This is a genomic window from Streptomyces sp. NPDC046870 (assembly GCF_040704595.1).
Taxonomy (GTDB): Bacteria; Actinomycetota; Actinomycetes; order Streptomycetales; family Streptomycetaceae; genus Streptomyces; species Streptomyces argyrophylli.
Window position 1 is genome coordinate 1 of record NZ_JBEYXM010000001.1, and the last position, 115,343, is coordinate 115,343.

The following is a 115,343-nucleotide window of genomic DNA, read 5'->3' on the forward strand; positions in this document are numbered from 1 at the left end:
GAACTGCTCGTTCGACATGATCTGCAGGCCCGGCCGGGCCAGCTCGGCGCGCATGAGCAGCGCCATCACGCCACCGATCAGGAAGAACGCGAACGACGTCGCCAGATACATCGTGCCGATCGTCTTGTGGTCCGTGGTCGTCAGCCACTTCACCACGACATTGCCGGGCTGCTTGCGCCGGACCGGCAGCTCGTCGGCGTGCGAGCCTTCAGCTGCCGCGGCACCCTGGGGTTCGTTGAGGATGCTCACAGGATGTTCGTCCTCTGGTTCTTCTCGTGGCTCGTCTGCGCGATGCCGGCCGGGATGTAACCGGTCTGCCCCTTCTGCGCGAGCTCCTTGAGGTGCTGCGCGTAGCGCTCCGGGGAGACGACCTTCACGTTGAACAGCATCCGGGAGTGGTCGACGCCGCAGAGCTCGGCGCACTTGCCGAGGAAGGTGCCCTCCTTGTTGGGGGTCACCTGGAAGGAGTTGGTCCGGCCGGGGATGACGTCCTGCTTCATCAGGAACGGCACCACCCAGAAGGAGTGGATGACGTCACGCGAAGTGAGGACGAAGCGGACCGTCTTGCCCTTGGGAAGCCAGAGCGTCGGACCGGGGTTGTTCGTCTGGGGGTTCCGCGTGCCGGGCGTACCGACGTCGTAGACACCGCCGGCGTTCGCCGGGAACTGCTTGCGCAGCTGGTCCGAGATGGCGGTCAGGTTCTTGTCGGTCCTGGCGTCACCGGTGGAACCGGGAACGTTCTCGATGTAGTTGAAGCCCCAGCTCCACTGGAAGCCGACCACGTTGACCGTGACGTCGGGCTTCTTGGACATGTCGAGGAGCTTCGACTCGTCCCGGGCCGTGAAGTAGAACAGCACCGAGATGATGATGATCGGGACCACCGTGTACAGCGCCTCGATCGGCATGTTGTACCGGGTCTGCGGAGGAACCTCGACCTTGGTGCGGCTGCGCCGGTGGAAGAGGGCACTCCACAGGATCAGGCCCCACACCAGCACGCCGACGGCGAGCGCGGCAGCCCAGGAGCCCTGCCACAGGGAGAGGATCCGCGGAGCCTCTTCCGTGGTCGGGGTGGGCATGCCAAGGCGGGGGAAGTCCTTGTATGTGCAACCGGTTGCGGTCGCCAGGACCAGGCCCGCGGTCAGTGCCTGCAGCAGCTTCCGCCGCATCGGGCGCCGCGGCGAGCGGTCGGAGCCGTTGGGACTCACGTAGCGCCTTCCCGAGAGTCTCGCCCGCGCGGTCGGCTGCGGCCTTCTCGCTGGTCGGTCGCCGCCCTGCGTCGGGCAGGGGTTTGGATGTTTATGCGGACCAAACCCTAGCCCACCCTCTCCGAGGGTTCGCGGGGAGGGGTGCCTACTAGGTGGGGTGGTTCGCTTGATTGGCCGCCGCGGGAGCGTCGTGGCTGGTGGCGCCCCGCGGCGGAGCCCCTCGCGTCACGATCCCGCGCCCCCGGGCCGGCCGCCTCCACCGGGGTCTTAACGTTGCCGTATGGCCTACTTTGACGCTGCCTCCGCCGCTCCTCTCCATCCCGTCGCCCGCCAGGCGCTGTCGGCCTCCCTGGACGAGGGATGGGCCGATCCGGCCCGGCTCTACCGGGAGGGACGCAAGGCCCGGATGCTGCTGGACGCCGCACGGGAGGCGGCTGCCGAGGCCGTCGGCTGCCGGCCGGACGAGGTGGTGTTCACGCCGTCCGGCACCCGGGCCGTACACATGGGTGTCGCGGGGGCGTTGGCCGGGCGGCGGCGGGTGGGACGCCACCTGATCGTGTCCTCCGTCGAACACTCCTCCGTACTCCATTCGGCGGAGGCGTTCGAGGCGGACGGCGGGACGGTCACCCGGGTGGCCGTCGACCGTGCGGGAGCCGTCGACCCGGCGGGGTACGCGGCCGCGCTGCGGGCGGACACCGCGCTGGCGTGCCTGCAGTCGGCCAACCACGAGGTGGGGACCGTGCAGCCGGTGGCCGAGGCGGCGGAGGTGTGCCGGGCGGCCGGGGTCCCCCTGCTGGTGGACGCGGCGCAGTCGCTGGGCTGGGGGCCGGTGGAGGGCGACTGGTCGCTGCTCGCGGCCAGCGCGCACAAGTGGGGCGGGCCGTCGGGGGTCGGGCTGCTCGTCGTGCGCAAGGGCGTGCGGTTCGCCGCCCAAGGGCCGGTGGACGAGCGGGAGTCGGGGCGGGCGCCCGGGTTCGAGAACATCCCGGCGATCGTGGCGGCCGTGGCCTCGCTGCGCGCGGTCCGGGTCGAGGCGGCCCAGGAGGCGGTGCGGCTGCGGGGGCTGACGGAGCGGATCCGGGCGCGGGTGCCGGAACTGGTGCCGGACGTGGAGGTGGTCGGCGACGCCGTGCGCCGGCTGCCCGGGATCGTCACCTTCTCCTGCCTCTACGTCGACGGCGAGGCACTGCTGCACGAGCTGGACCGGGCGGGCTTCTCGGTGTCCTCCGGCTCCTCCTGCACGAGCAGCACGCTGACTCCCAGCCATGTGCTGAAGGCGATGGGGGTGCTGAGCGAGGGGAACGTACGGGTGTCCCTGCCGCCCGGCACGGCGGAGGCGGACGTGGAGCGGTTCCTCGAGGTGCTGCCGGGGGCGGTGGCCGGGGTGCGGGACAAGCTGGGCGCGCCCGCCCCGGTCACCCGGGGCGGTCCGCGGGAACTGCTCGTCGACTCGCTCGGCAAGCGCTGCCCGATCCCGGTCATCGAACTGGCCAAGGTGTTCGGCCAGGTGCCGGTGGGCGGCACCGTCCGGGTCCTCTCCGACGACGAGGCGGCCCGCCTGGACATCCCGGCGTGGTGCGAGATGCGGGGGCAGGAGTACGTCGGGGAGGAACCGGCGGAGCGGGGAACGGCGTACCTGGTGCGCCGGGTGAGCTGACAGGGGCGCCGGCCCGGCCTCAGCTCAGGTGGGCCCGCACCTCCTGGCCGGCCTCGTCGCCGTACGCCTTCACGAACCGCTCCATGAAGTGGCCCCGGCGCAGCTGGTACTCCTGCGTGCCCACGGTCTCGATGACCAGCGTGGCCAGCATGCACCCCACCTGGGCGGCGCGCTCCAGGGAGACGCCCCAGGCCAGTCCGGACAGGAATCCGGCGCGGAAGGCGTCGCCGACGCCCGTGGGGTCGGCCTTGCGCTCCTCCTCCGGGCAGGCGACCTCGATCGGGTCCTCGCCGGTCCGCTCGATGCGCACGCCCCGGGAACCGAGCGTGGTGACCCGGTGGCCGACCTTCTCCAGGATCTCCGCGTCGCTCCAGCCGGTCTTGGACTCGATGAGCCCCTTCTCGTACTCGTTGGAGAAGAGGTAGGTCGCCCCGTCCAGCAGTATCCGGATCTCCTCGCCCTCCATCCGGGCGATCTGCTGGGAGAAGTCGGCGGCGAACGGGATGTTCCGGGAGCGGCACTCCTCGGTGTGGCGGAGCATCGCCTCGGGGTCGTCGGCGCCGATGAGGACCAGGTCGAGACCGCCCACGCGGTCGGCGACCGTCTTCAGCTCGATCAGCCGGGCCTCGCTCATCGCGCCGGTGTAGAAGGAGCCGATCTGGTTGTGGTCGGAGTCGGTGGTGCACACGAAGCGGGCGGTGTGCAGGGTCTCGGAGATGCGGACCGAGTCGGTGTCGACGCCGTGCCGGTCGAGCCAGGCCCGGTACTCGTCGAAGTCGAAGCCGGCGGCGCCGACCAGGATGGGCCCGGTGCCGAGCTGGCCCATGCCGAAGGCGATGTTGGCGCCGACGCCGCCGCGGCGCACGTCGAGGTTGTCGACCAGGAAGGAGAGCGAAACCGTGTGCAGCTGGTCCGCGACCAACTGGTCGGCGAAGCGGCCGGGGAAGGTCATGAGATGGTCGGTGGCGATGGAGCCGGTGACTGCGATGCGCACGACGGGATTCTCCTGCGGAAATAAGAAGGTGCGCGCGTGAGCGCTCGTGGGAAGGGCGGTGGCGGAGACGGGAGGGCGGATTGACAGTTCACGCTACCCGGTCGGAAGCCGCCACTGAAGCTGGCGAAACTACCCGATAGTAGCTCTTTTGCCGCAGCCCGGGCCGTGCCTACGGTGCGAGCATGACGAAGCCCGAGTTCACCTCTTCCGCCCCGGCCGATCCCGACGGCGACCTCGCCGCGCTGCGCGGCGACTGCGCCCGGATGGCGCCGCACTGGGCGGCCCCGGAGCACACCGAGTCGCGGCCGGTGCCGCCGTCCCGCATCCACGGGGTGCGCGTGCCGGCGCGGTCCGCCCGGCTGCTGGACGCGATGTCGGACTACGGCGACTGACCGCGGCCCGCCGGCCCGGGAACCGCGCGCTCGCCTCCCGCGTCCCATCGCCGTCCCCCGCGGGGGACACGGGACACGACGCAGCGAGGGAGCGATGCGGTGAACACCGAGCGGTCCGAGAACCCCGGCGCCCCTGAGGAGCGCGACCAGTCCCCTAAGGGCCCGCCGGCGACGGCGGGTCCGGGACGGGCCGGCGGCCGGCGACCCACGGCCGTCATCGTCGCCGTCGCCACGGCGGCCGTCCTCCTGATCGGCGGTGGTGGTGCCTACCTCGCCGCGGGCGGCGGCACGGAGCACCGTACGGGCGGTCCGGCCGCCCCCGGCGCGGCCCACGGCACTCCCCCGCCGCTCGCCCTGGACGGCTGGGCGCGCTCCGGCACCGGCGGGATCGCGCCCGGCGAGCCGGACCCGTACGGCACCCGGTACGTGGCACAGGGCGAGCTGCCCGACGGGCCCGGCTCGGCGCCGGTGTACGAGCCGGGGGCCGAGGTCGGCCGGGAGCGGGTGGTCCGGCTGGCGAAGGCGCTCGGGATCGACGGGGCGCCGGTGGCCGAGGGGCGGATCTGGCGGGTCGGCGGGCAGGACGGCTCCGGGCCGAGGCTGACGGTGAACCGGGACGCGCCGGGCGGCTGGAGCTTCGACCGGTACGCGCCCGGCACCGACAACTGCCGGAAGGTGACCGTCTGCGCCCAGGACCCGGGCGCCCCGGCCGGCGACCCGGTGAGCGTGGCCGAGGCGGAGAAGGCGGCGGCACCGGTGCTGGAGGCGGCGGGGCTGGGCGGCGCGAAGCTCGACGCGAGCCGGGTCATGGGCGCCCGGCGGGTCGTCGACGCGGACCCGGTGGTCGGCGGGCTGCCCACGTACGGCTGGACGACCGGCCTGACCGTCGACCGCGACGGCGAGCTGGTCGGCGGTCACGGGCTGCTGGCCGCGCCGGTGAAGGGGGACACGTATCCCGTGGTGGGCGCGGCGCGGACGCTGGCGCTGATGAACGGGACGGCGGGGAACGGCCACCGGATGGGGATCGGGGGGTGCGCGAGCCCCGAGCCGCTGAAGGACCGGCTGGAGCGGCCGTGCGGCGCCTCGACGGAGGCACCGAAGGCGGCCCGGAACACGGTGACGGTCGACAAGGCGGTGTTCGGGCTGGCCGCGCAGTCCGTGGGCGGGCGGCAGACGCTGGTGCCGTCCTGGCTGTTCCGGGTGCGCGGGTCCGCGGCGGGCGGCGCGTTCACGGTGACGTATCCGGCGGTCGACCCGGCGTACCTGACCTCGGCGTCCGCGTCGTCTACGGCGGAGCCCTCCGCGTCGCCCCCGGCGTCCGGGGAGAGCCGGAGCGTGAAGGTGAACGGCTACACGGCCGACGGGCGGACGCTGGCCCTGAGCTTCTACGGCGGGGTGTGCGCCGACTACCGGACGTCGGCGCGGGAGAGCGGCGACCGGGTGACGGTGACGGTCACCGAGCGGCCCTGGCCGGGCCGGGTGTGCGTCCTGATCGCCAAGGAGTACGTGAAGACCGTGACCCTGGGCGCGCCGCTGGACGGACGGAGGGTGGTCGGCGCGGACGGCACGGCGGTCCCGAAGGCGAAGCCGGGCTCCCTGCGGCCGGACGCGTCGGCCCGGCCGCGCTGACCGGGCGGGAAACGTGAAGGCGGCGGCCCCCACGAGGGGACCGCCGCCTTTTCCGGCCGTCGGCTCAGCTGAAGGAGTCGCCGCAGGCGCAGGAGCCGGTCGCGTTCGGGTTGTCGATCGTGAAGCCCTGCTTCTCGATCGTGTCGACGAAGTCGATGGTGGCACCGCCGAGGTACGGAGCGCTCATCCGGTCCGTGACGACCTTGACCCCGCCGAAGTCCTTCTCCACGTCACCGTCGAGCGAGCGCTCGTCGAAGAAGAGCTGGTAGCGCAGGCCGGAGCAGCCGCCGGGCTGGACGGCGACGCGCAGCGCGAGGTCGTCGCGGCCTTCCTGGTCGAGCAGGGCCTTGACCTTGGCCGCGGCGGCGTCGGTCAGGATGATGCCGTCGGTGACGGTGGTGGTCTCGTCCGATACGGACATCTACATCTCTCCCGGGTTGTACGGAGACTGCTTGCCGACGAGTGCAACCGGCGCTTCCGCGGATTCATTCCGGGCCGGGCATTGTCGTTGTCGCGTTTTTCTTCCGAGTTCATGCTCGCACATGGTCCTGGGCGCCGACAGCGGCCTGTGGAGGGACCCGGGCGGGATTCACGTCACATGGACGCTATGGCCATCGTCAAAGTGACGTGAACCGGTTATGATTGATAGCGTCAGTTAGACGAAAAGTAGAAAGGGTGCGTGTCGTGACCACCGCCCAGACCCCGGAGCTCGACGTGCAGCCGACTCCGCTCGCCCTGCTGCTGCTCGGCCGCGAGGCCGACCCGAAGAGCGAGCGGGGCGTCGAGTGTCCCGGAGACCTCCCGTCGCCCTCGGACCCCGACCTGGTCGAGCGCGCCCGCGCCGCCAAGGCCCGCCTCGGCGACAAGGTCTTCGTCCTCGGCCACCACTACCAGCGCGACGAGGTCATCCAGTTCGCGGACGTCACGGGTGACTCCTTCAAGCTGGCCCGGGACGCGGCCGCGCGCCCGGAGGCCGAGTACATCGTCTTCTGCGGTGTGCACTTCATGGCCGAGTCGGCGGACATCCTGACCTCCGACGACCAGAAGGTCGTGCTGCCCGACCTCGCCGCCGGCTGCTCCATGGCCGACATGGCGACGGCCGAGCAGGTCGCGGAGTGCTGGGACGTGCTCACCGAGGCGGGCATCGCCGAGCAGGTGGTCCCGGTGTCGTACATGAACTCCTCCGCCGACATCAAGGCGTTCACCGGCAAGCACGGCGGCACCATCTGCACCTCCTCCAACGCCAGGCGCGCCCTGGACTGGGCCTTCGAGCAGGGCGAGAAGGTCCTGTTCCTGCCGGACCAGCACCTGGGGCGGAACACCGCCGTCCGCGACATGGGCATGTCCCTGGACGACTGTGTGGTCTACAACCCGCACAAGCCGAACGGCGGGCTGACGGCCGAGGAGCTGCGGGCCGCCAGGATGATCCTGTGGCGGGGGCACTGCTCGGTCCACGGCCGCTTCAGCCTGGACTCGGTCGACGACGTGCGCGCCCGCATCCCCGGCGTGAACGTGCTGGTCCACCCCGAGTGCAGGCACGAGGTCGTGGCGGCGGCGGACTACGTCGGCTCGACGGAGTACATCATCAAGACCCTGGAGGCGGCCCCGGCCGGTTCCAAGTGGGCGATCGGCACGGAACTGAACCTGGTGCGCCGCCTGGCGAACCGTTTCGCGCCGGAGGGCAAGGAGATCGTCTTCCTCGACAAGACGGTCTGCTTCTGCTCGACGATGAACCGCATCGACCTGCCCCACCTGGTCTGGGCGCTGGAGTCCCTGGCCGACGGCAACCTGGTCAACCGCATCGAGGTCGACAAGGAGACGGAGGCGTTCGCCAAGCTGGCGCTGGAGCGGATGCTCGCGCTGCCGTAGTGAGCGCGGAAGGGCCGGGTCTCCGAGGAGGCCCGGCCCTTCGTCATGCCGTCACACCCCGGCCGGCTCCGGCTCCTTCCGCGGTGCCGGCTGCCTCTTCGCCGCCCGCTTCCGCGCCCGGCGCTCCTTGCGGAGCTCCAGCATCGCGTAGAGCGTCGGGACCAGCAGGAGCGTCAGCAGGGTCGACGTGATCAGCCCGCCGATGACGACCACGGCGAGCGGCTGGGCGATGAAGCCGCCCTCACCGGTGACGCCCAGCGCCATGGGGAGCAGGGCGAAGATCGTCGCCAGCGCCGTCATGAGGATCGGCCGCAGACGGTGCCGGCCGCCCTCGATCACGGCCTCCACCACGCCGTGGCCCTGCGCCCGGTACTGGTTGATCAGATCGATCAGCACGATCGCGTTGGTCACCACGATGCCGATCAGCATCAGCATGCCGATCATCGCGGGCACGCCCATCGGGGTGCCGGTGGCGACCAGCAGACCGATCGCGCCCGTCGCCGCGAACGGGACGGAGACCAGCAGGATCAGCGGCTGGGCGAGCGAGCGGAACGTCGCGACCAGCAGCATGAAGACGATCGCGATGGCGGCCAGCATGGCCAGGCCCAGGTTCTTGAAGGCGTCGTCCTGGTCGGAGGAGACCCCGCCGATCTCGGCCGTGGCACCCGCCGGCAGCTTCAGGTCCTTGATCTTCGACTGGAGCCTGGTGCTGATCGCACCCGTGTTGTCACCCGTCGGCGTGGCCGTGATCGTGGCGGCGCGCTGCCCGTCGATACGGGTCATGGACACCGGCCCGTCCACGAGCTTCACCGTGGCGATGTCACCGAGCTTCACCGGGCCGAGGCGCAGCGCCTTGAGCTGGGCGAGCGTGGTCGCGGGCTTCGCCGACCGCACGACGACGTCCCGCTCGGTGTCGTCGAGGACCGCCTTGGCCGCCGTCGTACCGCGCACGGCCTGCGCCACCGCGGCGCCCAGCTTCTGGTCGTCGAACCCGGCCGCCGCTGCCTTGGCGTTGGCCCTGACCGAGATCCGCGGCACGCTCTGCGCGAGGTCGCTGGTGACGTCCGTGACGTGGTCGAGGCCGGCGACCGCGGAGCGGACCTGTTCGGCCGCCGTCCGCAGCACCCCGGGGTCGGACGCCTTGACCACCACGCTCAGGTTCTGGTCGCCGAAGCCGTCACCGCCCGACACCGTGGTCGTACCGCTGCCCTTGAGCTTCTTCAGGCCGTCCTCGAGCTGTTCGCGCACGTCGTCGTAGGACGCGGAGTCCTTCAGCATCACCTGGTACGACGCCTGGTTGGTGTCGGTGCCGCCGCCGAAGGCCGCCATGAAGCCGGAGGAGCCGACGGTGACCTGGTAGTCCTTCACGCCCTCGGTGGCGGCGAGCAGCTTCTCCACCCGCTTGGCCTGCGCGTCGGTGGCGGCGAGGCTGGTGCCGGGCTTCAGCCGCTGCTTGACGGTGAGGACCTCCTGGTCGCCCTGGTCGAAGAAGTTCGTCTTCAGCAGGCCGGACATGCCGAACGTGACGACCAGGACGACGAGCGCGATGAGCACGCTGGTGAGTCTGCGGCGCGTGGCGAACCGCAGGACGGGGACGTACGCCCGCTGGAGGCGGCTGCCGGCCTCCTTCTCCTCGGCCTCGCGGCGGGCCTGAGCCGCGTCCTCGGGGGTGCCCTTGGGGGCGCGCAGGAACCAGTACGACAAGACGGGCACGACCGTCAGCGACACGAGCAGGGAGGCCAGCAGGGCCGCCGTCACGGTGAGGCTGAACGAGCCGAACAGGGCGCCCACCATGCCGCCGACCAGGCCGATCGGCAGGAACACCGCGACCGTGGTGAGGGTGGACGAGGTGACCGCGCCGGCCACCTCGCGCACCGCCGTGAGGATCGCCTCCCTGCGCTCCTCGCCGTAGCCGAGGTGCCGTTTGATGTTCTCCAGGACCACGATCGAGTCGTCGACGACCCGGCCGATGGCGATGGTCAGGGCGCCGAGCGTGAGCATGTTCAGGGACAGGCCGCGCGTCCACAGCACGATCAGGGCCAGCACCACCGACAGCGGGATGGAGACCGCCGTCACCAGCGTCGAGCGGACCGACGCGAGGAAGACCAGGATCACCAGGACCGCGAAGAGCAGGCCGAGCGCGCCCTCCGTGGTCAGGCCCTTGATGGACTTGGACACGGCCGGGCCCTGGTCGCTGACGACCGTGAGCCTCGCGCCGGCGCCGAGGTCCGCGCGCAGGCCGGGCAGCTTGTCCTCGACCGCGTTCGAGATGGAGACCGCGCTGCCGTCGTGGTCCATGGTCACGTTGACGGCGAGGCTGGGCCGGCCGTCGGTGCGGGTGAGGGAGTCGGCCGGGGCCGGCTGCTCCTCGACCGTGGCCACGGCGCCCAGACGCACCGGCCGCGTCCCGCCCTCACCGGTGACCCTCAGGTCCTCGATCTGCCGCAGCGAGGTGAAGCCGCCGCCGACCCGGACGGTGCGGTTGACGCCGCCCTCGTCGAAGGAGCCGGCCGGCACGGTCGCGCCGCCCGCCTGGAGGGCCTGGCCGAGCGCGGCCGGGGTGAGGCCGGCCCGCGCCAGCTTCGCGTCGTCGGGGGTGACGGTGACCTGGAGGTCGCGGACGCCGGTGACCTGGACGCGGCCGACGCCGTCGATGTCCTTCAGGGCCGGCACGACCGTCGTGTCGAGCTGGTCGGCGAGCGCCTGCTGGTCCTTGTCGGAGGTGACGGCGAGGACCACGGTCGGCATGTCGTCCGTGGAGCCGGAGACGACCTGCGGGTCGACGTCGTCCGGGAGCTGGTTGCGGGCCCGGTTCACGGCCTGCTGGACGTCGGAGACGATCCGCTTGGTGTCGTTGCCGTACGCGAAGGACGCCATGATCACGGCGTTGCCCTCACTGGCGGTGGAGGTGACACCGGTGACGCCGTCGACGCCTTGCAGGTTGTTCTCGATGGGCTCGACGACCTGCTTCTCGACCACGTCGGGCGAGGCGCCCTGGTACGGCGCGATCACCGACACCATGGGCAGTTCTATGGTGGGCAGGAGCTGCTGTTTGATCTGGGGTATCGCGATCAGCCCGAAGGCGAGCGCGACGAGGGACACGAGCCCGACGAGGGCGCGTTGGGCGAGGCTGAATCTCGACAGCCAGGACATGGATCAGGGTCTCTCTTCTGTGAGCGGCAGAAGTCTCCACCACCCTGAGCCATCCCAAAGGGCCGTTGTGTAGGCCCCAGGTCCCGTTCCTGCGGCGGCCGCTACTCCGCGCGCAGTAGACGCGGGTGGAGATCAGTCCGTCCTCGGACGTACCAGCCCCGACTCGTACGCGATGACGACGAGCTGGGCCCGGTCCCGCGCGCCCAGCTTGGCCATGGCCCGGTTGACGTGCGTCTTCACCGTCAGCGGGCTGACCGCCAGCCGCTCGGCGATCTCGTCGTTGGAGTGGCCGCCGGCGACCTGGACGAGGACCTCCCGCTCCCGGCCCGTGAGGGCGGCGAGCCGTTCGGAGCGGGCCGGGTCGGCGCCGTCGCCGTCGTCGCCCCGCGCGAGGAAGCGGGCGATCAGGCCCTTGGTGGCGGCGGGGGACAGCAGGGCCTCGCCGCCGGCCGCGACCCGGATGGCGTTCAGCAGCTCCTCCGGCTCGCTGCCCTTGCCGAGGAAGCCGGAGGCGCCGGCGCGCAGCGCCTGGACGACGTAGTCGTCGACCTCGAAGGTGGTCAGGATGACCACGCGGACCGGTGCGAGGGAGGGGTCGGCGCCGATCTGCCGGGTGGCGGCCAGGCCGTCGGTGCCGGGCATCCGGATGTCCATGAGGACGACGTCGGGGCCGTGCTCCTTGGCCAGCCGGACCGCCTCCGCACCGTCCGAGGCCTCCCCGACCACCTCCATGTCGGGCTCGGAGTCGACCAGCACCCGGAACGCGCTGCGCAGCAGTGCCTGGTCGTCGGCGAGCAGGACACGGATGGTCATACGGGTTCCCCCTGGGCCGTCGTCGTCTTGACGGGCAGGATCGCATGGACGCGGAAGCCGCCGCCGTAGCGGGGGCCGGTGGTCAGGGTGCCGCCCAGGGCGGTGACCCGCTCGCGCATGCCGAGCAGCCCGTGCCCGCCGCCGTCCTCGGACGCGTGGCCGGCCCCGGGGGCGCCGGGCTTGCCGGGGCCGTCGTCCAGGACGGTGACCTCGACGTTCGGACCGACGCGTACGACGCTCACCTCGGCCTCGGCGTCGGGGCCCGCGTGCTTGCGCACATTGGTCAGCGCCTCCTGGACGATCCGGTAGGCGGCCAGGTCGACGGCGGCGGGCAGTTCGGTGCCCTGGTCGGCGCGGGCCACGGACACCGGCAGCCCGGCGCTGCGGAAGGTGTCGGCCAGCTCCTCCAGGCGGCTCAGGCCCGGAGCGGGTTCGGTGGGGGCCTCGGGGTCACCGCTCTGGCGGAGCAGGCCGACGGTGGCGCGCAGTTCGTCGAGCGCGCTGCGGCCGGCCTCGCGGACGTGTGCGAGGGCCTCCTTGGCCTGGTCGGGCCGCTTGTCCATGACGTGCGCGGCGACCCCGGCCTGCACGTTCACCAGGGCGATGTGGTGGGCGACGACGTCGTGCAGATCGCGGGCGATGCGCAGCCGCTCCTCGGCGACCCGGCGGCGGGCCTCCTCCTCGCGGGTGCGTTCGGCGCGCTCGGCGCGGTCCCGGATGGCCTGGACGACCGCGCGACGGCTGCGCACGGCGTCGCCGGCGGTGGCGCCGATGCCCGTCCAGGCGAGGACGCCGAGGTTCTCCTGGGCGTACCACGGCAGCGGGCCGGCGAGCATGGCGGCGGCCGTCAGCACGGTCATGGTGAGCAGGCCGAGGCGCCAGGTGGTGGAGCGGTCGGTGGTCGCGGCGACGGTGAACAGGGCGATGACGGCGGACATCGCGACCGGGGCGCGGGGGTCGCCGGTGACGCACTCGACCAGGGAGACGGTGCCGGTGACGGCGAGGACCGTCTTGGGCGCCCGGCGCCGGAAGACGAGCGCCGCCGCGCCGGCCAGCATGAGGAGGAGGCTGAGGAGGGAGGGGGCGTGGACGTCCCAGGTCAGGCCGTGGTGGCCCTGGGGCGCGGCGAAGGAACCGGCGACCATGCAGGCCAGCACGCCGGCGGCGAGCGCCGCGTCCGCCGCCAGGGGGTGTGCCTTGAGGCCGCACCGGGCGCGTTCGAGAGTGCTCACGTTCTGCACAGTACGGGCCCCTCACCGCTCACCGGCAGGGCGCCGGCCACTCGCGGTACCCGGAGGGCTCCCGAAGGGGCGCGGGGAACCGCGCCACCAGCCGCGGACCAGCCGCGCGATGCCCGGGGCCATCAGGTACCCCGCCCCCCCAGGGGACCGTCGGCGTCAGCCGGGGATCAGCCCGTCGTCGCCGAGCAGCTCCCGGACCTCCTCCAGCGTCGCGTCCGGCGACGGGAGGATCAGTTCCGAGGGTTCCAGCGCGTCGTCCGGCAGCGGGGTGCCGAGGCGGCGGACGGAGTCGAGGAGGGCGCCGAGCGTGCGCCGGAAGCCCTCCTCGTCGCCGCTCCGCACCTCCTCCAGCAGCTCGTCGTCCAGCTTGTTCAGCTCCACGACGTGGGAGTCGTCCAGCGTCACCTGGCCCTCCCCCATGATCCGTACGATCACGTCGGCCTCCTCGGCTCGGGCCCCGGCGCCGGGCTACTGCTTGTCGAAGCGCGGGGTGTCCTGCGGCTGCTGCTGGGACTGTCCCTGACCGGTGCCGCCCTCGATGGCCTGCTGCGGGGAGCCCCCGGCCAGCTCGGCCTTCATGCGCTGCAGTTCCAGCTCTACATCCGTACCACCGGAGAGCCGGTCCAGCTCGGCCTGGATGTCGTCCTTGTGCATGCCGGACGGGTCGTCCAGGGCGCCCGAGGCGAGCAGTTCGTCGATGGCGCCGGCCCGGGCCTGGAGCTGGGCGGTCTTGTCCTCGGCGCGCTGGATGGCGAGGCCGACGTCGCCCATCTCCTCGGAGATGCCCGAGAAGGCCTCGCCGATGCGGGTCTGGGCCTGGGCCGCGGTGTAGGTGGCCTTGATGGTCTCCTTCCGCGTACGGAAGGCGTCCACCTTGGCCTGGAGGCGCTGGGCCGCCAGGGTGAGCTTCTCCTCCTCGCCCTGGAGGGTCGCGTGCTGGGTCTCGAGGTCGGTGACCTGCTGCTGGAGGGCCGCGCGGCGGGACAGCGCCTCGCGGGCCAGGTCCTCACGGCCGAGCGCGAGTGCCTTGCGGCCCTGGTCCTCCAGCTTGGAGGACTGCTGCTGCAGCTGGTTGAGCTGGAGTTCCAGGCGCTTGCGGGACGTGGCCACGTCGGCGACGCCACGGCGGACCTTCTGGAGCAGCTCCAGCTGCTTCTGGTACGAGTAATCGAGGGTCTCGCGCGGGTCCTCGGCCCGGTCAAGGGCCTTGTTCGCCTTCGCGCGGAAGATCATCCCCATACGCTTCATGACACCGCTCATGGGCTTCGCGCGCCCCCTTCTGACGGACTCCAGCTCACAGAACCTGCGACAGGACCCACAGTACGGGCCCCGCTTCCATTACCGCACTGTTCGCGGGGTGATGCGCTCATCCCCGAGGACGACTGCGGACCGTTCCGCTCCGGCGTAGGGAGTAGGTGATCCACCCTGATGCCGCCGGAAGCCCTCTGTGTGTCCCCTCTGTCCCCCTAGAGACGTCCGGTGTTGCCGGATCGTTCCCCACCGGGCTGGGGTCCATGCCGGTGCAGCCCTTACCCTTGGGTTTTGTGTTCCGTAGCCGTGCCAAGGAAGAGAAGGCCCCGACCGCCGACAAGGCGCCGGTGACCCTCTCCAAGCAGCCCCGCGACCCGCAGGCCCCGAAGGGCAGGCCCACTCCCAAGCGCAGTGAGGCCCAGTCCCAGCGCCGCAGCGTCGCCCGTACGCCGACGAACCGCAAGGAGGCCGCGAAGCGCCAGCGCGAGGAGCGGCGCCAAGCCCTGGAGCGGCAGCGCCAGGCGCTGGCCAGCGGCGACGAGCGGTACCTGCCGGCCCGGGACAAGGGCCCGGTGCGCAAGTTCGCCCGGAACTGGGTGGACTCCCGGTTCAACGTGGCGGAGTTCTTCCTGCCGCTGGCGGTGGTCATCCTCGTGCTGAGCGTGGTGCGGGTGCCCGCGATCCAGAGCGTCGCGCTGCTGCTGTGGCTGATCGTGATCGTGCTGATCGTGCTGGACGCGGCGGTCAGCGGCTTCCGGCTGAAGAAGCGGCTCCAGGAGCGCTTCCCGGACGAGAACAAGCGCGGTGCGGTCGCCTACGCCCTGATGCGGTCCCTGCAGATGCGCCGGCTCCGGCTGCCGAAGCCGCAGGTCAAGCGCGGAGAGCGGCCCTGAGCGCTGACGCTTTCACCGGGGGCGCGGCCGACGCGTGGCTGAACGGGCTGGGCGGCCTGCGGGACGTCGTGCGCCAGGAGCTGGTGGCCCGGCAGCTGGACGAGCAGATAGCCGGACGGTTCCCGGTCGGGCAACGGCTGCGGGTGCTGGACGTGGGGATGGGCCAGGGCACGCAGGCGCTGCGGCTGGCCCGGCTCGGCCACCACGTGACCGGGGTCGAGCAGGACGCGACGATGATCGCCGCCGCGCGGGACGCCGTGGCCCGGGAACCGGAGGGCATCCGGGAGCGGGTGCGGCTGGTGCAGGGCGACGGGCGGGACACCGGTGTGCACTTCCTGCCGGGCAGCTTCGACGTGGTGCTGTGCCACGGCGTGCTGATGTACGTCGAGGAGCCGGACCCGCTGGTGGCGGGGCTGGCCCGGGTGCTGGCGCCCGGCGGTCTGCTCTCCCTCCTGGTCCGCAACGGCGACGCGCTCGCCATGCGCCCGGGGCTGTCCGGGGACTGGTCGTCGGCCCTGGCCGCCTTCGACACCACCTCTTATCGCAACCGCCTCGGCCTGGAGGTGAGGGCCGACCGGCTCGCGGCCCTCACCGCCACGCTCGACGGCATCGCCGCCCCGCTGCACGCCTGGTACGGCGTCCGGGTCTTCACGGACACGGCGGCGGACGGCGCGGCGCTCCCGGACGACCTGGAGACCCTGCTCGCGGTCGAGGAGCGGGCCGGGCGCACGGACCCCTACCGCGGGGTGGCGGCGCTGCTGCACCTGTGCGGGGTACGCGGCTGAGCACGTTCGGGGGAACAGCGCGGGACGGGTGATCACCGCGCGGTGAGACTCGGGACATGGACGCTTCCCGTACCCGCGCGCACCGGCTCCGCAGGGCGGTCCCGGCCGCCGCGCTGGTGTGCTGCGCGGCCCTCGCCGCCGGCTGCACCGCCCCCGCCGCGCAGGCCGGACGGGACACCGCGGCGGCCACCCGGGCGGCGCTGCCGGCGGCCGCGGACGACCTGCAGAGCCAGTACCAGAAGGTGATCCGCGAGGTCCTGCCGTCGGTCGTGCAGATTCAGGCGAGCCGGGACCTGGGCTCCGGGGTGGTGTACGACGACAAGGGGCACATCGTCACCAACGCGCACGTGGTCGGGTCGGAGAAGACCTTCCAGGTGACCACGGCCAACAGCGAGGAACCGCTCACCGCGAGCCTGGTCTACTCCTACCCCGAGCAGGATCTCGCCGTGGTCCGGCTGGACAGGGTGCCGGGCGGGCTGAAGCCGGCGGTGTTCGGGGAGTCCGAGAAGGTGCAGGTCGGCCAGATCGTGCTGGCCATGGGGTCGCCGCTCGGGCTGTCGTCCAGCGTGACCCAGGGCATCGTCTCCGCGACCGGACGGACCGTCAGCGAGGGCGACTCGGGCGGCGGCACGGGCGCGACGATCGCGAACATGGTGCAGACCTCGGCCGCGATCAACCCCGGCAACAGCGGCGGCGCCCTGGTCGACCTCACGGGGCGGGTGATCGGCATCCCGACGCTCGCGGCGGCCGACCCGACCTTCGGCAACGGCGCGGCGCCCGGCATCGGGTTCGCGATCCCGGCGTCCATGGTGCGGACGGTCGCCGGCCAGATCGTCCGGGAGGGGAAGGTCGTCGAGTCCGGGCGGGCGGCCCTCGACATCACCGCGCGGACGGTCGTGGACGACCGCTACCAGCCGATCGGGGTGGCGGTGGTCACCGCCCGCGCCGGCGGCGCGGCCGACCGGGCGGGCCTGCGCGCCGGCGACATCATCACCGCGGTGGGTGACCGGCCCGTCACCACCGTCACCTCACTGGCCGAGGCGCTGGCGGACGACAAGCCGGGCCGGCGCACCACGGTCACCTACCAGCGGGACGGCACCGAGAGGACGGTCGAGGTGACACTGGGCCAGCAGTGAGGAGGGCGGTCCCTCCTCACCCCGTTCACGGCCGGGTCACGCGTCGGCGTGCAGGCTCATCGGGCCGTAGATCTCGGCCGTCTCCTCGAACAGCCGCACCTGGTCGGCCCCGCCGTCCAGCAGCGCCTTCCAGTGCTCCCCGATCCAGGACTCGGCATCTCCCTGCGTGGTGAACTCCTCGGGCTGCACCGCCGGCTGGACCTCCGTCCCGTCGGCCTTCTCGAACCGCCACGTCCATGCCGTCATCTGGGCCTCCTTTGATCCAACACCTGCCCCCGCAGCGTATGCGCTCCGCCGGGTCGGCCGTTAGGGCCTCTCGTTCGGATCAGGCCGGATCATCCGGGTGGCCGGTCGCGCGGGACGTCGGGGGGCAGGCGAAAATCGGTCCGTGGAAGTAACTCTGCTCGGTACCGGTGCCCCGGCGGGACTGCCTCGCCCCGACTGTTCCTGTGCCGTGTGCGCGACCGCGCTCGGTCCGGACGCGCGGGCCGCGACCGCGGCGCTCGTGGACGGGACGCTGCTGCTGGACCTGACACCGGGCGCGGCGTTCGCGGCGGCCCGCGCCGGGCAGTCGCTGGGCGGGGTACGGCAGGTGCTGCTGTCGCACCCGCACGACGGTCCGGCGGTGGAGGTCCCGGCCGGTCTGCCGCAGCCCGGCCGGGTGCCGGACGGGAGGGAGCTGGCGCTGCTGACGGGCCATCGGGTGCGGGCCGTGGCGATGGACGCGGGCGGCACCGGGTACGCGGTGACCGGGCCGGACGGGCAGCGGCTGCTGTACCTGCCGCCGGGCGGGGCGCCGGCGGGGCTGGAGGGGGCGACGGCGGAGTCGTACGACATGCTCCTCGCGGACGTCGTGGGCCGGCCCGACGCGCTCGCCCGGCTCCGCGCGGTCGGCTCGGTCGGCCCCACGACGGATGTGCTCGCCGTCCACCTGGACCACGACGTGCCGCCCGGCGCGGAGTTGCGGCGCCGGCTCGCGGCGGCGGGGGCGCGGGCGGTGCCGGACGGTACGACGCTGGTGGTGGGGGCGTACGAGGAGGTGCCGGACGTGCCGCGGCGGACGCTGGTGCTGGGCGGGGCACGCTCGGGCAAGTCGGTGGAGGCGGAGCGTCGGCTGGAGACGTTCCCGGAGGTGCTGTACGTGGCGACGGGCGGCACGCGGGGCGGGGACACCGAGTGGGCGGCCCGGGTGGCCGTGCACCGGGAGCGGCGGCCGGGGTCGTGGCGCACGGCGGAGACGACGGACCTGGTGCCGGTGCTGGCGCAGGACGGGCCGCCGGTGCTGATCGACTGTCTGTCGCTGTGGCTGACGGACGTGATGGATTCCGTGGGGGCGTGGGACGACGCGGAGTGGGCGGGCGGGGGCGAGAAGGCGCTGCGGGAGCGGGTGCGGGAGCTGACGGCCGCGGTGCGGGGCACCCGTCGGACCGTGGTGGCGGTGTCCAACGAGGTCGGCTCCGGGATCGTCCCGGCGACGGCTTCCGGCCGCCGCTACCGGGACGAACTGGGCCGGCTGAACGCGGCGTTCGCGAGCGAGTGCGAGCAGGTCCTGCTGGTGGTGGCGGGCCAGGCGCTGGTGCTGCGGGGCTGACGCCCGGTCATCCCGCGTCCTTCCGCGCCACCACCCGGTACGCGTTGGAGAACCGCGTGCGGCGGAACAGCGGAGCGCCTCCGTGGTCCAGGGCCGAGGCCAGGGACTGGACGGGGATCGCCGCCAGTTGGACGACCGGGTGGGCCTGGGCCACGGCGAGGGCGACGGCCGCCGAGAGGTCGTACGGCACGTGCGGGGTCGTACGGTCCGCGACCAGGACCGTGCAGCCCAGGGAGCGCAGTTCCGCGCGGAGGTTGGCGAGCGGCACCAGGTGCAGATGGCGCGGCTGGCCGTACGGCAGCCACCACCGGCCCAGCAGCGTGGCGAACAGGCAGCGCGGGTCCGGGACTTCGACGACCAGGTGGCCGCCGCGCCGCAACACGGTGAGCGCGGCGCGCAGTTCGGCCCGTGGGTCGGGGGCGTGCTGCAGATGGTGGAACATGCTGACGACGTCGTAGCGGGCGCGCAGGCGCGCCGCCATGCCGGGGGTCGTGAGGTAGCCGCGGTGCGCCTCCTCCACGCGCCCCTCCAGCAGCGCCTGCTCCACCCGGGCCGTCGGGTCCAGCCCGTCGAAGCTGGTGTAGGGGAAGAACTCCTTCGCCGCCTCGGGGAACCGGGCGTGGCCGGTGCCGACGTCCAGCCAGCTCTCCGGTTCCCGCAGCTCGGACAGCCGCCAGGCGGTGGTGCGGTGCCGGCGGTGCACCGCCCGGGCGGGGCGGACCCGCGCGGCGAACTCCTCCAGGTGTCTTTCGTAGAAGTCGCGGTGGAAGAAGGCGAGCCCCTCCGCGCTGAGCCGGGGGTTCTGGAAGGCGTGGCCGCAGTCCCGGCACGCGTCGAGGACGAACCTGCCCGACCGGTGCCGCAGCGGGTCGGGCGCGCGCAGCCGGGTGCGCAGGCGGGGGGAGCCGCACCAGGGGCAGTCCTCGCGGCGGGGCTCCTGGAAGGGGTCGTGGGGGGTGGTGATCTGCGGGGTGAGGGGCGAGGTCGGCATGGGCGTGCTCCCTGTGCGACATTCCGCGGCAAAGCGGAACGTATGGGATCACGCTCCGGGGTGCAAAGACGTCGTAGGGGTGTGGTGGCGATGTGGCGCGGGCGCGTTCGCCCGCTGGCGGTACTGTTCGGCGAATGAGCAGCCTTAATCTGGACGACTTCACCGATCTGATCGAGCGCCCGGACGGGGGCGTACGCCGTGACGCCGAGGCCCGGCGGGAGCGTCAGATCGTGCCGGCGGGAGCGCTGGGCCGCCTGGACGAGCTGGGCGAGTGGCTGGCCGCCGCGCGCGGCACCGTGCCGGTCCGGCCGGTCGAGCGGCCCCGGGTGGTGCTGTTCGCCGGCGACCACGGCGTCGCGGAGCTGGGCGTGTCGGCGCGGCCCGCGGGCGGCGCGGAGCAGCTGGTGCGGGCGGTGCTGGAGGGCGCGAGCCCGGTGGCCGTGCTCGCGCGCCGCCTGGAGGTGCCCGTACGGGTGGTGGACATGGCCCTGGACTGCGACCCGGCCGCCTTCCCCGCGGACGTGGTGCGGCACCGGGTGCGGCGGGGCAGCGGCCGTATCGACGTCGAGGACGCGCTCACCCCGGAGGAGGCCGAGGCGGCACTGCGGGCGGGGGTCGCGGTCGCCGACGAGGAGGCCGACTCGGGGACCGATCTGGTGGTGCTCGGCGATGTCAGCGTGGGCGGGACCACGGCGGCGGCGGTGCTGGTCGCGGCGCTGTGCGGGACCGACGCCTCCGTGGTGACCGGGCGGGGCGGCGAGGCGATCGACGACCTGGCGTGGATGCGCAAGTGCGCGGCGGTCCGGGACGCGCTGCGGCGGGCCCGGCCGGTGCTCGGGGACCAGATGCAGCTGCTGGCGGCCGTGGGCGGGGCGGACCTGGCGGCGATGACCGGGTTCCTGCTGCAGTGCGCGGTGCGGAAGCTGCCGGTGATCCTCGACGGGGTCGTGGCCGCCGCGTGCGCCCTGGTCGCGCAGCGGGTCGCGTTCCGGGCGCCGGACTGGTGGCTGGCCGGGCACGACAGCGGGGAGCCGGGGCAGGCGAAGGCGCTGGACCGGATGGCCCTGGAACCGCTGCTGGAGCAGGGGGTGCGGGTCGGCGAGGGCGTCGGCGCGCTGCTGGCGCTGCCGCTGGTGCGGTCCGCCGCCGCGCTGGCGGCGGAGCTCCCGGAGCGGCCGGAGGCCGAGGAGGAGCCGGAAGCGGAGAAGGAGCCGGCGGAGGAGAAGGACATGTGAGGCCGATGCCGCCGACGGGCTGAAAAGTGCGGTTCGCCGGAGCCGCGCCCATATGATCCTGGACATGGGAGATGTCCGGATTGCCGGTGAGCAGCGACCCGAGGCGGCGCGGACGGGCGGGCGGGCGCGGCGGTCCACCGGGGCCTCCCGGCGGGCCGCCGCGTTCGCCGTCTGGTACCTGCGGACCGTCGCCTTCATCAACTTCCTCAGCGCGGTGTGGGTCTCGCTCGGCCAGGACGTGCGCCGGCACAACCAGGATGACTTCTTCACGCCGTACCTGCTGACGGCCGGCTTCGCCTCCGGTGTGTTCACCGCCTTCCTCGCGATCACCATGCGGCGCCGCAAGCGGGCCGCGTGGATCCTCAACCTGGTGATGAGCGGGCTGTTCCTGGCGCTGTTCGCGTTCGCCATGGCGTTCCCGGAGATCCGTCGGTACCCGCAGAACTGGGTGTCCCTCGCCCTGACCGCCGCCTTCGTCGGCGCGCTGCTCGCCGGCCGCCGGGAGTTCTACGCCAAGGGCGACCGGTCCAACCCCCGGCTCGCGGCCACGGTGGCCGTCGGCGGCGGGCTGGTGGCGAGCCTCCTGGCCGGGCTGCTGGTGACGGTCACCAACCAGGCTCCGGACGCGGCCCGGTCCTCGTTCCCGGAACGCTGGCACTACGGCACCCTGCGGCTGGTGTCCGTGGCTGCCGAGGAGTCCCACTTCCCCGGGATCGACCCGCCCAACTGGGCCAACGTGGCGATCAACGTGCTCAGCACGGCCCTGGTGCTCGCCGTGTTCTACGCCGCCTTCCGGTCCCGGCGGGCCGTCGACCCGCTCACCGAGGAGGACGAGAAGCGGCTGCGCGAGCTGCTCGAGCGGCACGGCGACCGCGACTCGCTCGGCTACTTCGCGCTGCGCCGGGAGAAGAGCGTGGTGTGGTCGCCGACCGGGAAGGCCGCCGTCGCCTACCGGGTGGTCGGCGGGGTGAGTCTCGCGTCCGGGGACCCGATCGGGGACCCCGAGGCATGGCCGGGGGCGATCGCCCCGTGGCTCGCCCAGGCGCGGGCGCACGGCTGGATCCCGGCGGTCATGGGGGCGGGCGAGGAGGCCGGGACGGTCTACTGCCGGCACGGCCTGGACGCGCTGGAACTCGGGGACGAGGCGGTCGTGGAGGTCGCCGAGTTCACGCTGGAGGGCCGGGCGATGCGCACCGTCCGGCAGGCGTACAACCGGGTGAGGCGGGCCGGGTACCGGGTGCGGATCCGCCGGCACGAGGACATCCCGGTCCACGAGATGGCGCATCTGGTGGAGCGTGCCGACGACTGGCGCGACGGTGCCACCGAACGCGGCTTCAGCATGGCGCTGGGCCGGCTCGGGGACCCCGGGGACGGCCGGTGCGTGATGCTGGAGTGCACGGACGCCGAGGGACGGCTGCGGGCGCTGCTCTCCTTCGTGCCGTGGGGGCCGCACGGGCTGTCCCTGGACCTGATGCGGCGGGACCGGGACTCCGACAACGGGCTGATGGAGTTCATGGTCATCGAGCTGTTGCGACGGGCCGAGGAGATCGGGATCACGCAGGTCTCGCTCAACTTCGCGATGTTCAGATCGGTCTTCGAACGTGGCGCGCGCCTCGGCGCCGGGCCGGTGCTGAGGCTGTGGCGGTCGCTGCTCAGTTTCTTCTCGCGCTGGTGGCAGATCGAGTCGCTGTACCGCGCCAACGCCAAGTACCGGCCCATCTGGGAGCCGCGGTTCCTGCTCTTCGAGAAGAGCGCGGACCTGCCGCGCATCGGCCTCGCGTCGGCGCGCGCGGAGGGGTTCCTGGAGGCGCCGGGCCTTCCCAAGTGGCTGCACCGCAGGCACTTGGGAACGCACCGATGAGACACGTACGACGGGGGAACACTCGATGGCCACGACGCTCGGCGGGGGAACGTTCGAGGAGGGGCGTCCGATGAGGGCGCCGGCCGGCTGGGCCCGTGCCGAGTGGGGGCCGCTGTACGCCGCCGTGCGCGGGCCGCTGCGGCGCCGGGGCCCGGCGGCGGCCCCGCTGACGGTCGCGGCGGTGGGTCTGACGGCGCTGCTGCAGTACGTGCAGAACCAGCCGTGGGGCTACCGGCTGGTGCAGGACCTGGGTGCCGTACGGGCCGACGACCCGCTGTGGCTCGGCCTGCTGCGCACTCCCCTGTCGCTGTTCGTGCCCGCGCTGGACCTGCCGGTGTGGGGAGCACTGGCGCAGATCCTGCTGGTCTTCGGGATCGCCGAGCTGTGCCTGGGCTGGAAGCGGACGCTGACCATCGCCTACGTCGCCACGCTCGCCGGAACCCTGTACGCGCGCCTCGGCATCACCCTGGGCGCGCACGCCCCGTTCGGGCTGCCGTGGACCGACGGGCAGGTGGTGGACACCGGGCCCTCGGCGGCCGTCGTGGGGCTCGCGGTGTTCGTCTGCTGGCGGTACGGCGCCTATGTGACGGCGGGCGCGGTGACGCTGGCGATGGTCGTCGAGGTGCTGCTCAAGGAGAACCTGGCCGGCAAGGAGCACCTGGCCGCGCTGATGGCGGTGGGCCTGCTGTGCCTGCTGGCGGCGGCACGGCAGCGCCGCACGGCCCCGGCCGGCCGCGCCCGCGGTCAGCGGTGGCCGGGCAGGCGCGCCGGGCGGGGGTCGGGCTTGCCGCCGATCCAGTCCTGAACGGCACGGCTCGGCCGCGCCCAGCGGCGGTCGTGCCGGTAGGCGCGCAGGGCGGCCCTGGCGCGGGCGCGGGGGCGGCGGCCGTAGAAGCGGCGGGCCCACGGGGAGCCCGGGCGGGCGAGCCGGACCGCGCCGACGAGCGCGACCAGCGGCACGATCACCCCGAACAGCGCGGTGCGGGCCTTGCCCTTGTGCAGGGCGACAAGGGAGAAGAGGAAGTTCGCGACGACGTTGGAGACGACCGTGCCGCGGTCGGCCAGCTCCTGCTGGGAGAGGTCGTTGACGCCGAACGGGACGAAGCCGGCGAGCAGCAGGCCGACCAGGGCGGCGGTGAGCACGACGGCCTCGACGCTCTTGCGGCCCTCCTCGGTCCAGTAGACGTCGTCCAGATGGAGGATCAGAGCGAACTCGTCCAGGACCAGACCCGCGCCCATGCCGAACAGCACGGCCGAGACGGTCCCGCCGACGCCGTGGCGGTCGCTGGCCACCGCGCCGAAGCCGCCGACGACGGTGAGGACGACGCCGGGAACGACGTGGTGGATGTGCAGCCCGCCGGCCCTGACGTTGCCGAACGGTCCCCGGCCCGCCCGGATCAGCCGGGTGATGACCCGGGTCACGACGAAGGTCAGCACGAAGGCGGCGAGGGCCAGCAGCAACGGAAGCTTCCCCGGCTCGACGATGTTCCGCACCCACCAGCGCCCCATGTGCGCACTTTATCCCTCCGGGGGTCGGGGGGAGGGACGCGCAGTCCCTCCGGGGGTCGGGGGCGGGAGACGCAGCCCCGCGTGGGTCGGGGGAAGGGAGGCGCGCGGGGCCTGGGCTGATGGCCGGGTGGGTCGCGCGGCACAGCCACCGAGCGGGGGGCCCTTGAACCAGGCCGGTGGCCAAGGACAGGACGGACAGCGGGGGTTGCCGCTGGCCAGGGTCGGGGCCGGCCGTTGGACGGCACTCGCGGAGCGGCGGCCGGGGTGGCCCCGGAAGGCCGCTGGTGGTCGGGGTGAGGCCCGGCAGATCCGGACGCGGAACGGAGCCCCGAAGGAGGGTCGGCGGACAGGACGCACGAGGCCGGGCCGGGCCAGGGTCCGGGAAGCGGCGGGTGGCCGGGGTCGGGCCGAAGCCGCGGGTGGCCGTGTGGGACCCACACGGTGCGAACTCCGCACGCAGCCCCGGAGGACGGCCGACGGGCAGAACTCCGTGGCCGGCCGGGCCAGGGCCCGGGACGCGGCGGGTGGCTGCGGTGGCAGCCCGGCGGTTGCCGGCCGGGGTGGGACGCGGGCCGCTGGTGGCCGTGTGGGACCCGCGGGGTCGGGACTCCGCACGCGCCCCGGGGGCCGGTCGGGGCGGGCGGCGGGTAGCCTGCGCCGGTGCTCTCGTCGTCCTCCTCCTCAGCTTCCTCCCCGGCTTCCTCGTCCTCCCTCCTGGACGGACTCCGGTTCGCCTTCGGCACGCTCACCGTGCTGCCCGTGCGGGTGCACCGCTGGGACCGGGGGGCCGCGCGCGGGGGCATGGTGTGCGCGCCGGCGGCCGGGCTGGTCGTCGGCGGGTGCGCGGCCGGCCTCGGCCTGCTGCTGCTCCTCCTCGGCGCCGGCCCGCTGCTCGCCGCCGTCGCCTCGGTCGCCGTACCGGCCGCGCTGACCCGCGGGCTGCATCTCGACGGGCTCGCCGACACCGCCGACGGGCTGGGCAGCGGCAGACCCGCCGAGGACGCCCTGCGGATCATGAAGCAGTCGGACATCGGACCGTTCGGCGTGCTCACCCTCGTCCTGGTGCTGCTCGCCCAGGTCGCCGTACTGGCGCAGCTCTACGGCGGCTCCTGGGCCCGGGGTGCCCTGGCGGCCGTGGTGTCGGCGGTCGCGGCCCGCCTGGCGCTCACCCTGGCCGCCCGCGCCGGGGTGCCGGCGGCCCGCCCGGAGGGGCTGGGGGCGGCGGTGGCCGGGGTGGTCCCGAAGGGCACCGCACTGGCCGTGGCGCTCGCCGTCGTGGCGGCGGCCGGCGCGGCGGGCGCCGGCCTCGGCGGGTACGACGGCGCGCGCACCGCCCTCGCGGTGGCCGCCGCCGTCGCCGTCGCCGACCTGCTGCTGCGCAGGTGCGTCCGCAGGTTCGGCGGGGTCACCGGTGACGTGTTCGGCGCGGTCGCGGAGACGGCCGCGGTCACCGCGCTCGTGGTGCTGGCGCTGGGCCGTTAGCGCCGTGCGGCCCGGGGCCGTACGTCCCGCGCCCCTTCGGGGCACGTCGGCGACGGGCGTAGTCTCATCACGGGTGTTCGCCGACAGGGTGAAGGCCCCGGTTGCCACCAGTGCCCGGTCCTGGGCCTAGGGTCGGCTCTCGGGCCCGGTCGACCCACCCCATATCGGCCACAGCGAACTTCACATCGGAAGCGAGATTTCACCACCGTGACTGCTCTGACTCTCAGCACCGCCGCGGCGCCCGGCCTGCGGGCCGACGCGATCGTGATCGGTGTCGCCAAGGGCGCCCAGGGGCCCGTCGTCGCGCCGGGCGCCGAGGCCGTGGACATGGCGTACGACGGCAAGCTGGCCGGCGTCCTGGAGACCCTCGGCGCCTCGGGTGCCGAGGGCGAGTTGACGAAGCTGCCCGCGCCGGCCGGCTTCAAGGCCCCGCTCGTGGTGGCGGTGGGCCTGGGCGCGCAGCCCGACGGCAAGGACGGCGAGGAGGGCGGCGCCGGCTACGACGCCGAGGCGCTGCGCAAGGCCGCCGGTGTGGCCGCCCGCGCGCTCGCCGGGTCGAAGAAGGCCGTGTTCGCGCTGCCCGTGGACAGCCCCGGCGCGATCGGCGCGATCGGTGAGGGCGTCCTGCTCGGCGCGTACTCCTTCGACGCCTACAAGGGCAACGGCCAAAACGGCGGCAACGGCAAGGCCAAGAACGGCAAGGCGCCGCTGGCCGAGGCCGCGCTGCTCGGCGGCAAGCCGCGCGACGCCGCCCACAAGGGCGCGGTCGCCCGCGCGGTCGCGGTCTGCGAGGAGCTGAACCGCGCCCGCGACCTGATCAACACCCCGCCGAACGACCTCACCCCGGCCGCCTTCGCCGGCATCGCGCAGGCCGCGGCCAAGGAGCACGGCATCAAGGTGCAGGTGCTCGACGAGAAGGCCCTGGTCAAGGGCGGCTACGGCGGCATCCTCGGCGTCGGCGGCGGCTCCGCGGCCGCTCCCCGCCTGGTGAAGCTGTCGTACACGCACCCGGAGGCGGAGAAGCACCTGGCCTTCGTCGGCAAGGGCATCACCTACGACTCGGGCGGCATCTCGCTGAAGCCGGCCGGGCACAACGAGACGATGAAGTGCGACATGAGCGGTGCCGCCGCCGTGTTCGCCGCGGTCGTCGCCGCCGCGCGCCTCGACCTGCGGGTCAACGTCACCGGCTGGCTTGCGCTGGCCGAGAACATGCCGTCCGGCTCCGCCGTGCGCCCGGGTGACGTGCTGCGCATGTACAGCGGCAAGACGGTCGAGGTGCTCAACACCGACGCCGAGGGCCGGCTGGTGCTCGGCGACGCGCTGTGGGCGGCCTCGCAGGAGAACCCGGACGCGATCGTGGACGTGGCCACGCTGACCGGCGCGATGATGCTGGCGCTGGGCAGCCGGACCTTCGGTGTGATGGCCAACGACGACGCGTTCCGCTCCGCGGTGCACGAGGCGGCGGAGGAGGTCGGCGAGCCGGCCTGGCCGATGCCGCTGCCGGAGCACCTGCGCAAGGGCATGGAGTCGTCCGTGGCCGACATCGCGAACATGGGCGAGCGGATGGGCGGCGGCCTCGTCGCCGGGCTCTTCCTGCGCGAGTTCGTCGGCGAGGGGATCTCGTGGGCGCACCTCGACATCGCCGGGCCGGCGTTCAACGAGGGCGGCCCCTTCGGGTACACACCGAAGGGTGGTACGGGCACGGCGGTGCGTACGCTGGTCCGTCTCGCGGAGCTGACCGCCGCGGGTGACCTGGGCTGAGCCGCCTGACGGCCCGGTCCGGTCCGCAGCACGGCGTCCGCGGGGGCGTGGGGACTGTTCGCGCAGTTCCCCGCGCCCCCGCCCGCGCACCCGCGTCCGCCGGGGAACGTGGGACGTCTCACACACCGGCCCGGCGTCTCGATCGCCTCCGACAAGTGCGAAGATGGAGCCCGGCAGGACAGGGCCCCACCGAAGGGCCGAAGCATCAAGCGGCCGGACACCAGCCGCCCGCCGGTCAGTGACGACCGGCGCAAGGCGCACATGCATGGAGGACGTGACGTGGCGAACGACGCCAGCACCGTTTTCGACCTAGTGATCCTCGGCGGTGGTAGCGGTGGTTACGCCGCGGCCCTGCGCGGGGCGCAGCTGGGCCTGGACGTCGCCCTGATCGAGAAGGACAAGGTCGGCGGCACCTGCCTGCACCGGGGTTGCATCCCCACCAAGGCCCTGCTGCACGCGGGCGAGATCGCCGACCAGGCCCGCGAGAGCGAGCAGTTCGGCGTGAAGGCCACCTTCGAGGGCATCGACGTCCCGGCCGTCCACAAGTACAAGGACGACGTGATCTCGGGCCTGTACAAGGGTCTGCAGGGGCTCATCGCGTCCCGGAAGGTGACGTACATCGAGGGCGAGGGCCGGCTGTCCTCCCCCACCTCCGTGGACGTCAACGGCCAGCGGATCCAGGGCCGCCACGTCCTGCTGGCGACCGGCTCCGTGCCGAAGTCGCTGCCGGGCCTGGAAATCGACGGCGACCGCATCATCTCCTCCGACCACGCCCTCGTCCTGGACCGCGTGCCGAAGTCCGCGATCATCCTGGGCGGCGGTGTCATCGGCGTCGAGTTCGCCTCGGCGTGGAAGTCCTTCGGCTCGGACGTCACCATCATCGAAGGCCTGAAGCACCTCGTCCCGGTCGAGGACGAGAACAGCTCGAAGCTCCTCGAGCGCGCGTTCCGCAAGCGCGGCATCAAGTTCAACCTGGGCACCTTCTTCCAGAAGGCCGAGTACACCCAGGACGGCGTGAAGGTCACCCTGGCCGACGGCAAGGAGTTCGAGGCCGAGGTCCTGCTGGTGGCCGTCGGCCGCGGCCCGGTCTCGCAGGGCCTGGGCTACGAGGAGGCCGGGGTCGCCATGGACCGCGGCTACGTCCTCGTCGACGAGTACATGCGCACCAACGTCCCGACCATCTCCGCCGTCGGTGACCTCGTCCCGACGCTCCAGCTCGCGCACGTCGGCTTCGCCGAGGGCATCCTGGTGGCGGAGCGTCTGGCCGGTCTGAAGGTCGTCCCGGTCGACTACGACGGTGTTCCCCGGGTGACGTACTGCCAGCCGGAGGTCGCGTCCGTCGGTATCACCGAGGCCAAGGCCAAGGAGATCTACGGCGCGGACAAGGTCGTCGCTCTGAAGTACAACCTGGCGGGCAACGGAAAGAGCAAGATCCTGAAGACCGCGGGCGAGATCAAGCTCGTCCAGGTCAAGGACGGTGCCGTCGTCGGCGTCCACATGGTCGGCGACCGCATGGGCGAGCAGGTCGGCGAGGCCCAGCTGATCTACAACTGGGAGGCGCTGCCGGCCGAGGTCGCCCAGCTCATCCACGCCCACCCCACGCAGAACGAGGCGCTCGGCGAGGCCCACCTGGCCCTGGCCGGCAAGCCGCTGCACTCCCACGACTGAGCCTTCGGTCAACGGGCGCGACGACACAGACTTCCGCAATTCGTTAGGAGCAACCGAAACCATGGCGGTTTCCGTAACCCTTCCGGCGCTCGGTGAGAGCGTCACCGAGGGCACTGTCACCCGCTGGCTGAAGGCCGAGGGCGAACGCGTCGAGGCCGACGAGCCGCTGCTCGAGGTCTCGACCGACAAGGTCGACACCGAGATCCCGGCCCCCGCCTCCGGCGTGCTGGCCTCCATCAAGGTCGCCGAGGACGAGACGGTCGAGGTCGGCGCCGAGCTGGCCCTGATCGACGACGGCACGGGCGCCCCGGCCGCCGCCCCGGCCCCCGCCGCCGCCGAGGCCCCCGCCGCCGAGGCCCCGGCCCCGGCCGCCGAGCCCGCCCCCGCCCCGGCCGCCGAGGCCCCCGCCGCGCCGGCTCCGGCCCCCGCCGCCGAGGCCGCCCCGGCCGCCCCTGCCGCCCCTGCCGGTGGCGCGGAGGGCACCGACGTGGTGCTGCCCGCGCTCGGTGAGTCCGTCACCGAGGGCACCGTCACCCGCTGGCTGAAGTCGGTCGGCGACAGCGTCGAGGCCGACGAGCCGCTGCTCGAGGTCTCCACGGACAAGGTCGACACCGAGATCCCGGCGCCCGCCTCCGGTGTGCTGCTGGAGATCGTGGTGGGCGAGGACGAGACCGCCGAGGTCGGCGCCAAGCTCGCCGTCATCGGCGCGCCGGGTGCCGCCCCGGCCGCCGCTCCCGCGCCCGCTGCCCCGGCGCCCGCCGCCGCTGCCCCGGCTCCGGCTGCCGCTCCGGCCCCGGCGCCCGCCGCCCCGGCTCCGGCTGCCGCCCCGGCGCCCGCGCCCGCCGCTCCGGCCCCGGCTGCCGCTCCGGCTCCGGCTCCCGCCGCCCCGGCCCCGGCGCCCGCCGCAGCCGCTCCGGCCCCCGCGCCGGCGCCCGCCCCGGCTCCGGTCACCCCGGCGACCGCGCCGACCTCCCCGACCGCCACCCAGGCGACGGACGAGGGCGCGTACGTCACCCCGCTGGTGCGCAAGCTCGCCGCCGAGAACGGCGTCGACCTGGCCACCGTCAAGGGCACCGGCGTCGGCGGCCGTATCCGCAAGCAGGACGTCATCGCCGCCGCCGAGGCCGCGAAGGCCGCCGCCGCCGCTCCGGCTCCGGCCGCTGCCGCCGCCCCGGCCGCCAGGAAGGCGGCCCCGGCGCTGGAGGTCTCCCCCCTCCGTGGCCAGACCGTCAAGATGCCGCGCATCCGCAAGGTCATCGGCGACAACATGGTCAAGGCGCTGCACGAGCAGGCCCAGCTGTCGTCGGTCGTCGAGGTCGACGTCACCCGCCTGATGAAGCTGCGCGCCAAGGCGAAGGACTCCTTCGCGGCCCGCGAGGGCGTCAAGCTCTCCCCGATGCCGTTCTTCGTCAAGGCCGCCGCGCAGGCGCTGAAGGCCCACCCGGTCATCAACGCCAGGATCAACGAGGCCGAGGGGACCATCACCTACTTCGACACCGAGAACATCGGTATCGCGGTGGACTCCGAGAAGGGCCTGATGACCCCGGTCATCAAGAACGCCGGCGACCTCAACATCGCGGGCATCGCCAAGGCCACGGCGGAGCTGGCGGGCAAGGTCCGGGCCAGCAAGATCACCCCGGACGAGCTGTCCGGCGCGACCTTCACCATCTCCAACACCGGTTCGCGCGGCGCGCTGTTCGACACGATCATCGTGCCGCCGGGCCAGGTCGCGATCCTCGGCATCGGTGCCACGGTCAAGCGTCCGGCCGTCATCGAGACCGAGGAGGGCACGGTCATCGGCGTCCGCGACATGACGTACCTGACCCTCTCCTACGACCACCGCCTGGTCGACGGCGCCGACGCGGCCCGTTACCTGACGGCGGTCAAGGCGATCCTGGAGGCGGGCGAGTTCGAGGTCGAGCTCGGCCTGTAAGGCTTGTCCTCCCCGAACACCCCGTCCGGAGCCTGTCCGGGCGGGGTGTTCGTGTTTGCCGGCACACGGAGCGTGTAAGCCTCGTCTCACCTGCGCCAAAGCACCCCTACGCGCCCTGCCCGCGGAGCGGACCGGCCGTATTGTCTAAACGTCAGCCCTCCCTAAGGAGCCCTCATGACCGCGCCCGTCGTCCACTCGCTGCGCGAGCAGATCCGCGAGCACATCGTGGAGGGGATCGTCAGCGGGCGCTGGCAGCCGGGCGAGCGCATCGTGGAGCGCCGGATCGCCACCGAGCTGGAGGTCAGCCAGACCCCGGTCCGTGAGGCCCTGCGCGAGCTGGAGTCCCTGCGCCTGATCGAGTCGGCCCCCAACAAGGGCGTCCGGGTGCGGAACCTGACGGCGGCGGACCTGGAGGAGAGCTACCCGGTCCGGGCCGGTCTGGAGGCCATCGCGGCGGAGCTGGCGGCCGACCGCCTCGCGCAGGACTGCTCGGCGCTGGAGCCGCACGTCCTGGCGCTGTACGAGGCCGACCGGGAGGCGGACGGCACGGCTCAGGTGCGGCACACGGTGGGCTTCCACCGGGAGCTGGTCCGCGCGGCCCGCAACTCGGTGCTGCTGCACACCTGGGAGGGCCTCGGCATCGAGGTGTTCACGGCGCTGTCGATCCGCTGGCTGGGCACGGTCCAGCAGTCGTACGCGGAGGAGCACGAGGAGCTGGTCCAGGCGTTCAAGCGCCGCGACCCCCGGATCGCCGAGCTGGTGAAGGCCCATGTGCTGGGGTGCGCCCCGCGCGCCTGACCCAGTCGAGCATCCCCACGCTCACCTGCGAAAACGAGGCATATCGGCGTCACCGGGTGCCATGACCGAAGGCACCGCGTGCCGACTTTCTCCAAATCGAGAGGTTTTGGCCCTCAACCCTTTGATCGATCATCGATCAGGGAGTTACAGTCACCGACGGACGCGCGACGGAGTCGCACAACGACGCCGCCTTCGAGGTCCGCCTGCCCTGTCCTGCCAAAGACCAAGGGCACCCCCGAACCCTTACCGATGAGGGAACCCCTTCGACTGAGGAAGGCGGCGACATGACCGACCCCAACGCCATCCAGCCGAGCGCGCTCGACCAGCTCCCGGACCGCGACCCCGAGGAGACCGCCGAGTGGCAGGCCTCCCTCGACGCCGTCGCCAGGGAGGCCGGGCCGCACCGCGCCGCGTACCTGATGCGCCGCACGCTGGAGCGCGCCGAGGCGGGCGGCATCGCGCTGCCGAAGCTCCTCGAGACGGACTACGTCAACACCATCCCCACCTCCGCGGAGCCGGCGCTGCCCGGCGACCCGGAGATGGAGGCCCGGATCACCGCGTGGAACCGCTGGAACGCGGCCGCCATGGTGACCCGCGGCGCGAAGCACGGCGTCGGCGGCCACATCGCCACCTTCGCCTCCGCGGCCTGGCTGTACGAGACCGGCTTCAACCACTTCTTCAAGGGCAAGGAGGGTGACGGCTCCGGCGACCAGCTCTACATCCAGGGCCACGCCTCCCCCGGCATCTACGCCCGCGCCTTCCTCGACGGCCGGCTCGGCGAGCAGCACCTGGACAACTTCCGCCAGGAGGCCGGCGGCAACGGCCTGCCGTCGTACCCGCACCCGCGCCGTCTGCCCTGGCTGTGGGAGTTCCCGACGGTGTCGATGGGCCTCGGCCCGCTCTCCGCCATCTACCAGGCGCGCTTCAACCGCTACCTCACCAACCGCGGCATCAAGGACGTCTCCGCCTCCCACGTCTGGGCCTTCCTCGGCGACGGCGAGATGGACGAGCCGGAGTCGACGGCCGCCCTCGCCCTGGCGGCGCGTGAGGAGCTGGACAACCTCACCTTCGTCATCAACTGCAACCTGCAGCGCCTCGACGGCCCGGTCCGCGCCAACTTCAAGATCGTGCAGGAGCTGGAGGCCCAGTTCCGCGGCGCCGGCTGGAACGTGATCAAGACGCTGTGGGGCTCGGCCTGGGACGAGCTGTTCCAGCTCGACACCACGGGTGCGCTGGTACGCCGGCTGCGCGAGGTACCGGACGCGCAGGTCCAGACGTACCAGACCCGCGGCGCCGCCTACATCCGCGAGGACTTCTTCGGCAAGGACCCGGCGCTCGCCGAGATGGCGAAGCTGCTGAGCGACGACAAGATCCTCGACTGCTTCCACTTCTCCCGCGGCGGTCACGAGCCGCGCAAGGTCTACGCCGCGTACAAGGCCGCCGTCGAGCACAAGGGCGCGCCGACCGTGATCCTGGCCCAGACGGTCAAGGGCCACACCCTCGGCGAGGGCTTCGCGTCGAAGAACGCCAACCACCAGATGAAGAAGCTCTCGGTGGACGAGTTCAAGGCGATGCGCGACCGGCTCGGCCTGCCGATCAAGGACAGCGACTTCGTCGACGGCGTGGTCCCCTACGGCCACCCGGGCGCCGACTCCCCGGAGGTCCGCTACCTCCAGGAGCGCCGCGCGGCCCTCGGCGGCCCGGCCCCGGCCCGCCGCACGCACGCGCTGGCCCCGCTGCCGGCCCCCGCCGAGAAGGCGTTCGCCTCCTTCGACAAGGGCTCCGGCTCCCAGAACGTGGCCACCACCATGGCCTTCGTCCGCCTGATCAAGGACCTGGTCCGGGACAAGGAGACGGGCAGGCGCTGGGTGCCGATCGTCCCCGACGAGGCGCGCACCTTCGGCATGGAGAGCCTGTTCCCGTCCCTGGGCATCTACTCCCCCAAGGGCCAGACGTACGAGCCGGTCGACCGCGACCAGCTGATGTACTACAAGGAGGCCACGAACGGCCAGATCCTCAACGAGGGGATCACCGAGGCCGGTTCGATGGCCGACTTCATCGCCGCGTCCACCGCGTACGCGACGCACGGCGAGGCGATGATCCCGTTCTACATCTTCTACTCGATGTTCGGCTGGCAGCGCACCGCCGACCAGATGTGGCAGCTCGGCGACCAGCTCGGCCGCGGCTTCCTCGTCGGCGCGACGGCCGGCCGCACGACCCTCACCGGCGAGGGCCTGCAGCATGCCGACGGCCACTCCCCGGTCATCGCCGCGACCAACCCGGCCGCGCTGACGTACGACCCCGCGTTCGCCTACGAGATCGCGGTGATCGTCCGTGAGGGTCTGCGCCGGATGTACGGCGAGGCCAAGCCGGGCGAGGACCAGAACGTCTTCTACTACCTGACGGTCTACAACGAGCCGCTGCCCCAGCCGGCCAAGCCGCAGGGCCTCGGCATCGACGAGGGCATCGTCAAGGGCCTGTACCGCTTCAACACGGCCGAGTCCGCGGGTGTGTCCGTGCCCGCCAACGCCCCGCGCATCCAGCTGCTGGGCTCGGGCACGGCGATCCACTGGGCCCTTCAGGCGCAGAAGCTGCTGGCCGAGGAGTGGGGCGTGGCCGCGGACGTGTGGTCGGCGACCTCCTGGTCGGAGCTGCGCCGGGACGCCATGGAGGCCGACGCGGCGCTGCTGCGGGGCGAGGAGCGGGTCCCGTACGTCCGCCAGGCGCTCCAGGGCGCCGAGGGTCCGGTGCTGGCGGTCTCCGACTACATGCGCCAGGTCCCGGACCAGATCGCACAGTGGGTGGAGCAGGACTGGTCCTCGCTGGGCGCCGACGGCTTCGGTCTGTCGGACACCCGTGACGCCGCCCGCCGCCACTTCGGCGTCGACGCCCAGTCGATCGTCGTCGCGTCGCTGGCCCAGCTCGCCCGGCGCGGCGAGGTGAAGGCGACGGCGGTCAAGGAGGCCCGGGAGAAGTACGGGCTGTAGAGCACCGCGCATCATGTGAGGAGGCCCCCGCCGCGGCGGGGGCCTCTTGCATGATGTGGGCATGCGCGCCGCACGTCTGATCAAGATGGTCCTGCTCCTGCAGTCCCGGCCCGCCATGACCGCCGCCGAGCTCGCGCGTGAGCTGGAGGTGTCGGAGCGGACCGTGACGCGGGACGCGCAGGCGCTGTCGGAGGCGGGGGTGCCGGTGTACGCCGACCGGGGCCGGGCCGGTGGGTACCGGCTGGTCGGCGGGTACCGGACGCGGCTGACCGGGCTGGCCCGCAGCGAGGCGGAGGCGCTGTTCCTGAGCGGGGTGCCGGGGGCGCTCCGCGAGCTGGGGCTTCAGGACGCGGCCTCGGCGGCCCGGCTGAAGGTGTCGGCGGCGCTGCTCCCCTCGCTGCGGGACGCGCCGGACAGCGTCGCGCAGCGGTTCCACCTGGACGCCCCGGCCTGGTTCCGCGAGCCCGGGACGCCCGCGTGGCTGCCCGTGATCGCCGAGGCCGTGTGGGACGACCGGCGGGTCGAGGCCGGCTACCGGCGCGGGGACGGGACGGTCGAGCGGCGGCTCGAGCCTCACGGGCTCGTGCTGAAGGCGGGTGTCTGGTACCTGTGCGCGCGGGTCGCCGGGGCCGGCGCCTTCCGGACGTACCGGATCGACCGGTTCACCGCGGTGGCCGCACTCGACGAGCGGTTCGACCGCGATCCCGGGTTCGACCTGCCCGGCTTCTGGGCGGAGCAGGCCGAGCGGTTCGCGCGGTCGCTGCTGCGCGCGGAGGTGGTCGTGCGGCTGTCCCCCGAGGGCGTGCGCCGGCTGCCGCACACCGTCGATCCGCTCGGCGCGCGGGAGGCGCTGGCGGACGCGGGCGCCCCGGATGCCGAGGGCTGGGTGACGGTGACGCTGCCGGTGGAGTCGGAGGAGGTCGCCCACGGCCAGCTGACCGCGCTGGGACCGGAGGCGGAGGTACTGGCACCGGCGGCCCTCCGCGAACGCTGCGCGGCCGACGCGGCCCGGCTCGCCGCGCTGTACCGCCGCGCGGACGGCTGACGGCGCGAGCGGTGCGCCGTGTTGTGCCGTCGGATGGGCCGGTGGTGCGCGCCCCGTGTTCCGCGTGCGGCGCATCGGCCGAGGCCCGATGCTGGTGGCGTGATGGACGAGACGGAGTTCTGGGAGCTGATCGACGCCACCCGCGAGGCCGCCGGCGGCGATCCCGAGGAGCAGGCCGACGCGCTGGTGGAGCGGCTGCTCCAGCTGGAGCCCGATCTCGTCCTGGACTTCGCCCGTCACTTCGAGGCCCGCTACAACCGCGCCTACCGCTGGGACCTGTGGGGCGCCGCCTGGCTGCTGCTGGACGGGTGCAGCGACGACGCGTTCGACTTCTTCCGGTGCTGGCTGATCGGCCAGGGCCGGGAGGTCTTCGAGGGCGCCGTGCACGAGCCGGACGCGCTGGCCGGGCTGCTGGACGACTTCGACGAGGAGATCGACGGCGACGGCGAGGAGCTGGGGTACGCGGCGGACGAGGCGTACGAGCAGCTGACCGGCACCGTCGCGCCGGACCTGGGCATCGCCCCGGCGCCGGCCGAGCCGGAGGGCACGCCCCTGGACCTGGAGGACGACCGGGTGCTCGCGCAGCGGTTTCCCCGCCTGTGGCAGCGGTTCAGGGGGTGAGGGCGGTGCCAGGCCCTGTCGCCGGACTCCCGTGTGCGGCGCGACGCCGTGCGCGCTCCCCCACTGCCGCGCCGGGTCCCGGCCCGCGCAGCGGGCGGACGGCGGGAGTCCGCCGGCGGGGCCCAGGGGGCCGTGCGCCTGCGGGCGGCGTCCTCGGGCAGGTACGCCTGTTCCTGGCCGGGCCTGACCGCGTGGTGTGTCGGGGCCGCGTCGGCCTGGTCGAGGGCGGACGCGGTGGCGGCGGCCGGGCCGAGGAGGAGGGTCGCGACCGCGCAGACCACCGCCCAGGACCCGCGGGCGGTGCGGGCCCGGCCGGCCCGTTCCCGCACGGCCGCGCCACGGCCGTCGGCACGGACGCTGCTCATGCGCCTCACCTGTTTCCGCCTGCGATCGGATGCTGTCGTGCACGACCGTAGGCCGGACGGCTCGAAGCGGGCTGCGTGCCGCCTGTGGCCTTGTCGTGCCCCGGTGCGACCGCGCGCCCGACCGCCGCGCGTGCCCGTGATGTGCGCTGTGCCGTCTGGTGGAACCATCGTCCAGGTCCGGGTCGTTTCTGCGGGTACAGACCCACGTGGCCGGTTCCGCCGCCCGGCGGCCGCCGCGCGTGGCTGATCAGCGGACCGGTCCCGTCCGTAGAAGAGGCTGAGAGAGAGGCGGCTCGGTGGACCTGCTCGACCTGGTGCTCGTACTGGTGATCGTCGTCTACGCGGTGTCCGGTTATCGCCGTGGACTGGTGGCCGGATGTGTCTCGCTGGCCGGGTTCGTGGGCGGCGCGGCCGTCGGCGTGTGGGTGCTGCCGTGGGTGACGGGCCAGGTCGAGCGGGGCACGGCGACGGCGACGGTGCTCGCGGTGCTGACGGTGCTGATGCCGGCGGTGGTGGGGCACGAGCTGGCGGGCCGGCTGGCGCTGCGGCTGCGCGGGGAGCTGGACCGGGGGCCGCTGCGGGTGGCGGACGGGATAGGGGGCGCGGCGGCGAACTCGGTCGCGGTGCTGATCGTGGCCTGGGTGGCGGCGAGTGTGCTGAGCGCGGCCCCGTCGCAGACCCTGGCGACGGCGATACGGAACTCGACGGTGCTGGGCGCGGTGCAGGAGGCCATGCCGCGGACCACGCCCGCGTGGTTCTCGCGGGCCACGTCCGCGCTGACCGAGGCGGGCTTTCCGCAGGTGTTCAACCCGTTCGAGAACGAGTCGACGGCCCGGGTGGCCCGGCCGACCGGTGACAGCGTCACGCCTGCCGCGACGAACGCCGCCCGGCTGAGCACGGTGAAGATCGAGGGCGCCGTGGGCACGGAGGGCCGCGAGGGCAGCGGGTTCGTGTACGCGCCCCGGCGTGTGATGACCAACGCGCACGTGGTGGCCGGCATCGACCGGCCGAGCGTGCGGGTCGGCGGGGTCGGGCCGTCGTACGCGGCCCGGGTGGTGCTGTTCGACCCGGACCGGGACGTGGCGGTGCTGTACGTGCCGGATCTCAGCGCCCCGGTGCTGCGGTTCGACGGGGGTGCGCTGCGCGGGGACTCGGCGGTGGTGGCGGGCTATCCGCAGGACGGGAGCCTGAACCTCCAGGCGGCGACGGTCGGGAACCGGGTGCGGGCGACCGGCCAGAACATCTACAACGACGGCACGGTCACCCGGGAGATCTACGCGATCCGCTCCACGGTCCGGCCGGGCAACTCCGGCGGTCCGCTGCTGACCACGGACGGCCGGGTGTTCGGAGTGGTCTTCGCCCGCTCCACCTCGGACGCCGAGACGGGGTACGTGCTGACGGCGGCCGAGGTGGCGGGCGACGCCCGGCGCGCGGCCACGGCGACGGTGCCGGTCGACACGGGCGAGCTGGTCAGTTCGTAGGCACCGCGGGGCTCACAGGGCGCGGCCCATGCAGACGTCGTCGACGTACGCGCCGTCGATGAGGAACTCGCCGGGCAGCACGCCCTCGACGGCGAAGCCCTCGGACTCGTACAGCGCCCGGGCCGGGGCGTTGTGCCCGAGCACACGCAGGGTGAGGCGCCGTGCGCCGCGCCGCCGCGCCTCCTCGACGGCCGCCCTGACCAGCGCGCGTCCGACGCCCCGCCCGCGCGCCTCCTCGGCGACGGCGAAGCCCTGGATCGCCAGGACGTGCGCGTTGGAGGCGAGCGGGGTCGGGTGGGTGAGCCGGATGTAGCCCAGCACGCGCCCGTCGGCCTCGGCGACGAGGTACTCCTGCGGGGGGTGCCGCTCGTCGAAGAAGGGCTGGTACGGCGGCTGCGGCGGGGGCATCACCGCGTGCAGGGGGGACCAGGTGGCCCGGTCGAGGACGGCCAGCGGCTCCTCGTCGGCGGCATGGGCGTGGCGTATGTACGGCTCCGGCATGGTGATCACCATACGGCGGGCGATCCGGGCGTCCCCAACGGGTTTCCGGCCGGTGGTGCGGTCATGCTGGGGTCATGGAACGTTCACGTATCGCGGTGGCCGGCGCGTCCGGTCTCATCGGCAGCGCTCTGGTGCGGTCCCTGACGGCGGACGGGCACGAGGTGGTCCGGCTGGTGCGCCGGGAGCCCCGGGGCGCGGACGAGGTCCGCTGGGACCCCGGGCGCGGTCAGGTCGACGCGGCCGGGCTGACCGGGTGTGACGTGGTGGTCAACCTGGCGGGGGCCGGGGTGGGCGACCGGCGCTGGACGCCGGAGTACAAGCGGCTGCTGCGGGACAGCAGGGTGCGGGGCACGGCCGCGCTGGCGGAGGCGTCGGCCTCGCTGCCGCGGCCGCCGCGGGTGTTCGTGAACGGCAGCGCGATCGGCTTCTACGGCGACACCGGCGACCGGGTGGTGGACGAGGGTGCCCCGCCGGGCGACGGTTTCCTGTCCGCGCTGTGCGTGGAGTGGGAGGAGGCGGCGGCGCCCGTCACGGACGCCGGGGTGCGGACGGTGTTCCTGCGCACGGGTCTGGTGGTGGCCCGGGGCGGCGGGGCGTGGGGGCGGCTGTTCCCGCTGTTCCGGGCGGGGCTCGGGGGGCGGCTGGGCGACGGGCGGCAGTACTGGTCGTACATCGCGCTGCACGACGAGGTGGCCGCGATCCGGCATCTGATCGACGGTGACGGCCTGTCCGGCCCGTTCAACCTGACGGCGCCGCAGCCGCTGACGAACGCCGAGATCACGGAGGCGATGGCGCGGGTGCTGCGCCGGCCGGCGGTGTTCGCGGTGCCCGCCCCGGTGCTGCGGGCGGCGCTCGGGGAGATGGCCGGGGATGTTCTGGGCAGTCAGCGGGTGGTGCCCAGGCGGTTGCTGGAGTCGGGGTTCCGGTTCGCGTTCCCGGGCATCGACGAGGCGATCCGCGCGGCGGGGTGAGCGGACGGCGTGAACGGGTGGCGTGAGCGGGTGGGGCGGTCGCGGCGGAATGAGCCGGCTGACAACACCGGCGAACGAAAGTGACCGTATGCGACCTCTATGCGACCGTGCCCTGTTGATGCGCGACTGCCTCTGACCGATCACGCCCCTACCCTCGACCCGAACTCGGGTATCCCTTGCGCCTGTTGGGGGCATGACGTCTCCACCGGTCGCGCAACCCACAGGAGGGCCTCGTGCTTGAGCCCGCGTACCAGGTGGACGTCGTCATCGTGGGAGCCGGGATCGCCGGTCTCTCGGCGGCTCATCGGCTGACCAGCGCAGGAATCACCACCGCGGTCCTGGAGGCCGCTCCGTACGTCGGCGGGCGCATGTCGACCGAGAAGGTCGACGGCTTCCGTCTCGACCGCATCGGACAGCTGCTGTCCACGTCCTACCCCGAACTCCGCCTGAGTCCGGGCCTGGACGCCCTGACCCTGCGCCGTTTCGCACCGGGCGTGCTCCTGCACCGCGACGGCCGCACCCATCGCGCGGGCGCGCCGGCGGGCGGTGGGAGCGCGCGGGGCGCACGGGGCGCACTCCATGTGGTGCGCGCCCTCGCGAACGCGCCCCGGGGTACGGCGGTCACGCCCGGCGCGCCGGTGGGCGGCGCGGTCGACCAGGCCCGGCTGGGCGCGGCGCTCGGCCGGATCGCCGCCACCCCCGTCGAACGCCTCCTGGCCCGCCCCGAGATGCCGGCCGCCCTCGCCCTCGCCCAGCGCGGTATCCCGGCGCGCACCCTCGACGGCTTCCTGCGCCCGCTGCTCGCCGCGCTGCTGTGCGACCCGGAGCTGACCACCTCCAGCAGGTGCGCCGACCTGGCGCTGCGCGCCTTCGCGAGCGGACGGCTGTGTGTGCCGGAGGGCGGCGCCGAGGTGCTGCCGGAACTGCTGGCCGGGGGGCTGCCGCCGGGCACGGTGCACACCGGCGTGCGGGTCACCTCGGTGTCCACGACCTCGGTGGCGACCGCCGAGCACGGGGAGATCCGCTGCCGGGCGGTGCTGCTGGCGACGGACGCGCGCGCCGCGGCCGCACTGCTGCCGGGGCTCAGGGTGCCGGACTTCCACCCGGTGACAGTGGTCCACCACACCACCGACGAACCGGCGGCGGCCTTCCCGACGGGCCGCTCGCTGCTGCTGGACGCCGACCGGGGCGGTCCGGTGGCGCACACGGCGGTCCTCAGCAACGTGGACCCGAGCCGGGCACCGGCCGGCCGCGTCCTGATCTCCTCGACCGTGCTGGGCACGCCTCCGGAAGGGGTGGACACCGCCGTCCGCATCCACCTCTCCCGCCTCTACGGCACCTCCACGCGCCGCTGGGAGACGCTGGCCGTGCACCACACCCCGGAGGCGGTCCCGTCGATGCGTCCGCCCCACGACCTGCGCCGCCCGGTACGCCTCCTGGCCGGCCTCTACGTCTGCGGCGACCACCGGGACACCAGCACGGTCCAGGGCGCCCTGCACTCGGCCCACCGCGCCGCGGCAGCCGTCCTGGCGGACCTGGGCGCGCGGGGCTCGATGCACAACGCCGACCCGGTCCCCACCCTGCCGAGGGCGGCGTAGGCGTCCCGCAAGGGGCGCGGGGAACTGCGCGGACGACCACAACGGCGCGGAACCCGACCGCCACCCGTGACGGCGCTATCCCAACGCCGCCACCTTCTCCCGGTACACCCGCACCGGCGCCGCGTCCCGGTAGGGCTCCAGTCGCCGCTCGAACTCCTTCACGTACTCCACGGCGCGAGCCGACCGCATCTCCGCGGCCTGCCCCGCCGCCTCCGCGGCGATCGCGCACGCCTGGTCGAGTTCGCCGAGGCCGAGGCGGGCGGTGGCGAGGACGACCCGGCAGAACAGGCGGCTGCGGGCATAGGCGGGCGCCCGCAGCTGGAGGGACCGCTCGGCGTGCTGCGCGGCGGCCCGGAACTGCTGGAGATCCCGGTGGCAGTGGCCGAACTCGTCGGCGAGCTGCGCCTCGTCGAAGAAGGCGGCCCAGTACGGCACGTCGTCCCCGGGCCGGGCCGCCTCCAGGGCGCGTTCGGCCCGTACGAGCGCCGCGGTGCACGCCCGCACCTCCCCCAGCACGCCGTGCGCCCGCGCCTCGGAGGCGTGCAGCAGCGCCTGGACGACCGGCGGGGCGCCCGTGCCGACCCCCTGCTGGGCGACCCGGGCCAGTTGGACGGCCTCCCTGCCGTGGCCGAGGTAGACGGCCTGACGGCTCATGGTGACCAGGACGTAGGAGCCGTAGGCCCGGTCGCCGGCCGCCTGGGCGAGCCGCAGCGCCTGCACGAAGTACCGCTGGGCGAGCCCGTGCGCGGCGATGTCGTACGACGTCCAGCCCGCGAGCCGGGTCAGATCGGCGGCGGCGCCGAACAGGCGGCGGCCGGTCTGCTCGTCGTAGCCGCCGCGCAGCATCGGCTCGCACTCGTGCTCCAGGTAGCGCACCAGCGCCTGCCGGGCGTGGCCGCCGCCGAACCGGTCGTCGAGGGTGCGGAACAGTTCGCCCACCGAGTGCAGCGCGGCGATGTCACCGCCGGTGACCCTGTGGCCGGGGGCCCGCTCGGTGTGCGTCCGCAGCCGTGGCGGGAGCAGCGGCGCCGGCTGCGGCGCCCTGGCCGCGGCGGGCCGGCCCTGCGGCGGCACCCGGGGGGCCGGCTCGCGGGCCACCCGGTCGTCGGCCTTGCCGATCAGCCAGTCCCGGCTGGGCACCACGAGCCCGGCCGGAGTGAAGGCGATCTTGCGCAGTTCGGCATGGCTGCCGGAGTCCTTGCGCCACAGCCCGCTGACGATGTCGACGGCCTCGTCGGGGGTGGCCGCGAACTCCAGCCCGGCGTACACCGGCGCACACGCGTCGAGGCCGAGGTCCTGGGCGGTGAGCCGGCGCCCGAGCCGGCGTGTGAAGACCTCGGCGATCAGGGCGGGGGTCGTACCGCGTGGCTGCTGGCCGCGCAGCCAGCGAGTGACCGAGGTCTTGTCGTATCTGAGGTCCAGCCCGTGTTCCAGGCCGAGCTGGTCGACGCGACGGGCCAGACCCGCGTTGGAGAACCCCGCTTCTGCGATGAGCGCGGCGAGCTGGCGGTTGGGGGTGCGCTGCGCGGGTCGGTCCGTCATCTGCGGTGCGGTCTCCTGCCTTCCGGGCCGGTCGATGTGCCCGGATTGCCTTTGAGCAGCCCTTATGGCCTCACGAACGGCGCGAATGTAGCGGAGAGTGAGCAGACGGTCGCACACTTCGCCGTGCATTCATCCGATCGTGTGAGGAACGCCCGCAGGGCTGACGTACTCCGGTCGGACGTACAGTGGCGAGGGCGCGTTACGTGCCTGACACACCGGTCGCTGAGGGAGGCGCTTGCCGTGAGTGAGTTGCGGTTCGTCCGCATGGGGTTCGGTGCGGATGCCGTCGATTACCAGGAGGCCTGGGACGAGCAGCGCCGGGTGCACGCGGCCCGGTTCGCCGACGAGGTCCCGGACACCGTGCTGCTCCTGGAGCACCCCCCGGTGTACACGGCCGGCCGGCGCACGGAGGACAGCGAGCGCCCGCTGGACGGCACCCCGGTCATCGACGTGGACCGCGGCGGCAAGATCACCTGGCACGGCCCGGGCCAGCTGGTGGGCTACCCGATCCAGAAGCTGCCCCGCCCGGTGGACGTGGTCGCGCACGTGCGGCGGCTGGAGGAGGCGATCATCCGCGCCTGCGCCGAGTTCGGCCTGGAGACCACCCGGGTGGAGGGCCGCAGCGGCGTCTGGGTCCTCGGCGACCCGGTCGAGCAGCGGCCGGCGCTCGGGGGGCTGTCCCTGGACTTCGACCCGCGGCTGACCGACGAGGAGTTCGACCCCCGGCTGAACGGCCCGGAGTACGCCCCCTCCAACGCGGGCCAGCGCCGCGAGGACCGGAAGATCGCCGCGATCGGCATCCGGGTCGCCAAGGGCGTCACGATGCACGGCTTCTCCTTCAACGTGAACCCGGACAACGCCTGGTTCGACCGGATCATCCCGTGCGGCATCCGGGACGCCGGGGTCACCTCGCTGGCGAACGAGCTGGGCCGGGACATCACGGTCGAGGAGGTCCTGCCGGTGGTCGAGAAGCACCTGCGGGACGTCCTGGAGAACGCGGACCTGAGGCCGCGGGTGATCGAGACGGCGTCCGCCTGATCGTCCCTCGGGGGAATGTGCCCTGCGACAGCGGGGTTGGCCCGAGCGGCAGGGCGTACACAGTACGGGCGTACCCTGGGGTACGCCGAAGAATCGAAGTCACAGGGAGCCGGTCGTGTCCGCAGTCGCACCCGACGGACGCAAGATGCTGCGCCTGGAGGTCCGCAACAGCCAGACCCCCATCGAGCGCAAGCCCGAGTGGATCAAGACCCGGGCGAAAATGGGCCCCGAATACACGAAGATGCAGAACCTCGTGAAGAGCGAGGGGCTGCACACGGTGTGCCAGGAAGCCGGCTGTCCGAACATCTACGAGTGCTGGGAGGACCGCGAGGCGACCTTCCTCATCGGCGGCGACCAGTGCACCCGGCGCTGTGACTTCTGCCAGATCGACACCGGCAAGCCCGAGGCGCTGGACCGCGACGAGCCGCGCCGCGTGGGCGAGTCCGTGGTCACCATGGACCTGAACTACGCCACCATCACCGGCGTCGCCCGCGACGACCTGGAGGACGGCGGAGCCTGGCTGTACGCCGAGACCGTGCGCCAGATCCACCAGCAGACGGCGCAGCGCGAGGGCGGCCGGACGAAGGTGGAGCTGCTGGCCCCGGACTTCAACGCGGTCCCCGAGCAGCTCGCCGAGGTGTTCGCGTCCCGCCCCGAGGTCTTCGCGCACAACGTCGAGACGGTTCCCCGGATCTTCAAGCGGATCCGCCCGGGCTTCCGCTACGAGCGCTCCCTGAAGGTCATCACCGAGGCCCGCGACTACGGCCTGGTGACCAAGTCGAACCTGATCCTCGGCATGGGCGAGACCCGTGAGGAGGTCAGCGAGGCGCTGAAGCAGCTGCACGACGCGGGCTGCGAGCTGGTCACCATCACCCAGTACCTGCGCCCGTCGGTGCGCCACCACCCGGTGGAGCGCTGGGTGAAGCCGCAGGAGTTCGTGGAGCTGAAGGAGGAGGCCGAGCAGATCGGCTTCTCCGGTGTGATGTCCGGCCCGCTGGTGCGCTCCTCCTACCGCGCCGGGCGGCTGTACCAGATGGCCGTGGAGAAGCGTGGCACGTACATCGCCGCCCAGGCGGTGTGAGCCGCGCGTGTGAATTCGCGCACAAGTTCCTACTGGCCAGTAATGGCCGAGACGACGCGGTCACGACCGTCCTCGCTGATGAGGACGCCGTCGGGGCCGCGTCGGCGTTCCAGCCCCTCACATCGAGGCTTCACGCGTGTTTGACCGGTCGGTCACGCCCTGGTAACACCAATCAGTGACGCTCATATCACGCCCCGCATCTCCATCGCTCAGAGGGGGGACCTCGATCATGCAGGCCGCACCCGTACGCGCCACCGCCATCCCGTCCTTCACCGGCGCCCTGCGCGCCGTGGAGTCCCTGCTCATGAGCGGCGGCCAGCGCACCGCCCGCCGCAACGCCTGGACCTCCGTCCTGGAGGACCGCCGCCGCGCCAAGGACCGGGTCGAGGCCCAGCGGTTCCTGGACCAGGCCGCGGGCCAGTCCTGACGCCGCCCCCGGCGGGCCCGTCCCGCCCCCCGGACACTGCCGTCGTCCGCACTCCCGGGGGCACGTAGACTTCGTGGCATGGCGAGGAAGGAAACCGCGGCGGACGCCGCGAACGCAGGGCGACTGAAGCAGATCGCCCTCACGTACAAGATGACCCGCAAGGCCGACAAGAAGATCGGTCTTGTACTCGCGGCCGTCGGCATCGGCACCCTCGGTGTCTTCCTCGCGATCGGCTTCCTGATCGGGCACCCGGTATACCTGGGCATCTTCGGCCTGCTGGTCGCCCTGCTGGCGACCGCGATCGTGTTCGGCCGCCGCGCCGAGCGGGCCGCGTTCGGCCAGATGGAGGGCCAGCCGGGCGCCGCAGCGGCCGTGCTGGACAACATCGGCCGCGGCTGGACGACGACGCCGGCGGTGGCGATGAACCGCAGCCAGGACGTGGTGCACCGGGCCGTCGGCAAGGCCGGCATCGTGCTGGTCGCCGAGGGCAACCCGAACCGGGTGAAGAGCCTGCTGGCCGCCGAGAAGAAGAAGATGAACCGCATCGTCGCCGACGTGCCGGTGCACGACCTGATCGTCGGCAACGGCGACGGCCAGGTCGAGCTGAAGAAGCTCCGCACGACGATGCTGAAGCTCCCGCGCGTGCTGACCGGCCCTCAGGTGACGGCCACCAACGACCGGCTGCGGGCGCTGGGCGACCTGATGAGCAACATGCCGCTGCCGAAGGGGCCCATGCCGAAGGGCATGAAGCTGCCCAAGGGCGGACCCCGGGGCCGCTGACCCGGCCCCTGCCGTGGACACGCCGCCGAACGGAGTATCCGGCCGGTAATCGGCTCATGCGCTCCTAGCCTTCGGCATGTGACAAAACGACACATTGCGTACCTGGCATGCGCCACGACCCTCGTCGGCACGGTCATCGGGGCCACTCCGGCGTCCGCTGCCCACAAGACCCTCGTGGTGCATCCGGGTCAGTCGATCCAGAAGGCGGTCAACACCGCCAAGGCCGGCGACACCGTGTTCGTGCTCGCCGGCACCTACCGTGAGAGCGTCACGGTGAAGACGGCGGGCCTCACCCTGCGCGGCGCGGGTCCCGGCACCGTGATCCAGCCTCCCAAGCAGAAGACCAAGCCCGCCCCGCACGGCAGGAAGGCCGCCGTCACCTGCCTCTCGGACGGCAACGGCATCTGCGTGGTCGGGGGCAAGAACAAGCCCCTGAAGGACGTCACCGTCTCCGACCTCAAGGTGACCGGCTTCGCCAAGTCCGGCGTCTTCACCATGGGCACCGACCGGCTGACCGTGAAGCGTGTGATCGCCGAGCACAACGGCCAGTGGGGCATCGCCCAGGAGCACTCCACCCGCGGGTTGTTCCGGAACAACACCGCCCGCGACAACGGGGACGCGGGCCTCTTCCTCGCCAACAACGTCAAGGCCGAGCAGGGGGCCACGGACAGCAAGGGCGCGGTGGTCGACCACAACCGGCTGGAGGGCAACCGGATCGGCATCACCGTCCGCCGGCTGCGCAACCTCGCCGTCACGCGCAACTACGTCCTCGGCAACTGCGCGGGCGTGTTCGTCGTCGGCGACGAGAACAAGCCGCGGGCCGGCGCCCTCACCGTCAGCGACAACCTGGTCGTGCAGAACAACAAGTACTGCCCGAAGACCGCCCGGCTGCCCTACCTGAAGGGCTCCGGCATCGTGCTGACCGGCACCGAGAAGGCCCTGGTGACAGGGAACAGGGTCACCGGTCACACCGGCAAGTCCCCGCTGTCGGGCGGCATCGTCCTGTTCAAGAGCTTCGTGGGCGCCACGAGCGAGAAGAACCGGATCACCGGCAACCGGCTGGCGGACAACTCCCCGGCTGACCTCGTCAACCAGGAAGCCACCAAGACCGGCAACGCCTTCACCGGCAACGCCTGCCGGGTCTCCAAGCCCGCGGGCCTGTGCTGACCGGACGGCCGTACCCGATCCACGCAAGGAAGGAAGGCGGCACATGACCGCACCATCCGGCGCACCCTCGGCTCCCCCCGAGCCGGGGGCACCCCCCTCCCCTCACCCGTCGATGCGGCTGCGCGAGCTCGTGTTCGGGGCGGCCTGCGCCGCCGCGGTCCGCGCCGCCGCCCGGCTGGGCGTCGCCGACGCGCTCGGGGACGCTCCCATGACCGTGGAGACCCTGGCGACCGCGGTGCGCGCCGAGCCGAAGCCGCTGCGCCGGCTGCTGCGCGCCCTGTCCTGCTACGGCGTCTTCGCCGAGCGGCCGGACGGCACGTTCGCCCACACCGAGATGTCCCGGCTGCTGCGCGAGGACGACCCCAACAGCCTGCGGGCCATCGCCATGTGGTGCACCGAGCCGTGGACCTGGGACGCCTGGCCCCTGCTGGACCAGGCCGTGCGCACCGGCCGGAACGTCGTGGAGGACCTCTACGGCAAGGAGTTCTTCAGCTACCTCAACGAGGACGCCCCCGAGTCCGCGGACGTCTTCAACCGCGCGATGACCCGCTCCAGCGAGCAGTCGGCGCGAGAGGTGGCGGCCCTGCTGGACCTGTCCGGCAGCAGCTCGGTCGCGGACCTTGGCGGCGGCCAGGGGCATGTGGTGGCGTGCCTGCTCGACAAGTACCCGGCGATGCGCGGCAGCCTGCTCGACCTGCCCCGGGTGGTGGAGAACGCCCTGCCGCGGCTGCGCGAGGGCGGTGACCTCGCCGACCGCGCGCGGATCGTGCCCGGCGACGTCCGGGAGGCCGTCCCGGTCGAGGCCGACGTCTACATCATCAAGAACATCCTGGAGTGGGACGACGAGTCCACGGCCCGGCTGCTGGGCAACGTGGTCGAGGCGGGCGGTCCCGGCACCCGGGTGGTGGTGATCGAGAACCTCGTCGACGACACCCCGTCGATGCGGTTCAGCACGGCCATGGACCTGCTGCTGCTCCTGAACGTCGGCGGGGCCAAGCACACCACCGACAGCATGGTGGGCCGACTGGAGGCGGCGGGCCTGGCGGTCCGCGACATCCGGCCGGTCAACCCGTACCTGCACGCGTTCGACTGCATCGTCCCCGCATGACCGGCTCCCCGCGCCCCGATGGGGCGCGGGGAACTGCCTCGCCGCTGTCCGGCCAAGCGCTCAGCCGGCGTCGCGCTCCCAGAGGTAGAAGCGTTCTGCCATGGCGTCCTTCGGGGACCGCCAGGTCTGCGGGTCGTACGCGCTGACGTACGCCGTCAGCCGCTCGCTGACCTCCTTGAACTCGGGGTGGGAGGTGACCTTGGCGATGGCCGGTCCCGGCTCCCGCTCGGACTCGATCAGGTGCATGTACACGTCGCCGAACTGGAAGAGGCTGCGCCGGACGACTCCGACGAGGTGCGGCAGCTCTCCGCGGTCGGACTCCGCGAACACCTTGGCGATGTCGGGGGCGGAGCCCGGGGCCATGCGGGCGACGATCAGGGCCTGGTGCACGGTCGTCTCCTGTCGTCCGGCTCAGTCGGCCAGGGCCGGGGCGGGCCGCTCACCGGCCGCCGCCTTCTCGATCTTCTGCCGGATCAGCTCCAGCTGGATCTTCGAGTTCTTGTTGATGTTGTCGGTCATCCAGTCGTCGTCGACCGGGGCGTCCGGCTTCATCGCGAAGTCCTGGGTCCAGACCATCCGGGTGCCGGCGGGAACCTCCTCGTACCGCCAGTGGATGTTCATGTGGGCGAAGGGCCCGGTCTCGACCCGGCGGGCCCTGACGGTGCGGGTGGCGCGGTCCGGCTCGCGCTCGGAGACCCAGCTCCAGACGGTGCCGTTCTCGTCCGGGTGCATGGTGAGCCGGAACGTCGTCTTGTCGCCCTCCTTCTTGAGGACCTCCACCGACGCGTACTCGCTGAACAGCTGGGGCCAGCGCTCCAGGTCGTTGGTCATGTCCCAGACCAGGTCGAGCGGGGCCGCGATGGTGATCTCGTTCTGGGTGTGTCCTGCCATCTCAGGCTCCTGCCATCAGGGTGCTGTTGACGAGGTTGAGGAACTGCTGGGGCGTCTTGCAGCGCTCGGCGTCGACCGGCATCGGGGTGCCGTGCGTGTTCTCCAGCTCGCCGACGATGCCGAGCAGGCCGAGCGAGTCGACCCCGAGGACGTCGAAGCCGGTGTCCGGCTTCTCCTTCAGCTGCTGGGGGCTGACGGTCACGCCGGCGGCCTTCTTCATCAGCGCGGCGAGTTCTTCCACGGTGATCTGGGGCATGGTTCTCTCCTCCTTCTCTGTGCTCACTGCGCGGTGCCGCGTCGCAGCACCAGCGCCGAGTTCGACCCCATGAGTCCGCGGCTGAGGATCAGCGCCGTCCGCAGTTCGGCGGCGCGGGCGCTGCCGGTCACGAGGTCGAGGTCGTGGCAGACGTCGAAGACGTTCGGCGTCGGCGGGACCAGGCCGTGCTCCATCGCGAGCACGGCCGCCGCGGTGTCCAGGACGGGGGCCGCGCAGTACCCCCGGCCGATCCCGGTCTTCGGTGCGGTGACCGGTACCCGGGTGCCGTGCTCGCCGAGGGCGTCGGCGATCGCCAGCGCCTCGGCCCGGTCGGCCTCCGGTACCCCGAGGGCGTCGGCGAAGACGACGTCGACCTCCTCGGGGGCGCACCCGGCCTCCGCCAGGGCCTGCCGGACGGCCTGGGCGAGTCCCTCCCGGGACCGGTCCCAGCGGGAGGCGCCGGTGAAGGTCGCCCCGTGTCCGGCCACGACGGCCTTGATGTCGGCGCCGCGGGACCGGGCGGCGCCGGCCGCCTCGACCACGAGCATCCCGCCGCCCTCGGCGGGCACGAACCCGCAGGCCCCGTCCGTGAACGGGCGGTAGGCCCGGGACGGGTCCGTCTCCCGGCTCAGTTCCCCGTAGCCGAGCTGGCAGACCATCGAGTACGGCGCGAGCGGCGCCTCGGTGGAGCCGGCCACGATCACGTCGGTGCCGCGCCGTACGGCCCGTGCCGCGTGGGCGAGGGCGTCCAGGCCGCCGGCCTCGTCGGAGGCGACGACGGAGCAGGGGCCCTTGAAGCCGCGGCGGATGGAGACCTGGCCGGTGCTCGCGGCGTAGAACCAGGCGATGGACTGGTACGGCCCGACGAACCGGCTCCCCTTGCCCCACAGTTGCTGGAGTTCGCGCTGGCCGAACTCGCCGCCGCCGGACCCGGCGGCGGTGACCACGCCGATGGAGTACGGCGCGTCGGGGATGTCGGCCAGCGCGAGCCGGGCGTCGTCCAGTGCGAAGTCGGCCGCGGCCATGGCGTAGTGCGTGAACCGGTCGGTCTGGACGAGGAAGCGCTCCTCGATCGTGGCGGCCGGTTCAAAGGCGCGGACCTCACCGGCCACCTTGAGGGGAAGGTGCTCACAGCCCTCGCGGGTGACCCGGTCGAGGACGCTGAGGCCCTCCTGGGTGGCCTTCCAGAACGTGCCGGTGGTGGTGCCGTTGGGCGCGACCACCCCGATGCCGGTGATGGCCGCCTGCCGGTCCTGCGGTTCGCTCATCGTGTCCTCACTCCCTCGGCCGGGTCAGGATCACCGCGGACTGGAATCCCCCGAACCCGCTGCCCACGGAGAGCACGCTGTTCAGCTTCCGTTCGCGGGCGACGCGCGGGACGTAGTCCAGGTCGCACTCGGGGTCGGGGATCTCGTAGTTCGCGGTCGGCGGGACGACCTGCTTGGCGAGGGCCAGGACGCACGCGACGAGTTCGATGGCGCCGATCGCCCCGAGGGAGTGCCCCACCATGGATTTGATGGAGCTCATCGGGGTGTCGTAGGCGTGGTGGCCCAGTGCCCGCTTCACGGCCGCCGTCTCGTGGCGGTCGTTCTGCCGGGTGCCGGAGCCGTGCGCGTTGACGTAGTCGATCGCCGTGGGGTCGAGACGCGCCTGGTCCAGGGCGGTGTCGATGGCCCGCGCCATCTCCAGGCCCTCCTTGGTCAGACCGGTCATGTGGTAGGCGTTGCCGAAGGTGGCGTAGCCGCCGAACTCGCAGTACACGTGGGCACCGCGGGCCCGGGCGTGCTCCAGTTCCTCCAGGACGAGCACCGCGCCGCCCTCGCCCATGACGAAGCCGTCACGGTTGTTGTCGAAGGGGCGGGAGGCGTGCGCGGGGTCGTCGTTGTTCGGTGAGGTGGCCTTGATCGCGTCGAAGCAGGCCATGGTGATCGGGGAGATCGGAGAGTCCGAGGCTCCCGCGATGCATATGTCGGCGCGGCCCTCCTGGACGGTGTGGAAGGCGTACCCGACCGCGTCGAGTCCCGAGGTGCATCCGGTGGACACGGTCTGCACGGGACCCTGGGCGCCGAAACGTTCCGCCACCGCGGAGGCCACGGTGCTCGGCGAGAACGCCCGGTGCAGCTGCGGCTCCGCCTCGGTGTGGTCGACGTCCCAGCGCTGCCCGCGATGGCTGACCAGGACGTAGTCGTGCTCCAGCCGGGTGGTGCCGCCGACGGCGGTTCCCACGGAGACACCGACCCGCCAGGGGTCCTCCTGACCGAGGTCGAGACCGGAGTCGCGGACCGCCTCCTCGCCGGCGACCAGGGCGAACTGTATGTACCGGTCCGCCCGTTCGACCTGTCCGGCGTCCAGGCCGTACGCGGTGGGGTCGAAGTCGCACTCGGCGGCGATCCGGGACCGCAGCCCGGTCGGGTCGAAGAACGTGATGCCCCGCGTCGCGGTACGGCCGTCGGCGAGGAGATCCCAGAACGCCGGTACGCCGATCCCTCCCGGGGCGACGACGCCTATGCCGGTGACCGCCACGCGCCGGTTCATGAGCCGACCCGCGCCCGGTCGGCCGGATCGGCGGCGACGGCGACGGCCTCCGTCTCCTCGGTGTCGACGTGGCCGAGGGCCGGCCGGGGGGCCAGCGGGCCCAGGTGGAAGACGATCCGCGCCTCCACGTTGCCGACGTTGCGGAAGCGGTGCCGCATGTTCATGGGGATCATCAGCCCCTGCTCGGGCCGCAGCGGGTGCGGCTCACCGTCCAGGTCCACCTCCAGCTGTCCGCACAGGACGTACACGAACTCCTCGGAGTAGGGGTGGTAGTGCTCGCCGATGCGGTCGCCGGGCTGCACGATGGCCACGCCCATGAAACCGCTGGTGGAGCCCACCGTGGCCGGGGTGAGCATGGCGCGCAGATCGCCGCCGCGCCGGGTGTTGGGCTCGATCTCGCTGAGGTCCACGATCTTCGGAAGGTGTTTGATCACGACGTTCCTCCGTTGGTGTGCTGGTCCGCCGGGCTCAGGCGTCCGGCGAGCGGCGGTCGGTGACGAGGTCCATGCCGACGGGCTCGCCGTCCAGCAGGGCGCTCAGCTCGGCCTGACGACCGGGCTCCGGCAGCGGGGCGCCGGGGCGTACGTCGACCAGCCGGACGACGACGTCGTCGCGCTGGAAGATCGTGCTGCGCAGCACCGGGCTGTCCGGGCTCTCCGCCGCCGCCTCGTCCTGCTGGGCGAGCAGCTCCGCCAGCCGCATCCCGCAGTCCGGCCGGGCCGGGTAGTACAGCGCCTGCCGCGCGCCCTCGGCGAACTCGTCCGCGGTGACGTGGTGCACGGCCGGCAGCGCCGCCCGGGTGAAGAACACCCGCGCGGACTCCTGGTCGTTCAGGTCCCGCTCCTGCTCCAGGTAGGGGTTGATGGCCTCCTCGACGGCCCGCACCTCGGGCTGCCGGGCGACGTGCCGCAGCGCCGCGAGCAGGTCGCCGCGCACCTCGATGGCCCGCACGACCCGGTTGCCGTGCATGAACAGGGAGGTGCGGCACAGCCGGGTGGTCTCGTCGACCCGCGCCTGGGGCGAGGCGTAGTCCGCGAGGATCTTCGCAACCTTCTCCTCGCTGCCCGGCCTGACCGTGAAGGTCAGCGCGTGCCGGATCACGCCGTCCCCGATCCGCGGGGAGGCCTGGAGCCGGCGCCGTGACGCGGCCCCGGCCGGCTCGCCGCCGGTCTCGCGGACGATGTGGAACCGCAGCGACCGGGTGTCCCGGACGCAGCTGTGCAGCGGTTCCACCATCCGCACGTGCTCCTCGCTGTTCACCCAGGTGAGGAACGGCGGGGCGCTCTCCCACTCGCTGGTGATGAGCCATTGGGAGGGGTTCTCGATCGACTGGCACAGCTGGTCGCTGACGTGGCCGGGCACCTGCGCCACCTGGTTGCACAGCTGCTCGTAGGCCTCCAGGAACTGCTGCTGGGCGCCGTCGTGGACGTCCACGAGCAGGACGACCCGGAGACGGGAGCCGTCGAACACGGACTGGGAGACCCTCGTCGACACCTCACGCGTCGACTGGTCCGACATCTTTTCCGACAAGGTGGTCATGCTGCGCATCTCCTTCACGGGGGCAGAGGCGAACGCCGGCCGCCGATGACGCGACGTCAGCGCTTCTTGATCCTGTGCCGCTTCCCGCACAACGCGCGACTCGCGTGAACCACGTGGGTGATTGAGCACGCGAAAGCCGTCCCAGAGGGCACAGAAAACAGCAGCGCCTCACATCCCGACCCCTGCCTCTGGAGCCTTGATGCAGCACAAAGCCGATCACCAGGTGCCCGTCCTCGTCGTGGGCGGTTCGCTGGTGGGCCTGTCCCTCTCCCTGTTCCTGGGCCGTCTCGGCGTACCCCACATGCTCGTCGAGCGGCACTCCGGGACCTCGATCCACCCGCGTGGCCGCGGCAACAACCTGCGGACGATGGAGCTGTACCGGGTCGCCGGCATCGAGCCGGACATCAAGGCGGCGGCCTCGCTGCTCGCGGCCAACCACGGCATCCTGCAGACACCGACCCTGGTCGGCGACGCAGGCGAATGGCTGTTCAAGCACATCGACCCCGGTGGCGGGCTGGCGAAGTTCAGCCCCACGGCCTGGTGCCTGTGCAGCCAGAACGACCTGGAGCCGGTGCTGCTGAAGGGGGCCCGCGCGCTCGGCGGGGACCTGCGGTACTTCCACGAGCTGGAGGGCTTCGAACAGGACCCCGAAGGAGTGACGGCGTTCGTCCGGGACCGGGACAGCGACGAGCTGTACACGGTCCGCGCGGACTACCTGGTCGCGTGCGACGGCCCGCGCAGCCCCGTACGGCGCCGGCTCGGCATCGGGCAGACCGGCCCCGGCGACCTCTTCGCCAACGTCAGCGTCACCTTCCGGTCCAAGCTGCTCGCCGAGACGGTCGGCGACCGGCACTTCATCTGCTGCTACCTCACCAATCCGGAGGCCGACGGCGCCCTGCTGCCGGTCGACAACAAGGAGCACTGGGTCTTCCACGCGCCCTGGCACCCGGAGCAGGGCGAGACGCTGGAGGAGTTCACCGAGGAGCGGCTCCAGCGGCACATCCGGCTGGCCGTCGGCGTCCCCGACCTGGACGTCGAGATCACCGGAAAGGCGTCCTGGCGTGCCGCCGAACGCGTCGCCGAGCGGTACACGGCCGGCCGGGTGCTGCTGGCCGGCGACTCCGCCCACGAGATGTCCCCGACCGGCGCCTTCGGCTCCAACACCGGCATCCAGGACGCCCACAACCTGGCCTGGAAACTCTCCGCCGTCCTCGACGGCTGGGCCGGGCCCGGCCTGCTGGAGACCTACGACACCGAGCGCCGGCCCGTCGCGCTGGCGACCAGCGCCCGCGCCTCCGCCCGCTCGGTGGAGCACAGCCACCCGGGCTTCGCGCCCACGCCCGGCGTCGGCGGCGGCCCGCGCAGCGGCATCCTCCCCGTCGTCCTCGCCTACCGCTATCTGGAGGGGGCCGTCATCGGCGCCGACCCCGCCCAGCCGGTCGTACCCGACGGGGTGCGGCTGACCGCGGACCCGGGCAGCCGGGCGCCGCACCTGTGGCTGCGCCGCGCGGGCGACCGGCTCTCCACGATCGACCTCTACGAGCGCTCACTGGTGCTGCTCTGCGACGCCGGCTCGGCCGCGGGCGGGGCCTGGCACGCCGCCGCCCGGAAGATCGCCCGCACGGACGGCGTACGGCTGGAGGCGTACCGGATCGGTACGGGCGCGGACGCCGGCCTCACCTACGACGGGGACGGCACCGACTGGGCCTCGCTGCACGGCACGACGGCGGACGGGGCGGTGCTGGTACGCCCGGACGGCTTCGTCGCCTGGCGCGCGACGAGCGCCGCGACCGACCCGGAGACGGAGCTGCGGTCGGTACTGGCGGCGGTGCTGCGAAGGAGGTGACGCCGGTACGGGGAGAGTGGCTGCCGCGCCCGGCGCCGGGCGCCGGCGCGGGGGCCCGGCGTCGTGGCGCCCTGGGGCGGGGCCGTGGCCCCGTGCGGCTCGGCCCCGCTGACGCGACCGGCGACGGGCGGGCCGTGTCCTCGGCGGGGGCGGTCCGTCAGATCCGTACCTCGACCGTCTGCGCGATCCGGTCGTGCAGGCCGCGGCCGTCGCGGTCCCAGATCAGGGCGGGGATGGCGAGGCACAGCAGGACGGTGCGCAGCACGGCGCGCCCGGGGTTGACCGTGCCCGTCCGCAGGGCCACGACCCGGATGCCGAAGAGCCGCTTGCCGGGGGTGAAGCCGACCGTGCCGACGGTCAGGACGCTCAGGACGAAGAAGACGGCGAGCGCCCAGTTGCTGGTTGCGGGGGCGCGATAGCCGTCGGTGATCAGGCCGTATGCGATCAGGACGCACAGCGCCCAGTCCACGGCGAGTGCGCCGAGGCGCCGTCCGGGCCGTGCGATCGAGTTCGGCCCGTGCTCCGGGAGGCCGAGCTGTTCGCCCCGGTACCCGAAGTCGGCGCCCGCCTCTTCCAGCGCCGCGCGCGGCCCGGAGAGCCACGATCCGATTGCCTGCCTGTTGTCCACGCCTCCACGGTACTGTGCCCGGTTTCGGGCACTACGCACAGGGGTGTGTCAGGGCTACGGTGGACACGTGACCGGTTAACTTCTGCGAAACAAATGGGTCACGCCCGAGAAATCACCCGTCCCTAGGGTCGAGGCCAGCGTGTGCCACCGCACTGGCCGCACGAACGATCTACCACCCCGGCGAGGACGGTCGGGAGTAGGAGGAGCTGGATGTTCCAGAACGCCGACGAGGCCAAGAAGTTCATCGCGGACGAGGACGTCAAGTTCGTCGACGTCCGCTTCTGCGACCTGCCGGGCGTCATGCAGCACTTCACGGTGCCCGTTGAGGCGTTCGACCCGGACGAGGAGCTGGCCTTCGACGGATCGTCGATCCGTGGTTTCCAGGCCATCCACGAGTCCGACATGGCTCTGCGTGCCGACCTGTCCACCGCGCGTGTGGACCCGTTCCGCCGCGACAAGACCCTCAACATCAACTTCTTCATCCACGACCCGATCACGGGCGAGCAGTACTCCCGTGACCCGCGCAACGTGGCGAAGAAGGCGGAGGCGTACCTGGCGTCGACCGGGATCGCGGACACCGCGTACTTCGGCCCCGAGGCCGAGTTCTACGTCTTCGACAGCGTCCGTTTCGCCACCTCCGCGAACGAGTCCTTCTACCACATCGACTCCGAGGCGGGCGCCTGGAACACCGGCGCCGTCGAGAACAACCGCGGGTACAAGGTCCGCTACAAGGGCGGCTACTTCCCGGTGGCCCCGGTCGACCACTTCGCCGACCTGCGCGCCGAGATCTCCCTGGAGCTGGAGCGGTCCGGCCTGAAGGTCGAGCGTCAGCACCACGAGGTGGGCACGGCCGGCCAGGCGGAGATCAACTACAAGTTCAACACCCTGCTCGCCGCCGCCGACGACCTTCAGCTCTTCAAGTACATCGTGAAGAACGTCGCCTGGCGCAACGGCAAGACCGCGACCTTCATGCCGAAGCCGATCTTCGGTGACAACGGCTCGGGCATGCACGTGCACCAGTCGCTGTGGAGCAACGGCGACCCGCTGTTCTACGACGAGGCCGGCTACGCGGGCCTGTCGGACACCGCCCGCTACTACATCGGCGGCATCCTCCGGCACGCCCCGTCGCTGCTGGCCTTCACCAACCCGACGGTGAACTCCTACCACCGTCTGGTGCCGGGCTTCGAGGCGCCGATCAACCTGGTGTACTCGCAGCGCAACCGCTCCGCCGCGATGCGTATCCCGATCACGGGCTCCAACCCGAAGGCCAAGCGCGTCGAGTTCCGCGCGCCCGACTCCTCCGGCAACCCCTACCTGGCGTTCTCGGCGCTGCTCCTCGCGGGCCTGGACGGCATCAAGAACAAGATCGAGCCGGCCGAGCCGATCGACAAGGACCTGTACGAGCTGGCTCCCGAGGAGCACGCGAACGTCGCCCAGGTCCCGACCTCGCTGAACGCCGTCCTCGACGCGCTGGAGGCCGACCACGAGTTCCTCCTCCAGGGCGACGTGTTCACGTCCGACCTGATCGAGACGTGGATCGACTTCAAGCGCACGAACGAGATCGCCCCGCTCCAGCTGCGCCCGCACCCGCACGAGTTCGAGCTCTACTTCGACGTGTGATATCGCCCCAGGGCAGAGCGGGCAACCGCGCCCCTGGGCCGTCTGTGGACCGTCGGCCGTGTTCTTCCCTCCTCGGGAAGGGCACGGCCGACGGCCTGTTCCGGGCCCTGCGCCGCGCGTTCACCAGGAGTGGGACCGCGTCCGATGACAGCCGAGAAGTCGCCGGATCAGCAGGAACGCGCCCGCGACGATCAGGGCCGCTCCGATCAGGATCAGGGCCGCCCCGATGGCGATCAGGAACGTCCCGACAAGGACCAGCAGCGCCCCGATCAGGACCAAGAGCGTACCGACGATGAGTAGAAAGATCGCGAGGACGGTCACGGTCGTCTCCTGTCCTCCCTCCCGCTCTGACCCCTTCCCTGCCCCCGCGCAAACACTCCGCTTCGCGATCACCAACGGCACGGCGGGGCCCGGCGTCATCGGATCAGATCGGTCGCGTGCACCTCGCCGAGCGGGATCCGTGCAACCTTTCCCGCTTCTCAAACTTCCTATAGTCGGGGGATCATCCCTCCGGATCGTGTCGGACGAGAGAGGTTGAACGGGGATGCCGGAACAAGACGACTGGGAGCGCGAGTTCGATCACCGGTGGGCGAACTCCGCCGAGCACAAGGAGCCCTCCGCCCGGGCCCGGATGCTCGCCGCCCGCTGGAAGGAGAACCCCCCGAATCCGGCGCCGTTCCGCGCCGACCCGGACCCGGTCCCGCGCCGGTCCTCCTGGGTCTCGACGGCCGTGGTCCTCGGCTGCGTGGCGGTGGTCATCGTGCTGCTGGGCTATGCGCAGATGCGTTCCCCGTACTGACCCTTTGCCCCGCCTAGAGGGGTTCCGGACCGCTTCATGGGCATCCGCAGGTGCACACTGGACAGCGGGACGAGTGCCTGACTTTCGGGGTGATGCAAGATGCGGAGCCGGTTCCGGAGCGATCGGCGACTGACCGTGCGCATGGGTCTCACGCTGTTCCTGCTCGGGCTGCTGTACGTGGGCTTCGTCGCCGCACTGATCGTGCTGCTGAGGTCCTGGGTGCTGGTCGCCGTCCTGATCGGGGCGCTGTTCGTGGCGCAGTTCTGGTTCTCCGACCGGATCGCGATGTTCGCCATGCGCGGGCGGGTCGTGGAGCGGGAGGAGTACCCCGGCCTGCACGCCGTGGTCGACCGGCTGTGCGCGATCGCGGACCTGCCCAAGCCGGTGGTCGCCGTGTCCGAGATGGACATGCCGAACGCGTTCGCGACCGGGCGCAGCGCCGAGCACGCGGTCGTCTGCGTGACCACCGGGCTGCTGCGCCGGCTGGAGCCGGCGGAGCTGGAGGGCGTGCTCGCGCACGAGCTCTCGCACGTGCGGCACAAGGACGTCGCCGTGATCACGGTCGCGTCGTTCCTCGGGGTGCTCGCGGGCCTGATCGTGCGCCTCGTCTTCTACTCCCAGGTGTTCGGCGCGGGCCGCCGGGACCAGAACACGGCCGCGGTGTTCGCCGCCGTCCTGGGTGTCTCGGTGGCCGTGTACGCGATCAGCTTCCTGCTGATCCGGTCGCTGTCCCGGTACCGGGAGCTGGCGGCCGACCGCGCCGCGGCGCAGCTGACCGGCCGGCCCTCGGCGCTGGCGGCGGCGCTCACCAAGGTCTCCGGGGAGATGGCGCGGATCCCCACCAAGGACCTGCGCACGGCGCAGGCGTTCAACGCGTTCTACTTCACCCCGGCGACCGGCCGGGAGCCCGGCATCGAGCGGTACTTCTCCACGCACCCGACCCTGGAGCAGCGGCTGGAGCAGCTGAGCCGGATCTCGGCGGAGCTGGGCGAGGCCGCCACCCCGGGGAAGGCGGGCTGAGCGGTGGGGCTGCTGGACATCCTGCTGGGCCGTACGAAACCGGTCGCGCCCGATCTCGACCAGCTCTTCGCGCTGCCGTCGGCGGCCGTGACGCTGGAGGCGGCGGCGGGTTTCACGCCGACCGGCAAGGGGGCGGTGTGCTTCGCCACGGTGGAGGGCGCGGCCTTCGAGCAGATGCACCGCGAGGTGCAGGCGCTGCTGGACGCGGACACCGACCGCACCGGTCCGCCGGTGGAACTGCGCCGGGACGGCTACGGCTACTCCTGGCTGGTGTCCCGGCGCTCCCCCGGCCAGCTGCCCGAACTGGTCAACGATCTGCACGCCGTGAACAGTTCACTGGAGGTCAACGGCTTCGGCCCGCAGCTGCTGTGCTCGCTGGCCGGGTTCGCCGACGGCACCGGCCGGAAGCTGGCACTCGTCTACCTCTACAAACGCGGCACCTTCTACCCGTTCGCCCCGCTGCCCGGCGCCGCCGAGCGGCGGGACACCGCGCTGGAACTCCAGCTGAAGGCCACGCTCGACGACGACCTGCGGATCGAGCAGGACCTCGGCCGCTGGTTCCCGGTGTGGGGCGCCCCCGGCCTGTGACGGCCGGCGGCGCCCCCGCTCACTTCCCGCTCTTCTCCCGCTCCTGCCGCCGGGCCTCGAAGGGCCGCTCACGGCGGTAGCGGCGCTCCCACCTGGCCTGCCGGTCCCGGCGGTCCCGGTACGCCCGGTAGCTGTCGGGCGGGGCGCCGGTGCCGGGGCCGGCCGGCGGGGTGGTGCCGGGCGAGCCGCGGCCGTGCGTCGCGTACAGGTACAGCAGGGCGACGGCGGCGAGCCACCAGAGGTGGTCGCCGGTTCCGAGGAGCACCAGGACGACGGTCCCGGCCGCGAGAATGCCACGCATGACGGACCTCCTGGGGTTGGGTCGGGGGATGCACTCACGTTCGCTCAGCGTAGGGAGAGCGTGACGGTCCGTGCATCTCGTTTTCCGGTGGGCGCGGGCCCGTGTCCACCGGCGCCGGCGCGCATTGTCAGTGGCACCGGCGACCATGGCGGGAACGGATGGTGTGCCGAAGGGGAGGCCGGTATGGCGGAGGGACGGCGGTACGTCGACGCGGTGGAACGGCGGGCCCGGCTGGCCGTGCGGCACCGGCTGGCCGGGGCGGCGCGGGCCGTGACACCCGAGGAGGTCGCGGCCTCCCTGGTCGCCCTGCACGGCTCGGACCCGGCGACCGTGCACCTGGCGGTGGCCGCCCGGCTGACCGACCCCGCGAAGGCGGTGCCGGAGACGGAGCGGGCGCTGTACGAGGACCGCACGCTGGTGCGGATGCACGGCATGCGGCACACGGTGTTCGTGTTCCCGGCGGCCCTGACGGCCGTCGTCCACGCCTCGACGGGCCTCACGGTGGCCGCCCGCGAGCGCGCGTCCCTGCTGCGGGACATGGCGCTGGCCGGCGCGCCGGACGCGGCGTGGCTGACGGAGGTCGAGGAGGCCACGCTCGCCGCGCTGGCCCGGCGCGGCCAGGCGACGGCGGCGGAGCTGGCCACGGACGAGCCGCGCCTGCGCGAGCGGTTCGTCCACGCGGCCGGGAAGAGCTACGAGGGCGTCCACACGGTCTCGACCCGCCTGCTGCGCGTGCTCGGCGTGGAGGGCAAGGTGGTCAGGGGCCGCCCGCTCGGCTCCTGGACGTCGAGCCAGTTCCGCTGGGCGCCCGCGCCGCCCCACCCCGAGCTGGAACCGGCCGCGGCCCAGGCGGACCTGCTGCGTCACTGGCTGCGGGCATGCGGGCCGGCGACCGAGGCGGACCTGAAGTGGTGGACGGGCTGGACGCTCCGGGAGGTCCGCCGGGCACTGGCCGCGGTCGGCGCCGAGGAGGTCGCCCTCGACGAGGGCACGGGATACGTCGACGCCGGGGACGCGGAGCCGGTGACGGGCCCCGGCGCACCGTGGGCGGCGCTGCTGCCCGCCCTGGACCCCACGGCCATGGCCTGGCAGCAGCGCGACTGGTATCTGGACCCGGCGCTGCGCCCCCTGCTCTTCGACCGCAGCGGCAACGTGGGTCCGACGGTGTGGTGGAACGGCCGCGTGGTGGGCGGCTGGGCCCAGCGCGCGGACGGCGGGATCGTCTGGCGGATCCCCGAGGAGGGCGTCCGCCGGGAGGCCGCGGCCGAGGTCGCGGCGGAGGCGGAGCGGCTGCGCGGCTGGCTGGGCGAGACCCGGATCACCCCGCGCTTCCGGACCCCGCTGGAGCGGGAACTGACGGCGCCCTGGGGCGAGCTGTCGGCGTGAGGGTGCCGGGTGCCCCGCGCCGGTGACGCGGGGCACCCGGCACCACGGCCGGCTCAGCGCGAGTAACGCATCAGCGCCCGCACCATGTGGCACGTGGTGTCGGACGGCGGGCGCATCCCGATCCGCTCGGCCGTGCCGCGGATCGTCTCGTTCCGGGCCTGGTCCGGCAGGTACACGCCGGAGTCGAGCAGGGCTATGGCGAGGCGCATGGCCTTCAGACGCCGGTTGTGCGTGACGTACCACTCGCGCGGCCGTCCGGCCGGCAGCGGTCGCTTCGCCACGGGCTCGTAGGGCGAGTCGAACAGCACGGAACGCTGGGCGGTGGACTGGGTCGGCAACGGCTTCGGCTTCAGGGCGGCAGCGGGCACAGGCATCCTCCTGTCGCGGTCAGGGCGACGCACCGGGGTCCGGCGCGCACCCTCGAACACTGCTTCTATTCTACGGGCCACCACTGACAAAAGCCCCTGGCCACAAGGGCTTTCGGGGCTCCAGTGACGGGGGTGCCGAACGGTTTTCGCGTACCGTGTGCGGCATGGAGATCTGGATCAATCCCGCCTGTTCCAAGTGCCGCAGCGCGATCAGTCTGCTGGACGCCGAGGGGGCCGAGTACACCGTCCGCCGTTACCTGGAGGACGTGCCCAGCGCCGACGAGATCAGGGCCGTACTGGACCGGCTGCACCTCGAACCGTGGGACATCACCCGCACCCAGGAGCCGGCCGCCAAGGAGCTGGGGCTGAAGGAGTGGCCGCGGGACGCGGGCGCGCGGGACCGCTGGATCGCCGCGCTCAGCGAGCACCCGAAGCTGATCCAGCGCCCGATCATCACCGCGGACGACGGTACGGCACTGGTGGCCCGCAGCGAGGAGGCCGTGCGGGAGGCCATCTCGCACAGCGGCAGGAGCTGAGGACAGGTCAACCACGGCGTGACGCAGGTCACTTCACCGACTCCTGTAACCGCTGAGTAACCACGTTCGGTATCTCGTACATAGCGGCGTACGCTCCCCTACCTCTTCAGGAGGCGCGCATGTCGCGCAGGAGAACTCTCGGCACGAAGAAGAAGCTCGCGCTGCTCGTCGGCGCCGCGGCGGTGGCGGGCGGCGGGGCCTTCGCCCTGGCGACCACCTCCAACGCCGCGCAGAGCCCGCAGGACGCCAGGACGCTGTCCGCCGGGGACTCGACCGTCTGCCAGGGGCTGGCCACGGCCCTCGGCAACAACGAGAGGTTCATCGCGGACCAGAAGGCGAAACCTGACGCGCAGTCGGCGGCCCGGATCGCCAACCGGCAGGCGGTCATCGAGCAGATCAAGGTCCAGCAGAAGGCGTCCGGTTGCACCGTTGGGGAGTCGGCTCAGGGCTCCCAGGCGGCGCAGGGCGGCGACACCGGGCAGGCCGCGGGCCAGCAGGGCGCGGGCCAGCAGGCCGGGGGCGCCCAGCAGGGTGCCGGCCAGCAGGCGGGGGGCGCCCAGCAGGGTGCCGGCCAGCAGGCGGGGGGTGCGCAGCAGGGCGCCGGCCAGCAGGTGTGCAAGGGCTCCACCGTGACGCTCTCCGGCGAGGGCGGCGCCCCGGCCGCGTCCAGCAACCAGTTCCCCGCGGGGACGACCCTGAAGGTCACCAACCTGGACAACAACAAGTCCACCACGGTCAAGGTGACGTCCGTCTCCGGCAGTTGCGTCCTGCTCAACAACGCCGCCTTCGAACAGGTCCGGGAACCGGGCAAGTTCCTCATCCGGCGCGCGGTGATCGAGAAGGTGGGGTGAGGCTCAGGGAGCCGACAGGAAACCGGTGAGGTGGCGGACCAGGGCCGGCGGTGCCGCCTGCGGCAGCGCGTGGTGCGAGACGTCCGGCAGTACGGCCGTCTCCGCGTGCGGCAGCAGCGCACCGGCCCGCGCCACCACCTCGTGAGGGTCATGGGTCCTGCTGTTCGCGGCCACGAGCAGCAGGACCGGCACCCGCAGGGCGCGCAGCGCGTCCGGCGCCGGGCGGGGGCCGGTCACCGGCTTCACGGCCGGGAAACCCGCGGCGGCCTCCTGGAGGGCCAGCCAGTCGGGGTCGAGCACCGCTCCCCCGGTCTCCCACTCCAGGAAGGCGCGGATCCGGCGGGGTGCGGGCCGCAGCAGCATCGGCAGCGCGTGCAGCAGGTACGCCGTCTTGAACCCGGCGAAGCACTGGGTCGGGTCCAGGAGGAACAGACGGCGCACCCGGGCCGGCGCGCGCAGCGCGTGGTGCAGGGCGATCCAGCCGCCGTAGGAGTGGCCGCCGAGGTCGGCCGAGGTGACACCGAGGCCGTCCAGGACGGCGTCCAGCCAGTCGGCCAGGTCGGCGACCGTACGGGGGTGGCGGTCGCCGGCCCGGCTCAGGCCGGGCGCGCCCGGCAGGTCCACGGCGTGCACCCGGCGGATCCGGGCGAGGCCGGCGGCCTGCGCGTACCAGGAGGCGGAGGTCGCTCCGCCACCGCCCGGCAGCAGGAGCAGCGGCGGCGCGTCACGCGGGCCGCAGACGGTGACGTGGGCCTCGCCGAAGGGCGTGGCGACCGTCAGTGCCTCGCGGTCGGCGGGCCACTTCGCCATCACCTTGTCGTACGCAACCCGGTACGCCTCCCGGTCGTGTCCGGCCATGGCGCCTCCCCTTATCATCTCGCTCAGCAAGATATTCGCCGAGCGAGATGATAGCCGGGAGGCCCCCCGTGTCCACCCCGTCCGGCCCCGCCCCGGGGCCCGAGCTGGAGATCGTCCACCTGCTGCGCGCCACCACCGTCGAACTCGGCCTGCACAGCACCCGGTTCGCGCAGCGCAACGGCATGCACCCCACGGACGTGCGCGCCCTGATCGCGTTCATGGACGCGCGCCGCGCGGGCGAGGAGATGAGCGCCGGACGGCTCGGTGGCGTGCTCGGGCTCAACTCGGCGGGCACGACCGCGCTCGTCGACCGGCTGGAGGGGGCCGGGCTGGTGCGCCGGGTGCGCGGCGAGCGGGACCGGCGCAGGGTGGTGATCGAGGTGGAGGACCGGGCGGTGGAGCTCGGCCAGGCCTTCTTCGGACCGCTGATCGAGCGGTCGGTGGAGCTGCTGCGCGGCTGTGACGACCACCAGCTCGCGGCGATCCGGGACTTCCTCACCGGCGTACGGGAGGCCGCCGCCGGCGGGCGGTGAGCGGCCGGTACCTCACCCGGCGCGGTCTCACCAGGTGAGCCCGGACAGGGAAAGACCAGGTAACACGGGGTTCACAGTCGAGCAATGGACGGGAAACGGCCTGTTGACAGGCTGCCCGGCAGATCGAGCGGCGCACCGGTGCCGCAGCGCCGCAGTACCCGCGCGTGCACCCGACCCACCCCGAAGGATGTGGCCCCGTGACCTTCAAGGCTGAGTACATCTGGATCGACGGCACCGCGCCGACGGCCAAGCTCCGTTCCAAGACGAAGATCATCACGGGTGTCCCGGCCGGTCTCGACGCGCTGCCGGTCTGGGGTTTCGACGGCTCCTCCACCAACCAGGCCGAGGGCCACTCCTCGGACTGCGTGCTCAAGCCGGTCTTCACCTGTCCGGACCCGGTCCGCGGCGGCGACGACGTACTGGTGCTGTGCGAGGTGCTCGACACCGACATGAAGCCGCACCCGTCCAACACCCGCGCCGCGCTGGCCGAGGTCGCCGAGCGGTTCGCCGCGCAGAAGCCGGTCTTCGGCATCGAGCAGGAGTACACCTTCTTCGACGGCTCCCGCCCGCTGGGCTTCCCCGAGGGGGGCTTCCCGGCCCCGCAGGGCGGCTACTACTGCGGTGTCGGCGCCGACGAGATCTTCGGCCGGGAGATCGTCGAGGCCCACCTGGAGAACTGCCTGAAGGCCGGTCTGGGCATCTCCGGCATCAACGCCGAGGTCATGCCGGGCCAGTGGGAGTTCCAGGTCGGCCCGCTCGCCCCGCTGGAGGTCTCCGACCAGCTGTGGGTGGCCCGCTGGCTGCTGTACCGCACCGCCGAGGACTTCGGCGTCTCCGCGACCCTGGACCCGAAGCCGGTCAAGGGCGACTGGAACGGCGCGGGCGCGCACACCAACTTCTCCACCAAGGCCATGCGCGAGGGCTACGACGCCATCATCACCGCGTGCGAGTCGCTCGGCGAGGGCTCGAAGCCGCTGGACCACGTGAAGAGCTACGGCGCCGGCATCGACGAGCGGTTGACCGGCCTGCACGAGACCGCCCCCTGGGACAAGTTCTCCTACGGCGTCTCCGACCGCGGCGCCTCGGTCCGCATCCCGTGGCAGGTCGAGAAGGACGGCAAGGGCTACATCGAGGACCGCCGCCCGAACGCCAACGTCGACCCGTACGTGGTGACCCGCCTGATGGTGGACACCTGCTGCACCGCGCTGGAGAAGGCCGGCCAGGTCTGATCCGTACCGACGCATCCGAGGGGCGCCCGCCGTGACGGCGGGCGCCCCTCACGCGCGTGCCCGCCCCGCCCCCGCCCCGCCGCCGTCCGAGGAGTGAGACGGCGTTCCGGCCACCGGCAGGCCGCGGAAGAGCGCTGACCAGCGCGGAAAGCCGGGGTCCCGGGTGGACGCAACGTCAATTTCACGCCAAGGAAGCGTCCAAGCAGTGAGAGGAGACTCCTGCCCGGCGCACGCCTCTGCTTCAATGGGCGCATGAACGGCTTCCAGCAGACCACCGCGACGGGTCGCCACGACCTTGAGCCGTTCTGGCCTTCCCGTCAGCACCACGACTTCGACCGTGTGTGTCGCCCCGCGAGGAACGCGCGGGCCCTCTAAAGCCGTACACCCCGGCCTTCGGCCAGCGCGGAACGACGTACGTCCTCCGGCGCGCCCGACCACGAATCGCGGCCGCCGCACCTTCCGACGAACCTCACGCGCGAAAGAGCTGACCTCTCATGGCGACCTCCCGTTCCCTGTCCACCGCCACCCTGTCCGCCCCCGCCGCGAACGGCACCCGGCACCGGCTGCGCGCCGTCGACCGGGACGAGGTGGTGGACGTCGCGGACTTCCTGCCGCCCGGCGCCACCTGGCTGCCCGCGCCGCAGCACACCCTGCCGACCCTGCCGGGCCAGCCGCCGATGGTCGGCTACCTGGTGCTGGTCCCGGCCGACCAGCGGCCCCCGTTCCTGCCGGTCGCGGTCCCGGACCAGCCGGAGTCCGAGGCGGTCCCCGGCACCGAACCGCTGGTGCGGATCGACCCCGTGCGGCGCACCGCCAGCGTCGACGGCCGTGAACTCGACCTGACCTACCTGGAGTTCGAGCTCCTGGCGCACCTGGTGGCGCACCCGCACCGGGTGCACACCCGCGACCAGCTGGTCACCACGGTGTGGGGCTACGGCCACGTCGGCGACGGCCGCACCGTCGACGTCCACATCGCCCGGCTGCGCCGCAAGCTGGGCGCGGAGCACCGCCAGGCGATCCAGACGGTGCGCCGGGTCGGCTACAAGTACACCCCGCCGACCGCCCGCTGACGCTCCGCCTCCGCCCGGCCCCGGCCTGGTGCGGCCGCCAGGATCGCCGGGCCGAGACGAAGGCGACCGCCAACCCGGTGCCGGGGTCGGGCAGGGCGACCGCCCGCTGTCACCGGCCTCGGCGCCAACGGCCGTACGGCCCCGGAGAGGCCCCGGAAGACCGCCAGGACCGCCGCGGCGACCCCGGGGGCCCGAGGGGGCTGCCGGAACCGTCACGGCCACCCCGCCGCGGCGGCGTCGGTGCCGGGCCCGTGGCCGTGCGGCTCCGGTGCGAGCCGGGGGCCGGGGTTGCCGTTCTGCCCTCGGCAGAGCCCCGCGCCACCACCGCCCCGGCCGGGCACGATCCCCGGCATGAGACTTCTCGTGCTGGGCGGAACGGAGTTCGTGGGACGGGCCGTGGTGGAGGCCGCGCTGCTACGCGGCTGGGAGGTGACCGTCTTCCACCGGGGACGGCACCTGCCCCCGGCCGGGGTGCGGTCGCTGCACGGCGACCGCACCGCGCCCGACGGCCTCGCCGCCCTCGCGGCGGACGGCGGCGGGGGCTGGGACGCCGTGGTGGACACCTGGTCGGCCGCCCCGCGTGCCGTGCACGAGGCGGCCCGGCTGCTGCGTGGCCGGGCCGGGCGGTACGCGTACGTCTCCAGCCGGTCGGTGTACGCCTGGCCCTGGCCCCGCGGCGGCACGGAGGACGCCCCGCTGGTCGAGGGCGCGGCCGCGGACGCCGGGGCGACGGACTACGCGCGGGACAAGCGCGGCGGGGAACTGGCCGCCGTGGGGGCCTTCGGCGCGGCGGGCTCGCTGCTGGTCCGGGCCGGGCTGATCCTCGGCCCGTACGAGAACGTCGGCCGGCTGCCCTGGTGGCTGACCCGGATCGCCCGGGGCGGCCCGGTCCTGGCGCCCGGCCCGCGCGACCTGCCCGTGCAGTACGTCGACGTGCGCGACCTCGCCGAGTGGCTGCTCGGCGCGCTGGAACGCGGACTGTCCGGGCCGTACGACCTGGTGAGCCCGCCCGGCCACACCACCATGGGCGGGCTGCTCGAGGCGTGCCTGCGGGCCACCGGCGCGGACGCCGAGCTGCGCTGGACCGACCCGGAGGTGATCCTCGCGGCCGGGATCGAGCCGTGGACCGAGCTGCCGGTGTGGGTACCGCCGGGCGGCGAGATGCACGACGCCGTGCACGGCGCGGACGTGTCGCGGGCGCTGGCCACGGGGCTGGTGTGCCGGACGGTGGGCGAGACCGTCGCGGACACCTGGCGGTGGCTGACGGAGATCGGCGGCAGCGCGCCCCGGCGCCCGGACCGTACCCGCAAGGGCCTGGACCCGGAGGTGGAGACGGAGTTGCTGGCGCGGACCGGGGGTGTACCTGGCACCACCCTCCAAGAGGGGCCCTCGGACGACTGACCCCGGCGCGGCCTTCGGCAAGACTTGCGGCATGAACACCGACAAAGACAGAGCCGGCGTGCGCGCCCAGGCGAAGGAGACGCTGCTGGCCGCCGTGCGGGGGCTCGTGCTGGCCGTCGTGGTCCTGCCGTGCGGGGTGGCGTTCCTCGCCCTGACCCTCCTGTCGGTGGCGCTCGTCCCGCTCGGCGTCGGGCTCGTCACCACCCCGGCGGTCCTCACGGGCGTGAGGGCGCTGGCGGACGCCCGCAGGAGGCTCGCGGCCGAGTGGTGCGGGGTCCGGATCCCGGCGGTGTACCGGCCGCTCCCGGCCGGCGCCAACCCGTGGACGCGCACCGTCGCGCTGCTCGGGGACCCGCAGGTACGGCGGGACGCGCTGTGGCTGCCGGTGGACATGACCGCGGGCTTCGTCACCGCGCTGCTGCCGGCGGTGCTGGTGTTCTTCCCGCTCCAGGGGTTCCTGGTGGGCGCCGGACTGTGGCGGGCGTACGTCCGCGAACCGGGCGCCGTCTACTGGTACGGCTTCGTGCCGGTCACCGGCCAGGCGACGGCCCTCGGCGCGGCCGCGCTCGGCGCCGTGGTCCTCGCCGCCACCTGGCGCCTCCCGCCGCGCCTGCTCACCGCGCACTTCACGCTCACCCGGGCCATGATCGGCGCCTCCCACGCCGCACTGGCCGAGCGGGTCCAGGTGCTGACCGAGACCCGGCGGGACGCGGTCGACACCTCGGCCGCCGAACTGCGCCGCATCGAACGGGACCTGCACGACGGGGCACAGGCCCGGCTGGTCGCCATGGGCATGGACCTCGGCACCATCGAGATGCTGGTCGAGCGGGACCCGGCGCAGGCGAAGAAGCTGATCGCCCAGGCCCGCCGGAACTCCGCCGACGCCCTGGAGGAACTGCGCGACCTGGTGCGCGGCATCCATCCGCCGGTCCTCGCCGAACGCGGGCTCGGCGACGCCGTACGGGCGCTGGCGCTCCGGGTGCCGCTGGCCACGGAGGTCGCCGTGGAGCTGCCCGGCCGCGCGGACGCGCCGGTCGAGTCGGCGGCCTACTTCGCGGTGAACGAGCTGCTCACCAACGCGGTCAAGCACTCCGGCGCCGACCGGGTGTGGGTCGACGTGCACCACACCGACGGACGGCTGCGGGTCACCGTCACCGACAACGGCCGGGGCGGGGCGGTGGTCGGGGCGGGCTCGGGGCTGGCCGGGGTGGAGCGCCGGCTCGGTACATTCGACGGCGTCCTGGCCGTCAGCAGCCCCGCCGGCGGTCCCACCATGGTCACCATGGAGATCCCGTGCGTGTTGTCCTAGCCGAAGACCTCTTCCTGCTGCGCGACGGGCTGGTACGGATGCTGGAGGCCTACGGCTTCGAGATCGCCGCCGCCGTCGAGTCCGGACCCGAACTCGCCCGGGCGCTGGAGGAGCTGGAGCCGGACGTGGCCGTGGTCGACGTACGCCTGCCGCCGACGCACACCGACGAGGGCCTGCAGTGCGCGCTCGCGGCGCGGCGGGCGCGGCCCGGACTGCCGGTGCTGGTCCTCTCCCAGCACGTGGAGCAGCTCTACGCGCGCGAGCTGCTCGCCGACGGCGACGGCGGGATCGGCTATCTGCTGAAGGACCGGGTGTTCGACGCGGAGCAGTTCATCGACGCCGTACGGCGGGTGGCCGCGGGCGGTACGGCGATGGACCCGCAGGTGATCCAGCAGCTGCTGTCCCGGCGCTCGGCCGGCGAGACGCCGCTCGGCCGGCTCACCCCGCGCGAGCGGGAGGTGCTGGAGCTGATGGCGCAGGGCCGGTCCAACGCGGGCATCGCGGCACAGCTCGTGGTCACGGAACGGGCGATCGCCAAACACACCTCGAACATCTTCGCCAAGCTGGGACTCGAGGTGTCGGACGACGACAACCGGCGTGTCCTGGCGGTCCTCGCGCATCTGGACCGGGACCGGTGACCTGCCAACTCCCTTGTTGCGCCGAGGAATTTACGAGACAGCTGAACACCTCCGGGGCGGCGTCCGTATGGAAGGGCGCCGCTTCACTCCTGTCGGGCGCCTCGATGCTGCCCCGCAAGGAAGTCAGAGGAGTTCCATGGGACGCAACACACGAAAACGCCGTACGCCGCTGGCCACCAAGGCCATAGCCGCATCGGCGGCCCTAGCGCTCGGTGGGGGCGGGCTGATCTGGGCGAACTTCTACGCCTCGGCTCACGAGTCGGACAACCAGTCGTGGGGAGGCAACCAGACGAAGGCCGCGACGGCGCAGGTCGCGACCATCTCCTGCCCTGACGTGGGCCAGAAGCTCACCAACGTGCCGGCGCAGGCCCGTACCGAGGTCGCCGGGGAACTGGCCAACCTCGACCGCCAGATCACCGACGCCTACCAGCGTCTGGCGACCACGCGGGACGCACAGGCCAGGGACGCGAGTTTCGTGCAGAACTCCATCCTGCAACCGCTCCAGGACCGGCGGAAGGTGATCCTCGACCGGATCAGGCTGGAGATCACCCGTGTCGGCGGCACCGCTCCCGACAGCCTCGACACGCTGGTCGCCTGCACGGCGCAGAACGCCAACCAGACCACCGCCGGCGGCCAGCAGCAGAACGGCGGCCAGCAGAGCGGCGGTCAACAGCAGGGCGGCCAGCAGCAGAACGGTGGCCAGCAGCAAGGCGGTCAGCAGCAGAACGGCGGTCAGCAGCAGGGCGGCCAGCAGGGTCAGAACGGGCAGCAGGGCAACATCGGCGGACAGGCCGGCAACGGCCCGGTCGCGGCCGACTTCGTGGACATCACCAAGGTCCAGGCGAACGTCAAGGCCAAGCCGCGCGCCGGCCGCAACGCCTCGACCGGCTCCTTCACCACGCGCTGCGGTGTGAACGCCAACAAGAACCACAACACCGACAACGTGATCGTGGCGCCCGGTGTGGCCAACGGCGCGCACCACCTGCACGACTACGTAGGCAACCAGAAGGTCAACGCCTTCTCCAGCAACCAGACGTTCCTCCAGGCCGCCACCAGCTGCCAGAACCAGAACGACCTGTCGTCGTACTACTGGCCGGTGGTCCGCGTCCAGGACGGCACCCAGGACTTCGACCAGAACGCCGACGGCGGTGGCAAGGAAGGCAACGTCGGCCGCATCCTGACCCCCGTGCAGGCGCAGATCAAGTACGTGGGCAGCCCGCGGAGCAAGGTCGTGGCGATGCCGCAGTTCCTGCGCATCATCACCGGTGACGCCAAGACCACCACCAACGGCCTCGCCAACGCCAACGCGCACTGGAGCTGCACCGGATTCGAGAACAAGGTCCAGCTCACCACGCAGTACCCGATCTGCCCGCAGGGCAGCAAGGTGGTGCGGACGTTCGCCTTCCAGAGCTGCTGGGACGGCCAGAACGTCGACAGCGCCAACCACCGCACGCACGTCGCGTTCGCCGACGCGAACGGCAACTGCCAGAACGGCTTCAAGGCGATCCCGCAGCTGACGATGCGTCTGGTGTACAACATCACGCCCCCGACCGTCCAGAACGGCCAGGTGAAGAACGCCTACGCGGTGGACGGCTTCCCGGAGCAGCTGCACAAGGCGGCCACGGACCACGACGACTTCATCAGCGTCACGAAGAACGGCCTGGCCAACAAGATCGCCAACTGCGTCAACCGCGGTCAGAACTGCTCGTGATCCCGTAACGGGCGCAGAACAGAAGGCCGGTGACGAACCCCCCTCCCGTCACCGGCCTTCGCCGTGTCCGGACGCGCCCGTCAGCCGCTGTGCGCGTGGTGGTCGGCGCCGTCCTCCAGGTCGCCGCCGAGCGTGCCGCGCAGCGCCTTGACCACCCCGTCGTCGCCGACGGCGACCCACTTGCGGCCGACCAGGTAGTGACCGCCGTAGTCCTTGGCGTCGTTGATCCACTCTCGCTGGCCGCGGTCGGTGGCGAAGGTGGCGAGGATGAACCTGCCCTTCCCGGTGCCGCAGATGGCCTGGCGGATCTCGTCCGCGTCGGTCTGCATGTTCGGCTCGCACTTCACCTCGGCGGCCAGATGTTCCAGGCTGCCGGTCGCGGTCGGCGGCACGGACTCCGTCTTCCCGCCCGAGCCGCAGCCCGCCAGCGTCAGTACGGCCGCGGCGCCGAGCAGCAGTCCTGTCAACCTCATCTGTTTCCTCCGGTCCGGTGTGCCGAGCATGCCCCAGCTCCCTCGGATACGGCTCCCGCGAGCGCTGTGCTCAAATCCGGTGACCTGGCGCGCACGGGTGTGCGAAGGTGACGCGGTGGACCAGAACTGGGAAGACCGCGTGACCGCCGCCTGGGCCGGCTTCGACGAGTATCCGGAGGAGCGCGCGCACGAGTTCCGCGCGCTGATCGACGCCCTTGTCGCCGAACTGCCGGACGACAGCCCGCTCGGCCCCTTCGAGCAGGCCTGCGCCTGGGACTCCACCGGGCACTCCGACAAGGCGGTGCCGCTGTACCGGGAGGCGCTGGCCCGCGGACTCGACGGGTACAAGGGCCGCCGGGCGAAGATCCAGTTGTCGAGTTCACTGCGGAACACCGGCCGGGCGGAAGAGGGCGTCGAACTCCTCACCCCCGAACTGGACGCCCCGTCCGACGAGTTGGACGACGCGGTACGGGCCACACTCGCCCTGTGCCTGTCCAGCCTCGGCCGCGACCGCGAGGGCCTGGCCCTGGTGCTCGGCGCGCTCGCCCCCCATCTGCCGCGCTACCAGCGGTCCATGGCGAACTACGCGCGCGCCCTGGTCGGACCCGGGGTGTGATCCACTCGTCCGGCGGTGACCAACCGCCGGCTCGCTCGTTCTCCCGGACGTGCAGTCACAGGATGTATCCCAGCGTCACGCACCCTCCCCCGGCGGGAACGCCGGCCCGGTCGGCTTCGAGCAGGCCGAGGCCGCGCTCGTCGAGCACTACCCCCGGCTGGTCCGGCTCGCCTACCTGGTGCTGCCGCCGGGCCCCGGCCGCAGCCGCCGGGTCCTGACCGCACACGCCCTCGTCCAGCGCGCCCTGCCCCGGGGCCGCAAGCAGCCGTCCGTGATCCCGGCCCAGGCCCCGGGCCGGGAGGCCGACCCCGGCTACGCCTACCTGCGCGAGCGGGTCCTGTGCACGGCCCTGGCGGCGGCCCGTCCCCGCAAGGGCCTGTCCCGGCTCGCCCAGCTGCCGCCGCCGCTGCCCCAGGTGTGGGGCCTGAAGCTGTTCCCGCGCTCCGGCGGCGCCGACGAACTCGCCCTTGACCAGCGGCTGTCCGCCCTGTCCGGCCCGGCCCGCGCCGCCTACGTCCTGCGCGGCCTGGAGAAGCTGCCCGACCCGGACATCCGCGACCTGCTCGACGCCGCCGGGGTCCCCGACCCGGGTGGCGCGCTGGCCTCGGCGAACAGCGTGCCCATGCAGCCGGGGCTGCTCGCCTCCCCCGAGTTCGACCCGTGCTCGCTCCAGGCCCGGCCCACCGATCCGACGCGCCGCCGCCGGCACACCAAGGCCGCCCTCGCCGCGGCGGCGGCGCTCGCGGTGTGCGGCGCGCTGGTCGCCCTGCCGGGCGGCGGCTGGGGCCCCGACGGCGCCGCGGCCCCCTCCTACGCCGGGAACCCGGCCGCCGAGGCCGCCCTCGACCCCGGCAAGGTGGTCCGGGTCTCCCCCACCGCCTGGCGGACCTCGGCCCGTACCGACTTCTCCGTGTGGCCCGCGCGCGGCCCGCTGACCGGTGACCAGGCCCTGCTGCGCCGCGCCCTCGCCGTCTGGGCCCGCCCCGGGAAGACGGTCCGCGTCTCGGCGACCCCGGGCACCCAGACCGGCGGCCCGGCCGGACCGCCCCAGCTGCTGTACGCGGGCGAGGTCGACGCCGCCCGGGTGGTGATCCTCTACGACGGCCTGCGCATCGCCCGCTACGCCGAGCCGAGGAACGGCACGCGGGGCGCGGCCCTGGACTTCGCCCGGGTCGACGGGGCCACGGACGCCGGGGCGAGCGCGCTGGTGCTGGGCCGCTCCGACGGCAACGTCCGCTACCTGACCGCCCCGTGGGTGACGAAGGCGGCACAGCGGGACCTGACGAAGCCGGACGCGGCCGCGACGCCGCTCACCCTCGCCGACGGCGTCACCGCGCCGCTGGCCAGCCCCGCCGTGCGGACCGGCGGCTGCACCTCGTGGACCGTGCTCGAGCTGACCGACGCCTCCGGCACCCGGCTCGCCACCGACCTCGGCGAGCTGGTCCCGGCCCACCTCACGGCCGGCCGGCCCGGAGCGGCCGGGGAGGCGTCAGGCGCGCGCGGCCTGCGCACCTGGGCGCCGTTCGCCTGCTCCCTGGCGGCCGAGCGCTCGTCGGGCATCCGCAGCGTCAACGCCTGGGCGTACGCCGAGCAGCCGCTGCCCGAAGGCGCCGGGCCCGGTGCGTGGGTGTGCACCCGGGCGGAGACCTGGCGGGGCGACGGCACGGCCGTGCTGGCCCAGTTCCGCACGCCGGGCGGGGCGGCCGGGGCGGTCGTCGCCAAGGGCACGGACGTGCCGGCCTGCGGGCCGCGTGATCCTCATGTGCTGGCCGGGGTGCTGTGGAAGTCGGCGGCGGGGAGCTGGTACCTGCTGGCCGCCGGCAGCGAGGGGACGTCGTCGGTCTCCGCGACGGGCGGGGTGACCGCGTCCGGGCAGGGGCCGCTGCTCGCCGTCAAGGCCGAGCAGGGTGCGCGGGCGGACCTGAAGGGCACCCTGACGGACGGCCGGGTGATCAGCGGGCTGCGCTAGGGCCTCTCGGTTGGGTCGTGCCGGGCTCGCGGGCCCTGGCACCGCGCCCTGATCCGGCCTGATCCAAACGAAAGACCCTAGCCGGCAGGAGCGAGCCGCGCCGATCCGTGTTCCCCCGACGCGGAGTGATCACCTGCTTCCCCACAGGTGATCACGGGCGGCCGGAATCGATCGGTAAAGTGTTCGCATGAGTACCGGGGTTCGCCGCAGGATGGGTGTCGAGGAACGTCGGCAGCAGCTGATCGGCGTCGCCCTCGACCTGTTCAGCCGACGTTCGCCCGACGAGGTCTCCATCGACGAGATAGCCTCGGCGGCGGGCATCTCGCGGCCGCTCGTCTACCACTACTTCCCGGGCAAACTCAGCCTGTACGAGGCCGCGTTGAAGCGTGCGTCGGAGGACCTCGCGAGCCGTTTCACCGAGCCGCACGAGGGCCCGCTGGGCGCCCGGCTGCATCGGGTGATGGGCCGCTTCTTCGACTTCGTCGACGAACACGGTCCCGGTTTCTCGGCCCTGATGCGCGGCGGTCCGGCCGTCGGCTCCACCACGACCAACGCGCTCGTCGACTCCGTCCGGCAGGCGGCGTTCGACCAGATCCTGTCGCACCTGGGCGTGACCGAGGCCTCCCCACGGCTGGAGCTGGTCGTCCGCTCCTGGATCTCGCTCGCCGAGTCCACGGCGCTGATCTGGCTGGACGGCCGGCACATCCCGCGCGCGGAGCTGGAGAAGCAGCTCGTGCAGGACTTCGCCGCGCTGGCCGCCGTCAGCGCCGCCCACGACGAGGGCATGGCCGCCCTGCTGCGCACGATGGCGAAGGACGAGCCGGCCGACGGCCCCTTCGCGGAGCTGGTCGGCCGGCTGCTGTCCCTGGCGTCCTGACCTACCGGTCGAACTTCCGATACGACGGGTCGAGGTCGCGGATCTCGACGGAGGCGTGCAGTGTGAACGCCGCGTCCGCCACATGCTCGCGGAGCAGCTCCAGGGCCGTCTCCGTCAGTTTCGCCTTCGTCTCCTCACCGCGTCCGGCGAGGAGCCCGATCGTCACGTGCACGACGGCGTGCCCGCGCGCCTCGGGGTCCTCGTACCCGAACACCGTGTACGCGCTCGGCCGGAACTGCGTCTTGCAGGCCTCCGGCTTCGCCGCCGCGATCTCCACGGTCGCCTCGTGCAGCGCCCGGGCGAAGCCCGCACGGTCGAAGGCGTCCTCCATGGTGGCGGAGTAGTCGATGGTGATCTGCGGCATGCGCGCTCCTGTTCTACGGCAACGGCCCCACCTTAGGGTCCCCCGCCCGGGTGAACACCGCGACGGTCCGCGCGGGGACGGTGAAGGTGCCCGAGCCGGCCGCGTAGGCGGCGGTCCTCACCACCTCGTCGGCGCCCGCCGCCTGCACGGGGTGCAGCCGGTACGGCGTCCCGGCGAGGGCGCCGATCCGCTGTTCCTGCCGCTGCGGGGTGGCGTTGAGGACGACCACCAGGTCACCGAGGCGCATGGTGATCACGCCCGGTGTCTCGTCCTTCCCCGACAGCGGGAACGACAGCTCCTGCTGCACCCGTGCGGCCGTGCCGAGGGAGAACGCCTTCTCGGTCGTGCGGATCCTGAGCAGGTCCCGGTAGGCGGCCGAGGCCCCGGTGATCTGCTCGCAGCCGACCTCGACCGTGCTCAGCAGCGGCTTGGCGTACTCCCACTTGGACTGGTTGTCGGCCGCCGGGGGCAGCCCGCGCCCGAAGCCGTTGCCGTCGGCGCAGTTCCAGTGGATGGCGTTGAACCAGTCACCGCTGTCGAAGGAGTTGCGGTCCAGGGACTTCGAGCGCAGCAGGTCGGTGCCCGCCTGGGAGAGCGCGGGGCCCTGGGACAGGGCGGCCGTGGCCATCGCGAGGACCTGCATCCGGGCCCGGTCGGACGCGGAGGTGTCCTTCGGCAGCTTGTAGGTCAGCGCGTCGAACAGCGACTCGTTGTCGTGGGCGTCCACATAGGCGAGGGCGTCACCGGGCGCGTGCGCGTACCCGGCGGGCGCGCCGTTGTAGTCGACCCCGGCGCCGGTCACCTCCTTGCCGTCGGTGTCGGTGAAGCGGTACCCGGCCAGGTTGCCGGTCAGGCCGACCTTGATCAGGTCCTGGTAGTGCAGCAGGCGCGCCTTCTGCTCCTCCTTCGTGCCGTTGGCCGTGGAGGAGTTGGGGTCGGTGTAGAGCCCGGACGCGAAGCCCTGGACACCGGGGTCCTCGTCGAAGGGGCCGCCGCCGCGCACCGCGTCACGGGCGCGGTCGGAGAAGGTGGCGATGCCGGTGCCGGCCATGTGGGCCTGCGTGGCCTGCACGAACCGGGCGTCGTTCGCGACCTCGCCGAAGTTCCAGCCCTCCCCGTACAGGATGATCTTCTTGCCGTCGACGCCGTCCTTCCGAAGGGTCAGCGCGTCCAGGGCCTTGCGGACGGCCAGGATGTTGGCCTTCGGGTGGTGGCCCATGAGGTCGAAGCGGAACCCGTCGACCTTGTACTGCTTCGCCCAGGTGACGATGGAGTCCACCACCAGCTTGCCCATCATCGCGTTCTCGGGCGCGGTGTTGGCGCAGCAGGTGCTGGTGGCCACCGAGCCGTCGGCGAGGAGCCGCTGGTAGTAGCCGGGCACGATCCGGTCCAGGACGCTGGTGTCCGCCTGACCGCTCGCCGCCGTGTGGTTGTAGACGACGTCCATGACGACCCGGAGCCCGTCCTGGTTGAGCGCCCGCACCATCCGGCGGAACTGGACGGTACGGGCCGTGCCGTCCGGGTCGGTGGCGTAGGAGCCCTCGGGGACCGTGTAGTGGTACGGGTCGTAGCCCCAGTTGTAGGCGTCCTTGGCGGCGGTCTTCGCCACGCACTCCTGCTGCTTGTCGGAGTCGGCCGGGTAGGAGGCCAGGTCGCAGTCGGTGGTGGCCTGGTCGGCCTTCTTCTCGGGGATGGTGGCGATGTCGAAGGCGGGCAGGAGGTGCACGTAGGAGGTGCCGGCCCTGGCCAGCGCCCGCAGGTGCTTCGAGCCGTCGCTGTTCTTGTCGGTGAAGGCCAGGTAGGTGCCCCGGTCCTCGGCCGGGACGGTCCTGTCGGCGACCGAGAAGTCCCGGATGTGCAGCTCCTGGATCTGCGCGTCCTTCAGCGGCACGGCCTTGGGCTTGCTCAGGGCCGCCCAGCCGCTCGGGGAGAGCGACTTGTCGTTCAGGTCGACGACGAGGCTGCGCGCCGAGTCCGTGGTCAGGGCGACCGAGTAGGGGTCGGTGACCTTGTTGGTGACCACCTTGCGGACGCTGGGCGCCCAGACCTTCACGACATAGCGGTAGGGCTTGCCCTTCCAGGAGGCCGGGCCGGTGACGGACCAGACGCCGGTGGTGTCGTTCCGGTGCATCTTCACGGACGTGCCGTCGAGGTCGAGGCGGACGCTCTGCGCGGTCGGCGCCCAGACGGCGAGGGTCGGCCTGCCGTCGTGGAAGGTCGGCCCGAGGGCGGCCTTCGTCGCGCCGGGGTACAGGTCGTCCAGCACGCCGGCGGTCTGCACGCCGGTCGCGGCCAGGACGGCACCGCCTGCAGCCCGCTGGGTGGCGACGAGCTGCCCGGTGAGCGCGCCGCGCACCCGGTCCCGGTCGCGGGGGTCGACGGACCAGGCGGTGTAGTCCTTCAGATGCGGGAACTTCGCCTTCTGGGCGTCGGTCAGGGTGGTCTTGGTCAGCCGCAGCCAGCGCTCGTCGTCGCTGGTCAGCGTGGCGTCCTTGACGGTGATCGAACCGTCGTGGGAGGAGAGGAGCTGGGTGGAGGCGGCTGTGCCGACGCCGTTCCAGACGACGGTGTCGCGGTCGATCCAGATCGCCTTGGAGGTGGTCAGGTCGAGTGCGGCCGCGCTGCCCGCGGGCTGCGGCAGCAGGGGCTTGTCCTGGCCGTTCAACAGCCACACCTCGTGGCCGTTCGACGTGAGGTCGAGGGACTGGTCGGTGGGCAGGTCCTTGTCGTCGCCCTTGTGGATGATGTAGCTGAGACTGGTGGCACCCGCGCTGAGCGGCACCTCGAAGACCGCGCCATAGGCGTCAGTCTTCACCGGCTTCATCGGGTTCGACCAGTCGGTGGGGTTCGCGGCGCCGGTCCAGACGTGCAGGCCCCAGCCGTCGTAGTTCCCGTCGGCGCGGTGGTAGTGGATGACCGCCTTGGTCTCGTCCTGTGCCGGGTAGCCGGGCTTCGTGGTCAGGACGTCGGCCTTGCCCTGCTCGATCCACACCTCACCCGTCCTGGTGACGTCGATGGACCGGTCGGCGGAGACGTCCTTGTCGCCGTCCTTGTCGATGACCAGGAAGCCGACGTTCGAGGCGCCGGGCCTGAGCTTGACGTAGGCGAAGGCGCCGTAGGCGTCCCGGCCCACGAAGGGGTGGCTGGCGGGCCAGTTCGTGGCCTCGCCGTCGGCGAGGTCGCCCCAGGCGTACAGGCCCCAGTCGGCGTAGTCGCCGTCCGTCCGCTTGTAGTGGACGATCGCGTAGTCCCGGGAGGAGGCCGTGGGGACCTCGGGCGCGGGCGGGGTGCCGGTGGTGCTGCTCGCCGTGGCGCTCGCGGTGTGGCCGGCCGAGTCGATGACGACGGCCTTGTAGCGCAGGGCGGTGGCGGCGGGCACGTCCCTGCCGAGGGTCTGGGTGACCTGGTAGGGGGCGTGGTCGGCGGAGCCGAGCGTCTTCCACGCGCCGTCGCCGACCTGGGCGGCGAAGACGACCCGGTTGAGCTGTCCGCCGTCGACGTCGGCCTTCAGCACGGTCGTCCCGGTGGCTCCGGCGGCCGGGGCGGTCAGGGAGATCACCGGCTCGGCGGCCGGCTCGGCGAGGGTGCCGGCGGCCTTGTAGACGACAGCTGCGCCCGCCGGGACGGTGACGGTGACCTTCCCGTCGCCGTCCGTCCGGACGGAGCCGGTGGCACCGTGGATCCCCCGGTACGACGTGTCCGCGGATCCGGTCGCGAACGTCGCCGTCCTCGCCTCGTCGGCGTTGTTGAAGGCGACGACGTACTCCTGGCCGCTCCTGGCATCCGTACGGGTGAAGGCGTAGACGCCGGCGCCGTCGGCCGCGTACCGCTCGGTCTGCACACCGTCGGTCAGGGCCGGGTTGGCCTTGCGGAGCTTCGCGAGCGCGGCGATCTGCCGGTACAGCGGGGCCTTCGTGTCGTAGGCGGCGCTCGCGTGGGTGCGGTCGGTGCCGATCTCGTCGTCGTCCAGGTAGTCGGCGACCTTGGAGGCGAACATGGTCTGGCGGGCGTCCTTGTCGCCGCCGGAGCCGGTGAAGCCCTGCTCGTCGCCGTAGTAGACGACCGGGTTGCCCCGGCTGAGGAACATCAGCTCGTTGGCGAGCCTGTCCTTCCGCAGGATCTCGGCGTCGGTCGCCTTCGGGTTGTCCTGCTTCAGGAAGTACCCGATGCGGCCCATGTCGTGGTTGCCGAGGAAGGTGACCTGCTCGTAGGCGTTGGCCTTGTCGGTCGTGTACCGGTAGTCGTCACCGAAGACACCCGCCAGCTTGCGCGCGCTGCCGCCCTGGGAGGCGTAGGCGCGGGCCGCGTCCTGGAAGGGGAAGTCCAGGGTGGCGTCCAGGCGGCCCTGGGTGACGTACGGGGAGGTGACGGCGGTGTCGGCGGAGTAGACCTCGCCGAACATGAAGAAGTTCTTGCGTCCGCGTTCGGCCGCGTACCGGTCCAGCGCGGTGGCCCACTGGGTCCAGAACTCCATGTTCACGTGCTTGACGGTGTCGATCCGGAAGCCGTCGACGGCGAAGTCCCGCACCCACCGCTCGTAGATCCTCTCCATGCCGTGGACGACCTCGGGACGCTCGGTCCACAGGTCGTCCAGGCCGGAGAAGTCACCGTAGGTGGTGGACTCGCCGGCGTACGTCGAGTCGCCCCGGTTGTGGTACATCGCCGGGTCGTTGAGCCAGGCCGGGACCTTGCTCCCGTTCGTGGCCCTCGGGGTGTACGGGAAGGAGCCGGTGTCGACGGCCGGGAACGCGCGCCTGCCGTCGGCGTAGTCGGCGTCGTCGAAGGGCTTGCCGTCCTTCGTCAGGTAGGGGAAGGCGCCCTTGGAGAGGTAGCCGTAGGACTTCTCGTCGTAGTCCACGACGTCGGCGGTGTGGTTGGTGATGACGTCGAAGAAGACCTTCATGCCCTTGGCGTGGGCCTTGGAGATGAGGGACTTGAGGTCGTCGTTGGTGCCGAAGTGCGGGTCGACCCGGGTGAAGTCGGTGATCCAGTAACCGTGGTAGCCGGCCGAGGCGTTGCCGCCGGTTCCCTGCACCGGACGGTTCTTGAAGATCGGCGCCAGCCAGATGGCCGTGGTGCCGAGGCCCTTGATGTAGTCCAGCCGCCTGGTCAGGCCCTTGAGGTCGCCGCCCTGGTAGAAGCCCTTGTCGGTGGGGTCGTACCCGGTGGACAGGCGGGAGCCGGTCAGGCCGCCCCTGTCGTTCGAGGTGTCCCCGTTGGCGAAGCGGTCCGGCAGGACGAAGTAGAACTGCTCGCGGGTGTCGTCGTGCCGGGCGGGCACGGCGGCGAGCTTCGCGTCCGAGGGGGGCGCGGGCGGGGTGGCCGCGTGGGCGGCGAGCGGCTGGAGCAGTGCGGCGGCGAGGGCGGCTGCGGTGACGGCCGCGGCCCGTCCGCGGTGCGGTGTACGGCGCCTGCGCGGCGCCGGCCATCTCGGTATCACAGGGGATGACTCCTTGCGAGGGTGGCTGGGTGCTTGCAGCAAGGGGCGTGAAACCTCCGGCAAGAGGTTTCACGCACCGTCAGTCGGGTTCTCAGCAGCTCGACTTGCCGGCGTAGAGCGCGAGGGCCGTGTTCGAGCCGAGGGTGGCGGTGAACTGTCCGCTGGAGTTCACGGTCACCGGGGTGTTGTTCTGGACGTTGCAGTACGTCCCGGCCGGGAGGGACGTCTGGTAGGTGCGGGTCAGGGACGAGGACTCGTGGTTGATCGCCACGTAGCCCTTGCTCCCCCGGCCGAACGCGATCGCGTTGTTGCCGTTGTCCCACCAGTTGGTGACGGCCTGGCCGCGGGTCGCGTTGCGGAAGGCGACCATGGACCTGATCTCGGGCCAGGCGTGCTGGCACTTCCAGCCGTCCTGCCAGCAGGCGTTGACCTGGCCGCCGTTGGGCGGGCCGGCGTCGGCGTCCGACCACTCGTAGCCGGAGTTGACGTCGGGGGCGCCGTAGGGCCAGGCGAGCATGAAGACGTTGGCCAGGGTGTAGTCGGCGCCGCTCTTGTAGTTCAGCGTGCTGCCGTTGCGCTCGGTGTCGTGGTTGTCGACGAAGACACCGGCGACCGAGCTGTTCAGGTAGCCCCAGCCCTCCCCGTAGTTGGTGAGGTAGGCGAGCTTCTCGCTGGTGAAGACGCGCTTGAGGTCGTAGGCGTAGCGGAACTCCTGGACGTCTCCGTTGCCGGTGTACTCGGAGGGCTGGACGGCCTCGCCCGCGCCGTAGATGACCTCCTGCTTCCAGTAGGCGGACGGGTTGGTCAGGCGGCTCTTGATGTTCGCGAGGTCACCGGCCGGGATGTGCTTGGCCGCGTCGATGCGGAAGCCGTCGACGCCGAGGCCGAGCAGGTCGTTCATGTACCCGGCGATGGTCTTGCGGACGTACTCCTCGCCGGTGTCCAGGTCGGCCAGGCCGACGAGTTCGCAGTGCTGCACGTTCCAGCGGTCGGAGTAGTTCGACACCGGGGAGGTGCAGTCGTCGAAGTCGTAGACCGAGTACAGGCCCGGGTAGTCGTACTTCGTGTACGAGGAGCCGCCGGTGCCGGTGCCGCTGCCCGCCGACATGTGGTTGATCACGGTGTCGGCGACGACCTTCACCCCGGCCGCGTGACAGGTGTTCACCATGGTGCGGAAGGCCGTGCGGTCGCCGAGGCGGCCCGCGATCTTGTACGACACGGGCTGGTACGACGTCCACCACTGCGGCCCCTGTATGTGCTCGGCGGGCGGGGAGACCTGGACGTATCCGTAGCCGGCGGGGCCGAGAGTGGTGGTGCACTCCTTGGCCACCGAGGCGTAGTTCCACTCGAAGAGGACGGCGGTGACGTCCTTGGTGCCGGGCGGGGAGGCCTCGGCGGCCGTCGGGGTCATGCCAACCAGAGCGGCGGCTGTGAGGGCGACCGCCGTGGGGAGGGTTCTGCGTGCCATGTGGGGTTCCTTCGACGTTGAAGGCAACTGGACCGCTGAAGGCGCTTGCTGAAATATTTCAGCAACCTTGCGGTGACGCAGATGTTAAAGGCCCGCTGGCCGAAGCGCAGCGGGCCGTTGTGAACTTGATGCAAGAACTTTCAGACGGGGCCTCAGAGCCGGCCCCGCGTCCGGCTGTCAGTCCCCGGTCGTCCACCAGACGGTGGTGTCGGCGGGCACCTTGGTCTCGCCGTCCGCCTCGGTCACCTCACCGCTGGTGAGCAGGACACGGCCGTACGACGGGGTCGTCACGGACTCGCCCGTGGTGTTCGCGACGCACACGAAGTCGCCGCGCCGGAAGGCCAGGACGCCCTCGGGCGCCCGCAGCCACTCCACCGCCTCCCCCGCGCCGAGGTCCGGGTGGGCGCGGCGCGCGCGCAGCGCGGCCCGGTACAGCTCCAGGGTGGAGCCGGGGACGCCGGTCTGCGCCGCCACGCTCAGCCCTGCCCATTCGGCGGGCTGCGGGAGCCAGCTGCCGCCGCTGCCGAAGCCGTAGGAGGAGCCCTCGCGGGTCCACGGGATCGGGACCCGGCAGCCGTCGCGGAAGCCGTCCTGGCCGGCGCCCCGGAAGTACGCCGGGTCCTGGCGCACCTCGTCGGGCAGGTCCACGACGTCCGGCAGGCCCAGTTCCTCGCCCTGGTAGACGTACGCCGAGCCGGGCAGGGCGAGCATCAGGAGGGTGGCCGCGCGGGCGCGGCGCAGGCCCAGCTCCCGGTCCCCGGCGGTGCGGATCTGGGTGCCGAGGCCGGGCGGGTTGGCGAAGCGGGTGGCGTGCCGGGTGACGTCGTGGTTGGACAGCACCCAGGTGGCGGGGGCGCCCACCGGGCGCATGGCCTCCAGGGTGCGGTCGATGACCGCCCGCAGTTCCTCCGCGTCCCACTCCGCGCTCAGGTACTGGAAGTTGAAGGCCTGGTGCAGCTCGTCGGGACGGACGTAGTGGGCGGTGCGCTCGATGGTCGGGGTCCACGCCTCGGCCACGAAGATGCGCTCACCCGCGTACTCGTCGAGGATCCGCCGCCACTGGCGGTAGATCTCGTGCACACCGTCCTGGTCGAAGAACGGCATGACATCGTTGCCCAGCAGCTTCAGCTGGTCGTGGGCGCCGAGGTCGGGCAGGCCGTCGGCCTTGACCAGGCCGTGGGCGACGTCGATGCGGAAGCCGTCCACGCCCATGTCCAGCCAGAAGCGCAGGATGGAGCGGAACTCGTCGCCGACGGCCGGGTGGTTCCAGTTGAAGTCGGGCTGCTCGGGGGCGAAGAGGTGCAGGTACCACTCCCCGTCGGCCACACGCGTCCAGGCCGGGCCGCCGAAGATGGACTCCCAGTCGTTGGGCGGGAGTTCGCCGTTCTTCCCCTTGCCGGGGCGGAAGTGGTAGCGCTCGCGGAGCGGGGAGCCGGGGCCCTCGGCGAGGGCGCGCTTGAACCACTCGTGCTGGTCGGAGGAGTGGTTCGGGACCAGGTCCACGATGATGCGCAGACCGTGCGCGTGGGCGTCGCGGATGAGCGCGTCGGCGTCCAGGAGCGAGCCGAACATCGGGTCCACGGCGCGGTAGTCGGCGACGTCGTAGCCGGCGTCGGCCTGCGGGGAGGCGTAGAAGGGGCTGAGCCACACGGCGTCGACGCCGAGGTCACGCAGATAGGGCAGGCGGGAGCGTACGCCCTCCAGGTCGCCCATGCCGTCGCCGTTGCTGTCGGCGAAGCTGCGCGGGTAGACCTGGTAGATGACCGCGTCCCGCCACCAGTCGCGGCGGTCGGCGACGGTGACGGCGGAGTGGCGGGCCGGTGCGGCGGAGTGCTGCTGGCTCATGGCGTCCTTGATACGTAACTGGGGCATGGTGGGCAGTCGGTGGGTGCGGCGGCGAGGCGGGCCGCGGTGACAGCGGGGTCGGGTCTACACCGCGGCCCGCCTGGTCGGTGCGGGCGTCAGCCCTTGGTGCCGCCGGCGGTGAGACCGGTGACGAGGTTCTTCTGCACGAGGTAGAAGAACACGGTCACGGGTATCGCGATGAGCACCGCGGTGGCGGCCATGTAGTTCCACTGGGCGTCGTGCTCGCTGACGAAGGTCTGCAGGCCGACGGCGAAGGTGTACTTGGAGTCGTCCAGCAGGAACGTGGTCGCGAAGGCCACCTCGCCGACGGCGGTGATGAAGTTGTAGAACGCGGCCACGGCCAGGCCCGGGCGGGCCAGCGGCAGGATGAGCCGGAAGAAGGTGCCGAAGGGGCTGAGCCCGTCCACGCGGCCGGCCTCGTCGATCTCGAAGGGGATGGTGTCGAAGTACCCCTTGAGCAGCCAGGCGCTGTACGGCACGGCGGTGGTGCAGTTGACGAGGATGAGCGCCCAGTAGGTGTCGATGAGACCGAGGTCGCTGAAGATCTCGTACATCGGCACGATCAGGACGGCGATCGGGAAGGCCTGGGTGAGCAGCAGGACCCACATCAGCTGCTTGTAGCCGGGGAAGCGCATGCGGGAGACCGCGTAGCCGGTGGTGGCGGCGACGAGGACGCCGATGACGGTGGTGCCGAGGGCCACGATCATCGTCGACTTGAACCAGTCGAGGAACCCGGTGTGCTCCAGCACGAAGCTGTAGTTGGAGAAGGTCAGCTTGCCCGCGATCCCGCCCGGGTGCAGGTAGTCCTCCTTGTCCGGGCCGAGCGACAGGTAGAACAGCCAGGCCACCGGGGCCAGGGCGATCAGGCTCGCCACGACGAGGCCGCCGTGCAGCAGGGCGGCGCCGGCCGGGCCGCGCTCGCCGCGCCGGCGCACGCGGGGCCGGGGCGCGGGCGCGGGGGCCGGGGCGGTGTCGGTCTTGTCCAGGGTCGTGGTGCTCATGGCGGCGGCTCCTGCGGCGTCAGACGGCGAGCTGGTCATTGCGCTTCAGCCAGCGGAAGTAGAAGGAGGTGAAGACGGTCAGGATCGACAGCAGCAGCACGCCGTACGCGGCGGACTGGGCGAAGTCGCGCGGCTGCTGGCCGAAGCCCAGCTGGTAGGCCCAGGTGACGAGGATCTGGGCGTCCGGGGCGGAGTTCTTGCCGAACAGCAGGAAGATGATGACGAACTGGTTGAAGGTCCAGATGATGCCGAGCAGCACGACGGTGGAGCTGACCGAGCGCAGGCCGGGCAGGGTGACGTGCCGGAACCGCTGCCAGGCGCTGGCCCCGTCCATCTCGGCGGCCTCGTAGAGCGAGGAGTCGATGGACTGCAGGCCGCCGAGCAGGGACAGCATCATGAACGGCACACCGCACCAGGTGTTGACCATGATCGCGGAGAACCGCTGCCAGAAGGTGTCCTCCAGCCACTCCGGCTGGGGCAGGTGGAGGGCGCCGAGGATCTGGTTGAGCACGCCGGAGTCGGCGAGCATGATCCGCCAGGAGAAGACGGTGACGAAGGTCGGCACGGCCCAGGGCAGGACGAGCAGCAGCCGGTAGACGGTACGGCCGCGCAGCTTCTGGTTGAGCATGAGCGCGAGACCGAGACCGATGCCGTAGTGCAGGGCGACGCAGGCGGCCGTCCAGAACACGGTCCACAGGAAGTGCGACCAGAACCGGTCGTACGCCGTCGGGCCGAAGAGGATGTCGTGGTAGTTGTCCAGGCCGATGAACTTGTACGTGGCGTCGATGTGGTTGACGCCGATCGTGCGCGCCGAGTTGAGGCTGTTGGCGTCGGTGAGGGTGAGGTAGAAGCCACGGACCAGCGGGTAGCCGACGAGGACGCCGAGCACGACGACCACCGGGGCGATCATCGCGTAGGCGTACCAGTACTTCTGGAGTCCGTTTCTGACGCGCTGCCCCAGCCCGGGCCGAGGCGCGCGGTCACCGCGGCGCTTGCCGGTCGCGCGGTCGATGGCGACTGTCATGGTTCGACACCTTCAAAGTTCAAGGGGTTGGGCCGGGCACAGGGCGGTGGCCGTCGGATCCTTCCCCGTTCCCCCGGGAGGATCCGACGGCCACGCGGGCTACTTGCTGAAGCCGTTCACCAGCTTGGAGATGGCCAGCTCGGCGTTGCCGAGGCCCTTGTCCAGCGACTCCTTGCCGCTGGCGACCTTGGGCAGCTCGGTGTCGAGCGGACCCCACAGGGAGCTGTACTCGGGCAGCGCCGGGCGCGGCTGGGCGGCGGCCAGGACGCCCTGGTAGCCGGCGATGCCCGGGTCGGCCTTGACCTTGTCGGTGTAGGCGTCGGAGCGGGTGGGCAGGGTGGAGTTCTTCAGGGCGATGGTCTCCTGCGACTGCGCCGAGGTCATGAACTTGACCAGCTTCAGGGCCGCCGCCTGGTGGGCCTTGTCCGAGCCGGCGTAGACCGAGAGGTTGTGGCCGCCGGTCGGGGCGCCCGCCTTGCCGGTGGAGCCGGCCGGGACGGTGGCGATGCCGAGGTTGGACTTGTCCGAGAAGGCCGAGCCCTTGTAGAAGTTCGTGATCTCCCAGGGGCCCTGGATGATCGCGGCGACCTTGCCGTTGACGAACGCGTCCTGGATGTGGGCGTAGGCGTCGGCGGTGGCGTCGGCCTTGTGCAGGCCCTTGCCGGAGAACAGGCTCAGCCAGGTGCCGTAGGCCTTCTTGGCGGCCGGCGAGTTCACCGTGATCTTCTTGGCGGCGACGTCGACGGTGTCCGTGCCCTCGCCGTAGAGGAAGGTCTGGGCGTAGTAGGCCTGGGTGGAGCCCCAGTAGCCGTCGACCTTGGCCTTGTCCTTGATCTTGGCGGCGTCGGCCTTCAGCTCGTCCCAGGTCTTGGGGGCCTCGGTGATGCCGGCCTTCTTGAACAGGGCCTTGTTGTAGACCAGCGCGAGGGTGTCGGTGACGAACGGCACGCCGTAGGTCTTGCCCTCGTACTGGGCCTGCTTGATCAGGTTCGGCTCGAACTTGCCCTGGTCGGCGAGGGCCTCGGTGCCGTCGAGGGGCAGGAAGAAGCCCTTCTTGGCGAAGGCGGGGGTCCAGCCGACCTCGGAGCGCAGCACGTCCGGGGCACCCTTGGCGCCGGCCGCGGTGTCGAACTTGTTCTGCGCCTGGTCGAAGGGGACGTTGACGTACTTGACCTTGATGTCCTTGTTGGCAGCCTCGAACTGCTGGACCAGGGCCTTGTACGTCGGCGCCTCATTGGTGGCGTTGGAGGTGTCCCACCAGGTGATGGTGACCGGGCCGTCCGACTTCCCGCTGTCGCTGTCGCTCCCGCCGCACGCCGTCGCCGTCAGGGCGAGGGACGCCACCAGCGCGGAGGCCGCTATGCCACGCCGCATGAGTTCTCCTTGAGGGTTAAGCCCGAGTGGTACAGGGGACGGTCCCGTCCGCCCCTGCGACTTGCCGACTGCGCCGTTGCCGCGGCCGGGCGACTGGGAACGTAACAGCCATGTAAGCGTTTCGAAAGACCTTGCAGAAAAAAAGTGCAAGGCGACACGATGGTTACCCCGTCGTGACCAGCCGTCGACCGTGGCGCGACCCGATGGGGCGGGCGCTGAGCGGCGGTGACGGCACTTGTGCAAGACTTGCAAGCTCTTGCCACCGAGATTCCCGAGGGAGCGCGATGACGCAGCAACCCACGGCAGGCCGTACGCCCGCCCGCGCCCGGCGTCCGGCCGGTGTGCAAGGGGAGATACGACCGGTACAGTCCGGTGCCGTGACCACACGGCTTGCCGACATCGCTGCGCAGGCGGGGGTGAGCGAGGCGACCGTCAGCCGGGTCCTCAACGGCAAACCGGGAGTCGCCGCCACCACCCGCCAGTCCGTGCTCGCCGCGCTGGACGTACTGGGCTACGAGCGCCCGGTACGGCTGCGGCAGCGCAGCGAGGGCCTGGTGGGCCTGATCACGCCGGAGCTGGAGAACCCGATATTCCCCGCCCTGGCGCAGGTCATCGGACAGGCACTGACCCGCCAGGGCTACACGCCGGTGCTCGCCACGCAGACCCCGGGCGGGTCGACCGAGGACGAGCTGACCGAGATGCTGGTGGACCGCGGGGTCGCCGGGATCATCTACGTCTCCGGACTGCACGCGGACACCACCGCCGACATGCAGCGCTACGAGCGGCTGCGCGCCCAGGGCGTGCCGTACGTGCTGGTGGACGGGTTCTCGCCGAAGGTGCAGGCGCCGTTCATCTCCCCCGACGACCGGGCGGCGATGTCGCTGGCGGTCACGCACCTGGTGTCGCTGGGGCACACCCGGATCGGGCTGGCGCTCGGGCCGAAGCGGTTCGTGCCCGTGCAGCGCAAGATCGAGGGCTTCGTCCGCGCGGTGCAGGACCTGCTGGGGCTGGCCGCGCAGACCGTCGAGACGGAGCTGATCCAGCACTCGCTGTACACCCTGGAGGGCGGTCAGGCCGCGGCGACGGCGCTGATCGACCGGAACTGCACGGCCGTGGTCTGCGCCAGCGACATGATGGCGCTGGGCGCGATACGGGCGGCCCGGCAGCGGGGCCTGGAAGTCCCCCGGGACGTGTCGGTGGTCGGGTTCGACGACTCGCCGCTGATCGCCTTCACGGACCCGCCGCTGACCACGATCCGCAAGCCGGTCCCGGCGATGGGCCAGGCGGCGGTGCGCACGCTGCTGGAGGAGATCGGCGGGACACCGGCGCCGCACAGCGAGTTCGTGTTCATGCCGGAACTGGTGGTGCGCGGGTCCACCGCCTCGGCGCCGCATGTCCTCCGTACGTCGTAGGAGGTGCGCCGCGGACCCGACCTTGGGATGATCGGCCGAGGGAAGGCTTGTCTGGCAGACTCTGTGCCTATGAGTGACTCGACCGTGACAGAGCCGGAAGGTCGCGAGGAGGTGGCCGTTCCGCGGGCCGTCACGGGCGAGGTCCCACGTGGTCCGCTGGGCCGGCTGCGGCGGCCGAGGCGGCCCCGGCTGTGGTTCGAGATCCTTCTGATCGCGGTGAGTTACTGGACGTACTCACTGATCCGCAACGCCGTGCCGGAGCAGCGGTCCGCGGCGCTGCGCAACGCGGACTGGATCTGGCGCGCCGAGCACGCGCTGGGCATCGGCGTCGAGCAGTCGGTCAACCACGCCGTGAACTCGGTGACTTGGCTCATCATCGGGATGAACTACTACTACGCCACACTGCACTTCGTCGTCACCATCGGGGTGCTGGTGTGGCTGTACCGCCGGCATCCCGGCCGCTACGCGGCGGCCCGGCTGGTGCTGTTCGCGACCACGGGTGTGGCCCTGGCCGGTTACTACCTGTTCCCGCTCGCGCCGCCCCGGCTGATGCGCGGCGGGCACTTCGTGGACACCGTGATGGCGCACCACACCTGGGGCTCGATGGCCTCCGGGGACCTCAAGCACATGTCCAACCAGTACGCGGCGATGCCGTCGATGCACATCGGCTGGTCCCTGTGGTGCGGGCTGACCGTCTTCGCGCTGGCGTCGGTGCCGTGGGCGCGGGTGCTGGGGCTGCTGTACCCGGCGGCCACCCTGCTGGTGATCGTCGCCACCGCCAACCACTTCTGGCTGGACGCGGTGGGCGGTGTGCTCTGCCTCGCCTTCGGGTTCTCGGTGGCCCGGGTGTGGTACGGCAGGCTGCCGCACGCGCTGCCCCGGCGGGTCCCGGCCCCGACCCCCGCGCCGGCTCAGGCCCTGTCGCCGTAGAACAGCTCCTCCACCACCGTGCGCGCCCGGCGGGTGGTACGCCGGTACGCGTCCAGCATGTCCCCGGCGTGCCCGGCGCCGTAGCCCAGGTAGCGGCCGACGGCGGCCAGCTCGCGCGGCTCGGTCGGGAAGGTGTCCCCGGCCCGGCCGCGGACCAGCATGACCGCGTTGCGCACCCGGGTGGCCAGCACCCACGCCTCGTCCAGGATCTCCGCCTCCTCCGCGGACAGCAGCCCGGCCTCGCGGGCGGCGGCCAGGGCCTGGCGGGTGCGGGTGGTGCGCAGGGCCGCCTCCTGGTGGCCGTGGCGCATCTGGAGGAGCTGGACCGTCCACTCGACGTCGGACAGACCGCCGGGGCCGAGCTTGGTGTGCAGCTTGGGGTCGGCGCCGCGCGGCAGCCGCTCGGACTCCATGCGGGCCTTCAGCCGGCGGATCTCGCGGACCCCGTCCTCGGTGAGGCCCTCGGCGGGGTAGCGCAGCGGGTCGACCAGCTCGACGAACCGGCGGCCCAGGTCCGCGTCGCCCGCGACCGGCTCGGCCCGCAGCAGCGCCTGTGACTCCCAGACCAGGGACCACCGGCGGTAGTACGCCTCGTACGACTTCAGGGTGCGCACCAGCGGGCCCGACTTGCCCTCCGGGCGCAGGTCGGCGTCGATGAGCAGCGGCGGATCGGCACTGGGCAGCTGGAGCAGGCGGCGCATCTCGGCGACGACCTTGTTCGCGGCGGCGGACGCCTCGTGCTCGTCCACACCGTCCTGCGGCTCGTGCACGAACAGCACGTCCGCGTCGGAGCCGTAGCCCAGCTCGTGCCCGCCGAAGCGGCCCATCCCGATGATCGCGAACCGGGTGGGCAGGGTGTCGCCCCAGCCCTCCCGGACCACCGCGCGCAGGGTGCCGGCCAGGGTCGCCTTGGTGAGGTCCGAGACGGCGGCGCCGACCCGGTCCACCAGGGCGCCCTGGTCGGCCTCGGCGGGGCTGGTCTCGGTGCCGTAGGAGCCGACGATGTCGGCGGCGGCGGTGCGGAACAGCTCACGGCGGCGGACGCCACGGGCCGCGGTGACACCCTGCGCGGCGTTCTCCGCGCGACCCACGGCCGCCAGGATCTCCTGCTCCAGCGCGGCCCGCTGCCGCGGCGCGAGGCCGCCGCCTGCCGTCGCGGGGCCCGCTCCGCTGCCGTCGCCGAGCAGGGCCACCGCCTCGGGGGCGCGCATCAGCAGGTCGGGGGCGAGGCGGCCCGCCGACAGGACGCGGGCGAGGTTCTCGGCCGCCGCGCCCTCGTCGCGCAGCAGGCGCAGGTACCAGGGGGTCTTGCCGAGCGCGTCGGAGACCTTGCGGAAGTTCAGCAGGCCGGCGTCCGGGTCGGCGGAGTCCGCGAACCAGCCGAGGAGGACCGGGAGCAGGGTGCGCTGGATCGCCGCCTTGCGGGACACGCCGGAGGCCAGGGCCTCCAGGTGGCGCAGGGCGGCGGCCGGGTCGGCGTAGCCGAGCGCCACCAGGCGCTCGCGGGCCGCCTCCGGGCGCAGCCGGGCCTCGCCGGGGGCGAGTTGGGCGACCGCGTCGAGCAGCGGGCGGTAGAAGAGCTTCTCGTGCAGCCGACGCACGACGCCGGTGTGCCGCTTCCACTCGCGGTTCAGCCCGGCCACCGGGTCGGCGCGCAGACCCAGGGAGCGGCCGAGGCGGCGCACGTCCGGCTCCGCCTCCGGCACGAGGTGGGTGCGGCGCAGGCGGTACAGCTGGATGCGATGCTCCATGGAGCGCAGGAAGCGGTACGCCTCGTCCAGGCGGGCGGCGTCCTCCCGGCCGACGTAGCCGCCGGCGGCGAGCGCCGTCAGGGCGTCCAGGGTGGTGCCGCTGCGCAGGGCGGGGTCGGTGCGGCCGTGCACCAACTGCAGGAGCTGCACGGCGAACTCGACGTCCCTCAGGCCGCCGGGGCCCAGCTTGAGTTCGCGGTCGATCTCGGCCGCCGGGATGTTCTCGACCACGCGGCGGCGCATCTTCTGCACGTCCGCCACGAAGTTCTCGCGGTCCGCCGCCTTCCACACGAGGGGTTCGAGGGCCTCGATGTACGCCTCGCCGAGCGCCGCGTCCCCCGCCACCGGGCGGGCCTTGAGGAGGGCCTGGAACTCCCAGGTCTTCGCCCAGCGCTGGTAGTAGGCGAGGTGGCTGCTGAGGGTGCGCACGAGGGGGCCGTTGCGGCCCTCGGGGCGGAGGTTGGCGTCCACCGGCCAGATGGAGCCCTCGACGGTGGTCTCGGAGCAGATCCGCATCAGGTGCGAGGCGAGTTTCGTCGCGGCCTTCAGCGCCTCGGGCTCGGGGGTGCCCTCGGCCGGTTCGGCCACGAAGATGACGTCCACGTCGGAGACGTAGTTCAGCTCGTGGCCGCCGCACTTGCCCATCGCGATCACCGCGAGGCGGCAGGCGGCGGCGTCCTGCGGCGCCGCGCGTTCGGCGAGGGACAGGGCCGCGCGGAGGGTGGCGGTGGCCAGGTCGGCGAGCTCGGCGGCCGCCTCGGCGACGTCCGTGGTGCCGCAGACGTCGCGGGCGGCGATGGAGAGCAGGCAGCGGCGGTAGGCCACGCGGAGCGAGACCGGGTCGGTGGCCTGTGCCAGGCCGCGCTCGAACTCCGCGACACCCGGGTGGAGGTCGTGCGGCTCGTAGGTGACCAGGGCGTGCCAGTCGCCGGGGTGGCGGGCGAGGTGGTCGGCGAGGGCGGCGGAGGCTCCGAGGATGCCGAGCAGGCGGTCGCGCAGCGGCTTGGCCGCGATGAGGGTGTCCAGCAGTTCCCGGTGGGCGGTGGGGCCGGGCTGGGCCTCCAGGAGGCGGACCAGGCCGTGCAGGGCGAGGTCGGGGTCGGCGGTGGCGCCGAGGGCTTCGAGGAGGACGGGGTCGTTGCGGACGGGGGCCAGTTCGGGGCCGTCGAGGAGGCGTTCGGCGGCGGACGGGTCGGTGAAGCCGTGCCGCAGCAGACGGGTGAAAGTGCTGCTCCTGCGCCCCGGCGTCATGTCCGTGGTCTCCCCTCGGATCCGCTGTCGTCCTGGCCAGAGCCTAACCGGAGCGGGTGCCGTCCGGCGGTTGGGGGGAAGGGGGCGGAAGCCGGGCCTGTGGGAGCCGCCGCCCTCTGTCCGGGAGCCCCCATCCGTAGGGGGCCGCCCCCGCTTCGGCACACCCCGACGCCTGCGGTGCCGCCGCCCCGGCCCTGTGCCGGCGGGCCCGTCCGTACCGGGCTGCCGGTCCAGTGCCTGCGGCGGACCGTCCGCGCGAGGCTGCCGTCCCTGTGTCCGCGGCGGCCCGTCCGTGCCGGGCAGCCGGCCCTGTGCCTGCGGCGGCCCGTCCGTGCCGGGCTGCCGGTCCCGTGCCTGCGGCGGCCCGTCCGGGTGAGTCGTGGCTCGGGTCGCGCCTGCGGTGGGTGTGGGGGGCGGGGCCGCGCCGGGTGGTGTCCGTCCTCGGTCCGGCGGGCTGTTGCTCGTGCGGTGCCGGGGGTTTTCGCCGGCCGCTGCGGGCGGACACCACCCGACACGTCCCCTTCCCGCCGTGCGCGAGTGCGGGCCGTCGCGGGTGCCGCGTAAGGGTGCCGTCTCGGTTGGCCCCGCCGTGGGCGGGTGCGGGCCGTCGCGGGTGCCGCGTAAGGGTCCCGCCTCGGTTGGCCCCGCCGTGCGCGAGTGCGGGCCGTCGCGGGTGCCGCGTAAGGGTGCCGTCTCGGTTGGCCCCGCCGTGCGTGGGTGCGGGCCGTCGCGGGTGCCGCGTAAGGGTCCCGCCTCGGTTGGCCCCGCCGTGCGTGGGTGCGGGCCGTCGTGGGTGCCGCGTAAGGGTGCCGTCTCGGTTGGCCCCGCCATGGGGCGGTGCCGGCCGTCGCGTTCGTGGTTATGCCGGTCCTGCCTCTTGTGGGGCGGGGCGGCGCTGTTGGTGTGGGAGGGGCGTCGCCAGCATGTCGCGCAGTGTCTGGGCCGCCCTCGGGGCCGCGTCTCCGCAGCAGTTGTTGAAGAGGACGTGCACCTCCTCCGCCTGGGCGGCTGCCCGCCGGATGGGGGGCAGCCAGGTGGCGAGTTCCTGCTCGGTGTAGGTGTGGCGGAAGCGGTCCTCCTTCGTGCCCGTTCCCCAGTGGGGGCTGCGGCCGTGGAAGCGGATCAGGTGCAGGCGGGGGGTGGTGACGGGGGCCGGCGGCGGGGCGTCGGGGGTGTCCGTGGCCACCGCCGTCGCGTTCAGGTCCCCGAGGAACGCCGCCGTACGGTCCGCCCGGTCGGGGTGCCACCAGGCGGGGTCGCGGAACTCCACCGCGAACGGCCAGTCGTGGGCGCGTTCGCGGGCGGCGCGGACGAAGGCCTCGGCCTCCGGGCCGGGGGTGAGGGAGGGCGGGTACTGGAAGAGGAGGGTGCCCAGGCGGCCGGCGTCGCGGAGCGGGGCCAGCGCTTCGGTGTAGCGGGTCCAGACCTCCGTGCGCAGGGCCTCGTCACGGGGGTGGTCGCGCAGGTCGGGCGGCAGGGCGGCGGGGCGGGTACGGTGACCGGTGAGCAGGGAGAACGCCTTGACGTCGAAACGGAAACCGGGAGGTGTGCGTTCGGCCCACAGGGCGGTGGTGCGCGGGGCCGGGAGCGCGTAGTACGGGGAGTCCGCCTCGACGAGCGGGAAGCGCGTGGCGTAGTGGCGCAACCGCTTCTCGGCGTCCCGGTGGCCGGGTGGGTACCAGCCGCTCCGGAGCAGCGCCGGGTCGGTCCAGCCGCAGGTGCCGATGAGGATGTCCGCCATGCGGGCGCGAGTACCCGGCGTTCACCGGGTTTTCACCCGTGGGGTTCGCGGGCGTGGGCCACGGGCATGTCGGCATGAGCATGCTCTGTCCGCACCGCCAGCCGCCCATCCTTACCCGGAGGTTGATGTGTCCGGCAGTTCCGTGTACCGCCGTGCCCGCGCCGTCGTGGCGTGCGCGGCCGCCCTCGCCGCGGCCGCGGTCGGGCTGTGGACCGGGCTCGGGGAGGGGTCCGCGCACGCCGCGGGCGCCGTGCCCAGCCCGGACCACGTGGTCGTCGTGGTCTTCGAGAACCATGCCTACAGCCAGGTCATCGGTTCCTCCAGCGCGCCGTACATCAACTCGCTGAAGGCGGGGGGTGCCAACCTGACCCAGTCGTACGCCGAGACCCACCCCAGTCAGCCGAACTACTTCGCGCTGTTCTCCGGGTCGACGCAGGGCATCACCGACGACAGCTGCTACACACCGGGGTTCTCCTCGGCGCGCAACCTCGCGTCCGAGCTGATCGCCGCCGGCCGCACCTGGGCCAGCTACAACGAGACGCTGCCCAGCCAGGGCTCCACGACGTGCAGCAGCGGCAACTACGCCCGCAAGCACAACCCCTGGTTCGGGTTCAGCAACGTGCCGACCTCGACCGCGAAGACGTTCGCCCAGTTCCCGACGGACTACTCGACGCTGCCGCAGGTGTCGTTCGTGGTCCCGAACCTGTGCAGCGACATGCACGACTGCTCGGTGTCCACCGGTGACACCTGGCTGAAGAACAATCTGGGCGCCTACGCGACCTGGGCCAAGACCCACAACAGCCTGCTCGTCGTCACCTTCGACGAGGACAACCGGCTGAGCGGGAACAAGATCCCGACCGTGTTCTACGGGCAGCCCGTCGCCGCCGGGTCCAGCTCCTCGACCACGTACAACCACTACGACCTGCTGCGCACCCTGGAGGACTCCCAGGGCCTGACCACGCACGCGGGCAACGCGGCCTCCGCCAACGACATCACCGGGATCTGGGCGTCCTGACGTGTACGTAGCGGACAGCCGTGCGAGTACGTCCGCTCAGGGTGCCGTCCGGCCTTCGGCCGGGCGGCGCCGTGCGGCGGTCGCGCCGACCGTGCTCGCGCTGGGGACGGTGAGCCTGGTCACCGACGTCTCGTCGGAGATGGTGACGGCGGTGCTGCCGCTGTACCTGGTGACCGGCCTGGGTCTGTCGCCGTTGGGGTTCGGGCTGCTCGACGGCGTGTACAACGGGTTCTCGGCGCTGGTGCGCCTGGTGGGCGGGCACTTCGCCGACCGGGGCGGCGGGCGGCACAAGTGGGTCGCCGGGCTCGGCTACGGCATCTCGGCCGTGTGCAAGCCGCTGCTGCTGGTGGCGCACACGCTGACCCCGATCGGGCTGGTACTGGCCGCCGACCGGACCGGCAAGGGGCTGCGCACGGCACCCCGGGACGCGCTGATCTCGCTGGCCAGTACGCCACAGACGCGCGGGCGGGCCTTCGGGGTGCACCGGGCGATGGACACGGCCGGGGCCCTGCTCGGGCCGCTGGCGGCGTTCCTGATCCTGCGGGCCACCGTCGACGGGTACGACGCGGTGTTCACCGTGAGCTTCTGCGTCGCCGTGCTGGGCGTGCTGGTGCTGGTGCTCTTCGTGCCGGGCGGGCGGGGCGGCGCGGTCCCGGCCGAACGGCCGACGGTCCGGGCGGCCCTCGCCCTGCTGCGCGGCCGCGATCTGCGCCGGATCACGGTGTGCGCGCTGCTGCTGGGCCTCGCCACGGTCAGCGACTCCTTCGTCTACCTGCTGCTCCAGCGCCGCCTCGGCGTCCCGGACCGCTGGTTCGCGCTGCTGCCGCTGGGCACGGCCGCCACCTTCCTGCTGCTGGCGGTGCCGCTCGGCCGGCTCGCGGACCGGGTGGGCCGCTGGACGGTCTTCCTGGCCGGCCACGGCGCGCTGCTCGTCGTGTACGCGCTGCTGCTCTCCTCCTGGCACGGCACCGGCCTGCCGTTTCTCGTGCTCGCCCTGCACGGCTGCTTCTACGCGGCCACCGACGGGGTGCTGATGGCCGCCGCCTCGGACAGCGTGCCGGAACGGCTGCGCTCCTCCGGGCTGGCCGTCGTGCAGACCGGGCAGGCGCTGACCCGGTTCGCCTGCTCGCTGCTGTTCGGCGCGGCCTGGACGGTGTGGGGCGACCGCGCGGCGCTGGCGGGCGCGGCGGTGGCGCTGGCCGTGTGCGCCGCGTTCTCCCTCACCCTGCGTCCGAAGGGAACGGTGTCCGCGTGAGGACCGTACGCACCCGCGTCCTGATCCTGGTCTCGGCCGTCTGCGTGCTGGCGGCGGTCGGGCTGGCGTCCGTGCTGCACGCCTCCGCGCGGGCGGACCGCCGTGACCGCGCCCAGGCGGGCGGGCCGAGCGTCACGCCGGGGACGGTGACGCTGCGCGAGCCGGGGCGGCTGGTGTTCCGCAACATGGCGTGGGGGCCGCACCGCGACGAGCTGACCAGCGTCCCGGCCTCCGCCCCGGACGCGCCGCGCACCGCGTCCGGCCTCAAGTGCCTGCGGTTCCACGCCGCCTCGGGCACCGGCGTGTGCCTCCAGGCCGTGCACGGGCCGGTCTCGGACACCTACCGCGCGCTGATCCTGGACGCGCGTCTGCGGACCGTGGACCGCTACGACGTGCCGGGCATCCCCTCCCGAGCCCGGGTCTCCCCCACCGGGCACTTCGCCGCCTGGACGGCGTTCGTGGGCGGCGACTCGTACGCCGGGACGGACTTCTCCACGCGGGCGGCCATCGTGGACACCCGCACCGGGAAGCTGATCCCGTCCCTGGAGGACTTCCGCATCGTCAAGGACGGCCGTCCGTACCGGGCGGCGGACGTCAACTTCTGGGGGGTGACGTTCGCGGCCGACGACCGCACCTTCTACGCGACGCTGGCCACCAAGGGGCGGACCTACCTGGTCCGCGGCGACCTGCGCCGCCGTACCGTCACCACGCTGCACGCCAACGTGGAGTGCCCGTCGCTGTCGCCGGACGGCACCCGGGTCGCGTACAAGAAGCGGGTGGCGGGGCTGCCGAAGGACGCGCCCTGGCGGCTGTACGTGCTGGACCTGCGCACGCTGCGCGAGACCCCGCTCGCCGAGCCCCGCAGCGTGGACGACCAGGCGGTGTGGAGGGACACCCGCACGCTCGTGTACGCGCTGCCCGGGGACTACGGCGCCGACCTGTACGAGGTCCCGGCGGACGGCTCCGGACGGCCCCACCGGATCAGCCCGGCGGCGGTGTCACCGGCGTACCTCGGCTAGGCCCGCTCGTTCGGATCATGCCGGGGTCAACGCGGCGGCCCGGGTTTTCCGTCGTCCCGGTGGTTTGCCGTACGCGGCCCCCGTCGTCGTCCGCGGTCACGCCCGAGACTTTCCGGCGGGGTGGCCGGGTGGCCGCCGGGGAAGGCGAGGGCACGCGATGGCCGACAGCAGGATCCTGGTCGCGGTACCGCAGCACCCGCGCGCCGAGGGCGCCGGGGCCGAGCAGCTGCGCAAGATCCGGGACGCCGTGGAGGCGGACGGCTTCGAGGTGCGCTGGGCGGTCAGCGCCGAGGACGCCGAGGCGGTGCTGCGGACCGAGGCGGGCCTCGCCGCGGCCGTGGTCGCCTGGGACCTGCCCGGGGACGGGGCGCGGCGGCACGGCGACGGTCCGGGCGCCGCGCTCGCCCCGGCGGACGGCACCCCCGGCGGGGCCGCCGTCCTGCGGCGGATCGGGCGGCGGTTCCGGGACCTTCCCGTGTTCCTGGTCATGGCCGAGGAGGGCGTGCGGGAGCTGCCGCTGTGGGTGTCGGAGACGGTCGTCGGGTACGTGTGGCCGCTGGAGGACACCCCGGGGTTCATCGCGGGCCGGATCACCAGCGCGGCCCGCGCCTACCGGGAGGACGTGCTGCCGCCGTTCTTCCGGGCGCTGCGGCGCTTCGACGACGCCCACGAGTACTCCTGGCACACCCCGGCCCACTCCGGCGGCGTCGCCTTCCTCAAGTCGCCCGCGGGGCGCGCCTTCCACGACTACTTCGGCGAACGGCTGCTCCGCTCGGACCTGTCGATCTCGGTGGAGGAGCTGGGCTCGCTGTTCGAGCACACCGGCCCGATCGGGGAGGCGGAGCGCAACGCGGCCCGTGTCTTCGGCGCCGACCTCAGCTACTTCGTGCTGCACGGCGACTCCACCTGCAACCGCCTGGTGGGCCACTTCAGCGTCACCCGTGACGAACTGGCGCTGGTGGACCGCAACTGCCACAAGTCGGTGCTGCACGGCCTGGTGGTCTCCGGCGCCCGGCCCGTCTACCTGGTGCCCACCCGCAACGGGTACGGCCTCGCCGGGCCGCTGCCCCCGGCGGAGCTGGCGGCGGACTCGATCGCGGCCCGGATCGCCGCGCACCCGCTGGCCGAAGGGGCCGTGTCCCGCGAGGCGCAGTACGCGGTGTTCACCAACTCCACCTACGACGGCCTGAGTTACGCCGCCGTACCGGCCGCGCGGGCGCTCGCCGCCAGCACCCCCCGGGTGCACTTCGACGAGGCCTGGTTCGCGTACGCCCGGTTCCACCCGTTGTACCGGGGCCGGTACGGCATGTCGGTGGACGCGGACACCTTCCCCGGGCCGGACCGGCCGACGGTCTTCGCGACCCAGTCCACGCACAAGCTGCTGGCCGCGCTGTCCCAGTCGGCGATGGTGCACGTACGGCCCGCGCCCCGGGCACCGGTGGAGCACGACCGGTTCAACGAGGCCCTGATGATGCACGGCACCACCTCGCCGCTGTACCCGATGATCGCCTCGCTGGACGTGGCGACGGCGATGATGGACGGCCCGCAGGGCGAGTGGCTGGTGGACGAGGCGGTGACGGAGGCGGTCCGCTTCCGGCAGGAGATGGTCCGGCTGCGCCGGCGGGTGGAGGGCGCCGGGGACCGGCCGCCGTGGTTCTTCGGCGTCTGGCAGCCGGAGGAGGTCACCGACCCGGCGACCGGCACACGCCTGCCGTTCGACGAGGCCCCGCCGGAGCTGCTGCGCACGGAGCAGTCCTGCTGGCTGCTGGAGCCGGGCGCCTCCTGGCACGGCTTCCCCGGGCTGACCGAGGGCCACTGCATGCTGGACCCGGTCAAGGTCACGCTGACCTGCCCCGGCATCACCGCGACCGGGGAGATGGCCGAGGAGGGCATCCCGGCGCGCGTGCTGACCGCCTATCTGGCCACCCGGAACATCGTGGTCGAGAAGACCGACAGCTACACCACGCTGATCCTGTTCTCGATGGGCATCACGAAGGGCAAGTGGGGCACGCTGCTGGACGCCCTGATGGACTTCAAGGCCCTGTACGACGCCGACGCCCCGCTCGTCCGGGTCCTTCCCGAGGCGGTCGCCGCGCACCCTCGCCGCTACTCGGGCCTGACCCTGCGCGAGCTGTGCCGGCAGATGCACGAGCAGCTGCGCTCGGCGCGCCTGGTGGAGCTGCTGGACACCGCGTTCCAGCAGCTCCCGGAGCCGGTCCACCCGCCGCAGCACTGCTACCAGCGGCTGGTGCGGGGCGGTACCGAGCGGGTGCGGATCGCCGACGCGGCGCACCGGGTGGCGGCGGCGATGGTCACGGTGACCCCGCCCGGCATCCCGGTCCTCATGCCGGGCGAGTCCACCGGCGCCCCCGACGGCCCCCTCCTGCGTTACCTCACGGCCCTGGAGACCTTCGACCGCCACTTCCCGGGCTTCCGCAGCGAGACCCACGGGGTGACGATCGACGAGGACAGCGGGGACTACGAGATCGAGTGCCTGCGCGCGCACTGAGCCGGCCGCCGAAGCGTCACGGGGCGGTGGCCCGGGCCGCCTTGGCCGGCACGCACCGCCACGCCAGGCCCGCCGCCAGCAGGTAGGCGAGGGCGCCGACGGCCATGGCGAGGCGCACCCCGGAGCCGTAGCCGGCACTGGTCGCCAGCAGGCTGCCGCCGAGTGCGACGCCGGTGGCGCTGCCGATCTGCCGGGTGGTGTTGAACAGGGCGGAGGCGGCTCCCGCGTACGCCCTCGGTGCGGCGCCCATCACCGTGGCGGTCGAGCCGGTCAGGGCGAAGGAGGTGCCGAACCCGGCGGCCATCATGGGCGTCACCAGCAGCGGGTAGGCCGGATCCGCCCCGGCGGCGGCCCAGCCGGCCAGCCCGAGGGCGCCCAGGAGCATGCCGGTGACCACCAGCGGGCGGTCTCCGGTACGGCGGGTCAGGCGCCCGGACAGGACGGAGGCGAACATGGTCACCGCCACGGCCGGGAACAGCGCCAGCCCGGTCCGCAGCGCGCTGAAGCCGCGCTGGTGCTGGAAGTACAGGCTGGCGGTGAACACCATGCCGTAGAAGCCGAAGTTGAACAGGAGCCCTACGACGGCCGCTCCGCCCATCGCCGGTGAGCGCAGCAGCCGCAGCGGGAGGGCCGGCGCCCGGGCGAGCCGCTCGCGCAGCGCGAACCCGGCCACGGCCAGGACCGCCAGCCCCAGTCCGGCGAGGACGGCCGGGTCGGACCAGCCGCGCCGCCCGGCCTCGTTCAGGGCGGCCGTCAGCAGGGTGACGGCCGCGACCACGGCGGCCTGGGCCGGCCAGTCCACGGCCCGGTCCGGGTGCCGTGGCGAGGGCGCGACGAACCGCGCCGTCAGGACCAGGCAGGCCGCGCCGACCGGCACGTTGATGAGGAACACCCACCGCCAGCCGACGGTGGACACCAGGAGCCCGCCCAGCAGGGGCCCGGCGGAGGCGGCGATCCCCGCCATCGACCCCCACAGCCCGAAGGCGCGCGAACGCGCCGCGGGCTCGGGGTAGGCCTCCTGGAGCAGGGCGAGCGAGCCGGGAACGATCAGTGCCGCGCCGAGCCCTTCCACCAGCCGGGCCGCGACGAGGGCCGGGGCACTGGGCGCGCCCGCGCACAGGGCCGACGCCACCGTGAACAGCGTCACGCCCGAGCAGAAGACCCGCCGGTTGCCCAGCCGGTCGCCGAGCGCACCGCCCGTCATCAGGAACCCGGCGAGGACGAGGGTGTAGCCGTCCGTGATCCACTGGATGCCGGTGAGCGATGCCGCCAGCTCCCGGCCCACCGCGGGCACGGCGACATTGATGATCGTGACGTCCAGGATGACCATGAAGTACCCGGCGCACACGGCGAGCAGCGGTGCCACAGACGCATGCTAGGGCCGGGGGGAGGCCGGATCGACGACCTCGGGTGCGTGTTCACGGTTCCGGGTGCGTGTTCGGTACGCGACTCGGCGGCGTCACGGGGAGCGGCGGTGGGACGCCGTGACCCCGGACCGTGCTCGTCCCCCTCCGGCCGCTCGTCGCGGAGTGAGTGAAGCGTGCCTCGGCGTCGCGGAGTTGGGACGAGGCGCCGGCCCACCGCGGCAATCGCGAGCATGTCATCGGAGAACTGACGGCAGAACACCGGCTTCTTCGAGGACGGCGTCGGAGACGGGCGAAGTGGCGGCCGTCCCCGAGGAGTTGCCGAGCAGCGCGGCTCGACCGGCCTGAGTGCGGCGGACGCGCGTGCCGTCGCTCGGGGAGGCTGACGGCGCCGGGTACGGGTTACCCGGGGCCGAGCCACCGGCTTGCGCCGCCTGTACGTCACCCCGGCCCGAGGTCCGGCCTGACCGCCCCCACGCGACCGCGCTGCCGCCGCGACCGGCCTGAACCCCTCCTTCACCGTTCAACCAAAGCGCCCTGGCCGCCACCGTGTTGGCGCGACACGATACCCGAAAATGGGTACATTAGTCCTATTAGAGGTAATTGCGGGGTTGGTGGCGATGGACCCGATCGTGATGTCGGCGGCCACGGCCTTGGTGGGAGCGATGACCACCGACGCCTGGGAACAGGTACGGACAGCCTTCGCCGGCTGGTGGCGTCGCATCCGCCCGCAGCAGGCCGACCGTGTGGCCGCGGAACTGGAGGAGTCCAGGGACCGCGCGGTGACGGCCCGCCGGGAACAGGACACTGACGCGGAGTCGGAGCTGGTCACGGTCTGGGCAGACCGGGTGGCCGAGCTGCTGGGGGAGAACCGCGCACTGGCGGAGGACCTGCGCCGCCTGATCGAGCGGGACATCACCCCGCACGTGCACCACGACACCGGCATCCGCACCGGGACCCAGGAGCTCCACGCCGAGGCCTCCGGACAGGGCCGGGTCTACCAGGCCGGGCGTGATCAGCACATCCAGGGACCATGACTCCCATCGGCGGACCCCCGGCACGCGGCTCCGGCGGACCCTCCGTCCGAGGCGAGGAGATGCCGCGCGGTGAGCGGGTCGGCCTGCAGGCGCGCGCCTCGGACCGGGCCAGGATCTACCAGGCTCGCCGGGACCTGTACGTCTCCGAGCGGGATCTGCACGTGCACTACGAGACCGGGGTGCGCGGCACACACCGGGTGCCCGACGCCGCACTCTCCGACGAGTGCCCGTATCCCGGTCTGTCCGCGTTCACCACCGAACAGGCGCGGTGGTTCTTCGGCCGGGACTCCGTGGTGGCCAAGTTGCTGGTCCGGCTGGACGGCTGCCTCGCGGCGGGCGGCGCACTGGTCGTCGTCGCGCCCTCCGGGGCGGGGAAGTCCTCGCTGCTCAGGGCGGGGCTGCTGGCCGAGCTGAGGCGGGGCGTGCTGCCGGGTTCGGCGCGCTGGCCGCTCGTGTGGCTCACGCCGACGTCCCATCCGATGGAGGCCCTCGGCGCCCACCTGTGGGAGGTCATGGAAAGCGGCCGGGACGGTTCTCCCGTCCTGCGGCCCGACGAGCTGCGCCGGGCACTGGCGAAGGGCCCCGGGGAACGCCGGGCCGTCGTGGTCGTCGACCAGCTGGAGGAACTGTTCACGCTGTGCCCCGACAAGCAGGAGCGCCGGGACTTCCTCGACGCGGTCCTCGGCATCGCGGAGGTCGGCCCGAGCGGCGAACCCCCACCCGGCCTGGTCGTCTTCGGTCTGCGATCGGACTTCTACACCCAGTGCGCGGCCCACCCCGGTCTCCTCGACGCGGTGGAACGCAACCAGGTGATGATGGGACCGCTGACCCGGACCGGCGTACGGGAGGCGATCCTCTACCCCGCCCGCACGGTCGGGCTGGACGTCGAACCAGGGCTGGTGGAGGTCCTGCTGCGCGACCTGGGCACGACCGAGGACGGAGCCGACGACGACCCCGCCTACGAGATCGGACGGCTCCCTCTGCTCGCCCACGCCCTCCGGGCGACCTGGCTGCGCCGCGCGGGCCATGTCCTCACCGTGGACGGTTACGAGGCGACCGGCGGCATCGCGAACAGCGTGGCCACCGAGGCGGACCGCTGGTTCGACCGGTTGGATCCGTCGGCGCGGGAGACCGCGCGGTCCCTGTTCCTGCGGCTCGTCAAGTTCGGCGAGCGGGGCGCCGCGGACACGCGGTGTCCGGTGCGGTACGACGACCTCGTGAGCCAGTGTGCGCGTCCGGAGGAGGCCGCGCAGGTCGTCGAGACGTTCACCCGGGGACGCCTGCTGACCCGGGAGCAGGACACGGTGACCATCACCCACGAGGTACTCCTCCGCACCTGGCCACGCCTGCGCCAGTGGATCCGGGACCACCGGGCCCGGTACCTGGCACGGCAGCGGTTGGAGGACGCGGCGGTCGCTTGGGAGGAGGCGAGCCGTGATCCGGGGCTGCTGTACAGGGGGGTGCGACTGGAGGAGGCGCGGGCGCTGGCTGGGCGTGACGGTGCGCATGAGGACGAGGGCGCGGGCCGACTCGGGCCGGTCGCGTCCGAATTCCTGAGCGCCTCGATACGGCACAGGCGGCGCGTTCGCCGGATATGGCAGGGCCTCGTCGCTGTCCTGAGTGCGCTGGCCGTGGCCGTCGCGGTGGTGGGCGTTGTCGCGCGAGTGCAGAGCGACAGGGCACGGCAGGAACGGAATGCCGCGATCGCCGGGGAGATCAGGGCCGAGGCCGATCAGGTGCGTATGACGGACGCCTCTCTGGCCGCCCAGCTGGACGTGGTGGCGCTTCGGATGCAGCCGACCGAGTCCACCGAGCTCAACCTGCTGGGTGACGAGGACACACCGCTGTCCACCGTGCTGACCGGACACCGGGGCGAGGTGAACACCGTGGACTTCAGTCCCGACGGCCAGGTGCTGGCGAGCGGGGACCAAAAGGGCGAGATCCGGCTGTGGAACACCGCCGGCCCGGGCCGCCCGAGCAGGCTCGGCGATCCGCTGCGGGGTTTCCACAAGCGGGTGTGGGGAGTGCGCTTCAGCTCTGTGGGACACTTCCTCGCCGCCGCCGACGAGGACGGCACCTTCCGCCGTTGGGACGTCCGCGACCCCCGGCACCCCATCGCCCTCGGTGACCCGGTCAAGGCAGGTGGCGGCGGGCAGTACGCCCTCGCGATCAGCCCTGACGGGCGCCTCCTGGCGACAGCGGCCGATGACGGCCGGGTCCGGCTGTGGGACGTCTCCGACCCCCGCTACCCGAAGCTCCTCGGGCGACCGCTGACCGGGGCCGGAGCCAAAGGCTCGGTGTATGACGTCGCCTTCAGCGCGGACGGCACGCTGCTGGCGGCCGGAGGGAGCAACGCGACCGTACGGCTGTGGCACGTGGCGGACCCGCGGCGTCCACGGGCCGCCGGCACGCCGACCATCCCGGACGCGTCGGCCGGCGACGATGTCAAGGCGGTCGCCTTCACCCACGACAACCGGACTCTGGCCGCAACCGGAGCCTCAGGGACGACCCAATTGTGGGACATCACGCATCCGGCCAAGCCGAACGCGATCGCCTCCCCGACCGCCGAGGGCGACGTCAACGCGGTGGCGTTCTCCCGCACCGGAAACCTCATGGCCCTCGGTGGCGACAGCAACGCCGTCCGGCTCTACAACATGGCGTCCCGCAAGGACTACCGGGCTCTCGCCTCGCTGGTGGGCCACGCCGGACACGTATGGGGGCTGGCCTTCGATCCCCAGGGCACCAGACTGGCCAGCGTCGGCAACGACCACCAAGTCAGGGTCTGGACGATCCCCCGCACAATCCTCACCGGGCACTCGGACCTGGTAGAGGCAATGGCCCTCAGCCGCGACGGGCATCTGCTCGCCTCGGGTTCGGCGGACCGGACCGTACGCCTCTGGGATGTCAGCAACACGGCCGATCCCCGGCTGCGCAGCGCGTCGATACGGCTGGACGCGCCGTCCCCTCCCGAAGCCGTCGCTTTCCAACCCGGGGGAAAGATCCTGGCCGTCGCCGCCGAACCGAAGGTGCAGCTGTGGGACGTCACCGATGCGACCAGACCAAGGCTCCTGAGGAGATCGCCCGGGCATGCCGGCCACGGCTTCCTGAGTGTCGCCTTCTCCCCCCGCGGGGACACGATGGCCAGCGGCGACTCCCACGGAGCGGTGCTCCTCTGGAACGTCTCCGACCCGTCTCGTCCACGGCTTCTCGGCCGGCCGCTGTCCTCGGGATCAAGCGGTCAGATCAACGGTGTGACCATCAGCCCTGACGGACGCACGCTCGTCGCCGTGTCGGACGACGGCAGACTGCGGCTCTGGGACGTCGCCGACCCCGCGCGACCCAGGCCCCTGGGCAGGCTCCGGGCTGTCAGCCAGGACGCGGTCTACTCGGTGGTCTTCAGCCCGGACGGCCACATGCTCGCGACATCCGGCAAGGACGCGGTACTCCGTCTGTGGGACGTCCGCGACCGCACCCGTCCCAGGCACATGGGTCAGGACCTGACGGGTCACTGGGGCACCGTGATCGCTCTGGCGTTCAGTCCGGACGGCCGCGCCGTGGCCAGCGGCGGTTCCGACCAGACGCTCCGGCTGTGGGACGTCCGCGACCCGGACCACGCGCGGCCCTTCGGAAAGCCGATCTTCCTCCCCGATTACATCGACACGATGACGTTCTCCGGCGACGGTCGCACCCTGATCATCGGCGACGGCTCATCCGCCGTTCGCATTCTGCCCATGACCACCAGATCCGCCGTCGCGTACATCTGCCGCTCCACCGGCAACATGCTGACCCCCCAGCTGTGGCACAAGTACGTCCCCCACCTCCCCTACAACCCCCCGTGCGCCCGGCCGATGCGGCAGCACGAACACCGCGACGGGGCCGACAGTCCACGACCGTCGGCCCCCTCCGCCGAGTCAGCGGGAAACTCGCCCTGACCCGCCCCTACAGCACCGGCAGGTTCTTCCGCAGCTCGAACGCCGTCACCTCGGAGCGGTACTCCTCCCACTCCTGCCGCTTGTTCCGGAGGAAGAAGTCGAAGACGTGTTCGCCGAGGGTTTCGGCGACCAGGTCGCTGCCCTCCATGAGGGTCAGGGCCTCGCCGAGGTTCTGCGGGAGGGGCTCGATGCCCATGGCGCGGCGTTCGGCGTTGGACAGGGCCCAGACGTCGTCCTCGGCGCCCGGCGGGAGCTCGTAGCCCTCCTCGATGCCCTTCAGGCCGGCGGCGAGGAGGACGGCGTAGGCCAGGTACGGGTTGGCGCCGGAGTCGATGGAGCGGACCTCGACGCGGGCCGAGCCGGTCTTGCCGGGCTTGTACATCGGGACGCGGACCAGGGCGCTGCGGTTGTTGTGGCCCCAGCAGATGTAGGAGGGGGCCTCGCCGCCGGCGCCGGCGGTGCGCTCGGAGCCGCCCCAGATGCGCTTGTAGGAGTTCACCCACTGGTTGGTGACCGCGGAGATCTCCGCCGCGTGCCGCAGCAGGCCCGCGATGAAGGAGCGGCCGACCTTGGAGAGCTGGTACTCGGCGCCGGACTCGTAGAAGGCGTTGCGGTCGCCCTCGAAGAGGGACAGGTGGGTGTGCATGCCGGAGCCGGGGTGCTCGGAGAAGGGCTTCGGCATGAACGTCGCCTGTACGCCCTGCTCCAGCGCCACCTGCTTCATGACCAGCCGGAACGTCATGATGTTGTCGGCCGTGGAGAGCGCGTCGGCGTAGCGCAGGTCGATCTCCTGCTGGCCCGGCGCGCCCTCGTGGTGGGAGAACTCCACCGAGATGCCCATCGACTCCAGCATGGTGATCGCCTGGCGGCGGAAGTCCATGCCGACGTTGGTCGGGGTGTGGTCGAAGTAGCCGGAGTTGTCGGCGGGGGTCGGGCGGGAGCCGTCCAGCGGGCGGTCCTTCAGCAGGAAGAACTCGATCTCCGGGTGGGTGTAGAAGGTGAAGCCGAGGTCGGAGGTGCGGGCGAGGGCGCGCTTGAGGACGTACCGCGGGTCGGCGAAGGAGGGGGAGCCGTCCGGCATGAGGATGTCGCAGAACATGCGGGCGGTGCCGGGGGTCTCCGCGCGCCACGGCAGGACCTGGAAGGTGGACGGGTCCGGCTTGGCGATCATGTCGGACTCGTAGACCCGGGCGAAGCCCTCGATGGCGGAGCCGTCGAAGCCGATGCCCTCGTCGAAGGCCTGTTCCAGCTCGGCGGGGGCCACGGCGACGGACTTGAGGAAGCCCAGCACGTCCGTGAACCACAGGCGTACGAACCGGATGTCGCGCTCCTCCAAGGTCCGGAGCACGAACTCCTGCTGCTTGTCCATCTTCCGCTTCCCCATCCTTGCTGGTCAGGCCGCCTGTCCCCCGTATCACGGGAGGCGGTCGGGCACCTGAGCATCCCACCACAACACCATTTCACGCGCGTTGCGGACCTCGATCGCCCGGGCGTCCTCGCCCTGAACGCCTCCCGTACGGCAGGTGTACTGCGCTCTCGCCCCATCTTGCCTGCTCGGGCCGACATCCGTAATGGCCGGTCCGCTTCCCCCGTGACCGATACCACGGCTCTTTAATTTGCATCTCAGATGCAAGTTTTCATAGCGTGCCGGTCAGCCGAGTTCTCCGAGGAGTCCCGATGCTGACCGAGCAGTCCGCAGCCACCGTCCGCGCCACCCTGCCCGCCGTCGGCGCGGCGATCGGCGAGATCACCGAGCGCTTCTACGCCCGCCTCTTCGACGCCCACCCCGGCCTGCTGCGCAACCTCTTCAACCGCGGCAACCAGGCCGCCGGCACCCAGAAGCAGGCCCTCGCCGGTTCGATCGCCGCCTTCGCCACGCACCTGCTGGACCGCCCGGACCAGCGGCCGGACGCGATGCTCGGACGCATCGCGCACAAGCACGCCTCCCTGGGCGTGGCCCCCGAGCAGTACGACGTCGTCCACGAGCACCTCTTCGCCGCCATCGCCGAGGTCCTCGGCGAGGCCGTCACCCCCGAGGTGACCGCCGCCTGGGACGAGGTGTACTGGCTGATGGCGAACGCGCTCATCGCGATCGAGAAGCGGCTGTACGAGGAGAGCGGCGGCCCCGGCCTGCGCGCCTTCGAGGTCGTCGAGCGCTTCGAGGAGACCCCGGACGTCGTCACCTTCCGGCTGCGCCCGGCCGACGGCGGCCCGGTGGCCGGCTTCCGCGCCGGGCAGTACGTCTCCGTCGGCGTCACCCTGCCCGACGGCGCCCGGCAGATACGGCAGTACAGCCTGACCGGGGCGCCGGGCGAGACGGTGCGCCAGATCAGCGTCAAGCGCGTGCGGGGCGGGGCGACGCCGGACGGCGAGGTCTCGAACCACCTCCACGCGCGCGTGCGGCCCGGCGACGTCCTGGAGCTGTCCGAGCCGTACGGCGACCTGGTGCCGGCCGGCGACCCCGGCACGCCCCTGCTGCTCGCCTCCGCCGGCATCGGCGTGACCCCGATGATCGCCGTGCTGGCCGACCTCGTGACCGGCGGCCACCGCGCCCCGGTCACCGTCGTCCACGGCGACCGCTCCCCCGCCGACCACGCCCTGCGCGCCGACCACACGGCGTACGCGCGGAAGCTGCCCGAGGCGGCCACGCACTTCTTCTACGAGCGCGACGCCGAGCCCGGCACCCGGACCGGTCTGGTCGACCTGACCGGCATCGACGTCCACCCCGGCACGCGCGCGTACCTGTGCGGCCCCCTCCCCTTCATGCGCGCGGTCCGCGCCCAGCTGATCGGGAAGGGCGTCGCCCCGGCCGACATCCACTACGAGGTCTTCGGCCCGGACCTCTGGCTGGCACAGGGCTGAGCGTCCGCCGGACGCGACCGGCCACGGGGGCGCGGCACACGCTGACGCCCGCGTGGCCGGTCGCGCCGCGTTCAGTCCAGCCCCGGCCGACACCCACTACGAGACGCCCGGCCCCGGCCCGGCGGCCGGCACAGGGCCGAGCGCCCCGAAGGGGCGCGGGGAACTGCGCGACCGGCCACAACCGCGCGGCACACGCCGGACAACCCCACACGGCCGGCCGCGCCGCGTTCAGCCCAGCCCCGGCGAGCACCTGCCGCCGGCACAGGGACGAGCATCCGCGCCGCGTTCAGCCCAGCCCCGGCCTCCTGGAGATCCCGAGCAGCAGCGGCCCCGTCGGCTCGGCGACGAGTTCCCCGATCGTGACGGAGTCCAGCGCGGCGAAGAACGCCTCCTGAGCCCCCCGCAGAGCACCCCGCAGGCGGCAGCCGGAGCGCACGGGGCAGGCCGCCGTCCCCTGCGTCCCCTCGCAGTCGACGACGTCACCCTCGCCCTCGAAGGTCCGCACGACCGCGCCCACCGACGCGGTGCGGCCCCGCTCCGAGAGCGCCAGCCCGCCGCCCCGGCCGCGCCGGGCGTCGACCAGGCCCAGGTGCTGGAGTTCGGCGACGACCTTCGCGGCGTGCGTGTAGGGCACGTCCATGTCGGCGGCGACCTGACGGGTCGTGGGCGTGGCGTCGGCGACCGCGAGTCGCATCAGGACACGCAGGGCCAGGTCGGTGGAGCGCAGCAGCCGCATACCGCGAGCGTAGATAATGCGCATACCTGGTTCAAATTATCCGGTTGCCGTGCCCTCTCTACGGAAGCGCGGCCCCGCCGCATTACGATCAGCGGGCCCCACCGTCCACGTCCCCTTCCCCAGAAGGACACGCCTCATGGGTTCCGGCAAGAACAGCAGCACCGCGGCGCGCAAGGCGCGCATCGAGGAGATGCGGCGCGCGGAGCGTGCCCGCGAGCGCCGCAACCGGGTGCTCACCATCGCCGCCAGCGCGGTGGTCGTCGTCGGTCTCGTCGTCGGCGGTGTCGTCCTGGTGAAGACGCAGGGCGACTCCGGCAAGGACCAGGCCACGCCGAGCGGTGACGCCAAGGGCTCCGGGGACTCGGGGAAGTTCACCACCGGCGAGGACGGGGTGAAGACCTGGTCGGGCAAGCTGTCCCGGACGCACGTGACGACCAAGGTGTCGTACCCGATGCACCCGCCGGTCGGCGGCAACCACAACCCGGTCTGGCTGAACTGCAACGGCGACGTGTACACCAAGGCGGTGCCCGAGGAGAACGCCGTGCACTCGCTGGAGCACGGCGCGGTCTGGGTGACGTACACCGGCAAGGCGGCCAAGGCCGACGTCGACGCGCTCGCGGCGAAGGTGAAGAAGACCCCGTACTCGCTGATGAGCCCGTACGAGAACCAGGACGCCCCGCTGATCCTGTCGGCGTGGGGCCACCAGGTCGCGGTGAAGAGCGCCAAGGACCCGGAAGTGGACAAGTTCTTCGCCACGTACGTGCAGGGGCAGCAGACGCCCGAGCCGGGCGCCTCGTGCACCGGCGGGGTCATGAAGTGAGGCGTCAGCACGTCGGCTGGGTCGCCGGAACCGCGGCGGCGGTGCTCGTCGCGGCCGGCGCGATCACCTACGCGGTCGCCGAGGAGACCGGCGGATCGGATCCGGCCACGCCGAGCGCGCAGTCGGCGGACGCCGGGTTCGCCCGGGACATGGCCGTCCACCACCAGCAGGCCGTCGAGATGTCGTACATCGTGCGCGACCGCACGAAGGACGAGGAGGTGCGGCGGCTCGCCTACGACATCGCGCAGACGCAGGCCAACCAGCGCGGCATGCTGCTGGGCTGGCTGGACCTGTGGAACCTGCCCAAGGTGTCGGCCGACCCGCCGATGACCTGGATGGGCATGGGCGGCATGGCCTCCGGCAAGGACGGCGCGCTGATGCCGGGGATGGCCACGAACACCGAGCTGAAGAAGCTCGGGTCGCTCAGCGGCAAGCAGGCCGAGATCTTCTACCTCCAGCTGATGACGGACCATCACGAGGGCGGCATCCACATGGCCGAGGGCTGTGTCGCCAAGTGCACGGTGGGCGTGGAGAAGCGGCTCGCGCAGGGCATGGTCGACGCGCAGCAGTCGGAGATCGAGCTGATGGCCGGAATGCTCAAGGAACGGGGCGCGCAAGCCCGTTCGTAACACCGCCGTAAGGATGAATCGGTCAAACCGCCCTGCGGGGCGGTTACTTGAGCTTCTCTTGACTTTTACGTTCCCCTTGCATGAACGGTTCATCGCAAGAGTGGCCCCCATCGTGTGATCCACTCGCCGGCCGACACCGCCGCGGGCCGGCGCGCGCCTCCACGACGTGCCAACCACTACATGCATGCGAACCGCATCGCAGGGGGTTCTATGAGATCCAACCGCGCCACCGTGCGCGCCGGTGTGAGCATGGCAGCGACACTGCCCATGATCGCCGGTGCGCTGGCGCTGGGCATACCCGCGGCGCACGCCGCGGACAGCCCCGCTCGTGACGTACTGAAGGGCACCAAGCCGCTCTGGGCCACGGCCAAGGCGGACAAGGGCGCGACCTCGGACAAGGCCCAGGTCAAGGCCCGTGTCTACCTGGCCGGCCGGGACGCGGCCGGACTCGCCGCCTACGCCAAGGCGGTGTCCGACCCCGGCTCGCCCCTGTACGGCAAGTACCTCAGCGCCAAGAAGGCGCAGGCCCGCTTCGGGGCCACCAAGGCCCAGGTGGCCGCCGTCACGTCCTGGCTGAAGTCGGCCGGCCTGACGGTCACCGCGGTCACCCCGCACTACGTCGCCGTCTCCGGTGACGTGGCCGCCGCCGAGAAGGCGTTCGGCACCCAGCTGCACAACTACGCCAAGGGCTCCAAGACCTACCGCGCCCCGGCGCGCACGGCCTCCGCCCCGGCCGCCCTCAAGGGCGCGGTCCTCACCGTCACCGGCCTGGACAACGCCCCGCACAAGGCGAACCACGACGACCAGCTGCCGCCCCCGGACGCGGTCTTCAAGAACGCGGGCCCCTTCTCGTCGTACTACGGCTCGAACGTCGCGACGACGCTCCCGGACGCCTACGGCCAGAAGATCCCGTACGCGATCAAGGGCTACACCGGCAAGCAGCTGCGCGCGGCGTACGGCGCCGGCACGTACACCGGCAAGAACGTCCGCATCGCGATCACCGACGCGTACGCCTCCCCGACGATCGCCTACGACGCCGGCAAGTACGCCGTGAAGAACGGTGACGCGGCCTGGAAGACCGGCCAGCTGCACCAGGTGCTGCCGAAGAACTACACCAAGACCGACGAGTGCGGGGCCGCCGGCTGGTACGGCGAGGAGACCCTGGACGTCGAGGCGGTCCACGCGGTCGCGCCGAACGCCGACGTCACCTACGTGGGTGCGGCCTCCTGCTACGACGACGACCTGCTGGACTCCCTCAGCAAGATCGTCGACAGCCACCTGGCCGACATCGTCTCCAACTCCTGGGGCGACATCGAGGCCAACCAGACTCCGGACCTCGCCGCCGCGTACGACCAGGTCTTCCAGCTGGGCGCGGTCCAGGGCATCGGCTTCTACTTCTCGTCCGGTGACAACGGCGACGAGGTCGCCAACACCGGTGTGAAGCAGGTCGACACCCCGGCCAACTCCGCCTGGGTCACCGCGGTCGGCGGCACCTCGCTGGCCGTCGGCAAGGGCGACAAGTACCAGTGGGAGACCGGCTGGGGCACCGAGAAGGCGTCGCTGGCCCCCGACGGCAAGAGCTGGGTCGGCTTCCCCGGCGCGTTCACCTCGGGCGCGGGCGGCGGCACCAGCAAGACGGTGCCGCAGCCGTACTACCAGAAGGGCGTCGTCCCGAACGCGCTGGCCACGGCCAACAACGCCGCCGGCAACCGCGTCGTCCCGGACATCGCGGCCATCGCCGACCCGAACACCGGCTTCCTGGTCGGCCAGACCCAGACCTTCCCCGACGGCACCGAGCAGTACAGCGAGTACCGCATCGGCGGCACCTCGCTGGCCGCGCCGGTCATCGCGGCGGTCCAGGCCCTGGCCCAGGAGGCCCGCGGCGGCGAGCCCCTCGGCTTCGCCAACCCGGTGATCTACGCCAAGTACGGCAAGAAGGGCGTCTTCCACGACGTCACGGACAACCCGACGGGGTCGGGGCTGGCGGTCGCCCGCGTCGACTACGCCAACGGCGTCGACGCCGCTGACGGTCTTCTCACGTCGGTGCGCAGCCTGGGCAAGGACAGCTCGCTGTCCGCGGTGAAGGGCTACGACGACGTGACGGGGGTCGGCTCGCCGGCCAACGGGTACGTGGAG

96 protein-coding genes and 1 pseudogene (1 of these 97 running past the window's edge) are annotated in these 115,343 nt (G+C 72.5%); 58 read left to right on the top strand and 39 right to left on the bottom strand.

From position 1 onward, the window contains the following. Together AB0946_RS00005 and coxB are read right to left on the bottom strand one after the other, a co-directional pair. Positions 1 to 249 (bottom strand): annotated as a pseudogene (locus tag AB0946_RS00005) (cytochrome ubiquinol oxidase subunit I); the annotation flags it as partial. Continuing rightward, a complete protein-coding gene (coxB, locus tag AB0946_RS00010) occupies positions 246 to 1,205 on the bottom strand; it encodes a cytochrome c oxidase subunit II (RefSeq protein WP_103817935.1) in 960 nt (319 codons plus the stop codon). The gene coxB and the pseudogene AB0946_RS00005, both read right to left, overlap by 4 nt. A gap of 280 nt (positions 1,206 to 1,485) precedes the next feature. Between coxB and AB0946_RS00015 the strand changes: the two genes are divergently transcribed. Next, positions 1,486 to 2,862: an aminotransferase class V-fold PLP-dependent enzyme gene (locus tag AB0946_RS00015; RefSeq protein ID WP_366758348.1), complete on the top strand. Its 1,377-nt coding sequence runs from the start codon at positions 1,486 to 1,488 to the stop codon at positions 2,860 to 2,862. A gap of 19 nt (positions 2,863 to 2,881) precedes the next feature. On the opposite strand, the gene AB0946_RS00020 is transcribed toward AB0946_RS00015, so the two are convergent. Continuing rightward, positions 2,882 to 3,856: a carbohydrate kinase family protein gene (locus AB0946_RS00020; protein WP_366758349.1), complete on the bottom strand. Its 975-nt coding sequence runs from the start codon at positions 3,854 to 3,856 to the stop codon at positions 2,882 to 2,884. 182 nt (positions 3,857 to 4,038) lie between these two features. On the opposite strand from AB0946_RS00020, the gene AB0946_RS00025 reads away from it, so the two are divergent. Beyond that, entirely contained in the window at positions 4,039 to 4,248 is a 210-nt protein-coding gene (locus tag AB0946_RS00025; RefSeq protein WP_366758350.1) for a hypothetical protein, read from the top strand. 99 nt (positions 4,249 to 4,347) lie between these two features. Further along, a complete protein-coding gene (locus AB0946_RS00030) occupies positions 4,348 to 5,877 on the top strand; it encodes a hypothetical protein (RefSeq protein WP_366758351.1) in 1,530 nt (509 codons plus the stop codon). Positions 5,878 to 5,941: 64 nt separating this feature from the next. Here AB0946_RS00030 and AB0946_RS00035 read toward each other — a convergent pair whose 3' ends face one another. Then, a complete protein-coding gene (locus AB0946_RS00035) occupies positions 5,942 to 6,298 on the bottom strand; it encodes an iron-sulfur cluster assembly accessory protein (protein WP_028422454.1) in 357 nt (118 codons plus the stop codon). Positions 6,299 to 6,561: 263 nt separating this feature from the next. Here AB0946_RS00035 and nadA point away from each other — a divergent pair, with 263 nt between their 5' ends. After that, on the top strand, positions 6,562 to 7,746 hold the full coding sequence (gene nadA / locus AB0946_RS00040; RefSeq protein ID WP_366758352.1) for a quinolinate synthase NadA: 1,185 nt from the start codon (positions 6,562 to 6,564) through the stop codon (positions 7,744 to 7,746). A gap of 51 nt (positions 7,747 to 7,797) precedes the next feature. Here nadA and AB0946_RS00045 read toward each other — a convergent pair whose 3' ends face one another. The 5 genes from AB0946_RS00045 to AB0946_RS00065 form a co-directional block, all read right to left on the bottom strand. Next, entirely contained in the window at positions 7,798 to 10,899 is a 3,102-nt protein-coding gene (locus tag AB0946_RS00045) for an efflux RND transporter permease subunit (RefSeq protein ID WP_366758353.1), read from the bottom strand. A 132-nt stretch (positions 10,900 to 11,031) separates the two neighbouring features. After that, a complete protein-coding gene (locus AB0946_RS00050; RefSeq protein ID WP_366758354.1) occupies positions 11,032 to 11,712 on the bottom strand; it encodes a response regulator transcription factor in 681 nt (226 codons plus the stop codon). Next, positions 11,709 to 12,944, bottom strand: a complete 1,236-nt coding sequence (locus tag AB0946_RS00055; protein WP_366758355.1) for a sensor histidine kinase — start codon at positions 12,942 to 12,944, stop codon at positions 11,709 to 11,711. The genes AB0946_RS00050 and AB0946_RS00055 overlap by 4 nt, the downstream gene beginning before the upstream one ends. A gap of 165 nt (positions 12,945 to 13,109) precedes the next feature. Beyond that, positions 13,110 to 13,388, bottom strand: coding sequence for a hypothetical protein (locus AB0946_RS00060; RefSeq protein ID WP_366758356.1), 279 nt, complete (start codon positions 13,386 to 13,388; stop codon positions 13,110 to 13,112). 33 nt (positions 13,389 to 13,421) lie between these two features. Beyond that, the gene (locus tag AB0946_RS00065) at positions 13,422 to 14,213 is read right to left on the bottom strand and encodes a PspA/IM30 family protein (RefSeq protein WP_171157028.1); all 792 of its coding nucleotides are present in this window, start codon (positions 14,211 to 14,213) and stop codon (positions 13,422 to 13,424) included. 254 nt (positions 14,214 to 14,467) lie between these two features. On the opposite strand from AB0946_RS00065, the gene AB0946_RS00070 reads away from it, so the two are divergent. From AB0946_RS00070 to AB0946_RS00080, 3 genes are all read left to right on the top strand, one after another. After that, positions 14,468 to 15,097, top strand: coding sequence for a DUF3043 domain-containing protein (locus AB0946_RS00070; protein ID WP_366758357.1), 630 nt, complete (start codon positions 14,468 to 14,470; stop codon positions 15,095 to 15,097). Between the two features lie 83 nt (positions 15,098 to 15,180). Continuing rightward, on the top strand, positions 15,181 to 15,882 hold the full coding sequence (locus AB0946_RS00075; protein WP_366759105.1) for a methyltransferase domain-containing protein: 702 nt from the start codon (positions 15,181 to 15,183) through the stop codon (positions 15,880 to 15,882). Between the two features lie 56 nt (positions 15,883 to 15,938). Continuing rightward, on the top strand, positions 15,939 to 17,018 hold the full coding sequence (locus tag AB0946_RS00080; protein ID WP_366758358.1) for a trypsin-like peptidase domain-containing protein: 1,080 nt from the start codon (positions 15,939 to 15,941) through the stop codon (positions 17,016 to 17,018). A 36-nt stretch (positions 17,019 to 17,054) separates the two neighbouring features. Here AB0946_RS00080 and AB0946_RS00085 read toward each other — a convergent pair whose 3' ends face one another. Next, positions 17,055 to 17,264: a hypothetical protein gene (locus AB0946_RS00085; protein WP_366758359.1), complete on the bottom strand. Its 210-nt coding sequence runs from the start codon at positions 17,262 to 17,264 to the stop codon at positions 17,055 to 17,057. Between the two features lie 142 nt (positions 17,265 to 17,406). Between AB0946_RS00085 and AB0946_RS00090 the strand changes: the two genes are divergently transcribed. Then, complete coding sequence (locus AB0946_RS00090) at positions 17,407 to 18,609, top strand: bifunctional adenosylcobinamide kinase/adenosylcobinamide-phosphate guanylyltransferase (RefSeq protein WP_366758360.1); 1,203 nt, start codon at positions 17,407 to 17,409, stop codon at positions 18,607 to 18,609. Between the two features lie 7 nt (positions 18,610 to 18,616). Here AB0946_RS00090 and AB0946_RS00095 read toward each other — a convergent pair whose 3' ends face one another. Further along, a complete protein-coding gene (locus AB0946_RS00095) occupies positions 18,617 to 19,600 on the bottom strand; it encodes a class I SAM-dependent methyltransferase (protein WP_366758361.1) in 984 nt (327 codons plus the stop codon). 134 nt (positions 19,601 to 19,734) lie between these two features. On the opposite strand from AB0946_RS00095, the gene cobT reads away from it, so the two are divergent. From cobT to AB0946_RS00110, 3 genes are all read left to right on the top strand, one after another. Continuing rightward, on the top strand, positions 19,735 to 20,835 hold the full coding sequence (cobT, locus tag AB0946_RS00100; protein WP_366758362.1) for a nicotinate-nucleotide--dimethylbenzimidazole phosphoribosyltransferase: 1,101 nt from the start codon (positions 19,735 to 19,737) through the stop codon (positions 20,833 to 20,835). A gap of 64 nt (positions 20,836 to 20,899) precedes the next feature. Continuing rightward, positions 20,900 to 22,696, top strand: a complete 1,797-nt coding sequence (locus AB0946_RS00105) for a phosphatidylglycerol lysyltransferase domain-containing protein (RefSeq protein ID WP_366758363.1) — start codon at positions 20,900 to 20,902, stop codon at positions 22,694 to 22,696. A gap of 70 nt (positions 22,697 to 22,766) precedes the next feature. Beyond that, positions 22,767 to 23,501, top strand: coding sequence for a hypothetical protein (locus tag AB0946_RS00110; protein ID WP_366759106.1), 735 nt, complete (start codon positions 22,767 to 22,769; stop codon positions 23,499 to 23,501). Here AB0946_RS00110 and AB0946_RS00115 read toward each other — a convergent pair. Further along, a complete protein-coding gene (locus tag AB0946_RS00115) occupies positions 23,441 to 24,205 on the bottom strand; it encodes a hypothetical protein (RefSeq protein WP_366758364.1) in 765 nt (254 codons plus the stop codon). The genes AB0946_RS00110 and AB0946_RS00115 overlap by 61 nt on opposite strands. 660 nt (positions 24,206 to 24,865) lie before the next feature. On the opposite strand from AB0946_RS00115, the gene AB0946_RS00120 reads away from it, so the two are divergent. From AB0946_RS00120 to AB0946_RS00160, 9 genes are all read left to right on the top strand, one after another. Further along, entirely contained in the window at positions 24,866 to 25,687 is an 822-nt protein-coding gene (locus AB0946_RS00120; RefSeq protein ID WP_366758365.1) for an adenosylcobinamide-GDP ribazoletransferase, read from the top strand. Positions 25,688 to 25,894: 207 nt separating this feature from the next. Beyond that, positions 25,895 to 27,448: a leucyl aminopeptidase gene (locus AB0946_RS00125; protein ID WP_366758367.1), complete on the top strand. Its 1,554-nt coding sequence runs from the start codon at positions 25,895 to 25,897 to the stop codon at positions 27,446 to 27,448. Between the two features lie 279 nt (positions 27,449 to 27,727). Continuing rightward, positions 27,728 to 29,116 (top strand): dihydrolipoyl dehydrogenase, encoded by a 1,389-nt coding sequence (gene lpdA, locus AB0946_RS00130; protein ID WP_366758368.1) that lies wholly within the window; start codon positions 27,728 to 27,730, stop codon positions 29,114 to 29,116. A gap of 61 nt (positions 29,117 to 29,177) precedes the next feature. Further along, positions 29,178 to 31,049, top strand: coding sequence for a 2-oxoglutarate dehydrogenase, E2 component, dihydrolipoamide succinyltransferase (gene sucB / locus AB0946_RS00135; protein ID WP_366758369.1), 1,872 nt, complete (start codon positions 29,178 to 29,180; stop codon positions 31,047 to 31,049). A 174-nt stretch (positions 31,050 to 31,223) separates the two neighbouring features. Continuing rightward, complete coding sequence (locus tag AB0946_RS00140; protein ID WP_366758370.1) at positions 31,224 to 31,847, top strand: GntR family transcriptional regulator; 624 nt, start codon at positions 31,224 to 31,226, stop codon at positions 31,845 to 31,847. Positions 31,848 to 32,131: 284 nt separating this feature from the next. Then, entirely contained in the window at positions 32,132 to 34,834 is a 2,703-nt protein-coding gene (gene aceE, locus AB0946_RS00145; protein WP_366758371.1) for a pyruvate dehydrogenase (acetyl-transferring), homodimeric type, read from the top strand. Between the two features lie 61 nt (positions 34,835 to 34,895). Continuing rightward, positions 34,896 to 35,879, top strand: a complete 984-nt coding sequence (locus AB0946_RS00150; protein WP_366758372.1) for a WYL domain-containing protein — start codon at positions 34,896 to 34,898, stop codon at positions 35,877 to 35,879. 102 nt (positions 35,880 to 35,981) lie between these two features. After that, positions 35,982 to 36,500 carry a DUF4240 domain-containing protein gene (locus AB0946_RS00155; RefSeq protein ID WP_366759107.1) on the top strand — a complete coding sequence of 173 codons (519 nt, stop codon included), beginning with the start codon at positions 35,982 to 35,984 and terminating at the stop codon, positions 36,498 to 36,500. 661 nt (positions 36,501 to 37,161) lie between these two features. Continuing rightward, positions 37,162 to 38,346: a MarP family serine protease gene (locus tag AB0946_RS00160; RefSeq protein ID WP_366758373.1), complete on the top strand. Its 1,185-nt coding sequence runs from the start codon at positions 37,162 to 37,164 to the stop codon at positions 38,344 to 38,346. Between the two features lie 12 nt (positions 38,347 to 38,358). On the opposite strand, the gene AB0946_RS00165 is transcribed toward AB0946_RS00160, so the two are convergent. Next, positions 38,359 to 38,847: a GNAT family N-acetyltransferase gene (locus AB0946_RS00165; RefSeq protein WP_366758374.1), complete on the bottom strand. Its 489-nt coding sequence runs from the start codon at positions 38,845 to 38,847 to the stop codon at positions 38,359 to 38,361. Between the two features lie 74 nt (positions 38,848 to 38,921). Here AB0946_RS00165 and AB0946_RS00170 point away from each other — a divergent pair, with 74 nt between their 5' ends. Next, positions 38,922 to 39,818 (top strand): TIGR01777 family oxidoreductase, encoded by an 897-nt coding sequence (locus AB0946_RS00170; protein WP_366758375.1) that lies wholly within the window; start codon positions 38,922 to 38,924, stop codon positions 39,816 to 39,818. 233 nt (positions 39,819 to 40,051) lie between these two features. After that, positions 40,052 to 41,416 (top strand): NAD(P)/FAD-dependent oxidoreductase, encoded by a 1,365-nt coding sequence (locus tag AB0946_RS00175; RefSeq protein ID WP_366758377.1) that lies wholly within the window; start codon positions 40,052 to 40,054, stop codon positions 41,414 to 41,416. Positions 41,417 to 41,491: 75 nt separating this feature from the next. Here AB0946_RS00175 and AB0946_RS00180 read toward each other — a convergent pair whose 3' ends face one another. Further along, the gene (locus tag AB0946_RS00180) at positions 41,492 to 42,958 is read right to left on the bottom strand and encodes a regulator (protein ID WP_366758378.1); all 1,467 of its coding nucleotides are present in this window, start codon (positions 42,956 to 42,958) and stop codon (positions 41,492 to 41,494) included. Between the two features lie 240 nt (positions 42,959 to 43,198). On the opposite strand from AB0946_RS00180, the gene lipB reads away from it, so the two are divergent. From lipB to AB0946_RS00210, 6 genes are all read left to right on the top strand, one after another. After that, a complete protein-coding gene (gene lipB / locus AB0946_RS00185; protein ID WP_366758379.1) occupies positions 43,199 to 43,996 on the top strand; it encodes a lipoyl(octanoyl) transferase LipB in 798 nt (265 codons plus the stop codon). A 115-nt stretch (positions 43,997 to 44,111) separates the two neighbouring features. Next, positions 44,112 to 45,077 carry a lipoyl synthase gene (lipA, locus tag AB0946_RS00190; protein ID WP_366758380.1) on the top strand — a complete coding sequence of 322 codons (966 nt, stop codon included), beginning with the start codon at positions 44,112 to 44,114 and terminating at the stop codon, positions 45,075 to 45,077. A 229-nt stretch (positions 45,078 to 45,306) separates the two neighbouring features. Continuing rightward, positions 45,307 to 45,504, top strand: a complete 198-nt coding sequence (locus tag AB0946_RS00195; protein WP_132783798.1) for a hypothetical protein — start codon at positions 45,307 to 45,309, stop codon at positions 45,502 to 45,504. Positions 45,505 to 45,582: 78 nt separating this feature from the next. Then, on the top strand, positions 45,583 to 46,284 hold the full coding sequence (locus tag AB0946_RS00200; RefSeq protein ID WP_366758381.1) for a DUF4191 domain-containing protein: 702 nt from the start codon (positions 45,583 to 45,585) through the stop codon (positions 46,282 to 46,284). A gap of 78 nt (positions 46,285 to 46,362) precedes the next feature. Then, complete coding sequence (locus AB0946_RS00205) at positions 46,363 to 47,451, top strand: right-handed parallel beta-helix repeat-containing protein (protein WP_366758382.1); 1,089 nt, start codon at positions 46,363 to 46,365, stop codon at positions 47,449 to 47,451. Between the two features lie 43 nt (positions 47,452 to 47,494). After that, complete coding sequence (locus AB0946_RS00210; RefSeq protein WP_366758383.1) at positions 47,495 to 48,559, top strand: methyltransferase; 1,065 nt, start codon at positions 47,495 to 47,497, stop codon at positions 48,557 to 48,559. Positions 48,560 to 48,619: 60 nt separating this feature from the next. On the opposite strand, the gene AB0946_RS00215 is transcribed toward AB0946_RS00210, so the two are convergent. From AB0946_RS00215 to AB0946_RS00245, 7 genes are read right to left on the bottom strand one after another with little or no spacing between them, the layout of a single operon-like run. Next, on the bottom strand, positions 48,620 to 48,949 hold the full coding sequence (locus tag AB0946_RS00215; protein ID WP_171156986.1) for a TcmI family type II polyketide cyclase: 330 nt from the start codon (positions 48,947 to 48,949) through the stop codon (positions 48,620 to 48,622). Between the two features lie 21 nt (positions 48,950 to 48,970). After that, complete coding sequence (locus AB0946_RS00220) at positions 48,971 to 49,450, bottom strand: SRPBCC family protein (RefSeq protein WP_366758384.1); 480 nt, start codon at positions 49,448 to 49,450, stop codon at positions 48,971 to 48,973. 1 nt (position 49,451) lies between these two features. Then, positions 49,452 to 49,706, bottom strand: coding sequence for an acyl carrier protein (locus tag AB0946_RS00225; protein ID WP_014672284.1), 255 nt, complete (start codon positions 49,704 to 49,706; stop codon positions 49,452 to 49,454). A gap of 23 nt (positions 49,707 to 49,729) precedes the next feature. After that, positions 49,730 to 50,974, bottom strand: a complete 1,245-nt coding sequence (locus AB0946_RS00230) for a ketosynthase chain-length factor (RefSeq protein WP_366758385.1) — start codon at positions 50,972 to 50,974, stop codon at positions 49,730 to 49,732. Positions 50,975 to 50,981: 7 nt separating this feature from the next. Next, positions 50,982 to 52,241 carry a beta-ketoacyl-[acyl-carrier-protein] synthase family protein gene (locus AB0946_RS00235; RefSeq protein ID WP_366758386.1) on the bottom strand — a complete coding sequence of 420 codons (1,260 nt, stop codon included), beginning with the start codon at positions 52,239 to 52,241 and terminating at the stop codon, positions 50,982 to 50,984. Then, positions 52,238 to 52,675: a cupin domain-containing protein gene (locus tag AB0946_RS00240; RefSeq protein WP_366758387.1), complete on the bottom strand. Its 438-nt coding sequence runs from the start codon at positions 52,673 to 52,675 to the stop codon at positions 52,238 to 52,240. The genes AB0946_RS00235 and AB0946_RS00240 overlap by 4 nt, the downstream gene beginning before the upstream one ends. Positions 52,676 to 52,709: 34 nt before the next feature. Further along, complete coding sequence (locus AB0946_RS00245) at positions 52,710 to 53,780, bottom strand: SchA/CurD-like domain-containing protein (protein ID WP_366758388.1); 1,071 nt, start codon at positions 53,778 to 53,780, stop codon at positions 52,710 to 52,712. 199 nt (positions 53,781 to 53,979) lie between these two features. Between AB0946_RS00245 and AB0946_RS00250 the strand changes: the two genes are divergently transcribed. Continuing rightward, a complete protein-coding gene (locus AB0946_RS00250; RefSeq protein WP_366758389.1) occupies positions 53,980 to 55,626 on the top strand; it encodes an FAD-dependent monooxygenase in 1,647 nt (548 codons plus the stop codon). Between the two features lie 157 nt (positions 55,627 to 55,783). On the opposite strand, the gene AB0946_RS00255 is transcribed toward AB0946_RS00250, so the two are convergent. Then, positions 55,784 to 56,254, bottom strand: a complete 471-nt coding sequence (locus AB0946_RS00255; RefSeq protein ID WP_366758390.1) for an RDD family protein — start codon at positions 56,252 to 56,254, stop codon at positions 55,784 to 55,786. Positions 56,255 to 56,464: 210 nt separating this feature from the next. Here AB0946_RS00255 and glnA (AB0946_RS00260) point away from each other — a divergent pair, with 210 nt between their 5' ends. Further along, on the top strand, positions 56,465 to 57,874 hold the full coding sequence (gene glnA, locus AB0946_RS00260; RefSeq protein WP_171156973.1) for a type I glutamate--ammonia ligase: 1,410 nt from the start codon (positions 56,465 to 56,467) through the stop codon (positions 57,872 to 57,874). Between the two features lie 120 nt (positions 57,875 to 57,994). Here the strand turns inward: glnA (AB0946_RS00260) and AB0946_RS00265 are convergent, their stop codons facing one another. Further along, entirely contained in the window at positions 57,995 to 58,195 is a 201-nt protein-coding gene (locus AB0946_RS00265) for a hypothetical protein (protein WP_366758391.1), read from the bottom strand. A 223-nt stretch (positions 58,196 to 58,418) separates the two neighbouring features. Here AB0946_RS00265 and AB0946_RS00270 point away from each other — a divergent pair, with 223 nt between their 5' ends. From AB0946_RS00270 to AB0946_RS00280, 3 genes are all read left to right on the top strand, one after another. Beyond that, positions 58,419 to 58,673: a hypothetical protein gene (locus tag AB0946_RS00270; RefSeq protein ID WP_366758392.1), complete on the top strand. Its 255-nt coding sequence runs from the start codon at positions 58,419 to 58,421 to the stop codon at positions 58,671 to 58,673. Between the two features lie 99 nt (positions 58,674 to 58,772). Beyond that, positions 58,773 to 59,693 (top strand): zinc metalloprotease HtpX, encoded by a 921-nt coding sequence (htpX, locus tag AB0946_RS00275; RefSeq protein WP_366758393.1) that lies wholly within the window; start codon positions 58,773 to 58,775, stop codon positions 59,691 to 59,693. 3 nt (positions 59,694 to 59,696) lie between these two features. Beyond that, positions 59,697 to 60,281 carry a hypothetical protein gene (locus AB0946_RS00280; RefSeq protein WP_366758394.1) on the top strand — a complete coding sequence of 195 codons (585 nt, stop codon included), beginning with the start codon at positions 59,697 to 59,699 and terminating at the stop codon, positions 60,279 to 60,281. A 19-nt stretch (positions 60,282 to 60,300) separates the two neighbouring features. Here AB0946_RS00280 and AB0946_RS00285 read toward each other — a convergent pair whose 3' ends face one another. Beyond that, positions 60,301 to 60,582 (bottom strand): hypothetical protein, encoded by a 282-nt coding sequence (locus AB0946_RS00285; RefSeq protein ID WP_366758395.1) that lies wholly within the window; start codon positions 60,580 to 60,582, stop codon positions 60,301 to 60,303. Positions 60,583 to 60,765: 183 nt separating this feature from the next. On the opposite strand from AB0946_RS00285, the gene AB0946_RS00290 reads away from it, so the two are divergent. Beyond that, complete coding sequence (locus AB0946_RS00290) at positions 60,766 to 61,968, top strand: winged helix DNA-binding domain-containing protein (protein WP_366758396.1); 1,203 nt, start codon at positions 60,766 to 60,768, stop codon at positions 61,966 to 61,968. Between the two features lie 53 nt (positions 61,969 to 62,021). Here AB0946_RS00290 and AB0946_RS00295 read toward each other — a convergent pair whose 3' ends face one another. Beyond that, entirely contained in the window at positions 62,022 to 62,336 is a 315-nt protein-coding gene (locus AB0946_RS00295; RefSeq protein WP_059263820.1) for a hypothetical protein, read from the bottom strand. 164 nt (positions 62,337 to 62,500) lie between these two features. Here AB0946_RS00295 and AB0946_RS00300 point away from each other — a divergent pair, with 164 nt between their 5' ends. Together AB0946_RS00300 and AB0946_RS00305 are read left to right on the top strand one after the other, a co-directional pair. After that, a complete protein-coding gene (locus AB0946_RS00300) occupies positions 62,501 to 62,872 on the top strand; it encodes an arsenate reductase family protein (protein ID WP_366758397.1) in 372 nt (123 codons plus the stop codon). A gap of 119 nt (positions 62,873 to 62,991) precedes the next feature. Beyond that, complete coding sequence (locus tag AB0946_RS00305; RefSeq protein ID WP_366758398.1) at positions 62,992 to 63,723, top strand: hypothetical protein; 732 nt, start codon at positions 62,992 to 62,994, stop codon at positions 63,721 to 63,723. Positions 63,724 to 63,726: 3 nt separating this feature from the next. On the opposite strand, the gene AB0946_RS00310 is transcribed toward AB0946_RS00305, so the two are convergent. After that, positions 63,727 to 64,581: an alpha/beta fold hydrolase gene (locus AB0946_RS00310; RefSeq protein ID WP_366758399.1), complete on the bottom strand. Its 855-nt coding sequence runs from the start codon at positions 64,579 to 64,581 to the stop codon at positions 63,727 to 63,729. 47 nt (positions 64,582 to 64,628) lie between these two features. Here AB0946_RS00310 and AB0946_RS00315 point away from each other — a divergent pair, with 47 nt between their 5' ends. From AB0946_RS00315 to AB0946_RS00345, 7 genes are all read left to right on the top strand, one after another. Continuing rightward, complete coding sequence (locus AB0946_RS00315; protein WP_366758400.1) at positions 64,629 to 65,114, top strand: MarR family transcriptional regulator; 486 nt, start codon at positions 64,629 to 64,631, stop codon at positions 65,112 to 65,114. Between the two features lie 197 nt (positions 65,115 to 65,311). Then, positions 65,312 to 66,343: a glutamine synthetase gene (gene glnII, locus AB0946_RS00320; RefSeq protein WP_366758401.1), complete on the top strand. Its 1,032-nt coding sequence runs from the start codon at positions 65,312 to 65,314 to the stop codon at positions 66,341 to 66,343. A 494-nt stretch (positions 66,344 to 66,837) separates the two neighbouring features. Then, complete coding sequence (locus tag AB0946_RS00325) at positions 66,838 to 67,413, top strand: winged helix-turn-helix domain-containing protein (RefSeq protein WP_366758402.1); 576 nt, start codon at positions 66,838 to 66,840, stop codon at positions 67,411 to 67,413. A gap of 351 nt (positions 67,414 to 67,764) precedes the next feature. Continuing rightward, the gene (locus tag AB0946_RS00330; RefSeq protein WP_366758403.1) at positions 67,765 to 68,814 is read left to right on the top strand and encodes an NAD-dependent epimerase/dehydratase family protein; all 1,050 of its coding nucleotides are present in this window, start codon (positions 67,765 to 67,767) and stop codon (positions 68,812 to 68,814) included. Between the two features lie 31 nt (positions 68,815 to 68,845). Then, positions 68,846 to 70,123 (top strand): histidine kinase, encoded by a 1,278-nt coding sequence (locus tag AB0946_RS00335; RefSeq protein ID WP_366758404.1) that lies wholly within the window; start codon positions 68,846 to 68,848, stop codon positions 70,121 to 70,123. Further along, complete coding sequence (locus AB0946_RS00340) at positions 70,108 to 70,761, top strand: response regulator transcription factor (protein WP_366758405.1); 654 nt, start codon at positions 70,108 to 70,110, stop codon at positions 70,759 to 70,761. The genes AB0946_RS00335 and AB0946_RS00340 overlap by 16 nt, the downstream gene beginning before the upstream one ends. A 136-nt stretch (positions 70,762 to 70,897) precedes the next feature. Beyond that, positions 70,898 to 72,472 (top strand): DUF1996 domain-containing protein, encoded by a 1,575-nt coding sequence (locus AB0946_RS00345; protein WP_366758406.1) that lies wholly within the window; start codon positions 70,898 to 70,900, stop codon positions 72,470 to 72,472. A gap of 80 nt (positions 72,473 to 72,552) precedes the next feature. Here AB0946_RS00345 and AB0946_RS00350 read toward each other — a convergent pair whose 3' ends face one another. Further along, the gene (locus tag AB0946_RS00350) at positions 72,553 to 72,945 is read right to left on the bottom strand and encodes a hypothetical protein (protein WP_366758407.1); all 393 of its coding nucleotides are present in this window, start codon (positions 72,943 to 72,945) and stop codon (positions 72,553 to 72,555) included. 115 nt (positions 72,946 to 73,060) lie between these two features. Here AB0946_RS00350 and AB0946_RS00355 point away from each other — a divergent pair, with 115 nt between their 5' ends. The 3 genes from AB0946_RS00355 (at position 73,061) to AB0946_RS00365 (ending at position 76,407) form a co-directional block, all read left to right on the top strand. Beyond that, positions 73,061 to 73,561 (top strand): tetratricopeptide repeat protein, encoded by a 501-nt coding sequence (locus AB0946_RS00355; protein WP_366758408.1) that lies wholly within the window; start codon positions 73,061 to 73,063, stop codon positions 73,559 to 73,561. A gap of 49 nt (positions 73,562 to 73,610) precedes the next feature. After that, positions 73,611 to 75,530: a hypothetical protein gene (locus AB0946_RS00360; protein WP_366758409.1), complete on the top strand. Its 1,920-nt coding sequence runs from the start codon at positions 73,611 to 73,613 to the stop codon at positions 75,528 to 75,530. Positions 75,531 to 75,717: 187 nt separating this feature from the next. Beyond that, positions 75,718 to 76,407: a TetR/AcrR family transcriptional regulator gene (locus AB0946_RS00365; RefSeq protein ID WP_366758411.1), complete on the top strand. Its 690-nt coding sequence runs from the start codon at positions 75,718 to 75,720 to the stop codon at positions 76,405 to 76,407. Position 76,408: 1 nt separating this feature from the next. Here the strand turns inward: AB0946_RS00365 and AB0946_RS00370 are convergent, their stop codons facing one another. The 7 genes from AB0946_RS00370 to AB0946_RS00400 form a co-directional block, all read right to left on the bottom strand. Next, complete coding sequence (locus AB0946_RS00370; RefSeq protein ID WP_366758412.1) at positions 76,409 to 76,771, bottom strand: isomerase; 363 nt, start codon at positions 76,769 to 76,771, stop codon at positions 76,409 to 76,411. Between the two features lie 13 nt (positions 76,772 to 76,784). Further along, positions 76,785 to 82,211, bottom strand: a complete 5,427-nt coding sequence (pulA, locus tag AB0946_RS00375) for a pullulanase-type alpha-1,6-glucosidase (protein ID WP_366758413.1) — start codon at positions 82,209 to 82,211, stop codon at positions 76,785 to 76,787. A 91-nt stretch (positions 82,212 to 82,302) separates the two neighbouring features. Next, entirely contained in the window at positions 82,303 to 83,679 is a 1,377-nt protein-coding gene (locus AB0946_RS00380; RefSeq protein ID WP_366758414.1) for an alpha-amylase family protein, read from the bottom strand. 177 nt (positions 83,680 to 83,856) lie between these two features. Then, positions 83,857 to 85,524, bottom strand: coding sequence for a glycoside hydrolase family 13 protein (locus AB0946_RS00385; RefSeq protein ID WP_366759108.1), 1,668 nt, complete (start codon positions 85,522 to 85,524; stop codon positions 83,857 to 83,859). A gap of 116 nt (positions 85,525 to 85,640) precedes the next feature. Next, positions 85,641 to 86,546: an ABC transporter permease subunit gene (locus AB0946_RS00390; RefSeq protein ID WP_366758415.1), complete on the bottom strand. Its 906-nt coding sequence runs from the start codon at positions 86,544 to 86,546 to the stop codon at positions 85,641 to 85,643. Positions 86,547 to 86,565: 19 nt separating this feature from the next. Next, entirely contained in the window at positions 86,566 to 87,570 is a 1,005-nt protein-coding gene (locus tag AB0946_RS00395; RefSeq protein ID WP_366758416.1) for a sugar ABC transporter permease, read from the bottom strand. A gap of 99 nt (positions 87,571 to 87,669) precedes the next feature. Next, positions 87,670 to 88,944 (bottom strand): extracellular solute-binding protein, encoded by a 1,275-nt coding sequence (locus AB0946_RS00400; RefSeq protein ID WP_366758417.1) that lies wholly within the window; start codon positions 88,942 to 88,944, stop codon positions 87,670 to 87,672. Between the two features lie 377 nt (positions 88,945 to 89,321). Between AB0946_RS00400 and AB0946_RS00405 the strand changes: the two genes are divergently transcribed. Together AB0946_RS00405 and AB0946_RS00410 are read left to right on the top strand one after the other, a co-directional pair. Then, a complete protein-coding gene (locus tag AB0946_RS00405; RefSeq protein WP_366758418.1) occupies positions 89,322 to 90,356 on the top strand; it encodes a LacI family DNA-binding transcriptional regulator in 1,035 nt (344 codons plus the stop codon). Positions 90,357 to 90,425: 69 nt separating this feature from the next. Further along, positions 90,426 to 91,286, top strand: coding sequence for a phosphatase PAP2 family protein (locus tag AB0946_RS00410; RefSeq protein WP_366758419.1), 861 nt, complete (start codon positions 90,426 to 90,428; stop codon positions 91,284 to 91,286). On the opposite strand, the gene AB0946_RS00415 is transcribed toward AB0946_RS00410, so the two are convergent. Then, on the bottom strand, positions 91,268 to 94,288 hold the full coding sequence (locus AB0946_RS00415; protein ID WP_366758420.1) for a bifunctional [glutamine synthetase] adenylyltransferase/[glutamine synthetase]-adenylyl-L-tyrosine phosphorylase: 3,021 nt from the start codon (positions 94,286 to 94,288) through the stop codon (positions 91,268 to 91,270). The genes AB0946_RS00410 and AB0946_RS00415 overlap by 19 nt on opposite strands. Before the next feature lie 859 nt (positions 94,289 to 95,147). Next, positions 95,148 to 96,029, bottom strand: a complete 882-nt coding sequence (locus AB0946_RS00420; protein WP_366758421.1) for a DUF72 domain-containing protein — start codon at positions 96,027 to 96,029, stop codon at positions 95,148 to 95,150. Between the two features lie 127 nt (positions 96,030 to 96,156). Here AB0946_RS00420 and AB0946_RS00425 point away from each other — a divergent pair, with 127 nt between their 5' ends. The 4 genes from AB0946_RS00425 (at position 96,157) to AB0946_RS00440 (ending at position 101,827) form a co-directional block, all read left to right on the top strand. Next, positions 96,157 to 97,044: an alkaline phosphatase family protein gene (locus tag AB0946_RS00425; protein ID WP_366758422.1), complete on the top strand. Its 888-nt coding sequence runs from the start codon at positions 96,157 to 96,159 to the stop codon at positions 97,042 to 97,044. A 1-nt stretch (position 97,045) separates the two neighbouring features. Next, positions 97,046 to 98,299 (top strand): MFS transporter, encoded by a 1,254-nt coding sequence (locus tag AB0946_RS00430; protein WP_366758423.1) that lies wholly within the window; start codon positions 97,046 to 97,048, stop codon positions 98,297 to 98,299. Then, entirely contained in the window at positions 98,296 to 99,318 is a 1,023-nt protein-coding gene (locus tag AB0946_RS00435; protein ID WP_366758424.1) for a TolB-like translocation protein, read from the top strand. Before AB0946_RS00430 ends, AB0946_RS00435 begins: the two co-directional genes overlap by 4 nt. 157 nt (positions 99,319 to 99,475) lie before the next feature. Next, positions 99,476 to 101,827 carry an Orn/Lys/Arg decarboxylase N-terminal domain-containing protein gene (locus AB0946_RS00440; protein WP_366758425.1) on the top strand — a complete coding sequence of 784 codons (2,352 nt, stop codon included), beginning with the start codon at positions 99,476 to 99,478 and terminating at the stop codon, positions 101,825 to 101,827. A gap of 16 nt (positions 101,828 to 101,843) precedes the next feature. Here the strand turns inward: AB0946_RS00440 and AB0946_RS00445 are convergent, their stop codons facing one another. Next, positions 101,844 to 103,193 carry an MFS transporter gene (locus AB0946_RS00445; protein ID WP_366758426.1) on the bottom strand — a complete coding sequence of 450 codons (1,350 nt, stop codon included), beginning with the start codon at positions 103,191 to 103,193 and terminating at the stop codon, positions 101,844 to 101,846. Between the two features lie 573 nt (positions 103,194 to 103,766). Between AB0946_RS00445 and AB0946_RS00450 the strand changes: the two genes are divergently transcribed. After that, entirely contained in the window at positions 103,767 to 104,228 is a 462-nt protein-coding gene (locus tag AB0946_RS00450; RefSeq protein ID WP_366758427.1) for a hypothetical protein, read from the top strand. Then, on the top strand, positions 104,225 to 108,160 hold the full coding sequence (locus AB0946_RS00455; RefSeq protein ID WP_366758428.1) for a hypothetical protein: 3,936 nt from the start codon (positions 104,225 to 104,227) through the stop codon (positions 108,158 to 108,160). The genes AB0946_RS00450 and AB0946_RS00455 overlap by 4 nt, the downstream gene beginning before the upstream one ends. 7 nt (positions 108,161 to 108,167) lie before the next feature. Here the strand turns inward: AB0946_RS00455 and glnA (AB0946_RS00460) are convergent, their stop codons facing one another. Continuing rightward, entirely contained in the window at positions 108,168 to 109,529 is a 1,362-nt protein-coding gene (gene glnA, locus AB0946_RS00460; RefSeq protein WP_030653337.1) for a type I glutamate--ammonia ligase, read from the bottom strand. A 308-nt stretch (positions 109,530 to 109,837) separates the two neighbouring features. Between glnA (AB0946_RS00460) and AB0946_RS00465 the strand changes: the two genes are divergently transcribed. After that, complete coding sequence (locus AB0946_RS00465; RefSeq protein WP_366758429.1) at positions 109,838 to 111,022, top strand: globin domain-containing protein; 1,185 nt, start codon at positions 109,838 to 109,840, stop codon at positions 111,020 to 111,022. Positions 111,023 to 111,308: 286 nt separating this feature from the next. Here AB0946_RS00465 and AB0946_RS00470 read toward each other — a convergent pair whose 3' ends face one another. After that, on the bottom strand, positions 111,309 to 111,758 hold the full coding sequence (locus AB0946_RS00470; protein WP_366759109.1) for an Rrf2 family transcriptional regulator: 450 nt from the start codon (positions 111,756 to 111,758) through the stop codon (positions 111,309 to 111,311). Positions 111,759 to 111,894: 136 nt separating this feature from the next. Between AB0946_RS00470 and AB0946_RS00475 the strand changes: the two genes are divergently transcribed. The 3 genes from AB0946_RS00475 to AB0946_RS00485 all read left to right on the top strand — a co-directional run. After that, positions 111,895 to 112,578, top strand: a complete 684-nt coding sequence (locus AB0946_RS00475; protein ID WP_366758430.1) for a DUF3105 domain-containing protein — start codon at positions 111,895 to 111,897, stop codon at positions 112,576 to 112,578. Then, entirely contained in the window at positions 112,575 to 113,207 is a 633-nt protein-coding gene (locus AB0946_RS00480) for a DUF305 domain-containing protein (RefSeq protein ID WP_366758431.1), read from the top strand. Before AB0946_RS00475 ends, AB0946_RS00480 begins: the two co-directional genes overlap by 4 nt. Positions 113,208 to 113,417: 210 nt before the next feature. Further along, positions 113,418 to 115,343, top strand: the 5' portion of a protein-coding gene (locus AB0946_RS00485; protein ID WP_366758432.1) for a S53 family peptidase. It continues 15 nt past the right edge of the window; only the first 1,926 of its 1,941 coding nucleotides appear in the window; it begins with the start codon at positions 113,418 to 113,420; its stop codon lies beyond the right edge, outside the window.

Excerpts from the sequence above, each read along its gene's own strand:
- AB0946_RS00200 (WP_366758381.1), top strand. The coding sequence starts at position 45,583 with ATGGCGAGGAAGGAAACCGCGGCGGACGCCGCGAACGCAGGGCGACTG.
- AB0946_RS00235 (WP_366758386.1), bottom strand. The coding sequence starts at position 52,241 with ATGAACCGGCGCGTGGCGGTCACCGGCATAGGCGTCGTCGCCCCGGGA.
- aceE (WP_366758371.1), top strand. The coding sequence starts at position 32,132 with ATGACCGACCCCAACGCCATCCAGCCGAGCGCGCTCGACCAGCTCCCG.
- AB0946_RS00290 (WP_366758396.1), top strand. The coding sequence starts at position 60,766 with ATGGCGGAGGGACGGCGGTACGTCGACGCGGTGGAACGGCGGGCCCGG.
- AB0946_RS00165 (WP_366758374.1), bottom strand. The coding sequence starts at position 38,847 with ATGCCGGAGCCGTACATACGCCACGCCCATGCCGCCGACGAGGAGCCG.
- AB0946_RS00470 (WP_366759109.1), bottom strand. The coding sequence starts at position 111,758 with ATGCGGCTGCTGCGCTCCACCGACCTGGCCCTGCGTGTCCTGATGCGA.
- AB0946_RS00440 (WP_366758425.1), top strand. The coding sequence starts at position 99,476 with ATGGCCGACAGCAGGATCCTGGTCGCGGTACCGCAGCACCCGCGCGCC.
- AB0946_RS00315 (WP_366758400.1), top strand. The coding sequence starts at position 64,629 with ATGATAGCCGGGAGGCCCCCCGTGTCCACCCCGTCCGGCCCCGCCCCG.
- AB0946_RS00035 (WP_028422454.1), bottom strand. The coding sequence starts at position 6,298 with ATGTCCGTATCGGACGAGACCACCACCGTCACCGACGGCATCATCCTG.
- AB0946_RS00220 (WP_366758384.1), bottom strand. The coding sequence starts at position 49,450 with ATGGCAGGACACACCCAGAACGAGATCACCATCGCGGCCCCGCTCGAC.
- AB0946_RS00270 (WP_366758392.1), top strand. The coding sequence starts at position 58,419 with ATGCCGGAACAAGACGACTGGGAGCGCGAGTTCGATCACCGGTGGGCG.
- AB0946_RS00210 (WP_366758383.1), top strand. The coding sequence starts at position 47,495 with ATGACCGCACCATCCGGCGCACCCTCGGCTCCCCCCGAGCCGGGGGCA.
- AB0946_RS00245 (WP_366758388.1), bottom strand. The coding sequence starts at position 53,780 with ATGACCACCTTGTCGGAAAAGATGTCGGACCAGTCGACGCGTGAGGTG.
- AB0946_RS00025 (WP_366758350.1), top strand. The coding sequence starts at position 4,039 with ATGACGAAGCCCGAGTTCACCTCTTCCGCCCCGGCCGATCCCGACGGC.
- cobT (WP_366758362.1), top strand. The coding sequence starts at position 19,735 with ATGAGCAGCCTTAATCTGGACGACTTCACCGATCTGATCGAGCGCCCG.
- AB0946_RS00330 (WP_366758403.1), top strand. The coding sequence starts at position 67,765 with ATGAGACTTCTCGTGCTGGGCGGAACGGAGTTCGTGGGACGGGCCGTG.
- AB0946_RS00475 (WP_366758430.1), top strand. The coding sequence starts at position 111,895 with ATGGGTTCCGGCAAGAACAGCAGCACCGCGGCGCGCAAGGCGCGCATC.
- AB0946_RS00285 (WP_366758395.1), bottom strand. The coding sequence starts at position 60,582 with ATGCGTGGCATTCTCGCGGCCGGGACCGTCGTCCTGGTGCTCCTCGGA.
- AB0946_RS00170 (WP_366758375.1), top strand. The coding sequence starts at position 38,922 with ATGGAACGTTCACGTATCGCGGTGGCCGGCGCGTCCGGTCTCATCGGC.
- AB0946_RS00155 (WP_366759107.1), top strand. The coding sequence starts at position 35,982 with ATGGACGAGACGGAGTTCTGGGAGCTGATCGACGCCACCCGCGAGGCC.
- AB0946_RS00105 (WP_366758363.1), top strand. The coding sequence starts at position 20,900 with ATGGGAGATGTCCGGATTGCCGGTGAGCAGCGACCCGAGGCGGCGCGG.
- sucB (WP_366758369.1), top strand. The coding sequence starts at position 29,178 with ATGGCGGTTTCCGTAACCCTTCCGGCGCTCGGTGAGAGCGTCACCGAG.
- AB0946_RS00095 (WP_366758361.1), bottom strand. The coding sequence starts at position 19,600 with ATGCCGACCTCGCCCCTCACCCCGCAGATCACCACCCCCCACGACCCC.
- AB0946_RS00150 (WP_366758372.1), top strand. The coding sequence starts at position 34,896 with ATGCGCGCCGCACGTCTGATCAAGATGGTCCTGCTCCTGCAGTCCCGG.
- AB0946_RS00300 (WP_366758397.1), top strand. The coding sequence starts at position 62,501 with ATGGAGATCTGGATCAATCCCGCCTGTTCCAAGTGCCGCAGCGCGATC.
- AB0946_RS00450 (WP_366758427.1), top strand. The coding sequence starts at position 103,767 with ATGGGTACATTAGTCCTATTAGAGGTAATTGCGGGGTTGGTGGCGATG.
- glnA (WP_171156973.1), top strand. The coding sequence starts at position 56,465 with ATGTTCCAGAACGCCGACGAGGCCAAGAAGTTCATCGCGGACGAGGAC.
- AB0946_RS00335 (WP_366758404.1), top strand. The coding sequence starts at position 68,846 with ATGAACACCGACAAAGACAGAGCCGGCGTGCGCGCCCAGGCGAAGGAG.
- htpX (WP_366758393.1), top strand. The coding sequence starts at position 58,773 with ATGCGGAGCCGGTTCCGGAGCGATCGGCGACTGACCGTGCGCATGGGT.
- AB0946_RS00465 (WP_366758429.1), top strand. The coding sequence starts at position 109,838 with ATGCTGACCGAGCAGTCCGCAGCCACCGTCCGCGCCACCCTGCCCGCC.
- AB0946_RS00395 (WP_366758416.1), bottom strand. The coding sequence starts at position 87,570 with ATGACAGTCGCCATCGACCGCGCGACCGGCAAGCGCCGCGGTGACCGC.
- AB0946_RS00050 (WP_366758354.1), bottom strand. The coding sequence starts at position 11,712 with ATGACCATCCGTGTCCTGCTCGCCGACGACCAGGCACTGCTGCGCAGC.
- AB0946_RS00065 (WP_171157028.1), bottom strand. The coding sequence starts at position 14,213 with ATGAGCGGTGTCATGAAGCGTATGGGGATGATCTTCCGCGCGAAGGCG.
- AB0946_RS00070 (WP_366758357.1), top strand. The coding sequence starts at position 14,468 with ATGCCGGTGCAGCCCTTACCCTTGGGTTTTGTGTTCCGTAGCCGTGCC.
- glnA (WP_030653337.1), bottom strand. The coding sequence starts at position 109,529 with ATGGACAAGCAGCAGGAGTTCGTGCTCCGGACCTTGGAGGAGCGCGAC.
- AB0946_RS00390 (WP_366758415.1), bottom strand. The coding sequence starts at position 86,546 with ATGAGCACCACGACCCTGGACAAGACCGACACCGCCCCGGCCCCCGCG.
- AB0946_RS00140 (WP_366758370.1), top strand. The coding sequence starts at position 31,224 with ATGACCGCGCCCGTCGTCCACTCGCTGCGCGAGCAGATCCGCGAGCAC.
- AB0946_RS00350 (WP_366758407.1), bottom strand. The coding sequence starts at position 72,945 with ATGAGGTTGACAGGACTGCTGCTCGGCGCCGCGGCCGTACTGACGCTG.
- AB0946_RS00325 (WP_366758402.1), top strand. The coding sequence starts at position 66,838 with ATGGCGACCTCCCGTTCCCTGTCCACCGCCACCCTGTCCGCCCCCGCC.
- AB0946_RS00310 (WP_366758399.1), bottom strand. The coding sequence starts at position 64,581 with ATGGCCGGACACGACCGGGAGGCGTACCGGGTTGCGTACGACAAGGTG.
- AB0946_RS00305 (WP_366758398.1), top strand. The coding sequence starts at position 62,992 with ATGTCGCGCAGGAGAACTCTCGGCACGAAGAAGAAGCTCGCGCTGCTC.
- AB0946_RS00365 (WP_366758411.1), top strand. The coding sequence starts at position 75,718 with ATGAGTACCGGGGTTCGCCGCAGGATGGGTGTCGAGGAACGTCGGCAG.
- AB0946_RS00045 (WP_366758353.1), bottom strand. The coding sequence starts at position 10,899 with ATGTCCTGGCTGTCGAGATTCAGCCTCGCCCAACGCGCCCTCGTCGGG.
- AB0946_RS00230 (WP_366758385.1), bottom strand. The coding sequence starts at position 50,974 with ATGAGCGAACCGCAGGACCGGCAGGCGGCCATCACCGGCATCGGGGTG.
- AB0946_RS00115 (WP_366758364.1), bottom strand. The coding sequence starts at position 24,205 with ATGGGGCGCTGGTGGGTGCGGAACATCGTCGAGCCGGGGAAGCTTCCG.
- AB0946_RS00080 (WP_366758358.1), top strand. The coding sequence starts at position 15,939 with ATGGACGCTTCCCGTACCCGCGCGCACCGGCTCCGCAGGGCGGTCCCG.
- AB0946_RS00015 (WP_366758348.1), top strand. The coding sequence starts at position 1,486 with ATGGCCTACTTTGACGCTGCCTCCGCCGCTCCTCTCCATCCCGTCGCC.
- AB0946_RS00110 (WP_366759106.1), top strand. The coding sequence starts at position 22,767 with ATGAGGGCGCCGGCCGGCTGGGCCCGTGCCGAGTGGGGGCCGCTGTAC.
- AB0946_RS00180 (WP_366758378.1), bottom strand. The coding sequence starts at position 42,958 with ATGACGGACCGACCCGCGCAGCGCACCCCCAACCGCCAGCTCGCCGCG.
- AB0946_RS00420 (WP_366758421.1), bottom strand. The coding sequence starts at position 96,029 with ATGGCGGACATCCTCATCGGCACCTGCGGCTGGACCGACCCGGCGCTG.
- AB0946_RS00250 (WP_366758389.1), top strand. The coding sequence starts at position 53,980 with ATGCAGCACAAAGCCGATCACCAGGTGCCCGTCCTCGTCGTGGGCGGT.
- AB0946_RS00455 (WP_366758428.1), top strand. The coding sequence starts at position 104,225 with ATGACTCCCATCGGCGGACCCCCGGCACGCGGCTCCGGCGGACCCTCC.
- AB0946_RS00385 (WP_366759108.1), bottom strand. The coding sequence starts at position 85,524 with ATGAGCCAGCAGCACTCCGCCGCACCGGCCCGCCACTCCGCCGTCACC.
- AB0946_RS00370 (WP_366758412.1), bottom strand. The coding sequence starts at position 76,771 with ATGCCGCAGATCACCATCGACTACTCCGCCACCATGGAGGACGCCTTC.
- AB0946_RS00225 (WP_014672284.1), bottom strand. The coding sequence starts at position 49,706 with ATGCCCCAGATCACCGTGGAAGAACTCGCCGCGCTGATGAAGAAGGCC.
- AB0946_RS00085 (WP_366758359.1), bottom strand. The coding sequence starts at position 17,264 with ATGACGGCATGGACGTGGCGGTTCGAGAAGGCCGACGGGACGGAGGTC.
- AB0946_RS00195 (WP_132783798.1), top strand. The coding sequence starts at position 45,307 with ATGCAGGCCGCACCCGTACGCGCCACCGCCATCCCGTCCTTCACCGGC.
- AB0946_RS00410 (WP_366758419.1), top strand. The coding sequence starts at position 90,426 with ATGAGTGACTCGACCGTGACAGAGCCGGAAGGTCGCGAGGAGGTGGCC.
- AB0946_RS00400 (WP_366758417.1), bottom strand. The coding sequence starts at position 88,944 with ATGCGGCGTGGCATAGCGGCCTCCGCGCTGGTGGCGTCCCTCGCCCTG.
- AB0946_RS00415 (WP_366758420.1), bottom strand. The coding sequence starts at position 94,288 with ATGACGCCGGGGCGCAGGAGCAGCACTTTCACCCGTCTGCTGCGGCAC.
- AB0946_RS00380 (WP_366758414.1), bottom strand. The coding sequence starts at position 83,679 with ATGGCACGCAGAACCCTCCCCACGGCGGTCGCCCTCACAGCCGCCGCT.
- AB0946_RS00345 (WP_366758406.1), top strand. The coding sequence starts at position 70,898 with ATGGGACGCAACACACGAAAACGCCGTACGCCGCTGGCCACCAAGGCC.